A 112,818-nucleotide genomic window follows, 5' to 3' on the forward strand; every position below is an offset into this window, starting at 1 on the left:
AGGTGTTCGAGCGCGATTCCGTGCTGCACCCCGGTGCTTCGCTCTAGATTTCAGGCAAAGCACATAGCACGCAGCATTAGGATGCAAGGGCAAGCTTTTGAATTTAGTAAGATTCGGCTCTCCGGACTGGATCCGGTTTTGTTACGGAAGCGTCGGTTTCTCTTGAGCCTTTTAGCGCGCCTCAGCGTCGAGGTTCCCAAATCATTCCCAAGGCCTACCAAGCGTTCACGTTGGAGAGGGACGCGCTGACGGCGCGCAATGATCCAGAGGCCCTTGACCCATATCAAGGGAGCCCGTCGCCCGCCCGCCAACATCCACACATTACCGCTCTTCAGCCCATCGTCGGGCGACCGGGAGTTTCAATCATGAAGGCTGTTTCCGTCGAAGAAGCCGTTGCGATGATCCCGGCGGGCGCCAGCGTCATGGTTGGCGGCTTCATGGGAGTTGGAACGCCGGAGCGGCTGCTCGACGAAGTCGTGCGTCAGAGGAAGACGGGGCTGACCTTGATCTCGAATGACGCGGCCACGCCCGGCAAGGGCGTCGGCAAGCTGTTCGATCAGGCACTGGTGTCGAAGCTGACGGCAACGCATATCGGTCTCAATCCGAAGGCGCAGCAGCAGATGCTGGCGAACCAGATCGCGGTCGACCTCGTGCCGCAAGGCACCTTCGTCGAACGCATCCGCGCCGGCGGGTGCGGTCTCGGCGGGGTGCTGACGCCGACCGGGGTCGGAACGCTGGTGGCCGAAGGCAAGCGCCAGATCGAAGTCGACGGCAAGCCGTTCCTGCTGGAAACGGCGCTGCGGGCGCAATTCGCATTGGTGCACGCCTTCCTCGCCGACTACCTCGGCAACCTCGCCTACGCCCTCACCTCGCGCAACTTCAACCCGGTCATGGCGATGGCAGCCGACACCGTCATCGTGACGGCGGAGCATATCGTCCCGGTCGGCGTGATCGCGCCCGATCACGTCGTCACCCCCGCGCCGCTCGTCGACTATCTCATCACCAACGGGTGACATCATGGATCCCCAGATCATCATCGCCCGGCGTGTCGCCAAGGAGCTGAGGAGCGGTAATCTCGTCAATCTCGGCATCGGCATTCCGACCCTGGTCGCCAATTATGTGCCGTCGGACCTGAAGGTCTTCTTCCAGTCCGAGAACGGATTGATCGGCACCGGGCCGATTCCCGAGCAGGGCATGGCGCATCCGACGCTCACCGATGCCGGCGGACGCCCGATCAGCGCGCTGCCGGGCGCCTCCACCTTCGACAGCGCGATGTCGTTCGGCCTGATCCGCGGCGGCCACGTCGATGTCACCGTGCTCGGCGGTCTCCAGGTCGACGCGCATGGCCATCTCGCGAACTGGATGATCCCGGGCAAGATGGTCCCGGGCATGGGCGGCGCAATGGACCTCGTCACCGGCGCCAAGCGCGTGATCGTCGCCATGCAGCACGCGGCCAAGGGCAAGTCGAAGATCGTGGTGAAATGCTCGCTGCCGCTGACCTCGGCACGCCCCGTCAACCTTGTCGTGACCGACATGGCCGTGATCGGTTTTCCCGACGGCAAGGCGACGTTGCTGGAAACAGCACCCGGCATCAGCGTCGGCGAGGTCATGGCCTTGACGGAGGCCGAGCTCGCCATTCCCGACAATGTTCCGGAAATGAAGCTCTGAACAGGTCAACCATGCGAATATTCAGCGACTTCAACGAGATCAAATCCGCAATCGGCACCGAGATCGGCGCCAGCGACTGGATCGAGATCACGCAGGACCGCATCAACCAGTTCGCCGAGGCGACCTGCGACGAGCAGTGGATCCATGTCGACCAGGAGCGCGCCAAGCAGGAGATGCCGGGCGGCAAGACCATCGCCCATGGCCTGCTCTCGCTTGCCCTTGCCCCGCTGTTCATCCGCTCGGTCATCGGCCTGAAGGGCCTGCGCAACACGCTCAACTACGGTGCCGACCGGATCCGATACCTCGCGCCGGTACCGGCGGGCTCGAAGCTGCGCGGCCGGGTCACGATCGCGGAAGCAGAGGACGTGCCGCCGGACGGGCTGCGCGTCAACTACCACCTCGTGATCGAGATCGAGGGCGGCAAGAAGCCGGCCTGCGTGGCCGAATTGATCGCGCTTCACTATCGCTGAATCAAAGAGTCGAAAAACAACCCCATGCACAGTAGACATGGGGCTGATCTGATTGATGTTTCCTGTTCGCCCGGAACCGGTTGCTCCGTCGGGCAAAACACTGGCAATATTGTCACCATCGATGGTGGGTCGCCGGACTGCTCAGCGCGTCAATCGATGATGTGGTGGCCGCCGTCGACGTCGAGGCCCCGTCGGGATCGGCTTGGCGCCGTGGATGGTGACGCGGCACGTCCTCCGAACCAGGCGCCGAAATAGCCTGCATAAAGTGCCGGCGATTCGAGGTTCATCGAATGCCCTACGCCTGGCACGATGACCAGCCGGCAATCCGGCATCGCTTCGGCCATAGCACGGAGATCGGCCGGCGCGATCCAACCGTCCCGCTCGCCCCACAACACGAGGTGCGGATGCCGGATCTCGGACATACGGCGCTCCAGCTCACGGCTCTCCTTCTCCCGCGTCAGGTTCACCGGCGTGCCGATCCAGATCCCCTCCGATACGCCGAAGGTCTGCTCGATGATCCGATCGAACAGCGTCTGGATCTCTCCCAGCCCCTCGCGAAAGCGAGGGACCATGTTCGGCCCCATGCTCTCCGGGACGAACAGCGAAGAAGCGGCTGTAGCCATCACGGACCGCGTCAGCTCCTTGCTCGACATCATGGCCCTGAATAATCCGATCTGATCGGCATCGAAGGCCATGCCGAGCGGCGTTACCGGATCGAGCGCGAACACACGGCCGAAGCGCTGCGGCTGCTCGAGCAGCATTCTGGCGGCGATGATGCCGCCGGTGGAATGTGTCGCGAGATGGCAATAGCCGATCCCGAGCGTATCGAGCGCCGCCAGCATGTCCTCGGCGTGCTGCCGCATGGAGTAGTTGGAATAGTCGGCCGACGGCTTCGGCCGGTCGCTGTCGCCACAGCCGCGCCAATCGATTGCAACCACACGGAGCCCGATCGGAAACAATGGCGCGGCGAGCTCGATCCAGTCCTTGCTGGCGAGATTTCCGTGGATGAAGACGACGGTGACGTCGCCTCCTCCCCACTCCCGCCAGCCGAGTCGGAGTTCGCCCGCCTGCACCCTTGGCATCGCCGGGCCCTACTTGTTGAGGCCAGCCGTCGGAGCCGCTCCAGGCGGTGTCGGCGCCACTGGCAAGGCAGAGACGACGGCGCCCTTGATCATGCGATCGGTTCCGAGCGGCGATGATGTGTCCACCTCCCCGTTGGTCACGAAATCCACGACATCGGCAGCGTATTCCACTGGATTGTCGGTGTGGATGAAGTGTCCGGTCTCCGGATAGATCTTGAGCATCGGCCGGTTGCCGGCATTGGTCATACGCGTCATGAACGGCGTGATGACGTCGCGGCCGAGGTCCGTCAGGCCGTTGAACGCAGGCGTCGGAATGAACGGCTCCTTGTCGCCGAACGCCAGGAAGATCGGCGCTTTGATCTGGGTGACCCGCTCATAGAGGTTCTTCGGGTCATCCTGCTGGAGCTCAGCACCGATCGTGTAGATGTCGAAGATGAAGACGTTGCACCACTGATCGAGCTCCTTCGGGTTGCCCTTGGTAAGCCCGGCGCGTTGCTCGGTATGGAAACGGGCATATTCGCTGTCGTTGAAGAAGTATCCGCTCTTCGCAGCCGATACCACGCCGGTGTCCGGATCACGTTTCTTGAAGTAGAAGAAGTCGCGGACGTTCTGCTCGCTCCGCGCCTTTTCCGCAGCGAGAATACCGGTCTGGTCCCAGACCTGCTTCCACTTGTCGAAGTCCCGGCCGAGGCCGTCGGCGAACAGAGTCGCCTTCTTGTCCTTGGCAATGGTGATCTCGCGCGGATATTCCTCGAGGCCGGACGGCGCCTCCAAGGCGAGGCCCTGCACCGCATCAGGCCAGGTCAGGGCGTAGCCCACGACGAACTGGCCGCCGAGCGAGTGGCCAAGATAGTACGCCTTCTTGACTCCGAGTTGGTTGACCACGAGGTCGTAGATCACCTCGCGCATGTCCTGCATGGTGCGAGCGGGATTCTTGTCGAGATTGCCGGGCCCCGACATGCCGTAATGCGGTAGGTCCGGCACGATCACGCGCAGGCCGCTGCGCAACGCATACTGCATGATGTTGCCGTAATGGCCGCCGAACGCGCCCTTGCCGTGGATGATGACGAGCACCTTCGGATCCTTGTCGGTGCCGGCATACTCGTCCATGTAGCCGATTTCCCAGGAGTTGCCGCTCTTGTCCTTGGCACTGCCGAATTTGACCGGATAGGGATAGGTCACGTAGGCCTTCCAGAACGACTTCTTGGGATCGATCGTCTGGGCGACGCCGGGCACGCGGTAATTCTTGTCGACGAATTTCTGGGCGCGATCGAGGGCCGCCACGTCATCCATGAAGGCGACGAACTTCGGATCGTTCTTGCGCTGGTTGATGATCGGGAACACGCCGTAGTGCGCGACGGGGCTCTCCTGTGCGATAAGATCAGCGCCGGGCACGCGATCGACAGCCTTCTGCGCCAGCTTGAAGTTGAGCCAGAGGTCGTTGGTGATGTGCATCACCAGCGTGCGAGCCTGAATGCGACCGAGATAGGGATTGACGTTATGGGTCTCGCCGACCCGATTGCGCCAGACGAGGTCGACGGCGTCGTAGAGCTTGGCGCGATTAATGACGTTGAGGCCGGCCTTCTCGTTCGGCGGATCCCAATAGAAAATCTCGGGCTGTACCGCCGCCCAGTTCTGGGTCGTGCGGAAGGAAAAGTCATAACCCGTCATGCCGAGGATCGACCAGCCGAAGGCCACGCCCGGCACCGGATGCTTTTCCTTCGGGAGCTTGTAATAGTCGCCCTCGGTCGCCTGCCAGACCGGATCGCCCTGGATCGCGGCTGTCATCATCTGGAAAGTCCAGTTGCCGACCGGGTCGTCGCCATCCGATTGCGTGGTACCGCCGATCGGCATCAGGGCGCTGACATATTCCGGATGCATCACGCCCCAGACGTAGGTCTGCGTGCCACCCATGGAGACGCCGGTCACCAGCGCGACGCGCGCGACCTTCAGCTCGTCGCGCAGCAGGCGGTAGTTCGCCTGCACCATGTCGTAGTAGCTGTATTGCGGAAACTTGATGCCTAGGCCGTCGGATGGCTTGCTCGCGCCCCAAGTGCCGAGCGGATCGACCATGATGACATAGTAACGATCCGTATCGATCGGCCGGCCCGGACCAATGATGGGTACGCCACCCGACAACGCCGCACCCTTGACCCACTGTTCGTACATGTCGGTGGAATCGCCGGAATAATAGGAGTTGATCACGATGGCATTGGTGATCTCGCCCGCCGCGTTGCGCCTTGCGTTGCCGACGGCGATGTAAGCCGTGCGCAGCTTGCCGGCCCCGAGCGATTCCAGCGTGACGCCGCCCTCTCCGCCGTTCTCCCATTTGGAAGGGTCGGTCAGGTCGTACTTGCCGCCCAGGCGGAAGTTGGCGATCTCGTAGGTCTTCTTCAGCCCGTCATGCTGCACCTGCGACGAACGGCGCGTGAAAGGCTGTGCGGTTGCGATCGCCGTTCCGAGCAGCAGCACGATCAGGCTCAACAGGCAACGATTCAACGCATCTCGTCCGGCCATGATGCGATCCTCCCTGGAAGATTTTCCTGAAACGCTAGGCAGGGCGGCCGGGGAAGGTTTGATCTAGCTCAATGGAATCCGCTCGGAGGAATCGAGGATCGCGGGCATCAAAAGACCGGCGGTACCCTCGCGATGCCTTTCCTCAGCCACGGCTCATATCGGATCCGCTATGAGCTCGACGGGCCGGCGGGCGCACCGGCCTATGTTCTCGTGAACGGGCTGACGCAATATTCCGAGCTGTGGAGCGCCTATCGCGAGGCCTTGTCGGCGCGAGGCTTTCGCGTTGCGACCTTCGATCTTCTCGGCCAGGGCGCCTCCGACAAGCCGAGGCTCTTCATCAGCCAGGACGATCAAGTCGCTGCACTGCGCCTCCTCATCGACGAACTCGGGGACGGTCCGATCTTTCTGAGCGGGATCAGCTTTGGCGGCCTGATCGCGCTGCGATATGCGATCGAGCATGGCAAGCGGCTGGCCGGGCTGGTGCCGATGAGCTGCTTTGCGGAGCTGTCGCCGCAACTCTTGCTGCTTGGCAATGCGCTGCGGACCGCGCTGATCCTCGGCGGCACAAGTTACCTCCAGGACCTGCTGTTACCCATGAACCTCTCCGACCAATGGCTGAAGCCGCTGCTGGACAAGCTCGATAGCGTGAAGCGGCAAGGTTGGCTGGTCAACGACGTCTACGCGCTGCAAAACCTGATGGAATCCTTCCTCGACTTCCAGCCGCTCACGCCGCACCTGTCCGCGATCGCCGTTCCGACCATGATTCTCAACGGCGAGTTCGACTTTCTCACGCCGCGGGGTCTCCACGAAACATTGCGAGTCGAGATTCAGAACAGCTCATTGGTGATCATCCCCAGGGCCTATCACGCCTTCACGCTGGAGAAAGGGACACTGACCGCCGATCTGCTGGCGCGCTTTGCCGAAGACGTGCTGGCCGGCCGCTGGCAGGGCAATCAAGCGGTCTGGGTGGCGCCGGACCAGCCCGGCGGCGAGCTCACGCCGTTTCCTGCCGGCTACGATCATCTGCGTGCCATCCCGGTCAAGCGAGCGCTGCCATGAGCGGCTTCCTCGGTCCCGTCGCGCCGGACGGCCGCATTCCACCGTACCAGCAGACGAAGGTCGCAGCATTCCTGATCTCGGCCCACGGCGCCCTGGCCCGGCAATTCGCTTTCATGCTGCCCGCGAGGCTCGACGCGGCATGGCAGACCGAATTGAATGCTCAATTTTATCGCGAGACCGAGATCGTCTCGCTGCTGCTGCGCGCCACGTCCTGGGTGGTGGATCCTTCCCTGGGTTACATGTTCGCCTCCTGGGAGTCCGCCTGGCTGCCTGCACCGGTCGAAGGGATCGCAGACCCTCGCCTTGCCCAAATGATTCACCTCGCAGCGCTTGCCCACGCCGTGCATGCCGGTATACGGCCGGCTGCGCTCCTACCGATCGAGGCCAATGCGCAGGATCCTTTTGTTATGGCGCTACGCCGGATCGAATTTGAGAGTGGCCGGCTGTTGCAGGCCCAGATTCTGTTTCTGAAGAGCACAGACCTTGCGCCGCATCGCGACGCGGTCAGTGCGGCGCTCGCGCAGCGTCACGCCGACGTCCGCAAGCTCTGGCGCGAATTACTCGAGTGCATCGGCATCGGCGTACCGCCGGCATGACAACGCGCGATTGCGCGCTCAATCGATGATGTGATAGCCGCCGTCGATATAGAGCACGCCACCGGTGATCAGCTTAGCGCCGTCGAGCGCCAGGAACGCGGTGGCGTTGCCGACATCGTCGATGCTGACGAGGCTGCGCGAGGGCGCCTTGGATTGCGCCTTGTCCATTAGCTCATCGAACTCCGGAATGCCCGAGGCCGCGCGGGTGGCGAGCGGCCCTGGCGAGATCGCGTGCACGCGGATGCCCTTCGGACCGAGCTCGGCAGCGGCATAGCGGACCGCGGCTTCGAGCGCCGCCTTGGCGACGCCCATGATGTTGTAGTTCTCCACCACCATCTGGCTGCCGTAATAGGTCATGGTGAACATCGTGCCGCCGTTCTTCATCAGGGGTTCGGCTAGATGTGCCATCCGCAGGAACGACCAGCAGGAGACGTCCATGGTCTTCAGAAAGCCGTCGCGGCCGACGTCGACGACGCGGCCGTGCAATGCTTCCTTCGGCGAAAAGGCGATGGAATGAAGCAGGAAATCGAGCTGCCCCCACTCCGACTTGATCCGCTCGAATACCGCTTCAGTCTGGCCTTCGACCATGACGTCGAGCGGCAGGAAGATCGGCGCTTCCAGGGCCTGCGCCAACGGCTCGACGTGCTTCTTGGCGCGGTCGTTCAGATAGGTGACGGCGAGATCGGCTCCGAGCGCGCGAAACGCCCTGGCGCAGCCCCAGGCGATCGATTGGTCATTGGCGATGCCGACGACGAGGCCCTTCTTCCCCTTTAGTGCGACCTTGCTGTCCGGAAATACTGGAATCATGACACCCTCTCTTTTCTGGGGTTGGGCGATTGGCCGTTCATCAACAGCGTCAGCGTGTGCTGCGCAATCATGAGCTCCTCGTCCGTCGGGACGACGTAGACCGGAACGAGACTCGTCTTTGCCGATATCAGCCGCGAATGGCGCGTGTTCTCGGCCGGGTCGAGTGCCACGCCAAGCCAGCCGAGCTGCTCCGCCACACGCGCGCGGATGCCGCTCGAGTTCTCGCCGATGCCGGCGGTGAAGACGAAGGCATCGATCCCCTGCAACGCCGCCGCCAGCATTCCGGCGTTGAGGCCGATGCGATAGACGAAATAGTCCACCGCCAGCTTCGCTTGCGGATCCGTGCTCGCCTCCAGCTCGCGCATGTCGTTGCTGAGCCCGGAAAGCCCCTTCAATCCGCAATCGCGATAGAGAAAATCCTGCACCTTCGATGGCGTCATCCCCTTCTCGGACAATAGGTACAGCACGACGCCCGGATCGAGCTGGCCCGGGCGCGTGCCCATCGGCAGCCCATCGAGCGCGGTGAATCCCATCGTGCTCTCGACGCTCAGCCCATTCTTCATCGCGCACATCGACGCGCCACTGCCGAGATGGGCGACAATCACCCGGCGCTTTGCGACCTCTGGCGCAATCTGGGGCAAGGTCCTGGAGATGTACTCATAGGAGAGCCCGTGAAAGCCGTAGCGTCGCACACCTTCGGCGTGAAGCTGGTAGGGGATGGCGTAATGATCGGCCAGCGGACCGTGCGTGCGGTGAAACGCGGTGTCGAAGCACGCGACCTGGGGTATCGTCGGGAAATTGGCCAGGATCGAGCGGATCGGCGCCAGATTGTGCGGCTGATGCAGTGGCGCTAACGTGACGAAGCGTTCTAGCCGTGCCACCACGCCATGATCGACGAGAATTGGCCGCTCATGATCCGGCCCGCCATGGACGACGCGATGCCCGACCGCCAATGGATGGATGCGCGCCTCGTTCCGCAGCCATTCCCCCGCGACTTGCATCGCCGCCGGCACGTCCGGAATGGCCTCGATCGGATAGGCCCGGTCCGCCATGGGATCATTGCCTGCCCTGCTCGCCCGCAAGCGCGGACGGCTGCCGATGCCGTCCACCTGCCCCTTGATCAGGCGGCGCAGAACGCCCTCACCCTCGACCGCAAAGACCTGGAACTTGACGCTCGAGGAGCCGGCGTTGACGACGAGGATGCTGTCCATGGCGGTCACGCCGCGACTGTCGGCGCCTTCTGGCGCCGCGCGTGAGCATAAAGTGCAGCAACCGCGCAGGACGCCATCCGCGCTCTTGGGCTGTCCGCACGCGAGGTCAGGACGACGGGGACGCGCGCGCCGAGCACAATGCCGGCGCCGTCGGCCTTGGCGAAATAGGCGAGGTTCTTGGCCAGCATGTTGCCCGCTTCGAGATCGGGCACGACCAGGATCTGAGCGCGGCCGGCCACCTCGGACTTGATGCCCTTGATCCGTGCGGATTCGAGGTCGATCGCGTTGTCGAACGCCAGCGGCCCGTCGAGCACGCCGCCCGTGATCTGGCCGCGATCCGCCATTTTGCAGAGCGCCGCGGCCTCGATCGTGGATGGAATCTTCGATGTGACGGTTTCGACCGCGGAAAGGATGGCCACCCGCGGCGACTTGCCGAAGCCCGCCTGATTGTAGAGATCGATCGCGTTCTGAATGATGTCCCGCTTGGCGTCCAGATCGGGGAAGATGTTGATTGCGGCGTCAGTGACGAAGATCGTCTCGGCGTAGGCCGGCACATCCATGACGAAAACGTGGCTGATGCGCCGATCGGTGCGCAATCCCCCGACCTTGGCCGTGACGGCTCGCATCAGCTCGTCGGTGTGAAGGCTGCCCTTCATGAGCAGTTCGCCGCGCGCGGCATGGATCAATTCGACACCCCTCGCCGCGGCTTCGTCGCTGTGCGCGGCATCCACGATCTCATAACCCGAGATGTCCAGGCCGAACGTGCCAGCCGTATCCCGGATCTTCCGCTCCGGTCCGACCAGGAGCGGCCGGATGATGCCGGCAGACGCGCTGTCGACGGCGCCGCGCAAGGATGTCTCATCGCAGGGATGCACCACGACGGTCGGCGTCGGCGGGATTGCCCTGGCCGCCGCGATCAGGCGATCATACTTGCTGGGAGACTGCGTGGCCGTCGCATCTGCTGACATGATGTCGCTCCCGATCCTTGCAACTCGCGTTACGACGCCTTCGCCTTGGGATCGAAAGGGGCAACGTTCGACGCCCTTTCGGCACCTTCCGCGGTGTCGAGGCCAAACAGGCCGGCGATCTGCCGCAGCCGGTTGGCGCGCTCGCCGGTGACATCCGCACTGGCCGACAGCACCTGCTCGATCGCCTCGAATGCTGCGCGGCGAACGTTCATGTCGTCAGGCAGCAATTTCGGGATTGCAGCGAGCGCCCCTTCCCGGTCGAGCAGCAGCATGAAGAACTGCTCGCGTACCAGCATCTTGAACTCGGCAAGAGACATGCGTGCGCCGCCATGATCCCGGCGGACCCGGCGCAGAGCCTCGATGCTGCGTTCGTCCACCATCCCCCGTGCCGAGCCGACATAGAGCAAAGCGCGTAACGCCGCTTCACGGAGGCCGCCCTCACCGATCCGCGACTTCAGCTCGGCAATGCGCTTCTCGAGCATGGTGCGATGCTCGGCGGACATCTCACGCCGACGCGACGGCGTGGACGTCGGATCGATCCCGACCGCCGCCTGGAGCGCCGGGGATCCGTAGACGCTGAGGAACATCGCTTCGCTGAGCGCCTCCTGTGAATCGCGCCAGCTGTCGAGGGCGTGAACGACCTGCTTCGAGATCTGCTCCTGGAACGCCAGGAACGGATTGTCCGCAGCGACCGGCTTGCGCTTCTCGGCGGCCTTCTCGGCCAATGATTTCACCGTCGCCATGAAAGGATTCTGGCTGCTGAACAGCTCGTATTGCAGCCGCAGCGGATGCATGTTGTGAGCCCATTCGGCCATCTGTGGCGTCACCATGCGCTTGAGCCATGGCTGGACGAATTTTCGATAGGCCGCCAGGTTGATTTCCGAGATTCGTTTGGCGGTGGCAAAGCGTCGCTCGTCCTCAGGCGAATTGCCGCCCATGGCGCGGATGTCCTCGAGCGTCCGCGCCTCGCAGCGCATCACCCACTGGCCGACGACCAGATCCGAACTTGCGGTTTCCTCATCCTTCGCTTCGAACGTCGCTTCATAGAGGCCGGGCGGCAGAACGTCGATGAGGTCGATGTTGCTGGAAAATTCCGCGTGCTCCTTCTTGGCGACGCCGCCGGAGACGAAGATGCCGAGATGGCCGATGTTCTGGTGCACGGTGTAGACGATGGTCTGGCCATAGGCCCTGATCTCATCGACATCGGCATAGCAATCGAGGATCCAATGCAGCGCCTGCTGCGGCGGCGTGATGTTGTCGCCCTCCGAGCAGAACACCACGATCGGGGATCTGATGTTGCGAAGGTCGACCTTCCGGCCATCGGACATTTCGATGTTGCCGGCCGCGAGGTTGTTGCCGACGAACAGCTCATCGACGATGAATTGGATCTCCTCGGCGTTCAGGTTGACGTGGCCGCCCCACCAACGCTCGAATTCGAGGTAACGATCCGCCTCGGTGTCGACCTTGGAATAGACGTTGTATTGCTTGGTCCAGAGCGTATTCGACGGGTTCTGGTTCTCGAAGTTCTGCACCAGCCAAGCACCATCGAACTTGCCGGCGCCGAGATCGGAGGTCAGGGCCGTCAACCAGCTTCCGCCCAACAGCCCGCCCGAGTAGCGCATCGGATATTTTCCATGCACGCCGGCCCAATAGGCCAGCGGCGCGCCGGCGATGATCAGCGGGCCGAATAGCTCGGGACGTAGCGAGGCCAGGATCATGACGGCCCATCCGGCCTGACAATTGCCGATCACGCAGGGCTTGCCGTCGGCATCCGGGTGAAGGCTCATGACCTTTTCGATGAAGATGGCTTCGGCACGCGCGATGCGCTCGATGGTCTGACCGGGCATCGGGTCCGGCAGGAATCCGATGAAGTAGCAGGGATGGCCTGCTTTCATCGCCACCCCGATCTCGCTGTCGGCCTTGAAGCCGCCGATGCCGGGGCCGTGGCCCGCACGCGGATCGACCACGACGAACGGCCGCCGGTTCATGTCGATCTCGACGTTGGCGGGCGGAACGATGCGCACCAGCGCGTAATTGACGGGCTCGGCGAGCTGGCGCCCGTCGATGATCAACTCCGCCGCATATTGCAGAACATGCGGGGCGGTTTGCGCGAGGTGCTCCCTGTACTGGTCCCCGCGCCGGCGCATGATATCCAGGAACAGGATACTGCGCTGTCCCGCATCGACGAGGTATTCGACTGCCGAGGCGACCAGCCCCGACATGGGACCGCCCGGAATTTGCATCTTGTGCATGGACATGTTCTCGACCTCTCCGTCGCCTCGGCCAATTGACGGCTTGGAGCGAGGACGAACGTTGATCTAGGTCAAGATGATCTGCACGCTTCGGAGGCGTCTATCCTGCATTATAGGGCATGAGACCCGGCCGGGCGGTTTTGAAAGAGCGACATCGGCAATGTCCCAAGCTGCAACTTACAGCGTGCAAACCGTGCTGAAGGACAGCACCCCGATCCAGGTCCGCGCGCTTCGCGCCAGCGACGAGGCGGACATGCTCGCCGCCGTCGCGCGTACCGGACCGCAGTCGCTGCAGAACCGGTTCTTCGTTTTGAAACGGCATTTCTCGGAGAAGGAGCGTGCCTTCTTCATGGACGTGGATTTCAGCAATCACGTTGCGCTGGCCGCTCTCGCCGAGGAACAGGGTCGATACGCCGTTATCGGCGGCGGCCGGTACGTCATCGTCGAGCCCGGTCGGGCCGAGATGGCCTTCGTCGTGGTGGATGCCTGGCAAGGTCGCGGGGTGGGCTCCTTATTGCTGAGGCACCTGACAGAGATCGCGCGCGAACAAGGCGTAAGAGAGCTCACAGCCGAGGTTCTGTCCGACAACATGCCCATGCGCAGCGTGTTCGCGAAGGCGGGCTTCAAGCTCGCGCGGAGTGACGATCCGAGAACGGTGCACCTGTCGCTCACGCTTTGATCCGCGCGCCCGGCTTGAGCCTCACCTCAAAGCGATCGTGATCCGACTGATATTGGCCGCCAGCTCGAGTCCCGCCTTCGGGCCTTGCAGCACCATCGTGACGCCCTTTTCGTTGCGGAGGTGCACACCGTTGGCACCGCCGACCAGCGCAAAGCCGCCGCCGACGGAGCTGTAGTTGCCGGCAAAATCTCTGACCTCCCTAATGCCGGATGCCCAGCCGTCGAGGCGACCGACACTTGCACCGACCGTGATGCCCAAGCTCACGCCGCTGACGCTGAAGGGATAGGTCTTGCCCCGGTACGTCAACACGCCGCTGCCGGCGCCACCGCCGGCCAGGAGGCCCGCCTTGACGATCTTCACTCTGACCTGGCCGGTGGCCTGCGCGAAGGACGGCGCCGCCGGCAGGGTCAGCCCGAGCGCGAGCAGGAGCAGCGCGACCAGGCGAAATGCGCGCATGCGCGGCTCAGGGTTTTGCGGCATCGACTTTCTTCCAGGTTTCATCGGGATTGAACAACGTGGTGCGCTGGGCGATGAACTCGGTGCGCTTGCCGAGATCCTTCTGGTAGACGACGCCGTCATGATTGACCAGGAAGGTCATGACGCCCGAATTGCCGTATTCCGCGGGCCAGGCGATCAGGGCGAAGCCGCCGATCATCTTGCCCTTGACGACGTAGTTGAGCGCACCGCCGCGCGCATCCCGCCCCTGCCCTTTCAGAATCCGGAAGTAATAGCCGTGATAGGGCGTCGGCCCGACATCACCGCCGCGATAGCCCTCCTTCGTTGCTTCGGCCGCGAGCGCGCCGAGCGGGCTCGGGTCGCTGTCGTCGCGCCAGAACAGGCCGTCCTTCTTGCCGGGCGAGGAGGAGATGCGCTGCGCGTAGACGCCGACGCCCTCGCCGCGGTCCTTTTCCGCATATTCGTTTTGCGCGTCGACGAAGGCGAGCGCGGTCTGGATCGCGTCGAGCTCGTTGCGGCCGATGCGACGGCGCAGCACCTCGATGCGTCCCTCGTCGGTGTCGAACGCCCAACCCGTCCTGGTGTTGACCAGCGGAATTGGAAACGGAAAATCGTCCGGCCCGAGCATCAAGGTGGCGGTCTTGTTGCCCTCCGCCTTGATGCCGTGCTTGGCGTCGTACATCGCAGTGAAACGCGCCCGAATGTCGTTGTCCGCAATCTCGTCGCCGGACGACACGATGTCCTCCGCATTCCTGCCGAGCACTTTCAAGATGTCTTTCGGGCCGCTCTTGACCGCGGCGGCGAGCGCAGACGCGGCCTCTTCCGGTGTCTTGTAGGATTCCTGTGCGAGAGAGGCCGATCCGAGCAGCGCGAGCGCGAGGACGCCGGGTATCAGCGCACGGCTAAACGATTTCATGCCGGTCATGGCATCACCTCCGCAGGAATTTTCGCGCCGCCGGCGAGCCAGTCGCGATAGGTGCGGAACGCCAGCCCGAGTTTTTCGTAATGGACGCGCAGATAGCCGTCGCTGCCGCGGGTCACGGCAGCAGGCATCGCCTGCTCGACCTCCTGCGCCATCACGCCGACATAAGCCTTGTCGCTGCCGATATAGCTGAAGCGATAATAGCCAAGGCCGTTCGAAAGGTGCCCGAGCAGGACGATGTCATGCTTGAGCGCGATATCCGAGCGCCGGCCGCCGCCGCCACCGCCACGGAAGCCGCCTCCGCCGCCACCGCGCATCGCCATTCCGCCACCGCCGCCTCGGCCGGCAAAGCTTGGTCCGCCGCCGCCACCGCGCGGCATGCTCGCCATGCTGGCGCGGCCGCGTGCGGATGCTGCGGCCGCCGAGCGGCCGGAGGAAACGTTCATGGCCCCGCCACGATTGCCGCCGCCACGATTGGCCGCACCGCCGCCGGCGCGGTTCGCAGCCTTGGCGCGATCGCCACCGCCCTTGGTCGCACCTTTGGCACGATCACCGGCACCGGCACGATCGCCGCCGCCAGGCCGGTCGCGCGTCCCTGCGCTGGGGCGATCGCCCGCGCCCGGACGGTCGCCACGATTGCCGGCGCGATCCCCTGCGCGATCTCCTGCGCGATCCCCTGCGCGATCTCCTGGACCGCCGCGATCACCCGCACGATCTCCCGCCCGGTCCCCGACACCCTGGTCGGGGCGCAGCACCTGGTTGCCGTCACGGCCGCGGAAATCCATCCGGTCCGACACGCCGGCCTTCAGATTGTTGTTGCCGAAGCGCTGCTGAACATTGCTGTTGTTGTAGCGCACACCGCCGCGATGCGCCGGATTGTGCTGCCAGCCATTGCCGATATTCGTGGTGCGATGGTTGACATAGACGTTGCGGTTGCCCCAGTTGCAGCCGCCGCCCCAGTAATTGCCCCAGCGTCCGATCGCCCAGGCCGTGCCGAACGCGATGCCAGCCGCGACCACGCCGGCGCCGATATAAGACGGGTAGCCCCAATAATAGGGCGGATACTCCGCATAGGGCCAGCTGCCGTAGACCGTCGCCGGGTCGTAATACGGCACGTACATCGCCGCGGGATCGGCCTGCTGGATCACGACGACCTGCTTGCCTTCCTGAGACTGGACGCTGACCTTCTGCTGCTTGGTGGTGACGAGCTTCTTGTTGTCATAGGCCTTGTTGCGCAGACGCTGGATCGCGTCCATCACGTCGGGCTGCTGGGCGAGGAAGGCATCGCCCAGCTTCTTGGTCCAGTCGAGCTGCTCGCTCATCATCGCGAGGACATCGGCGGTGCTGGCCAGCGCCTTGACGCTGTCGTCCCAGCCCTGCTTTTCCACTTCCGTCTTCAGCGCATCGCCCTTCAGGCTCTTGCGCTCCTTCAGCCAGCGGTCGGCCTGCACCACCTCCAGCGGATAGGTCGAGGCGGCCAATACATTGGCGAGCAACTCGTCCGGATAAAGTGCGATCGGCGCGACGAGGGCCTCGAGTTGCTCGGGCTTCAGGAGCTCGGCCGCCGGTGCGGGCGGGCTGGCAGGCTGCGCCTGCGGCGCCGGGGCTGCAGGCGTCGTTGGGGTCTGCGCCATTGCGGCGACCGAAGTTGCCATCAACAGCGCCAGCGCCATCAGGGTCTTGCCGCAACGAAACATCACATCCTCCCTCGGACTTCAGTGCGGGAGGATCAAGCCGGGGCGCAAGCATTTGTTGATCGAGATCAACGAAACGAGGCAGTCGGGGCTGCTGCAGCGCAAGATCGAATAATCATTCGATCAGCTCGGCATCCAGCAGAAGCCGGTTCGGCACCGTCAGGCCGAGGGCCCTGGCCGTCTTCATGTTGATGACGAGCTCGAACCTGGTGGCAAATTGCACCGGAAGAGTGCTGATATCGGCACCGCGCAGGAGACGGTCGACATAGCCGGCGCCATCACGAAATTGCTGGGTCAGATCTGCACCATACGACATCAGCCCGCCATTCGACGCGTAGAAACGGACTGCGAAGATGGCGGGCACGCGCCGCTGCGCCAGCAATGCAATGGCCATCGTGCTGTGGGTTCCGAAGAAGCCGCCATCCGGCAGCACGACGAGGCCGCCGCCTGTGCGCGCCGCCGTCTCGATCGCTGCCGCGATCCCCGGACCGCTGCGAACGCTCGCACCGGCGATCTTGAGGCCGAGACGGCTTTCCATCTGGTGCGCCGCTTGAACATAGAACGGTCCGTAGGGTGCCGATTCCGGGTTGAACAGCAGGGCCGCATGGCTCATTCCCGGCACCATGTCCTTCAAAAGGCCGAGCCACTTCCCGCTCATCGAATGCTCATAGAGCGAAAAGCCGGTCAGATTTCCGGCCGGCCGGGCCAGATTGGCGACAAGCCCCGTCCCTACCGGATCGGAAAGCCCCACGAAGACGATCGGAATTCGTTGCGTTGCATCGCGCAGCGCACGTGTTGATCCCGTACTGGTCGAGAACAGCACGTCCGGCGCCGCGGCGACGAGCTCGAGCGCCTCCAACTTCTGGCGCGCGGGATCGGGGCCCGGCCAGCGCACCTCCAGGCGGTAGTTCTGGTTGGCGACCCAGCCTCGATCGGTGAGACCCTGCTGAAAGGCTTCCACGCGCATTTGCGCGCCGGGATCACCAGCGACATTGCCCGTCAGCACGCCGACGGCGGGCATTCGGTCCTGGGCTTTCGCCAGGACCGGCAATGCAGCGGCAGCACCAACCAGCCTCATGAAGTCACGACGTCTCATACGCCTCACGCTCGCCCGTCGTACTTGTCATGCGACCGAGAGAGAACGGCTTCAGCGCCGTGATGTTTGATCAAGATCAAGATACCGCCCGCTCAGCGAGCGGTCGGAAGCCTGATCGTGAACAGCGCGCCGCCCGCAGGCTGGTTCGCAGCGGCGATCGTGCCGTGATGGGCCTCGACGATGGTTCTGGCGATCGCAAGGCCCATGCCCATGCCGTGCGGTTTGGTCGTGAAGAACGGATCAAACAGGCTTGCGAGATCGGAGGCGGGTATTCCGGGCCCGGTGTCGGCGATCCTGATCTCGGCCTGATTGCCGGCAAGCTGGGTCGCGACGCTGACCTCCCGCTTTCCGGCCTCCGCATCGGAAATCGCATCCATCGCGTTGATGATCAGGTTGAGAATGACCTGCTGAAGCTGGACCGGATCTCCCTTGACGTGAAGGCCGGCCAGCGCCGGCAAATAGCTCAACGTGATCCGGCGTCCCTGAGCGAGGGCCTTCACCAGATCGATTGCTTCGCGCACTGTATCGTTGAGCTCGATGTGCTTGACCTCAAACGGGGTCTTTTTCAGAACGCTGCGCAGCCTACGGATCACCTCGCTCGCCCGTTGGTCGTCCCTTCTGATGTCGGCGAGGATCTGCTGAATCTCGACAAGGTCGGGCTGAGCGGCCCTGAGCATGAGCTGTGCAGTCTCCGCATTGGTCAGAATCGATCCGAGTGGCTGGTTCAGTTCATGTGCGATCGATGTGGTCAGCTCGCCAACTGCCGAGTAGCGGTTGACGTGGGCGAGTTCCGCCAGCCGCTGACGCGATTCGACTTCGGCGACGCGGCGCCGGCGACGCTCGTGCAGGAGCCCGCTGATGAGTCCGGTCTGGACCAGGAACACAGCCGAGATCATCAGCATCTGCCAGTGATAGCGCTGCCAGATACTCGGCTCGCGAAACAGAATGGTGCTTCCCTTGGGCAGGCGACTCTCGCTGATGCCCCAGCGCTGCAGCTCCCGCCAGTCGTAACGCGGCGCGGCGAAGGCGATCGGCTCATAATTGATGCTCGCCGGTTTCGCGCCGCCAAGAATGCCGATCGCGGCGCTGACGGTCCGCGACGTCGTTTCCCCAATCAAGTGCATCGGTCCCCCGACCGTGCTCTCGCCGAAGAACGGCTCCTGGTAGGAGAAGATCGGGGCGTTGGCGACGGCATGCAGGCTGCGCAGCGCCCAGTCGCTCTCATAGACCACTCCGGCCGCATCGACGGACATCAGCCCCCAGAACAGCGCGGTGTGAGACGGGAGCTTCGATGAGCGCTTCAGGATCTCCTCGAACGACAAATCCGAGTACCAAACGAGTTCGATCCGCTCCGCAAAAGGTTTCAGCTCCCGCTTCAGCTCCTCCGTCCAAAACCTCTCGAGCGGCGAAGCTCCGACCACGATCGCAACCGATTTTGTATCGGGCAGGACCTGAAGAATGTTGTCGAAGGCCGCGACAAAATCGTTGCGGACGGCCACTACGACATCGTTGTCGCAGAGGTCGGTGCGATTAATCAGCCGATGCTCGACCGCGGAGAGGATCAACGGTGCATCGGGGAACAGCCTGGCGCGATATTTCTGCGCAAAGCGGGCGGCAGGCGCGCCGATGCTCAAGACGATGTCCGGCACTGCACCTTGGTACAGCGAGTGTAGATATTCGACGAACGGCGCCTCGGGACCAGGGTTGTTGAAGCGCGCGGTGAGCAGTGCGTGCTCCTGGATATCGAGCGGCCAGGGCGATTGCCGCTCGAGCTCAGCCTTGATGTCGCGCGCATACTCGCTCCATGGCCGAAACTCGCGGCCGAAGGAATGCAGCACCAGCACACGCTTGAGCTCGCCGCGCCGGCTCCGCTCGACCGCACCGGCTTGCCCAGCCGAGAGGCACTCGGCCACGAGCAGGCCGAGACATAGGAGCGCGGCCACGAGCCGTGGCTTCAGCCGGTCTATGCACGCGCCCCCGCTCATGCTGCACCCTCACAGCTTACGGCAGCTGCTTTCCAGGCAATTCTAGCTGGAATCGCACCATACGGACAGCCCCCGACGCGGGCCTCAGCAGCGCGTGACGACGCGGCCATAGGCGCCCACGAGTTGCGCGCAGGACGGCGCATAATAGGCGCCGGCGGCCGAAATGGCAGGCGAGGACGACTTTCGGCGACCACGTCTCATCCGTCCTCTTCTCTCGTTCAATGCCCGCCGCTCAGCACGAGCGTCTGGATCGGCAGCAACAGCGCCTGGATCCGCAGCAGCAGCGCGTGCACGAGGCCGACGCCGTCGACGACGTGCAGCGCGATCTTCCGGCTGGTCGAGGTGTCCTTGGCCGAAATCTCCTCGTGATTGCTGGTGTAGGCGTTGACGATGCAGCTCGAGCCCGGCGTGACACCGTCGAGACCGCCCTTGTAGAGCGGCTCCAGGAAAACCAGGATCGTGCCGGGACGGACGGCATTCTGCGGATCGATGAGCTGCTCGCCGGTGCGAAACTGTCCGGCCGCGATGTAGTCCTGCACCGTCGTGATCACCATGGGGATGATGACCCAGGGTTTGGATATGCAGGTCGCTTCCGCCACCATGCCGGTCTTCATGACCTGCGCCTCGATCTGGCCGAAACCGGCCTGGAGCGCCTTGCGGCCCGCGCCCTCCGGAACGAGAACACCGGCCGGACGCATCAGCTGGTTGACGACATCGCCGGGGCGAACCAGGAACTGCTCGACGCGCCCGTCGACACCGGCACGCACATAGGTCTTGTCGAGATCGACCTGAGCCTGATCGAGCGTGGCTTCGGCGCTGGCCTTCTGGGCCGGCAGCAGAACCGAGACCTGCAAGGACGCCGACTGCTTCACCGCGGTCGCGGCGTCGATGCCAGACTGTCGCTGATCGACCAGCACCTGGAGCTTGTCGATGTCACGCTGCGGAACGATGCCGGGATTGCGGCGCTGGAGCTCGGACTTGACCTCGAGCTCGTCTTTGGCCTGCTGGTAGTTGGCCCTCGCTTCGCCGAGCTGCGCCTCGGCCTTGACCACGTCGGCCTGCGCCGTCTGCATGGCGGCATCGACTTCTGCCACCTTCCGCTTGGCGGTCTCGACCGCAGCCTTTTGCTTCGAGCTATCGAGCGTGAACAGCACATCGCCCTGTTTGACGGGCGCGGTGAAGCCGACTTTGACCTCGGCAACACGGCCCGAGCCTTCGGGCAGAATTGGCACGGTGCGGAAGTACAGCGTCGCCGACGATGTCGCCGGATGGAAGTAGAAGATCATGGTGATGAGCGACACCGTCAGCATCAGGCAGGCGGTGATGCCCCAGCGCAGCTCGTACCAGACCGAGAAGAAGGTGATTTCCTTCCCGAAGCGCTTGCCCTGGGCGTAGCGGCGGTACAGGTAGTCCGGAAGGATCGTGACGAGGGAGCAGATCAGCAGCTCAAGCATGACTGCGCTCCTTCTCCTTGGCGGGTCCCGGCTTGTCCGCGGGGGGCGGTGCGACGGCCGCCTCAGCCTGGACTTCCTCCGCATCGGAGGCCGGCGTCGCGTCGGCGATCTTCTCGACGGACCCGGCAATGCTGCGCAGCGGCGTGCCGAAATCCGGAAGATCGATCATTGCGAGGAGCAGTCCGGCGATCCAGAAGATGTGCATGTGCGTGAACAGCGAGATCAGGCCGAGCACGGCGACTAACTCGAACTGCAGTTTATGCGTTTTGTGCGCCATCCGCTCGGGCAGGCTGTGCAGTTTCCAGTAGAGCGTGCCGACCCAGAGCACGGCCCCAATCAGGAATACGCCCATCACCACCATCAGCGTATCGGTCCCGCTCCCCGGTGCGAGATAAAACGGCAGATGATGCGGTGCCATCGGATGAAGCTGCTCGCTCAAACGTCTCTCCCGGTCAAAACGTCCATGGGCGGCACTGTGTTCGGGTATGTTCGCGTTTGTTTGATTTGAGTCAAGGGAACACGTCAGGGCCAACCCTAGCGTCAGCCGCATGCTGATTGGACAACCATCAGGAGCCGCCCGCCATGCCCGGCCTAGACGATCTCATCCCCAGCGCAGCCCAGATTCGTAAGGAAGCCGCCCTCAAGGAAGCCGAAAAGGCGGAGGAATATGTGCGCCTTGCCGCCGCGGCCGAGGCGGAGAAGCGCGCCTTGATCGAGCGCTTGAGCAAGCCCTCGGGCAAGACCGAGGAGGAGAAGATCAAGCTCGCCTCGACCGTGATCCAGCGCGCGGTGCGCAACGGCCTCACGGAAGTGCTGGTCTATCGCTTCCCCAACTCGCTCTGCACGGACAAGGGCCGCGCCATCAATCAGATGGAGAAGGGCTGGGAGAACACCCTGACCGGAATTCCCAAGGAGATCTTCCAGCTCTGGACCGATTACCTGAAACCGCGCGGCTATCGCATCGCCTATCAGATCATCGATTTTCCGGGCGGCGTGCCCGGCGACATCGGCGTGACCATTTCCTGGGACGATTAGCAACAGGTGGGATCGGCATGGCGAAGGACGGCCCTGCGGAGCGGATGAAGCGGAAGGATTACGAGAAGGAGCTCGAGAAGCTCCAGGTCGAGCTGTGCCATCTCCAGGACTACGTGCGGGAAAACAAGCTCCGGGTCATCGTCCTGTTCGAGGGTCGGGACGCCGCCGGCAAGGGCGGCACGATCAAGGCGATCACCGAGAAGGTCAGCCCGCGCGTGTTCCGGGTCGTCGCCCTGCCCGCGCCGTCCGACCGCGAGAAGACACAATTGTTCTTCCAGCGCTACATGGAGCGATTTCCGGCCGGCGGCGAGATCGTGATCTTCGACCGGAGCTGGTACAACCGCGCCGGTGTCGAGTACGTCATGGGCTTCTGCACCCCCGCCGAGCACGAGCGTTTCCTCAACCTGTGCCCGCAGATGGAGAAATACGTCATCGACGGCGGCATCATCCTGATCAAGATCTGGCTCGAGGTCGGCATGGACGAGCAGGAGCGCCGTTTCAAGGCCCGCATCGACGACCCGGTCCGACAGTGGAAGCTCAGTCCGATGGACCTGGAATCCTTCCGTCGCTGGTACGATTATTCGCGCGCGCGCGACCTGATGCTGAAGAAGACCAGCACGAAGGATGCGCCCTGGAACATCGTCCGCTCTGACGACAAACGAAGGGCGCGGCTCAACTGCATCGCGCACCTTCTCGGCGCCATCCCCTTCAAGCGCATCAAGAAGGACAAGATCAAACTGCCGAAGCGCTCCGACAAGGGACGCTACAACGACCAGGCCAGCCTCAAGAAAATGAGTTTCGTCGCGCAGCGCTATTGAGCAGCGTCAGGCCGCTAAAGCGCGATGCGATTGGAATGAATCGTCATCGCGCTTTAGGTTGTTGTTTGAGCATGTTCTATTCGGAAAACCGCTACGCACTTTTCCGGATCATGCCCTAGGGGCCCGACGCTGCCGTCGATCGCTCAATGGCCATACGACCCCTTCAACTCGATTTCAGGCGGATCGTGACGCCACCGACTGCAGCCGATACTTCCGCGCCGACCCGCGGGCCGCTGAGCTGGAGGATCACGCCATTGCTGTTTTGCAACTGAACGGCGCCGGCACCTGCGGCGATTGCCCCACCCGCTCCTCCCACGGCATAAGAGCCTTCGATCGACGCCGGCCCCTTTAGATTGAGCGCGCGGCCGACGAACTTCGTGGTCGACGCTCCGATGGTGAGGCCCACGCTCATGCCAGACACCGTGAATGGGTATTTCTTGCCCCGGTAGACCAGAACGCCCTCACCGCCACCGGCGCCGACGATGAAGCCACCCTTGGTGAAGACGACCGCGACCTGGCCGGTGTCGGCACGCGCGGACGTGCTAAAGCCGGCAACAGCGGCGAGCGAAGCGACCAGGACGGCGCCGAAGGACAGTTTTCTCATGACGTTTTCTTCCCCTTATTGAGCCAGGATCATCGCGAAGTAGCCGAAGATGGTGAGAAGGATGCCCGAGACGGCATAGCCGACCGGGAATCCGATCCAGGGCACGGAGCTCTGGATCTCGACCGCAGCCTCGCGGCACGGGCCGGAATGCGAGCGCGCGCCGGCAACGCCGCCCATCAGAACCGCCGGATTGATCTTGAAGACGTGGTATCCGATCGCCCACACAATGAACGGCGGGATCGTGCACGCGATGAAGCCGACGATGAAGATCTTGAGCGCGACCGCGCCGGTGAGCTGAGCCAACAGGCCGGCGCCGGCATTGACCCCGACGATCGCGACGAACACAACGAGGCCGAGATCCTCAAGCACGTTTCGCGCCGCGTTCGGCGTATTGCCGAAGAAGCGCAGCCGCGACACGACCGAGGACACGATCACGCCGGACAGCAACAGCCCGCCGGCATTGCCGAGACCGACCTTGGCACCGAAGGCGGGGAATTCGATCATGCCGATGAGGAAGCCGATGATCATGCCGACCGACAGGGTCAGCAAGTCGGTCGAGGTGTTGGCGCGCGCGATGCGGCCCCACATCTCGCCGAGCTCGTTGACCGCCGACTTCAGGCCGACCACCGAGACGATGTCCATGCGCTCCAGCTTGGTCTTGAGACCGGCCGGGATCTGCACCCCGCCCCGCTCGACCTTGGTCACCTGCAGCTGGCCGGCGATGGCCGTGTCGCGGAAGGACTCGAAGGTCCGCCCGACGACGTCCTTGTTGAAGACGACGATTTCCGCCTGGTCCATGGGTATACCGAGCGTCTTGGCATCGGCGACCTCCGGACCAATCAGGCCCATCTTCTCAGTCAGATGCTCGGTCGATCCGCCCAGCGCGACGATATCGCCCTTCTGCAGCACGAGCTCGGGATCAGCCCCCTGCGGCTCACCATTGCGCCCGACATTGACGATACGGTACTCGGGATTGACCGTGCGGAATTTGGCGATGCTCATCCCGATCGTCGCAGGATTCTCCAGCCGGTAGGCCCGCAGACCGAACTGACGGTAGCCGGTCAGGGCGCCGCCTTCGAGATCTTTGACGCCGAACTCCTGCTCATACTTCTTGGCGGCGGCCTTGGCATCGACGCCCCACCAGCGCGGCAGGTATTTGCAGATCAGGATGATGCCGACGGTGCCCCAAATGTAGGTAATACCGTAGGACAAAGCGATCATGCCGGAGGCATCCTCGGGCTTCATCCCGGCAGGCAGTTTCACGACTCCCGACGTGACGGCCTGCTCGGCCGAGCCGATCGCCGCCGACATGGTCTGCGATCCCGCCAGCATTCCGCCAGCCGCACCGGGCGGCAATGCGAAGAGCTTCGCCCCAAGCACGACGAGGGTCAGGCCGATCACACTCGACACCACCGCGAGGAACAAGAATTTGATCCCGTCGCCCCGCAGGCTGTTGACGAAGGACGGACCTACGCGCAGGCCGACGCCGTACATGAAGAGATAGTAGAACAGGCTCTTGGCGAAGTTGTTCAACTCCAGCTTCACGCCATAGCTGGATGCCCAGACCGAGATGCCCGCGCCGACCACGATGGCACCGGCGACCATGCCGAGGCCATAACCCTTGATGCTGGCTCGGCCGATATAGACGGCGAGACCGACCACGAAGAACAGCAGCAGATACGGGTACTGCTGCAAGAACTGGAAAAATGCCTGCATGTTCGTCCCCTCCCGACCTATGACGCGGCCTTGAGCTTCGGCTGGGCGCTGGGCTTTGGCCTGCCGAGCTTGGCCAAGGCTTCCGTCCGTACGAGTTTCAGCCCTTCCTTGGCGTCGTAGCCGTGGATCTCCTTCACATCGAGCTTGCGCATGAAGTCGATCGTCTCCTGGGTGATGACCTGGCCGGGCACCATGATCGGGAAGCCCGGCGGATACGGGATCACGAAGTTGGCCGAGACGAGCTCGGGCCCGGCCTTCAGTCGCCGGTCGATCTCGGGATCGTTGAGGCGGATGTGCTCGCAGCCGGCGACGTCATAGGCCGCGTAGAAGCCGCTGCGGATGTCACCTTCATTGGTCTTGGTGCCGGCATCGCCGCGGAAGCTCGGGTGGAAATGCGAGAAATTCGGCAGATCGGGCACGTCCTTCATCAGGCTCGTCACCCGTGCCTCGAAGGTCTTCCGCGCATTGGCACCGCCCTGGGCAAGGCCGCGGTCGATCTCGCCCGCGATCTCGGCGAGCACGCGGACGAGATGGGCGACGTCGCTGCGGGTGTTGTTGATGTTGGACTGGACCAGGACCGAGTTGCGCGAGGTCTTGTTGACCTGGATGTTGTACTCGTTGGCGAGAATGCCCTTGAACTGCGTGCCGTCATAGCCGGCCGTGCCGCATACCAGCGTCATGCGGGTCGGGTCGAGGCAGAACTCGTCCTCGTCCAGGCTCTTCAGCGTGTTCGCCCAGTTGACGCCGGGGGCGAGGAAGTCGGTGAAGCCGCTCTGGCGGTACTGCGCCGGCACCATGGCGTCGGCACCGAGGATGCGGAAATATTTCGAGATCAGCGGGTTGTTGTTGACCGCCTGGCGGATCGCGAACGCGATCTCGATCGCATTGGCGACGAGGCCATAGCCCTCCAGCTCCATCTGCCGCCGTGAGATGTCAAGGCTCGCGATCAGCTGCTGGTTCGGGCTTGTCGAGGCGTGGGTGAACACCGCTTCCTTGAACTGCTGCTCCACGGTGTGGAATTCGACGTCCTTGACCGAGAGCATCGAGCCCTGGCGGATCGCCGACATCGACTTGTGGGTCGAGTTGGTCTGGTAGACGCGCAGCCGGATCTGTCGGGGGTCCGGGATCAGCCGGGTCTTGAGCAGCACCTCGTCGGACGGGTTCTTGCCGAGCTCGGCCTGCTGCTTCTCATAGGCCGCGACCGACTTGGGATCGCGCATCCATGCCTCGATCTCGTTGGCCGCGCCAAGTCCGGTGCGGCGGCGCAGGAATGGCGAGAAACGCGCGAAGCCGAACCAGGCTTCATCCCACAGGAAGATCAGATCGGGCTTGATGGCGAGGCATTCCTCCATCACCCGCCGTGTGTTGTAGATATGGCCGTCGAACGTGCAGTTGGTGAGGTCGACCATCTTGACGCGGTCGAGCCGGCCATCGGCCTGGGCGCCCAGCAGCGCCTGCTTGATGGTCTTCAGCGGCACCGCGCCGTACATCGAATATTCCGTCATCGGGAAGGCTTCGACGTAGAGCGGCTGCGCACCGGCCAGCACCATGCCGTAGTGATGCGACTTGTGGCAATTGCGGTCGACAATCGCGATGTCGCCGGGCGCGAGCAGCGCCTGCACCGCCATCTTGTTGGACGTCGATGTGCCGTTGGTAACAAAGAAGACGCGGTCGGCGCCGAGCGCCCTCGCCGCCTTCTCCTGCGCCTTCTTGATGTTGCCGGTCGGCTCCAGCATGCTGTCGAGACCGCCGGTGGTGGCGCTGCTCTCGGCCAGGAACAGGTTCGGGCCGTAGAACTCGCCCATGTCCCGGATCCAGTCGGACTTGAAGATCGACTTGCCGCGGGCGATCGGCAGCGCGTGGAAGGTGCCGATCGGACGCTGGGCGTATTTCTTGAGATTGTCGAAGAACGGCGTGTCGTAGCGATCTTGGATGCCTTCGAGGATCGATAGGTGGAGTTCCAGCAGCTCTTCAACGGAATAGAAGATGCGACGGACCACATCCGCCTCGGGATTGCCGGCGAGCTCCTCCACGTCGCGGTTCGAGATCATGTAAAGGTCGAGCTCGGGCCTGACGCGCTTGATGATCTGGGCGAGCCGCAGCGCCGAAGCGTCGGTTTCGTCGTTGAGACCGGCCGAGGCCATGATCGAGCGCAACACCGGTGCATCGTGCCGCGAACGCAGGCCAAAGCCCTCGTTGATGATGACGGCTCCGATGTTCGGATTGAGCATCGTCGCACAGAAAGCGTCCTCCAGGCTGCCGACGATCACAGGTTCATAGATGAACGCGTCGACCGGGCGCCGCAGCTTGCGCCATTCCGCGGCCAGCGCCGGCCATTGGCTGGAAGATACGCCGGTGACGATCAGGGTTTCGAAATACGGCCTGCGCGCGCTGTGCGCGCCAAAGGCCGGCGGCGCCAGCTCGGGCGCATCGCCGTTGCCGTCGTCCTTGGGGCTCCAGTCACCGGCATGTTGGCGGAAGGATCGCGTCGCCAGTGCCTGGGCAATTCTCGTCGCAAGGGCGAACGATGATGCACCGTCGCCGGCGACTGCTGCTTCCCGCAGCGCCGCCATGAGGTGCGGACCGGGATAGCCGTGAAATTCTTCGATGATTGAAAGATCGGCCAACGCCGCGTCATAGGCTGTGCGATTGCCGACGCGCGCCCAGGTCTTTGCTGCTTCCACAAGGTCGCGCCAGTCGTCTGCCCGCGCGCCCGGGCCGGAAAAGAACTGGTCGATACGCTTCTGTGCGGGCTTGGCGTCTTTGGACATCTCTCTCTCCCGATCCTCTAAAGGTGATGCGGATCGTGGGAGCGGCGCGGCTCGCTCCATTGATCCAAGTCAACGGTCGCGTGCATTCTGCGGGCCGACGCCGTGCCGTTCGCAGCGCAACACGAAAAGATCAGGCCGTTCGTTGTGCGACGCTCACCTGATCATTGGCGCGCTCATCTCCCCTCCTGCGAACGTAGCGCTTCGCAGCGCAGCAGCACGATCAACAGCGCGACGACCGGCGGGCCCAGCGCGAGATCGGGGACGCTCTTGGTTGCAAAGGCTCCGGCGGCGGCACCGAAGCCGAACACGACGCACAACGCGATGAAAATGCCCGAGCGGCGCAGCGTTCCGAGTGGTGCGCCGCCTGCTGCGACTGCGAAGACGTTCTCGATGGCCTGACGCATGTTGCTGGTGATCATCACCGTGCTGCACACTGTGCCTTCGACCTTGACGAACATTGCGGCCTGCATCGCTGCCACGGCGGAAATACCGAGCGTTCCAGCCAAATCGGGCAACCTATTGTGCAAGATGCCGATCGCTATCAACAGCAGGATCTCGATCAACGTACTGACCGCGCTGGCCCGCTCGCCCGTTGCGCGGCGCAGCCAAGCTGCGAGCACGATGCCGACCGCGAACGCCAGGATTGGCGGCACGAAGTGCAGCGCCTTCGCCCAGTTGCCCGCCATCGCGTGAATCCACAGGAAGATCAGGTTGGCGGTCTGGGCATTCGCCAACACGCCGTGGATGATCCAGGTATAGGCGTCGATATAGCCGCCGACAAAGGCGAGCAGCAGCACGATCTCGACTGTCTCGTCGCGGCGGATCGCACCGGTTGTGACGTTCAGGGTACTCATGACGGCAATATGGGCTGTCGCGAACATTCCATCGCGTCATAGCCGCCGCCACGTCGCCGCGAAGGCTTGATCTGGATCAAGCAACATCTCGCCGCCGCCAATCAAATCGCGCCAAAGCGCCGGGGGAATGCCATGGAAACCGTCAGGTGGATCATCGCCACCGCACCGGAAATATTCCTGCTGCTCGCGATCGCGATCGGTACCATCCTCGGCCGCATCAGGATCCGCGGCTTCTCGATCGGAACCACCGCCTGCATCCTGATCGTCGCCGTGCTGATCGGACAGCTCGGGAGCTTCACGTTCCCGCCGATCCTCCGGGCGATCCTGTTCAGCCTGTTCGTCTTTACGATCGGTTACCGTTCTGGACCGGAATTCTTCGCCTCGCTGAGCGTGCGGACCTTGGCACAGGTCGTGCTGGCGTTGGTGATCGGCGCCACGGGGCTCGCGCTCGTGCTCATCTTCGCGCGTGTCTTCACGTTGGATACGGGGACAGCGGCAGGACTGACGGCAGGGGCGCTGACGCAATCCTCGGTGATCGGCACCGCATCCGGCGCGCTGGCGCAGCTCGGCCTGCCGAGCGACGTGCTGAAGCAGCAGGAAGCCAACATCGCGGCGGGCTATGCGGTGACCTACGTGCTCGGCTACATCCTGACGCTCCTGTTCGTGCCATTCGTCGCGCCGCGGCTGATGCGGATCGATCTGAAGGCGGAGGCGAAGAAGCTCGAGGCGGAGCTCGCGGGCGGTACGCCGCCAAAGACGGAAAACCTGTCCTATCGCAAATTCCAGGCCCGCGCCTATCGCGTCTCGGCCGGCGCAGGTCGTACCATCGGTGCTATCGAGGCGGAGATCGGCGGCCGCACGGTCGTAGAGCGGATCGTGCGCAGCGGGGCCGACATCAAGCCGCAGCAGGACGCCGTGCTCGAGGCCGGCGACGACATCGTCATCGCCGGTCCGACCGCCGCGATCGTCGCGGCCAAGCCGATCCTCGGGGCCGAGATCGACGCGGGGGAACTGCTGCGCAACCTGCCCGGCAATGTGATCGAAGTGCTCGTTGAAAACCGCCAGCTGCACGGCCGCTCACTGCGCGAAATCGTTGATCGGCTCGGCGACAATGCACGCGGCGTATTCCTGCGTGCGCTGACGCGCATGGGGCGGGAGGTGCCGCTCGGTCCCGATACGCGCGTCTATCTCGGCGACGTCATGACGCTGGTCGGCAGCACCGGCAATATCGCGCGGGCAACGGCGCCAGTGGGACACGCTCTGAATACGAGCGACCGCACGGACATCGCCTTTCTCGCTGCCGGCATCGCAGTGGGTCTTCTGGCCGGCCTTGCCAGCTTCAAAATCGGCACTGTCGCATTGACACTCGGTGGCGGCGGCGGCGCGCTGATCGCCGGGCTCGTCTGCGGTTGGTTGCGTTCGCGCAGGCCGGGCATCGGCGCAATGCCGCCCGCGGCGCAGCAGACCCTGAGCGACATCGGCCTCGGCGGCTTCATCGCGGCGATCGGACTCGGCAACGGCCTTGCCGCCTGGTCGGCGATCCAGGCGCACGGTCTGTTGCTGGTCGGCATGGGCATCGTCGTCACGCTGGTCCCGATGACGGTGGGAACGCTGGTTGCCTATTATCTGCTGCGCATGAATCCGGTCGTGACCTGCGGTGCGCTCGCCGGCGCCATGACGGTCGATGCCGCCGTCACCGGCGCCTGCGACGTTGCCGAGAGCCAGACGCCGGTGCTCGGCGTCGCCGTCCCCTACGCGGTCGGCAATGTCGTCCTCACGGTGCTCGGCCCGATCGTCGTGGCCGCAACCTATTCAGGTTGAGGGAGGCCCGGATGCGACGCGGACCTGCATTGCTCCATTTTTTCGCGATCACCTTGCTCAGCCTTTTCGTGGCCGCATCGCCCACGCACGCCGCGGACGAGGTCCGCATCCAGGAGGAAATCTGGGCGCTGCCCCTGCCGCTGCCGATGTTCGCCTATCTGGTGCGCCCGGTCGGCGACGGTCCGTTCCCGCTCGTCATCATGAATCACGGTGTCTCGCTCGACGCGACCCAGCGCAGCCTTTTCCCTCTGGTCGAATTTCGCGACGCCGCCAAATGGTTTGCGAGGCGCGGCTATCTCGTGGTGGCCCCGGTGGGCAGCGGTTATGGCGCGCAGGCAATCGACATCCCCGAACGCGGAATGTTCGGCCCGTTCTTCTCGAAAATCGGGAAGTGCGCCAATCCCAATTTCCGTGATGCCGGCCTCGCGGTCGCCCAGGTCGATCTCTGGATCATTGACTATCTGGCCGCCGAGAAGCGGATCATCCCGAAGGACGTGATCGTGGTCGGCCAGTCCGCCGGCGGCTGGGCCTCGATCGCCTTGTCGAGCGTGAACCCGCCACAGGTGAAGGCCATCATCGTCTTTGCCGGAGGCCGCGGCGGACGCGTCGACGGCAAGCCGAACAACAATTGCGCGCCCGACCGACTGGTCGAGGCCACCGCCGATTTCGGCCGCACATCGCGCGTGCCGATGCTGTGGATCTACACCGGGAATGACACGTATTTCGGTCCCGACCTATCGAAGCGCATGCACGCTGCCTTCATCGGCGCCGGCGGCCGGGCCGAATATCACCTGATGCCCCCGTTCGGCAACGAGGGACATTTCCTCCTCGGTTCGCCAGACGCGGTTCCGCTCTGGTCGCCGTTGGTGGCGAAGTTTCTCGACGCGCAGAACTGAGTCCGGATCTCGGAGTTGCAGCGATGGCCCGTGCTTTTGATTGTCTCTCTGGTCTCCTGATGGTTGCAGCCGCCGGAGTCGCGACGGTCTTGGCTGTCGCTTCGCTCAAGGCGGCGCAAGCGGAAAAGTCCTCCGAGGTCGCAACACGCGGCCAGCGCGACGCCAGCGACATCAGCTATGGCAGCTGGCAAAAATTGTGCTTCAAGGCCGGCGGCGCGCCGTCCCTCTGTCGAACCTCGATCACTGGCCGGTTCGCGACCGGGCAAACAGCCGTGCGCATTGATCTGATCGAGCGGGAGGACGCGCCCACCGCCCGCCTGCAACTTTTCGTGCCGGTCGGAATGTACCTGCAGCAAGCACCGAAACTGGCCGTCGACCATGGCGCCGCGTTCCGCATTCCTTATACCTGGTGTCTCACCAATTTATGCGTCGCGGCGGACGTCGTGACGCCAAAAATCATCTCGGAGATGGAAAACGGTCAAACGCTTCTGCTCGAACTCGTCGACTCCAATCTTCTTGCCGTGACGACTTCGATTCCGCTCGCGCAATTCGGTTCCGCCCATAAGGGGGCGCCGACCAGGACACTCGAGCAATATGTCGACGAATGAGGGCCGGCGCGGAGCTACAAGGCGCGGGCGCGCTGGACGGATTCGATCAAGGACTGCGCCGCAAAGGGCTTGATGAGATAGGCGATGCAGCCCGAGGCAATCGCGGCCGAGCGGTTTGCCGGGCTGTCATTGCCGGTGACATAGATCACGGGTGCTTCGATGCCCTTCTCGGTCAGGCTTTGCCGCACCTCGATGCCGGACCTTGCACCCAGATTGATGTCGAGGATGATGCAGATCGCGGTGTGGAACCTGTCATGATCGAGCAAGGCCCCTCCCGTGTCGAACAGGGTTGTGGCGAAGCCGTATCCTCGCAGCAGCCTGTCCATGCTGGTCCGCATGGACGGATCGTCATCGACGACGAAGACGGACTCGCGCAGGAGCAAGGCGATTGCCTTTCCGGAAAACGACAGTGGGATATCGGATACGACAGCTCCGCGCTTTCGCGTGTGCCTATGTGCATTATTGCACATAGCTCGTCGTGCACTGTCAACACGCCCTTGCATTGTCCTTTGGGACAGGCACGTTCGAGGGAACCGCGCGCCTTTTCAGAGCCGTCAGCGTTCGTCCGGATCGAGCATTCCGAGACGCTCTGCGATCGAAACGAGTTCCGCCAGCGAGCGAACCTGCATCTTCTCCATCACTTGATGGCGGTGCGCCTTCACGGTGCGCTCGGTGGTCCCCAGCTCATGCGCGACCTGCTTGTTGATCCTGCCGCGCACGATCAGATCGAACACCTGTCGCTCGCGCTGCGTCAGCGTGGCCAGATGACCACGAAACGCATCCAGCCTGCTGGCCTGGGCGCGCGCCGTCCGCTGACTAGCCAGCGCGCGCTCGATCGCTTCGAGCAATTGTTCGGAGGATATCGGTTTGGTCAGGAAGTCTTCCGCACCTGCCTTGATCGCGCGCACGGTCGTCGGCGTGTCGGCATGACCGGTCAGGAAGACGATGGGCAGCATCGACCCCGCCGCAGCCAACCGCGCCTGCAGGTCGGGACCGCTCAGGCCCGGAATCCGCACGTCGAGCAGGATACATCCCGCCTGCCCGTCATCCGGCGCCGAGTCCAGGAGCTCCAGCGCCGAGGCGTAGGTCGCGACCTCGTATCCCGCGAGCTTTAGCCGGCGCTCGATCGCGGTCCGAAACGACTCGTCGTCGTCAACAACGTGAACAAGGCCTGGCAACTTCCTACCTCTCGCCCAACTTGATCAGGACGCTCGACGTCCTTGTCGTTCTTCAAAGCGATTTTCTCGTTTGAAGGTCGGAATATCTGCTTCGCAATATGTCGCATCTTCCCTGCGGTGGAGGATTCTCATCCAGCGCAGCAATCACCAGTGCTGTCCTTTGGTACACTGAACCTTGGGACAATGGATAAGAATACTTCCTTGGCCGAAAATCAACTTCGGCGGGAGTGGGATAGCGCGGCGCATTTCCGGCAAAGTATTTCGTCTGACAGACCAATTCGGCGGAAAGCTGAGGAGTTGGCCTATGTTCGTTCGCATCACGACGGATTCCACGCTGCGTCCCAATACCCTCCGCGACCTCGGCATGGCATCTCATTCAAATGCCCTGGTCAATTTAAGCGAATTTTCCTACCGAAAAGGCTCCGAGATCTACGGCGAGAAGGAGCCGGCCGAGTATGTCTACCAGGTCAAATCCGGCGCGGTGCGTAGCTACAAGCTGCTGTCGGACGGGCGCAGGCAGATCGGCGCATTTCACCTCGTCGGCGACATTTTCGGGCTCGAGAACGGCAGCGAGCACCGCTTCACGACGGAAGCCATCGTCGACACCACGGTACGGCTGATCAAACGCCAAAGCCTGGAAATCGTGGCCGAGAGCGATGCCATGGTAGCCAGAAACCTGCTCAGCATGACCACGAACAACCTCCAGCATGCTGAAGACCACATGCTGCTGCTCGGCCGCAAGACCTCCCTGGAGCGCGTCGCCGCATTCCTGCTCGAAATGGACAAGCGCCTGACGGCTGCCGGCGTCATGGCGCTTCCGATGTCCCGACGCGACATTGCCGACTATCTCGGCCTGACGCTGGAGACCGTCTCGCGGGCTTTGTCGCGGCTGCATGAACTCGGCGTGCTCGGCTTCATCGGCAACACCCAGCGCCAGATCGTGCTGCTCGACCGGCACCAGCTCGCAAGCCTCGATCTGCAGCCCTGAGCCGGCGAAGGCCTGTTCACGTTCCGCAATGGTCGAGATTGACCGAGGCGACAGCATCAGGTGCGTGGCAGGTCCGCACCGGGTCTTTCCGTGAGTCCGAGATGGTCGAGCGTCTTGAGCAAGACTTCGAACAGAATGGCGGCGGACCAGCCGAACAGCAGAACACCGTTCATAGCGGTCAGCGGGCCGAGCAGCCGCCATTCGCGCACCGGCGTGATGTCGCCGTAGCCGAGCGTGGTGTAGTTGACGAACGCGAAGTAGAGCATGTCCGCGTCGGCGGTCGCCGCGTGCACGATATGATAGGTCGCCGCCCACATCAGAATTTCGATCATGTGGGCGATCTTCAACACGACGGCGATCGTGATCATGACGCTCATGAGGTGCAATCGCGGCCGCTTGGTATGGCGCGGGACGGCACTGCGGGCCACCGTGACGGCCACCACCGTCACGAGCGCGTGGATTCCGATATTGATCACGCTGACGAGCGTGCCGACAAGGAATTGGAGCATCATCGGGGTGAAACACACCTCATTTTAGCCTAGGCCAAGCGTGCCTCGATGGTTTCCTTTGCGACAACGGTTTCCTGATCGACCTGCGCTGACGCAGCGCGGTCGATTCCTGTCCATGCGGTCGCGAGCTCCCACGCCACCGACAGGATGATCGGCCCAATGAACAGTCCGATGATTCCATGCGCGAGCGTACCACCAATGACCCCGATCAGGATGACCAGCGTCGGCGTCGTCAGGCCCCGCCCCATGAGGAGCGGCTTCAGCACGTTGTCGAGCAGACCGACGACGACCAGATAGACAGTCAAGAGCAGGGCGACGGTCACGTCCTTGTCCACCCATATCCAGACCAGCACGGGGAAAAGAACGGGGCCGGCGCCGATTTGGACAATCGACAGCAAGAGCACGACGACCGCGAGCAGTCCCGCGCTTGGGATCTCTGCGAGCTTGAAGCCGATGCCCGCCAGCAAGGCTTGAAGGATAGCGACGCCGATAATGCCCTGCGCGACGGCGCGTATGGTTGCGCCGGCGAGCTCGAGAAAGTGCTCGCTCCGGCCGGGCACGACGCGCAACAGGAAGCCGCGCAGCGCGGCGACGAGCTGCGCGCCGTGCGGGAGCAGAAAGCCCGCGACGATCACCGACAGCAGGAATTGGAGCATGCCAATTCCGGTGTCACCGGCAAACGACAGCATCACTCCGGCGAGCGGTTTCAAGTACGGCGCCACCTCGCGCAGCGCCGCACGGATGTTCGTGTAGGCCTCGTTCCAGATCGCGTAGAGCTGAGGACCGATCAACGGCCAGCTCCTGATCTGCTCCGGTGCGGCCTGGAGCGCGAGATCGCCACTGCCGATCTGGGCCGCAAGGTCCCGGATCCCTTCGACTGCACTGAGGCTGAGCCACGCGGCGGGACCGATGACGATGCCCAGCGTGATCAGGGTGAGAACGGCTGAGGCTATCCGGGGACGGCCACCGAGGCGTTGGGCGAGCCAGGCGAAGACGGGATGAAATGCCACCGCCAACACGGCGCTCCAGCTCAGGATCGGCACGAACGGCCGGAGGACGAGAAATGTCCAGAAGATCAGCAGCCCGAGCAAGCCTAGCCGGATCACGAGTTGGACAATGTCCTCCGCGGACAGAAGCTGGCGAAGCGTTTTCAAGGGTCGTTGCCTCCAGGCCGACGGACCGCTGCTGAAAAGCTAGCGGGGCGGCCCGCCGAGGAGGCTTGATCCAGATCAAGCCAGGCGATCGGTCACCTAGCGAGATCGGCAACAGGCGCGCAGCCAGTTGCGTCTCGGCGCAGATTGCGCGGTCCACCGCCCGCGAGTGAGAATGCCCCGGTGCTGGACGTGAGCCAGCAGTCGTGAAGTTGACGCCGACGAACGGATTGATCTCGACATAGCTCCGACCGACGGCAAAGCCCATGATCTCGATTGCTGTGCCTGTCTGGAGGCTAATGGCGGGTACGGCCGAGCTATATCGGCCGCTCCGCCCGGCGGCCTGTTCTTTCTGGTCACGACCAAGAGGGCCAGGCTCTGGAGGTATCGGCCGGCTTTCATTCCTTCGATTCGGACTTGGCGCTCAGGACGACCCGATCAGAGAGTGCCTTTTGGAACTTTATTCCAACGCCTTCGCCGGAATTTGGGGGGATCCCGAGAGGCAATTTGGGGGGTACAAGGCCCCTACCCCTCCATATCCCCAGCCGCTCCGGACCACGGCGGAAGTGGCAGAACAGAACGAGACGTTGAAACCCCTGATTTTTCAGTGGCTTACCCCTAGGGCTTGCTTAGTTCTGGAGTGTTTTGAAAGGCTTGGAAACAGCCTGATGGCTCCCCGGGCTGGATTCGAACCAGCGACCATCCGATTAACAGTCGGATGCTCTACCGCTGAGCTACCGAGGAAAAGGGCGAACCGTTCGTTCGCGCGCGGCTGCGTATAACAAAGCCGCTTGCGCTTGCAAAGGACGAATTCGTCATCATCCGCAACGCGCTCGGACGGACCTGGAATGGCCGCTCCTCCGGCCGGGACCGGGCGAGGATTATTCCGCCAGGAACGAGGTGGTCTTGGTGCCGGGGTCGTAGCGCAAGCGGAGCGCGGTGAGCTTACAGAGATTGACGTTCTTCCACAGCACCGACTCGTCATAGTTCTTCCAGTCGACCCGGATGTTCCAGACGCAGCCTTCATCGTCGTCGTCGAACTCGACATAAGTGCTGGCCTGGTTCTGCAACACCTTGTCGAGCTCGTTCTCCCACTCGTCCAGCCCGTCATCCGGCGCGTTGAAGCCTAGGAACTTGATGGCATAGCCGGTCTCGTTGACCACGGTGACGTTGCGGGCATCGGCCGCAAGCGACGGCGCGGCGGCGATCGAAAGGGCGATCGCGATCAATCCGGACAGAAAATGCTTCATCTGAAAATCCTCCGATCAAAACAGGCCTCGGCGACCGGCATGGATCGGCGCGGGCGCCGCGGCAGGGAAATGCGTTGCCTGGAGACACGTCCGGAGCGCGATCGCCTGTTCAAGACACGATCGATCTGCACTCCGGGACGGCTGCGCGACGCGAGACGCGCCCAACCTGTTTATCGTTTCGAATTCTCAGCAGCAATGAACCGGCATTCATAGATCGGCAGAGTTTGTTTTCTCCGGTACCGGCACCGGTACGGCCGCGCCATTGCTCTTGCCCGTCACGGCACCGACCAGCGCCTTGACCGGATCGTCGCCAGGCGCAAAGCCGCTCTGGCGCAGGATCTCGTCGATCATCGGACGCAGCGCGTGAACCTTGAGCAGCTCGCCGGCCAAACCTTCGCCGAAGCCGACATTACCTCCGCTCGCACCGTTGCCGCCGAACGCGCCGCCGGTGTGCAGGATGCGGACATCCTTGAGATTCGCGATCGGCTTCACCATCTCCGCCAGCGCGGACGGCATGGTCTCGATCCGCTTCTTGGCGATCTCGAAATCGATGACGTTGTTGCCGAGCTTGTTCTGCGCCTCGTTCTTCATGGTGATGACGGCGGCTTCCGCCTCGCCGATGTTGCGGACGCCGACCGCCTTGATCTTGTTGGATTCGGCTTCGGCGGTGGCCAGCGTCTTGACGGCTTCGGCGCGATCGAGCGAGGCCTTCTTCTCGGCCTCGGCCGCGACGATCAGCTCGGTCGATTTGCGTTCGGCCTCGGTGCGTGCGGCCAGCACCTGGGTCAGGCGGGCACGATCGGCGACCTCGATGGCGCGCGCGGTGACGACCTTTTCCTCCGCGGAGACGGCCAGCGCCTCGGCGGTCTTGGCTTCGGCGACGGCTTCCGACGTCTCCTTGCTCTTCGCCGCGATCTGGATCTCGTTCTCCTGCGTCGCGATCTGGATCTCGCGCTGGGCGTCGGTCTTGCGCTTGTTGATCGCCAGCTCCGACTCGATCACCGCGGTTTCCTTGACCTGCTTGGCACCCGCCTCCTTCTCGGCAACCGCACGATCGGTGTCGATGCGAGCGTTCTCCTCGGTCAGACGCGCCGTCTGCGTCGCGGTCGCGACCTCGGCGCGGGTGCTCGCCGTCTTGTTGGCGATGTCGCGCTCCTGCGACAGCTCGGCTTCCTTCTTGGTCCGCTCGATCCCGAGGGTCTGCTGGCGCGCCTCGAGGTCCTTTTGCGCGATCGCCACCTCGTTATCGCGCACGATCGCGTTTCGATCGCGGCGGCGGGTTTCGGTGACCGTCTTGAGCTGGGTCAGACCCTCGGCGTCGAAGAAGTTCTCCGGGTTGAAGAATTTGACGTCGGTCTGGTCGAGCTTGGTCAGCGACACCGATTCCAGCTCGAGCCCGTTCGACTTCACGTCAGACTCGACCGTGGACTGCACGTGCTTGACGAAGTCCGAGCGCTTCTCCTGGAGCTCCAGGATACTCATGGTCGCGGCGACCGAGCGCAGGCCGTCGACGAATTTCGCCTCGACCTGGTTGCGCAGCGCCTCGGCGTCATTGGTCAATGCGCCGAGCGTCTGGCTCGCGAGCGCGATGCTCTCCTCGTCGGGACGGACGCGGACGTAGAACTCGGCAACGATGTCAACGCGCAGGCGGTCCTTGGTGATGAGGGATTCCCGCTCCTTGCGCTCGACGGTGAGGCGCAACGTCTTCAGATTGACGCTGGCATAGGAGTGGAAGATCGGCAGGATCATGGCGCCGCCGTCGAGCACGACCTTCTTGCCGCCGAGCCCGGTGCGCACGAAGGCCTCGTCGCGGGTGGCGCGCTTGTAGAGGATGGTGAAGACGATCCCCAGGACGACGATCAGCGCGACGCCGATCACGGCCGGGACTGCGATGTCGAACATGGCTTTCTCCGCTGTGGGACTTGCTAATTGCTTAGAGTGGGGTTGGACGGCTTGAGTTCATCGTCGGCCTTCACCGCGACGAAGCGCGTGCCGTCGCGGTCGACCAGGAGGACCATGGTTCCCTGCGGCAAAGGTCCCGATGACGGCGCCGCGACCGCCGAGACGAAATGGCGGTTGCCGTGGATGTCGGCGACGCTGACGCGGCCGGGCGGCCCCTGGTCGAGCGGGCCAACGACGACCTCCCCGATGCGGCCGACCAGATCGCCGAGGCCGACGACGTAGCTTTCGTCCTTGGGAATGACCCGCGCGATGGTCCTGCTGGCGGCGCGCACAAGCGGAACCGACACCACGACGGCCCCGACCGAGGCGACCGTCGCCGGTAAGGGACCCGCAACCATTCGCGCGAAGTCCTGGATCAGGAATCCGGTGATGGAGAAGGCGCCGAGCAGCAGCAGCAGGAAGATCAACAGCGGCACGCCGCCGACATTGATCCAGGAGATGGCGTTGAGCACGCCGTTGTCGCTGGGGTGAGCAAAATCGATGTTGGTGCCCAGCATCTCGCTCAAGGAGGCCCCGATCAGCATCGAGATCACCTCGACCGAGCCGACGATGACGATCATGGCCGCCGCAATCGCGAACGGCCTGACCTCAGGCGCCATGATGTGTTCGAGCAGAGCGCTCATGACACCGCACTCAGCCGCCCGACTTCAACCGGGCCAGCCTCGCTGCAATTTCCTTGTCGCGATGGAGCGTGCTCAGCTCGTCGATGTCGCTCGAATAAGGAATTCCCGGCGGCACGCCGGTGGCCCGTGCCACTGCCCTGCCCGCCCGCAGCGCCTTCGCGGCAGCGGAGGTGCCGCCGGATTTCCGCGACGACGTCGATGTCTGTGGGCTGGCCTGTGCCTCGCTCTTTTCGAGATCGGCGCGGCGCTGCTCGGCATCCTGGAGCGCCGACAGCACCGCGCGGAGCGATGTGACGCATTGCTCGATCTTCTCGTTGTTCTCGTGGATGGCGCGAGAGAGCACCTCGAACTGCGCCTCCAGGTCCATTTGCCGCGCGATGCCGGCGCGGGCGAGATCATCGCGCCCGTCTGCGATCGCGGCCTCGATCTTGGCGGTCAGATCGGTCATCGCCCGCTCGATCTCGCTGCGGCGCGCGTTGAGGCGATATTCCTCGGCCCGGGCAGCGGCGAGCGCATCGCGCGCTTCGGTCTCGGCGCGCTCGATCTCGCGGATGGCTTGGCTGACCACCTTCAGCTTGTTCTTGCCCTCCGCCTGCTCGATCGCATCGTACGCGATCCCGGCAATCAGGCGCCCGACTCGGGACAGGAAGTTGTCGGGAGCGGCAGCGATGGTATCCATGGCGTTCTCCTCCTCTGGCAGGCTGTTCGGCGTGACGCCGTAGTGAACTTCGAAACCGTCGTCGGTGCGGATGAGGCGCGCCGGCACGCTCTGCCCCCAGCCCTCGGCATAGCCGGCATAGTCGAAGGGCACGCTGAAGCGCCCTTGCACGGTCGCAATCGAAATGGTGGCGGGCCCCTTGATCTTGGCGAGCTTGTCGTCGAGCGGCAGGCGGCGCCCTTGCGCGGCGCGATACTCCGCGCGGTCGCGCAGCCCCAGTGTCACCAGCCGCGAAGGCAGCGCCGTCTGTTTGCGGATCGGCTCATAGGCATGGGCATGGAGCAGGACCACGTTGGAACCCACATTGTGGATCCGCGCCACCTCGTCGAGGATTTCCATCATGCGGTCATAGGCCTGGAATGTCGCCTCGATGGCGGCCTTGGCGGCCGGGTCAGGGGCAAGCCGGTAACGCAGTGCGGACGGCGCGTTTCGAGGCGATTGGCTCATGGAAAGCACTAAAGCACCATTTTGGTGCTTTAGGAAGAGGAAGCTCGATCACGTTCTGCTGATCCCTATGCACTCTGTCGGTTAGTCGCGACGATGAGGGCCTGCGTTCAAGGCGGCCGATCATCCCTAGCGGACGGCCGATCAAGATTTGATGCACGCTTCGGTTGAAATTTGAGACGAATGCAGTGGAGTTCCGGTAAGCCGTCATTCTCTCGACGCGCCGTTGCGAGGAGCTCTGGCCGCAGCAGCGATCTGCCAGATCGCCGAATCATTCGGTGCGCTCATTTGACGGAGATATGACGATTGGCGACCAAGATCCGACGACGGTACGAAGCATCCACGTCCAGCATCCGCAGCAAATCCACAGCATATCCACAGGGTGCCTGTGACGGATTCGCGAGCCCCTGCGAGGGACTTGCTGCGCACAAGCCCACAAGCCGGGCCGTTCAGCCGCCCGCCTGGTCGAACACGGATCGGCAGGCCTCGCTGAGGCTCGCGCGGTTGCGGCGCAGGCAGGCCGTGATGGCGCGGACGTTGGGGATCTCGCCGGCGCAGAGCCGGTAGACGTCGGGGGTACAGGCCCGCCGCTGCTCCGCAGTTCCCTGTGCATGGGCCGCGGAGGCAAATAGCGTCAGGAACAGCCCGACCGTCGAGGCGCCCCGCGCCCGGCTCTTCACGCCCGCAAACCGCAAGAACCTCGCCTTCATGACCAGTCTCCCGCTCTGCCTTGCCCGCTCCGGCCTGCATTGGCCGGCATGGGACAAAGGGGTTACGAGAAATAAACCGCCGGGAACGTGATCTCCTTCACACCCGCTGCGCGGCGGCGGCACATAGGGTTGCCGCGGGGATTTTCAGGAATCGCTAACCATTCGGGTCCCGATCGCCGCATCGTTAAAATGCGAACGATCGGATCAATCCGGAAACAAACCGGCTTTGCGACATTGCGCCGTCCGCATTCTGCGAGGGTGTGATGAGCGAAGCCGAATTCAATTTGCTGCTGGATGCTGTCCGGGACGCCATGGTCTTTGAGGATTTCGCGCCCGTGCCGGTGGAGGACTACGTGCCCCGCTCGTGGAGCTTCGACGCGACGCCCAAGGCAGCCAACAAGGCTGCCAATGACAACGAGGGCGCCTGGCCCCTCCTGCCCTTTCCCGACGGCTGGTACGCGGCCTGCTGAGGCCGACTTGAAGTGAACCGATGCGTCCGCCTTGCGGGCGGTTCGGCATGACCGAGCGCCGGGGACCGGCGCAGCCCCGATCAAGTCTTGACGCGCTCCTCGCCCTGCTGCGGCGCCCGGTCGGGTGCAGCCGGCGGGAAGATGCTGTCATAGATCGCGCGCGCCTCGGCAATGAGGCGGGCCCGCTCCAGCTCGGATTTCGGGACAAATCGAACGACGTCGCCCACGTGCTCTCCAGCTCCAGGGTTTGGATGCGTCTCTTCGCAGATGCGAAGTCTATGCCAGAGGACCTGAATCGCACCTTTCCGCCAAGCCCCGGGCAAACCCGGTGGCTCACTGGAGCTGCGGCTCGGCGGAACCGCCTATAAGTCCAAATTTTGCGGAAAATCAGAGACTTGTGATGGAGGCCACGACCAGAATTGAACTGGTGTACACGGTTTTGCAGACCGTTGCGTAACCACTCCGCCACGTGGCCCCGTAAGGGCGGACCAATATAGGGGATCAATGGCTTAGGCAACCCCACGGCCCGCGGGTAGCACAGCGAAATGTCCACCCGAAATCAGGCGCGCTTGCCGCGCCGGAAGTCGCGCCGGCGGCCCTTGGGCGCGGGCTTGGGTGCCAGTTCCGGCATCTCGGCCTGGACCTCGCGGTAGCGAGCCAGCATCCGCTCGAAACTGGCATGAAGCGTCTCGGCGATATCAGGGCGCCGCTCGAGGGCGGCGAGGATCGTCGCGGCGGCTTCGATGGTCGCGAGGCCGTCGCGGCGCGGCTCCTTGCGCAAGCGCCCGTAGCGAGAGGGACGTGCCGGATTGAGGATCACGCGCTGGCATTTCAGCATCCAGGGATTGCGCCACCACAGCGCCTTGGCCTGGCTCCAGGTGCCGTCGAGCAGCACCACGCCTTCGAGCTTGCCGAGGATCGCGCGCTGGTTCTCCGCGACCTCGCCCTTGCGGGTGAGCGCGACGATCTCTCCTTCGGCCTCGAGATCAGCGGCGCGTGCCGAGCCGAGATAGAGCACCGCCCAGTGCGAAGCATTCTCGACCGGCCGTCCCAGCGCCTTGGACAGGCTCGGCCAGGACAGGCCGACCCGCACCGTTGCATCGGCAAAATGCCTGGTCAGCAGCCGCGCAGTGCCGAGCGTCCTGTCCTGCTCCTGCGGATGCTGGAGGATCAGCAGCGAGAGCCGGTTCTCGATCGGCGTGACGCTGTCGCAAATGCAGAGCGGCATCGGCTTCTGGCAATGCGGGCAGTCGGGAATCGGCTCGGCCGGCGCGGCGGCAGTGGGGGGCGGATTGGACATGGCGCCGCTATACGCTTGACGCGGCGCTGCAACAACCTATTCCGCCGGGGCCGCCAGCGGACGCGGCTCGGATCGCCGCCGCAGGCGGTCGATCAGGAGGTAGATTACGGGCGTCGTGTACAGCGTCAGGATCTGCGAGACGAACAGGCCGCCGATGATGGTGATGCCGAGTGGGCGGCGCAGCTCCGTGCCGGGGCCGGTCGCGATCACCAGCGGAATGCCGGCAAACAGCGCCGCCATGGTCGTCATCAGGATCGGGCGGAAGCGCGCCTGGCAGGCCTCGAAGATCGCCTCCGCCGAGGACAGGCCGCGCTGGCGCTCGGCATCGAGCGCGAAGTCCACCATCATGATGCCGTTCTTCTTGACGATGCCGATCAGGAGGATGATGCCGACGAAGGCGATCACCGTCAGCGGCGTGTTGGTGAGCTGCAAGGCCAGCAGCGCACCCAAGCCGGCCGATGGCAGTGTCGAGATGATCGTGAGCGGATGGGCGAGGCTCTCATAGAGCACCCCGAGCACGATATACATCGCGACCAGCGCGCCGAGGATCAGGAGCGGCTGGCGACCGCTGGTCCTGGCGAAATCGCCGGCATTGCCGTCGAAGCTGCCGCGAATGCCTTCGGGCATGTGCAACTCGTCGACCGCGCGCTGGATGTTCTGGGTCGCCGCCTGAAGCGGCACGTCCGGCATCAGGTTGAAGGACACCGTGGTCGATGGGAACGACTGCGAATGATAGACGGCGAGCGCAGCGAGCCCGCGCGTCGCGCGCACCACGGCCGACAGCGGCACCTGCGCATCTCCCGCGCCGGCGACGTAGATGCGATCGAGATTGGAGGGGTCGACCTGGAACTTCGGGTCGATCTCCAGCACGGTCATGTACTGGTTCCGCTGGGTGTAGATGATCGAGATCTGCCGCTGTGCGAAAGCGTTGTTCAGCGCGTTGTCGATGTCCTGGACCCTGACGCCGAGCGCGGACGCCTTCTGGCGGTCGATGGCGAGCGTCAGTTGCAGCCCGCCGGGATCGCGATCGCTGGAGATGTCGGTGATGCCCTCCACGCTCTCCAGGCGCTTGGCCACGATCGGCGCCCATTTCTGCAACAGGCCGAGATCGGTGCTGGTGAGCGTATATTGGTAGTCGGAATCGCTCTGACGCCCGCCGGCCCGCACGTCCTGGGCAGCGAACATGAAGAGGCGGATGCCGGGCACGGGATATAGCGCGCGCCTGAGCCGTTCGATCACGACCTCAGTCGACACGTGGCCACGTTCCTCCGGCGGCTTCAGGCTGATGAACATGGTGCCGCGGTTCGAGGTCGCCGGACCCGGGCCCCCGCTGCCGACCGTCGAGCCGATGCCGGCCACGGCGGGATCCTTCATCACGATCTCGGCGAGCCGCTGCTGCAGGCCGAGCATCGACTGGAACGAGGTGTCCGCCGAGGCGCGCGTCGCGCCGATGATGAAGCCGGAATCGTCCGTGGGGAAGTAGCCTTTGGGGACCTTGATGTAGAGCGTCACCGTGAGCGCGATGGTGGCGAAGAACACCAGCAGCGTCAGCAGCGGGAATTCCAGCACGGTGCGCAGGGTGCGGGCGTAGAACACGATGGTGCGCGACAGCGCGCCTTCGATGATGCGGTCGAACAGCGTTGCCGTGCCGGAGGTGGCCTGCCGGATGTAATGGGCGCAGATCATCGGCGTGACCGTCAGCGACACCAGCGTCGAGACCAGGATGGCGAAGGTCAGCGTCAGCGAGAATTCGCGCAGGAGCCGACCGACGACGCCGTCCATGAAGATCAGCGGGGTGAAGGCCGCGATCAGCGACAGGCTGATCGAGACCACAGTGAAGCCGATCTGCTTGGCGCCCTCCTGCGCCGCCCGGAGCGGCCGCATGCCTTGCTCGAGGTTGCGGAACATGTTCTCGATCATGACGATGGCGTCGTCGACGACGAAGCCGACGGAGATGGCGAGCGCCATCAGCGACAGGTTGTCGATGGAGAAGCCCGCGACCCACATGCCGGCGCAAGTGCCGGCGAGTGCCAGCGGCACCGAGATGCCGGCCGCGATGGTCGGCGTCAGCCGCCGCAGGAACACGAACACGACGACCATCACCAGGACGGACGTTGCCAGCAGCGTCCATTGCATGTCCAGCACGCTGGCGCGGATCGTGCCGGTCCGATCGACCAGGGTGGAGATCTCTACACCGGCCGGAATCCACTGCTTCAGCTCGGGGATCAGCGCCTTGACCCGGTCGACGGTGTCGATGACGTTGGCATCGCCCTGCTTGGTGATCTGGATCAGAACCGCCGGCTGCCTGTTGAACCAGGCTATCGAGCGGACGTTGCGGACGGAATCCTCGATGTCGGCGACATCCGACAGCCGCACCAAATTATTGCCCGAGCTCTTGATGACGATGTCGCGGAACTCCTTCGCCGTGCGCATCTGCTTGTTCAGCGACAGCGTCTCGCTCTGGCGCTCGCCTTCGAAGATGCCGACGGGGCCGAGCGCGTTGGCGGCGATGATCGCGGTTCGCACGTCGTCAGTGGCGATTCCAGCATTGGACAGCGCAACCGGGTTGAGCTGCACGCGCACGGCCGGCTGGTCGGCGCCGGAGATCGACACGTTGCCGACGCCCGGCACCTGCGAGATGCGTTGCGCCAACACGCTATCCGCGACGTCGTAGATCGCCGACGGAGAGATCGTCTTGGAGGTCAACGCCAGCACGAAGATGGGTGCACCGGCCGTGTTTGCCTTGCGGAAACGCGGCAGCGTCGGCAAGTCGCTCGGCAGGTCGACCATCGCGGCGTTGATGGCCGCCTGCACGTCGCGCGCGGCCTTGTCGATGTTGCGGCCGATGTCGAACTGAAGCTGGATGCTGGTCGTGCCGAGGCTCGAGGTCGAGGTGATCTGGTTGATGCCGGCGATCTCTCCCAACCGCCGCTCAAGTGGCGACGCCACCGTCGCCGCCATCACGGACGGATCGGCGCCGGGCCGGCTGGCGGAGACGAAGATGGCGGGAAAGTCGACGTTCGGGACCGAGGCGACCGGCAGGAACCGGTAGGCGACGACACCCAGCAGGAACAGCCCGATCGACAGCAGCGTGGTCGCGACCGGGCGGCGGATGAAGGGCTCCGAGATCGATGCCATCACTGCATCCCCTCGGTCGCGCCGGCGACCGGCGGGCCGCCGGATCCAGCCGGCGGCAGCGCCTGCTCGAGGCGACGGTTGATGCGATCGAGCGCCAGATAGATCACGGGCGTCGTGTAAAGTGTCAGGAGCTGGCTGAGCAGCAGGCCGCCGATGATGGAGATGCCGAGCGGAAAGCGCAGCTCGGCGCCGGTGCCGCTTTCGATCGCGAGCGGCAGCGCCCCGAACAGCGCCGCCAACGTCGTCATCATGATCGGACGGAAGCGCAACAGACAGGCCTGCACGATGGCTTCACTGGGCGACATGCCCCGCCCGCGCTCGGCCTCGAGCGCAAAGTCGATCATCATGATCGCGTTCTTCTTGACGATGCCCATCAAGAGGATGATGCCAATCAGGCCGATCACCGAGAGGTCCTGTCCGCACAGCATCAGCGCCAGGATGGCGCCGACGCCGGCTGAGGGCAGCGTCGACAGGATCGTGATCGGATGGATATAGCTCTCGTAGAGCACCCCTAACACGATGTAGATCGTGATGACGGCGGCGAGCAGCAGCCAGGGCTGGCCGGCGAGTGCCTTGGCGAATTCGGCGGCATCGCCGGCATAGACTCCGACGATACTGCCCGGCACGCCGATGCGGGTCTCGATCACCTTTACGGCTTCGACGGCATCGCCGAGCGCCGCGCCCGGCGCCAGGTTGAAGCTGAGCGACACCGACGGGAATTGCGCCTGATGCGAGATCGCGAGCGGCGCCGTGGTCCGCTTCAGCGTCGCCACGGCCGACAGCGGCACCTGGGCATTGGGCGCGCCCGCGGTGGCGCTCGCGGCACCCGGCAGATAGAGCTTCGACAGGATCGAGGGATCGCGCTGATACATCGGCAGCGCCTCCAGCACCACCCGGTACTGGTTGGCCTGACCGTAGATGGTCGAGATCTGCCGCTGCGCGAAGGCGTCGTTCAGCGTGTCGGTGATTGCTTGCAGGCTCACGCCGAGCTGGCCGGCGCGCGTGCGGTCGACATCGAGCTGCGCCCGCAGGCCGCCCTCCTGCGCCTCGGAGGAGACGTCCCGGAACAAGGGATCGCGCCGCATCTCCGCAACCAGCTTGCGCGCCCATTCCGAGACCAGCGTCGCATCGGTGCCGGTCAGCGTGTACTGGTATTGCGAGCGGCTCGACTGGGTCGAGATCTGCACGTCTTGCACCGGCTGGAAATAGACGGTCATGCCGGGGATGCCGGAGACCCGCTCCTTCAACCGGGTCACGACCACGCTGACATCGTCGCGGCGCTCGCCGCGCGGCCGCAAGCTCATGACGAGGCGGCCGACATTGGTGGTCGGGTTGACGGAGCCCGCACCGATCACCGAGACCACGCCGACCACATCAGGGTCGGCCCTGATGGCCTCGGCCGCCTCGGCCTGCCGCCTCTTCATCTCCGCAAACGACACGTCGGGCCCCGCCTCCGTCACCGCCGTGATCGACGCGGTGTCCTGCAGCGGCAGGAAGCCCTTGGGCACGACGACATAGAGCACCAGGGTCGCGATCAGCGTAACGAAGGTCACGACCAGCGTGGCGCGCTGGCGCTCCAGCACCCACAACAGCGATCCGTGATAGGCGTCGACCGTGCGGTCGATGAAGCGGCTGATCGCGGCCAGTCCCGGCACGGCCAGCTCCTCGTGCGCGTGCTTGAGCAGCCGGGAGCACATCATCGGCGTCAGCGTCAGCGAGACCACCGCCGAGGTTACGACCGCAATCGTCAGGGTCAGCGCGAATTCGCGGAACATGCGTCCGACCAGGCCCGACATGAACAGGAGCGGGATGAAGACCGCAATTAGCGACACCGTCAGCGAGATCACGGTGAAGCCGATCTCGCTGGCGCCCTTGCGCGAGGCCTCCATCGCGCCGTCGCCATTTTCCATGTGGCGCACGATGTTCTCGATCATCACGATGGCATCGTCGACGACGAATCCGGTGCCAATCGTGAGCGCCATCAGCGACAGATTGTCGAGACTGAAGCCGGCAAAATACATGATGCCGAAGCTCGTGATCAGCGACAGCGGCAGCGCGACGCCGGCGATCACGGTCGCGCGCAACGAACGCAGGAACAGCAGCACCACCAGCGTCACCAGCACGACGGCAAGGACCAGCGTGAATTGTACGTCGCGCACCGAGGCGCGGATGGTGACGGTGCGATCGGAGACGATGGTGAGATTCACGCCGGCCGGGATCGCGCGCTGCAGTTTCGGGATCTCGGCGCGGATCTGGCTGACGACGTCGATGACGTTGGCGCCGGGCTGGCGCTGGATGTCGAGGATGACCGCCGGCGTGCCCTGGTACCAGCCGCCGGTGCGGTCGTTCTCGAGGCCGTCGACGATCTGGGCGACGTCGGCAATGGTCACCGGCGAGCCGTTGCGATAGGCGATGATGACGGGCTTGTAGGCTTCAGCCGCCGCGATCTGGTCGTTGGCGGCGATGATGTAGGATTGCTGCGCGCCGTCGAGCGAGCCTTTCGGCCCCGAGACATTGGCATTGGCGATCGCGGTGCGCAGATCTTCCATCGCGATGCCGTAGGCTGCAAGGCGCGCCAGATCGGCCTGGATGCGCACGGCCGGCTTCAACCCGCCCAGCACGGACACGCGCCCGACGCCGGAGATCTGGCTCAAACGTTGCGCCAGAATGGTGTCGGCGATGTCGCTCATCACCCGCAGCGAGATCGTGTCCGAGCGCAGCGCCAGCGTCATCACCGGCGCATCCGCCGGGTTCACCTTGGCGTAGGTCGGCGGGTAAGGCAGCGTCCTCGGCAGCACGCCCGCGGCGGCATTGATCGCGGCCTGCACGTCCTGCGTCGCCCCGTCGATGTCGCGGTTGAGCTCGAACTGCAGCGAGATCTGGCTGACGCCGAACGAGCTCGTCGAGTTCATCGCCGAGAGCGACGGGATCTGCCCGAGCTGCCGCTCCAGCGGCGCGGTGATCAGCGAGGCGATCACGTCCGGACTCGCGCCCGGCAGCTGCGTCGTCACCTGCACGGTCGGGAAATCGACCTGCGGCAGCGCCGAGACCGGGAGTGCGAAATAGCCGAGCAGCCCGCCGATCAGAAGCGCGATGCCGAGCAGCGAGGTCGCGATCGGCCGGCGGATGAAGGGTTCGGAGACACCCATGGGTTATGCCTGCCGCTTCAAGCGGCTGTTGTCGGGATCATGGCTGCTTGGCTCCACTTTCCGATGCCCCCGGCCCCGGCGCCGGTCCCGTCTGCCCCTTCTGGTCGCCTTCACTGCTCTTGCGCTTGGCGCGCAACTCGCCGTCCTTGGCTTGGCCGTCCTTCTGCCCGTCCTTCTGGCCTTCGTTAGCACCATCCTTCTTCTGAGCGTCCGGTGCGCGCGAGCGCTTGCGCGGGGCAAGATCGGCCGACGGAGTCTGGTCATCGCGGCCGACGATCACCTTGGAGCCGTCGGACAGATTTGCGAAGCCCGTGGTGACCACCCTCTCGCTCGCCGACAGGCCGCTCGCGATCACGGCGTCATGCTCGTTCTGCTGGGTCACCGTCACGGGCTTGGCCGAGACGATGTTGTCCGCGCCGATGACGTAGCTGAAAGTGCCGATCGGGCCGCGCTGCACCGCCGAGGTCGGCACCACCAGCGCCTGCGTCAAGGTCTCGACCTTGAGGCGGACATTGACGAACTGGCCCGGCCAGAGCTGGTAATTGGCATTGGGGAATTCGGCCTTGAGCTTGAGCGTGCCGGTGGTCTGGTCGACCTGGTTGTCGATGCCGGTGAGCTTGCCAGTATCGATCACCGTGATGCCGTCATTGCCGAACACGTCGACCGCGAGCGGCCCCTTCGCTGCCGCCGCGTTGACGCGCATGATCTGCTGTTGCGGCAGGCTGAACCACACCGCGATCGGCTGCAATTGCGTGATCACCACGAGGCCCGTGGTGTCGGAGGCATGGATGATGTTGCCCTGGTCGACCAGGCGCAGGCCAACGCGGCCCGAGATCGGCGCCACGATCTTGGTGTAGCTCAGCGTCGCCGCCGCGTTGTCGATCGCAGCCTGGTCGGCCTTGACCAGCGCCTCGGTCTGCGCGACCAACGCACGCTGGGTGTCGGCCTGCTGCTTGGAGCCGGCGTTGGAGGCCGCGAGCTGCTCGTAGCGCGCCAGGTCGATGCGTTGGTTGGCGAGCTGGGCCTGATCCTGCGCCTTCTTGGCAACCGCCTGGTCGTACTGAGCCTGATAGATCGCCGGATCGATTTCGCCGAGCACGTCGCCCTTCTTGACGTCCTGGCCTTCCGTGAAGTTGACCGCGATCAGCTTGCCGTCGACCTGCGAGCGCACGGTTACGGTGTTGAGCGCGCGGATCGCGCCGACGCCGTCGAGATAAACCGGCACGTCCTGGATGCGCGGGCTCGCCGCCAGCACCGGCACCGGTAGATCGGGGCGCTGATTGCGGTTGTTCGCCTGCTGCTGCTGCATTGCAATCCAGCCGACGTAACCAAGGCCGCCAAGGATCGCGAGCGTGATCAGGGTCATGACGAAGCTGCGGCCGCGCGATCGCTTCGCCGTCCCCTCTCGCGCGCCTTGCTTGGTGTCCGGCTTAAAGAGCATTGACCGGTTTCTCCATTCGCGGCTCCCAGCCGCCGCCGAGCGCCTGGTACAGGCTGACGATGGCCAGAAGCCGTGCGAGTTGGGCCTGCCACAACGCGTCTTCCGCCTGGAACAGGGTCAGCTGGGTGTTGAGCACGGTCACGATGTCGGCGGTGCCGGCGCGCAATTGCTGCTCGGAGAGATCGAAGGCGCGACGCGAGGCGGCGACGACGTCGCGCTGCAATTGCAGCCTGATCGTGGTCTGCTTGATCGAGAACAGCGCGTTGTCGACGTCGGCAAAGGCCTGGATGATGGTCTTGCGATAGGTTTGCAGCAGCTCGTCCTGCCGCGCCTTGGCCAACTCGAAATTGCCGAGGATCCTGCCGCCGTCGAAGATCGGCTGTGTCGCGCTGCCGACGAGCTGGAAGAAGGCCGCATGCGGCTGGAACAGCGAGACCAGCGCCGAGCTCTGGTAGCCGCCATTGCCGGTGAGCTGGATGGTCGGAAAGAATTGTGCCCGGGCATTGCCGATGTTGGCGGTGGCCGAGGCGAGCTGCGCCTCCTGTCGGCGGATGTCCGGCCGCTGCGTCAGCAACTCCGACGGCAGGCCGGGCGTCACGCGCGGGATCGCGATCCGGTCCAGAGAGCCGCCGTGCACGCGCACGCTCTCCGGCGGCCGCGACACCAGCACGGCGAGCGCGTTGACGTTCTGGTCCAGCGTCTGGCGCAACGGCGGCACCAGCGCCTTCTGGTTCGCCAGTACGCTCTCCTGCTGGGCGACGTCGAGATCGGTGCCGGTGCCGGCCCTGCGGCGCTCCCTCACCGCATCGAGGATGCGCTGCGCGCTTGCGATGTTGCGCTGTGAGGTCCTGATGCGGTCCTGCGAGGCCAGCACCTGGAAATAGGCGTTGGCGACGGCGGCGAGCGTGGTCAGCGCGACCGTGTCGCGATCGAAACGGTTGGCGTTCGCCGTCTCCTCTGCCGATTGCAGCGCGTCGCGGTTCTGGCCCCAGAAATCGAGCTGATAGCTCGCGCTCAGCGAGGCCGAATAATTGACGACCTCGCGTCCGCCGATGGACAGTCCCGAAGCGCTCGAGCCCGATGTGCGCGAATAGGTTTCGGATCCGCCTGTCGAGACACTCGGCAGCAGCGCCGCGCCGGCCTGCCGCGCCTGGGCGTCGGCCTGGACGATGCGCGCCACGGCCGCGGCGATGTCGAGATTGACGGTCTGCGCCTCCTCCATCAGCTGCGCGAGCTCCGCAGAGCGGAAGCCGCGCCACCAATCCAGCGACGGCGGCGCGTCGCCTTTACCGGCATATTTGTAATGCCTGGGAACGTCGAGCGCGGGATCGGGAAGATCCTGGGTCAGCACGCACGCCCCCGAGCCGGCGGCGAGGCACAGCACCGCAATCCATCGTGCCGCGCGCAGCGTTCCGAATGCAGAACCGAGGGACCGCCGCGAGGCGATCACTGGAACTTGCTGTGTCACATCCACCCCCCGCCGGGCAGATCAAGCCGCCGCAACGCTGCCGGATTAACCGATTCGCGGCGGGATGGTCGGGAGGGTTTGGACGACGCGCTCACAGTAATGATGCTTTCTGCGGAACTTGAGCTTCATACTAGCCGGGCGCGGAACGGCGGGACAGTGCCGCAATTGCGAGATGCCCGTGCCAACGAGGCGGGAGCGAACTGACAAGAATGCGAAAAGCGCCTGTCTCGCAGAGACTTTCTTCATTGCGAAACATTCGGAAACGTAAGCAAGCTTACCAAGATTTCATGTGATATCGCGGCCACACCCGTTGCTGCAGGGTTCGCTTCGCCTCTCCCGCTGCGGCGGCTGAGGTTCTTACCACCGAGGGACAACCGCATTTCTAGACAATCCCCCGCGAACAGGACACGCGCCCTGTCGCGACCCGTTTCGCCCGTGGCAAGAATTGGTCGCAACAACGTTGATCGGGAGCGCAATCGTTTCGTGCACGGGCCGGGGTTGGGCCATTTCCTACTGCAGGCATATCACTGTTTCCGCGGGCGTTTCGGTCGGGTTCGCCGCAGCGCAAAAGCCTTCCCCTTTGGCCTCCCAAGCACTAGGTTCGGGCCAAAGCCGATCAACCCCTTGGTAGTGATTTTCCCCGACATGACCATTCGCAACGACGTTGTCGAAGCCATCGGCAACACCCCCCTGATCAAGCTCAAGCAGGCTTCGGAATTGACCGGCTGCACCATCCTGGGCAAGGCCGAGTTCATGAATCCCGGTCAGTCGGTGAAGGACCGCGCCGGGAAATGGATGATCCTGGAGGCCGAGAAGCGCGGCGAGCTGAAGCCCGGCGGCCTGGTGGTGGAAGCGACCGCCGGCAATACCGGCATCGGCCTTGCCGTGGTTGCGAGCGCGCGCGGCTATCGCACCCTGATCGTGATCCCGGAGACGCAGAGCCAGGAGAAGAAGGATTTCCTGAAGCTTTGCGGTGCCGAGCTGATCGAGGTGCCGGCCCTTCCCTACGCCAACCCCAACAACTACCAGCATGTTGGCCGGCGGCTCGCCGACGAGCTGCGCAAGACCGAGCCCAATGGCGTGCTGTTCGCCGACCAATGGAACAACCTGGACAACGCCAAGGCGCATTACGAATCCACGGGGCCTGAGATCTGGGAGCAGACCGGCGGCAAGGTCGACGGCTTCGTCTGCTCGGTCGGCAGCGGCGGCACGCTCGCCGGCGTCAGCCGCTATCTGAAGGAGAAGAACAAGAACATCCGCATCGCCTGCGCCGATCCGCACGGTGCCGGCATGTACGAATATTTCAGGACCGGCGATCCCAAGGCGACGCCGGGCGGCTCCATCACGGAGGGCATCGGCCTCAACCGCGCCACCGCGATCGTCGAGACTGCCAAGGTCGACGATGCCTATCTCATTCCCGACACCGACGCCGTCAGTGCGATCTACGAGCTGCTCCAGCATGAAGGTCTGTGCCTCGGCGGCTCGACGGGCATCAATGTCGTCGGCGCGATGCGGCTTGCGAAGCAGCTCGGGCCCGGCAAGACGATCGTCACCGTGCTGTGCGATTCCGGCAGCCGCTATCTGTCGAAGCTGTTCAACGCCGACTTCATGCGCGCCAAGAACCTGCCGGTGCCGGAATGGCTGGAGAAGCGCAGCAACATCAAGCCGCCCTTCGTCTGATCGTCACGCGCATCCTCGGGCCGAAGGCGCAGATCCACAAAATCTGCGCGGTTCGGCCGGCTTAAGCGACCTCCCCGCTTTCCGAGGCCGCGGCACAATAGTCGCGCCAGAACTTGCGGTAGCCCTCCTCGACCCTGCGCGTGTAGGTTTCGACATTACCCGCGGCCGACGCCGCGATCCGGGCCGGCAATTCCGCGCGCAGCCTTGCCAGATGCGCGGGCTGGGCAGCGAATTTGCACGCGATGGCGGCGTAGCCCTCGTCGTCCTCGGCCACCCAGTCGTCGAGACCGACGGCGGCCACGATGGAGCCGCCGGCGCGCGAGGATGCGCCGTGGCCGAGCTTGGCGACGACCGGAACGCCCGCATAGAGGGATTCCCAGGTGCTGACGCCGCCGTTCTGCGGAAACGGATCGAGCGAAATATCGACCAGCGCGAAGGCTCGCAGATGATCGGCGCGCTCGGACGAGCCGAGACAAGTGATCCTCTCCTCGGCAATCCCGTGGGCGACAAAGCGCGCGAGAAGGCCGTCGCGCACCAGGGGATCGTCGAGCAGCGTATGCTTGATGATGATCTTCGATCCGGCCACCTCCCGCATCACGTTCGACCACACGCGAATGGCCTCGTCCGAGATCTTGTTGACGCGGTTGAACACGCCGAAGGTGACGTAGCCGTTGCGGAGCATGGGAAGCTCCGAAGGCGGCACATCGAGGATGGGATCGATCGTGATCAGGCACGGCAGGTCATAGACCTTTTCGGCCAGCAGATGCCGCGCCGATTGCGGAATGAAGACCGGGTCCGCGAGCACGTAGTCCATCGTCCGAAGGCCGGTACCGGTCGCGTGCCCGAAGCCCGTGACCTGGATGGGAGCCGGCTTGCGGGCGAAGACCTGAAGCCTGTTGCCCGACGAGTGCCCGGACACGTCGATCAGGATATCGACCTTGTCGGCCTCGATACGATCGGCCAGTTCGTCGTCGAACATCTGCCAGGCATCGACCCAGCCGTCTGCCGCCGACTTGAATTCGGCTGTGATCGCATCTCGTGTCGGCGAGCACGAATAGCAGACGACCTCGAAGCTGGCATGATCGTGATGGCGCAGCACCGGCAGCAAGCCGAACGCCGCCGAATGATACCAGAATTCGGCGGAAACATAGCCGATCACGATCCGCCTGTCGGGATCGAGCTGCCGGGGGGCGAGCTTCCTCTGCGGCACGCGGGCACCGATCGCTTCGCCCCAGGACCGTCGCGTCGCCTGCTGGATCGTGAAATCGGCGTCGGGGAGAAAGTCCAGATAGTAGATCTTCCGCGCCATCAAGTCTGGATCCGGCGAGATCGCCAACGCGGCGTCGAGATGTTCGATTGCGGACGCGATTTCTCCCTGATTTGCAAAACAGGAGCTCAGCAACGCCAATGCGATCGTGGAACGTGGATTCTGCTCGAGCAAGGTCGTGCAGGCCAGGATCGCCTGTGCGGTGTTTCCCAGGCTGAGCGAGACCTCCGCCTTGCCCCGCAAGGCCATCTCGAACCGGGGTGAAAGCGCAAGTGCCGCATCGAAGTCCGCGGCCGCCTGTTCCAGCCGCGACAGGGACGAATTGAGGCGTCCGCGCTGCGCCAGGATCTTCGCTGAATCGGGCTTGATCGCGAACGCCGCTGCGAGCGCAGCCTCCGCCTCATCGTAGCGCTTGAGCTCGATGCTGACCACGCCTTTGCCGATGAGCGACTCGACGTGGCGCGGCTGAAACAGCAGCGCGCGATCAAAGCTCTCCCTGGCGCGGTCGAACCGGAACAGCGCCAGCTCCGCCACGCCACGATTGCAAAACGCGTCGGCGTAGTCGGGCTTCAGCTTGATCGCGCGATCGTAGACCTCGATGGCCTGTTCGGGCAGGTTCATCTGGAGCAGGGTGTTGCCGAGACCGGCCAGGGCCGGCGTAAAATTCGGCTTCAGCGCAATCGCTTTCTCCTGACAGGCGCGGGCCGCTTCCAGTTTCTGAAGCACGAAGTAGAGCGCCGCGAGATTGCTCTGAGCCTCGTGCGAACGCGGATCGATCGCAATCGCGCGCTCGAGCAGCTGTTGCGCCTCGTCGAGGCGCCCGCCCTGCTGCACGCTGAGGCCGAGCACGTGCGTCGCGTCGAAATGATCCGGAACGGCTTGCAAGATCTGGCGGCAGAGCGCCTCGCTCTCCGCATATCTGCCTTGACCATAGGCGCTCGCCGCGGCGGAGATGACGGCGTCGGCCTGCTTCTTCAATTTCTTCTGCAATCGCGCATTCTGGAATGCGCGCGCGCCGACGCTGCTCTGCAAGGTGTCTCTCCGGAAGATGGCCCAAGGCCGAGTCTAACTGATTCGCGCACCGACCCGGCCGGGCTGCCGGACCAGAAATCCGTCCGGGATATCCCGGGGGTCGCCTGCAGGATGCGGCTCAGGAGCCGCCAGGTGCGTCCGCCCCGCTGACCGCAGCGTCGCCGTGCTCGGCGGCAGCGGCACAATAGTCGCGCCAGAACTTTCGGTAACCCGCCTCGAGCTCACGCGTGTAGATCTCGACATTGCCGGCGGGCGAGGCTGCGATCTGGGCCGGTAAGCCCGCGCGCAACTTTGCCAGATATTCGGGCTGCGAGGCGAACTTGCGGGCGATCTCGACATAACCGTCGTCATCCTCCGCGACCCAGTCGCCGAGGCCGACGGCCGCCACGATGGAGGCGCCGGCACGCGAGGAGGCTCCAATGCCGAGCTTGGCCACGACCGGAACGCCCTTGTAGAGGGATTCCCAGGTGCTGATGCCGCCGTTCTGCGGGAACGTGTCGAGGGAAATATCGATCTTGTCGAAGGCCATCAGATGGTCGTCACGCGAGGTGGTGCCGAGGCAAGTGATGTCCTCCTCCGCAATACCCTGTGCGATGAAGCGTGCGACCAGGCTATCGCGCAGCAGGGCATCGTCGAGCAAACCATGCTTGAGGATGATCTTCGATCCCGGCACTTCCCGCATGATGCGCGACCACACGCGGATCGCATCATCCGAGATCTTGTAGATGCGGTTGAACACACCAAAGGTGACGTAGCCGTTGCGGAGCATCGGCAGCTCGGAGGGCTTTAGATTGGTGACCGGCTCCATCGTGATCAGGCACGGCAGATCGTGGATCTTCTCGGGAAACAAATGCCGGGCCGATGGCGGAATGAAAATGGGATCGGCGAGCACGTAATCCATGGTCGGCATGCCCGTACCCGTCGCGTGTCCGAAGCCGGTGGCCTGGATCGGAGCCGGCTTCCGCGCGAAGCATTGCAGCCTGTTGCCGGTCGTGTGGCCGGAAACGTCGATCAGAATGTCGACATTGTCGGCCTGAATACGATCGGCGAGCTCGTCGTCCGACATCTGCCAAGCGTCGACCCAGACATCCGCCAGCGCCTTGAACTTGGCGGTGTACTCGTCCGCCCCCGGCCAGGCGTAATAGCAGACGATCTTGAACTTGGCGTGATCATGATGGCGCAACACGGGCAGCAAGGTGAGTCCCGCCGAGTGTTGTCGGAATTCGGCCGCGACATATCCGACCACAATCTGCTTGTCCGGATCCAGCGGCCGCTTCGGCAGCGTCCTTTGCGGAATCCTCGAGCCGATTGCATCCCACCAGGACTTTCGCACCGCCTGCTGGACCGCGAAATCCGCCTCCGCAAGGTAGTCCAGCAAGAAGATCTTGCCTCTGATCGCGTCTCCATAGTCCGGTCGGAGCGCCAGCGCGCGATCGAGATATTCAATCGCGGATTCCATATCTCCCTGGTTCGAATAAGCGAAGCCCAGAAGCGCCAACCCCATCTCCGAGCGAGGATTTCGCTCGATCAAGGTCGTTGCGGCCGCCATCGCCTGCGCGGTCCTTCCCATGACGAGGCAGACCTGCGCCTTGCCCCGAAGGGCCAGCTCGAGCTTGGGCGAAATCGCAAGCGCCGCATCGAAATCCGCCAGCGCCTCCTGCAGGTGCTGCAGCTCGTAACTGAGCCGTCCGCGCTGGGCCAGAATTCGTGGCGCGCCTGGCTTGATTGCGAGGGCCTGAGCGAACTTGGCTGCGGCCTCCTCGTGGTGCCGCAGCTCCATGCTGACCATGCCGCTGCCGACGATGGCCTCGGCGTGACGCGGCTGAAACAGCAGGGCGCGATCGAAGCTCTCCTTGGCACGCATGATCTGCCCAAGCACGATCTCGACCATGCCGCGATTGCAGAGCGCATCGGCATAATCCGGTTTAATCTTGATGGCGCGCTCGTGCATCTCGAGCGCCTGTTCGTACAGCCCCATATGCATCAGCGTGTTGCCGAGGTTGGTCAGCGCCACCGGGAAATTCGGCTTGAGCGCGATCGCCCTCTCCTGGCAGCGCCGCGCCTCTTCGTAATTGCCGAGGTCGAAATGCACGGTCGCGAGGTTGTTATGGGCATCGTGCAGGCGCGGATCGAGCGCGATCACGCGCTCGAGCAGCTCCCTCGCCTCTTCCAGGCGCCGGCCGTCATGGGCGCACATGCCGAGCAGGTGCATGGCATCGACATGATCCGGAAGGGCTTTCAGGATCTCGCGGCATAGCGCCTCGGTCTCGGCATATCGGCCCTGGCCATAGGCGTTCGCGGCAGCGGCAATGACGGCGTCGGCCTGCTTCATCAACTTCTTCTGCAATCGCGCATTCTGGAACGCGCGCGCGCCGCCGCCGCTCTTCTGCAAGGTGTATCTCCGGAGGATGCCCTCAGCAGAGTCTAACTGATTCGCGAGCTTGGCCTGCCGGTCACCGGAGTCCTATCGCCTCCGGGATTTCCCGGGGCCCAGCGCAATCGTCCTACGCCACCTCCGAGGCGGCGGCGCAATAATCGCGCCAGAACCGGCGATAGGCCGCTTCGACCTCGCGCGTGTAAAATTCGACGTCGCCGGCCCGCGAGGCTGCGATCCGAGCCGGCAGATCCGCCCGCAGCTTTGCCAGGTAGGCCGGCTGCGCCGCGTGTTTGCACGCAATCGCGGCATAGCCCGCGTCATCCTCGGCGACCCAGTCCTCCAGGCCGACGGCGGCAACGATGGAGCCGCCGGCGCGCGACGAAGCGCCGCTGCCGAGCTTGGCGACCACGGGAACGCCGGCATAGAGGGACTCCCAGGTGCTGATGCCGCCGTTCTGCGGGAAGGTGTCGAGGGAAATGTCGACCATCGCGAAGGCCCGCAGATGCTCGGGACGCGAGGTCGAGCCCATGCAGACCACGTTCTCTTCGGCGATGCCCTGTGCCGCGAACCGCGCGATCAGTCGATCGCGCAGCAATGGATCGTCAAGCAGCCCGTTCTTGACGATGATCTTCGATCCCCTCACCGCATGCATCACGTTCGACCACACCCGGATGGCCTCGTCCGAAATCTTGAAGATGCGGTTGAACACCCCGAAAGTGACGTAGCCGTTGCGGAGCATGGGTGGCTCTGAACGCGGAATGTCCAGGATCGGATCGATCGTGATCAGGCACGGCAGGTCGTGCACCTTCTCGGCCAGGAGATGGCGCGCCGATTGCGGGATGAAGATCGGGTCCGCGAGCACGTAGTCCATGGTTTGAAGGCCCGTCCCCGTGGCATGCCCGAAGCCCGTCACCTGGATCGGCGCCGGCTTGCGGGCGAAGACATGAAGCCTGCTGCCGGTCGTGTGCCCGGAGACATCGATCAGAATATCGATGCCATCGGCCTGGATGCGGTCGGCCAGCTCGTCATCGGACAATTGTGCGGCATCGACGAAGACATCCGCGAGAGGCTTGAAGCTCTCCGTCATCTCGTCCTGCACCGGCCAGCAGGAATAGCAGACGACCTTGAACTGGGCGTGATCATGATTGCGCAGCACCGGCAACAGAGAGTATGCCGCCGAGTGGTTCCTGAATTCGGATGCGACGTATCCGATCACGATCCGCCGGTCAGGATCGAGTGGCCGCGGCGCCAGCGTCCTTTGCTGCAGCTTCGCGCCGATCGCGTCCCACCAGTATTTCCGCGCGGCCTGCTGGGCGGCGAAATCGGCCTCCGGCAGGTAGTCCAGCACGAAGATCTTGTATCCGATCGCCTCCGGAAAATCCGGCGCGATCTCGAGCGCGGCGTCGAGGTGCGCGAGCGCGGTCGCGATGTCTCCCTGGTTCACATGGCACGCCGCCAAAAGCGCCAACCCCATCTCGGATTGCGGATTGACCTCGAGCAGCGTCTTGACGCCTGCCATCGCCCGCGCCGTGTTGCCCGCGAGAATGTCGATCTGCGCCCGCCAGCACAGCGCGAGCTCGAGCCGTGGCGATTGCGCCAGCGCCGCGTCGAGGTCCGCGGCCGCCTGCTCCAGCCGGGCTAAACTCAAATTGAGCCTTCCACGCTGCAACAGAATCCGCGGCGAACCCGGCTTGATCGCGAGCGCGGCGTCGAAGGCGGCACCCGCCTGCGCGAAGTGCCGGAGCTCGAGGCTGACCATCCCCCTGCCCGCGATCGCCTCGGCGTGAGATGGCTGAAATGTCAGGGCACGGTCGAAGCTCGCTTTGGCGCGCTCGAACTGGCCCGTCATCAATTCCGCCATGCCGCGGTTGCAAAACGCATCGGCATAATCCGGCTTCAGCCTGATCGCCCGCTCGTGCAGCCCGATCGCCTCGTTGCCGAGGCCGATGTGCAGCAACGTATTGCCGAGATTGGTCAGGGTGATCGGACAATTCGGCTTGAGCGCGATGGCCTTCTCCTGGCAGGCGCGGGCGCCAGCGAATTTCTCCAGCGCGAAATAGACGGCGCCGAGATTGCCGTGCGCATCGGGCGAACGCGGCTCGAGTGCAATCGCACGCTCGAGCAGGAATTCCGCCTCGTCGAGCCGCCCGCCGTCGAACGCGCGCAGGCCGAGCAGGTGCGTGGCATGAAAATGATCCGGCACCTCCTTCAAGATCTCGCGGCAGAGCATCTCGGCCTCATCAGGCCTGCCCTGCCCGAGTGCCTCGATCGCGAAGGCCATGACGGCGTCCGCCTGCTTCTTCAGCTTCTTTTCCAGTCGCGCATTCTGGTATGCGCGCACGCCGGCACTGCTCTGCAAGGTCTCTCTCCGGAGGATGGTCCGAAAAGAAGCAAGCCGATTCGGATGGTGCCAGGCTTGCGGTCAGACCGGCGAGGCCACAGGTCGCCGGGCTCAGCGCAAAATCTGGCTCAGGAACAGCTTGGTGCGGGCGTGCTGCGGGGCGGCGAAGAACTCGTTCGGAGTGTTGGCCTCGATGATCTGCCCGGCATCCATGAACACGACGCGGTTGGCGACCTCGCGGGCAAAGCCCATCTCGTGAGTGACGACCAGCATGGTCATGCCTTCCTCGGCGAGGTCGACCATGGTGTCGAGCACCTCCTTGACCATCTCGGGGTCGAGCGCCGAGGTCGGCTCGTCGAACAGCATCACCTTCGGGTTCATGGTCAGGGCTCGCGCGATCGCGACGCGCTGCTGCTGGCCGCCGGACATCTGACCCGGAAACTTGTTGGCCTGGTGCGGGATCTTGACGCGCTCGAGGAACTTCATCGCCGTCACCTCGGCGTCCTTCTTGGGGATGTTGCGGACCCAGATCGGCGCCAGCGTGCAATTGTCGAGCACGGTCAGATGCGGGAACAGGTTGAAGCTTTGGAACACCATGCCGACTTCACGGCGGACCGCGTCGACGTGCTTGAGGTTCGGCCCGAGCTCGATGCCGTCGACGACGATCTCGCCTTCCTGGAATTCCTCCAGCGCATTGATGCAGCGGATCAGCGTGGACTTGCCCGAGCCCGAGGGGCCGCAGATCACGATGCGTTCGCCCTTCTGCACCGCGAGATCGACGTCACGCAGGACGTGGAATTCGCCGTACCATTTGTTCAGGCCGGAAATCTTGACGATGGGCTCGGACATGGTGGCCTCGATCAGTTGCGGCGGTGGGCGTTGAGGCGGTGCTCGACGAACAAGGAATAGCGCGACATGCCAAAGCAGAACAGGAAGTAGATGATCCCGGCGAAGGCGAAGCCGGTGAACGCCGTCGACGGCGTCGACCATTTCGGATCCGCGAACGAGGCGCGCAGCGAGCCGAGCAGATCGAACAGCGCCACGATCGAGACCAGCGAGGTGTCCTTGAACAGCGAGATGAAGCTGTTGACGAGGTTCGGAATGACGTGCCGCAGCCCCTGCGGCAGCACGATCAGCGAGGTCGTCTTCCACCAGGACAGCCCGAGGGCGGCGGCCGCCTCGCTCTGCCCGCGCGGGATCGCCGCCAGCCCGCCGCGGACGTTCTCGGCCTGATAGGCGCCGGTGAACAGCGCGATGCCGATCAGCGCACGCACCAAGCCGTCGACGGTGAAATTGCCGGGAAGGAACAGCGGCAGCATGTAGGTTGCGAAGAACAGCACGGTGATCAGCGGCACGCCGCGCCAGAACTCGATGAAGGCGATCGAGAAGATCCGGATCAAGGGAATGGTCGAGCGGCGGCCGAGCGCGAGCGCGATGCCGATCGGCAGCGAGGTGACGATGCCGGTGACGGACACCACCAGCGTCACCAGGAGGCCACCCCACAGATTCGTCGTTACGATCGGCAATCCGCCGTGATCGAGATCCATCAGCCTGATGACGATGGCGATGCCAATGAAGGTGGCGATGCTCGACGCCAGAGCCCGCCCGCCGGTGCGAACGCCACCGCCGAGAACGAAGGCGATCAGGCAGACGATCGCGGCCGTGACGCCGAAATCCGCCCAGACGGGCTGGCCGGTGCCCTGGAGATAATCGCGCAGCCAGGTGAGCGGAAAGATCAGCCAATGGATCAGCGTACCGAGCAGCACGATGAGGCTCCCGAGCGCCCACAGCAGCGGACCGACCGCAGAGGTCCTGCTCGATGTGATCAGCGCTTGTCCGGCACCGACGATGCTCTCATCGAACAATTGCAGCAGGCCGGCCGTCCAGCTCAGCCCGAAGCCCTTGATGCCGCCGCCGTGCAGCAGGAAGAACGCCACCACCGGAAAAGCGACGAAGAACAAGCCGGCATTCAGGCTCTTGGCCGGCAGCCGCGGAATGAGCAGCGGCAACAGCAGGACGACTGCAAGCAACAGCGTCAAGTTCACCCGCCAACGCTCGGCCTCGGGATAGAAGCCGTAGATCAGTTGCGGGAGCTTCGCCTGGATGTAGGGCCAGCAGGCGCCGACCGCAAAGCCGGCGTTCTCGGCGAGGCACGCGGTGCGGTCCTTACCGCTCCAGACCGCATCGACCAACAGGAACTTGACGGAGGGAACGATGGTGAACCAGAGCAGCAAGGCGCCGACGATCGTCAGCAGGATGTTGGTCGGCGAGTTGAACAGGCGCGTGCGCATCAGGCCGATGAAGCCCGTGGTCTTCACCGGCGCGGGACGCTCGGCGAGCAGGTCCTGGCGGACGAAGCTGGACGAGATGACATCGCTCATGCGCCGAGGCTCCGGCTGACACGCCAACCGTAGACGCTCATGATCGCGCTGGTCAGGAGCGAGATCAGGAGATAGACGCCCATCGTCATGGCGATGATCTCGATCGCCTGCCCGGTCTGGCTCAGCGACGTGCCGGCAAACACCGACACCAGGTCAGGATAGCCGATCGCGACCGCCAGCGACGAGTTCTTGGTGAGATTGAGGTACTGGTTGGTTAGCGGCGGCACGATGACGCGCATGGCCTGCGGCACGACGATGAGGCGGAGCGTGGCGCCGCGGCTGAGGCCGAGCGAAGATCCCGCCTCCATCTGCCCCTTGTGAACGGACAGGATGCCAGCGCGCACGATCTCGGCGATGAAGGCGGCGGTATAGGTCGCCAGCGCCACCGTCAGCGCCACGAATTCCGGGATGATGCGTGAGCCGCCGGCGAAGTTGAACCCCCTCAGCTGCGGCAGCTCGAAGGTGAAAGGCAGACCGAAGACCAGCATCGTGGCCAGCGGAAGCCCGAACAGCAGGGCCAGCACGGAAGGCCAGATGCGGATCACCTGCCCGCGCTGAAACAGCGCTCGCCTTGCGTAGACGCGCAACGCCAGTGAGGCGACGATGCCGAGCGCCAGCACCGCCAGGAACGGCGCGAGACCGCTCTGACCGATCGGGCTGGGAATGACGAGGCCTCGATTGCTGATGAAGGCAATGCCGAACAGGGAAATGCTCTGCCGCGGATTTGGCAGGGCCGCGAGCACCGCCAGGTACCAGAACAGGATCTGGAACAGCAGTGGCAGGTTGCGGATGACCTCGACATAGATCTCGCCGACCCGCGACAGCAGCCAATTGGGCGACAGCCGGCACAGCGCGACGATGAAGCCGATCACCGTGGCGAAGACAATGCCCACCACGGAGACCACGAGCGTATTCAACAGTCCGACCACGAACACGCGCAGGAACGTGTCCGAGCCGGTATAGGAGATCAGGGTCTGGTTGACGTCGAAGCCGGCATTGTTCCTGAGGAAGCCGAAGCCGGCGGCGATGTGCTGGTTCTCGAGATTGGCCCGCGCGTTGGAGACGATCTCGTAGCCGATCCAGCCCAGGATCGCCGCGAAGGCAAACTGGACGGCAACGCCGTTCCAGCCTGCCTTGCCGCCCAGAATACGCCGTATCTTCAGCGCGATCTGGGGCGGCGGTTTTCGAGCCTCGGTGCTCATGCCGCTGCCGGCCGATCAGGGATGATCAGCGGATCGGCGGCGCGTACTGAAGACCGCCCTTGTTCCAGAGATTGTTGACACCGCGATTGATGCCGAGCGGCGAACCGGCGCCGACGGTGCGATCGAACACCTCACCGTAATTGCCGACGGTCTTGACGATCCGCACCACCCAATCCTTGGTCAGGCCGAGCTGTTCGCCGAAATTGCCGTCGCTGCCGAGCACGCGCTTCAGCTCGGGATTTTCCAGCTTCGCCTTCTCGTCGATGTTCTTCGAGGTCACGCCGAGCTCTTCGGCGGTGAGCATCGCGAACAGCGTCCATTTCACGATGTCGAACCACTGGTCGTCGCCGTGCCGCACCATCGGACCGAGCGGCTCCTTCGAGATGATCTCGGGCAGCACCATGTGGTCGTTGGGGCTGGCGAGCTTGAGGCGGTTGGCGTACAGGCCCGACTGGTCGGTGGTGAAGACGTCGCAGCGGCCGGCCTCATAGGCCTTGACGGTCTCGTCGTTGGTGGCGAACGCGATCACCTCGTACTTCATGTTGTTGGCCTTGAAGTAGTCGGCGAGATTCTGCTCAGTGGTGGTGCCGGTCTGCACGCAGACCGATGCACTGTTGAGCTCGAGCGCCGAATTCACCTTGAGCGACTTCTTCACCATGAAGCCCTGCCCGTCGTAATAGGTCACGCCGGTGAAATTGGCGCCGAGCGAGGTGTCGCGCGAGATGGTCCAGGTGGTGTTGCGCGAGAGCACGTCGACCTCGCCGGATTGCAGCGCCGTGAAGCGGTCCTTGGCCGACAGCGGCACGAACTTGACCTTGGTCGGATCGTTGAAGATGGCGCCGGCAATGGCGCGGCAGACGTCGACGTCGATGCCGGTCCAGTTGCCCTTGTCGTCGGGCGAGGAGAAGCCCGGCAGGCCCTGGCTGACGCCGCAGGACACCATGCCCCGATCCTTGACGGTCTTGAGCGTTTGCGCATCGGCGGCTTGGGCGGTGAGGCCGGCGGCGAGAGCAAGGGAGAGAGCCAGGGTTACGCGTTTCATGGGCTTTGGGCCTTTCAAGGTCGTCTCAAGGTCAGGAATGTTGTCTTAGGATCGTCTCTGCCAAGCCAGGTCCTTCAAGAATCGGGCCTTGCAAGAGTCATGCTGGAAAACCTTGCCGAACACTCGCCGATCTCGGGAGGCCATACCTTCATCCCCGCCGCCGGCGCCCACCATCTCTTGGCTGTGACGCGACGTCCGGTCAGGCAATGGATCGAAGGTCGCGGCAGGCCCCTCAACATGCGGCGACTGAATAGCACCTGCGCATCACAGAACGACTGGCGTTCCGGGTCAAGGGGTTGACGGGACTCTTCTGTGTTCTGTTATTAACGACCGCGGCCTTTCGGTCGGCCCAGGGGCGCGATGCGTCCGGTGGAAACGCGGTTTTGAAAGCAGGCGCATGGATTCTTCGTCCCTCCAAGAGCAGCACGCCGAGACCCGGCTGGTCACCTCCGGCCGCGACACCAAGGCGCAGAAGGGGTTCGTCAATCCGCCGGTCTTCCACGGCTCGACCGTGCTCTATCCGACCGCAGAGGACCTGCACGCCCATCGCGGCGAGTTCACCTACGGCCGTCACGGTTCCCCGACGACCAAGGCGTTCCAGGAGACGCTGATGGCGCTGGAGGGTCCGCAATGCGCCGGCGTCGGTATCGTGCCGTCGGGGCTGTCGGCGATTTCCACCACCCTGCTCTCGGTGCTCAAAGCCGGCGACCACATCCTGGTGGTCGACAACATCTATCGGCCCTCGCGCAATTTCTGCAACGGCATGCTCACGCGCTACGGCGTCGAGACCACCTATTTCGATCCGATGATCGGCGCGGGCATCGACAAGCTGTTCAAGCCCAACACCCGGGCCGTTCTGGTAGAGGCGCCGGGCTCGCAATCGTTCGAGATGCCCGACATCCGCGCCATCGCCGAAGTCGCACATGGGCGCGGCGCGCTCGTCATCGACGACAACACCTGGGCGACGCCGCTCTATCACCGCTCGCTGGACCAGGGCGTCGACATCAGCATGCAGGCCGCGACGAAATATATCGGCGGCCATTCCGACATCATGTTCGGCACCATCTCGGCCAACGCCAAGGCCTGGCCGATGATTGCCGAAGGCATCCGCTTGCTCGGCGTCTGTGCCGGCCCCGACGACGTCTTCCTGGCGCTGCGCGGCCTCCGCACGCTCTCGGTGCGGCTGGCGCAACATCATCGCTCCGGGCTCGAGATGGCGCGCTGGCTGGCGGCAAGGCCTGAGGTTGCGCGCGTGCTGCATCCCGGGCTGGAGACCGATCCCGGTCATGCGATCTGGAAGCGCGACTTCACCGGCGCCTCCGGCCTGTTCAGCATCGTGCTGAAGCCGGCGCCGCAGCAGGCGGTCGACACCATGCTCAATACGCTGAAGCTGTTCGGCATGGGCTTTTCCTGGGGCGGGTTCGAGAGCCTTGCAATTCCCTTCGATTGCGATGCCTATCGCACCGCGACCAAATGGGAGCCCGGCGGCCCGACGCTGCGTCTCCACATCGGGCTCGAGAGCACCGACGACCTCAAGGCCGATCTCGACCGCGGCTTCGCTGCCCTCAAAGCGGCCATGTGAGCATCAGGATTGGGCATCTCGCCTAGCAACGTGCCAGGCTTCAACAAGCGGAGCCGAACGCTGGATCAGCGGTCCAGCGTCTTCGAGGCGGTGCCGCGGTTCTTCCAGATCAGCATGATGTTTCTGATATAGATGATGGTCGCGAGCGACTGTCCGAGGATGATGACGGGCTCGCGCTTGACGACGCCATAGACCAGCGTCATCAGCCCGCCGCCCATCGAGCAGAACCAGAACGCCATCGGCACCACGCTGTTGCCGGCGCGCTCGCTCGCGATCCACTGCACCAGGAAGCGCGCCGTGAAGAACAGCTGCGCGACCAGGCCGAATGCCAGCCAGAAGTCGAACTTGGCGACGAAGACGTCATAGAGATAATTGCTCAGCGCCTGACCGTATTGAATGATCATGCGTCCACCTCGGTCACTTCTGGCGTCGGCTTCTTGCGGCGGATCAGCCACCAAACGCCGGCAAGATCCATGATGCCGATCCACAGCCGGTCGAAGAAACCATAGTTGGACACGCCGGAATGGCGCGGCCGGTCGATCACGTCGACATAGGCGATGTCGTAGCCTTCGCGGCGGACCAGGGCGGGAAGGAAGCGATGCAGCCCGTCGAAATAAGGCAGCATCAGGAAAACGTCACGCCGGAACGCCTTCAGCCCGCAGCCGGTGTCGCGCGTGCCGTCCTTCAGGATGGCGTTGCGAATGCCGTTGGCGACGCGCGACTGGAATTTCTTGAAGCCGGTGTCCTTGCGCCCGATCCGCTGGCCGGCCGCGAGCCCGACGCGCCCTGCTCCCTTCTCGACCGCCGCGATCAGGTCGGGCAGGAAGGCCGGATTGTTCTGGCCGTCGCCATCGAGTGTCGCCACGATCTCTCCGCGCGCCGCGCGCACGCCGCTGCGCACGGCCGCCGACTGGCCGCCCGATCTTGCATGGCGAAGCTGACGCAGATTGCTCTGCTGCTTCATGATGGCGCCAAGCCGCTCGCCGGTGGCGTCGGTCGAGCCGTCGTTGACGTAGATGATCTCATAGGGCCAGCGGCCATCGAGTGCCGCGCCGATCTCCGCGATCAGCGGCGCGATGTTGTCGGCTTCGTTGCGCACGGGAACAACGATGGACACCGAAGGCTGGGACGTCGACAAATCGAGGCTCGTGGTTGGAATTGACCTGCCCAAAGAACCTGCCCAAGGGAACCGGCGGTCCCGGCAGGCAGCCGCTTTTATGGGGCGGATGCCCGGTGGGCAACCCTTTTGAGGCGGTCGGAAAACGTCCCTGAAAGCGGCACGATGGTGCCGTCGGCGCGGATGGCAAATCCGAGCTTTCGGGCCGCGAACCAGTAATGAACGGCCATGGCGCCCACCGTTCCGACCAGAGCGCCGGCGACCACGTCGCTCGGATGATGCGCCAGCAACACCAGGCGCGTCAGCACGATCACGATTGCGTAAGTGAACATGAAGACGCGCAGACGCGGCCACAGTGCCGAGACGGCAAACGCCAGGGCGAACGCGGCCACGGCGTGGCCTGACGGCAGGCTGGCATAAGCCCCCGTCCCCTCGAACGGGACGAAGTTGAACGGATTGGCCTTGCCCCCGACGAACGGACGTCCGCGGCCGATGACATATTTCAGGATCTCGGCGACGAAGGCTGACACGGCAACCGACAGAAACAGGAATTGCAGCCGCGTGCCGAAGCCGAGCAGCAGCGCGCGGCGGCTCCCACGCAGCCCGGCCGCGACGAGCGCCAGCACCACCAGCGCAGCACCCAGCACCGAGAGGATATACTCGTCCTTGCCGAAATCGGTGAGGATGCGGATCGGCCACAGGCTCGGCGTGCCGCGCGGCGGCATCAGCAGGATCTCGGTCTGATCGAACGCGACCATCAGCACGATGACGAGCGCTGCACCCGCCGCGGCAAGCCACAGCGAATGCCGCGCCAGCTTCCGGGCGGCCTCGGCGCGGCGCGAATGCGAGGGCGACCGCACGAGCTGCGCCAGCGCGCGCCAGGACACCGTTAGCAATTGCGCGGGATAGCCGGCATGCGGCGCAATGTCGGTGGGGGCCCGCACCCTATTCGGTTCCTTCCGAGCGGAAGATCGAGATCGAGATCGCGCGCCCTTGCGAGAAGTTATAGCCGTCGATGCGCGCGCCGACCTTGTAGCGCAGCCCGATCGCCTCGGCGCGCTGCACGAAGCTGCGCTCCGAGCGCTGCTCGATCAGCGCGAAGCGGCAGCTGCCCTGCCGCAGGAAATCCGCCGCGCCGGAGCCGTCGGTGAGCAAGGTCCGGGTGCCCGCCAGGAAGACGAGGCTCGGCTCGTGATAACCGGCCGCAGCCGCCTTCGGTCCGACGCAGGTGACGTTGCGAAGCGCGCGCGCGATCTCGATGCTGGGAAACAGCGGGGTCAGCGACGGCAGCACGATGCCGTAAATCGTCACGGCGAGCATCAGGCCTGCGACCAGGGCGTTGAGAAACGAGCGCTCGGCGCGGTTGGTATCGAACAGCCACCAGGCGAACAGACCGAAGATCAGCGCGGCCGCGATGAACGGCCAAGCTACGAAAGCGGGCTGCCGCGTCAGTATCACCGAGCCGACCACCGCGATGATGGAGGCGGCTGCGGGGATCGCGAACCACCAGGCCGAGCCGCGCATCAGCCAGGAGCGCGACAGCACGCGCCGCTCCACCGCGCCGGCGGTGAGGATCGCGATCGCGGGATACAGCGGCAGCACGTAATGCGGCAGCTTGGTCAGCACCGCCTCGAACACGATCCAGGACGGGATCAGCCAGGCCAGCAGGAACTGCGCACCGGGCTCGCGGCGGGCCCGCCACACCGCGGGCGCCGCCATCGCCGCCAGCGGCGCACCCGGCCAGAACGTGATCCAGAACAGCGCCAGGTAAAGTCCGGGCGGTGCGCCGTGGGATTCCTGGGCGCCAAGCTTGCTCAGCATGTCGCCGCCGACGGAGGTGGTGAAGAAGGTCTCGCCCGCGCGCCAGAAGATCGCGACGAACCAGGGCAGCACCAGCACCAGCATCCACATCAGGCCCCAGACAGGCCGCAGCTTCCACAGCCAGGAGGCGTCGCGGTCCTGGATCGCGAGCGCGACGATGGTCAGGCCTGCGAACATCAGGATCAGCGGCCCCTTGATCAGGATGCCCGCAGCAAGCGCGGTCCAGAAGATCGCGGGCCAGCTCCAGGGCGGATGCGTCTCGTCCTCGGCGCGCTGCCAGGACAGATAGGCCCGCGCCATCGCGCCCATCGCGGCAACCACGCAGAGCAGCAGCACGGCGTCGGTCTTGGCCAGGCGCGCCTCGACGCCGAGCAGCACCGAGGCGCACATCATCAGCGCAGCCAGAACCGCGGCGCGCCGCGTGACGAAGCCGAGCGCGGCCCAATACGTCATCAGCACGGCGCCGATCGCGCCCATCAGTGACGGCAGCCGGTAGACCCAGATGCGCAATTCGGCCTTCGGCAGCTTGAGCATCGAGGCGGCTTCGACGGTCGCCGATTGCAACCAGTAGATGCCGACCGGCTTCTTGTAGCGGACGTCCTCCTGAAAGCGGATGTCGACATAATCGCCGCTCTCGACCATCTGCTTGGTGGCCTGGGCAAACCGTGCCTCGTCGCGGTCGATCGGCGGGATGGTGAAGAAGCCCGGCAGGAACAGCAGCAGCGCACACAGCACCAGGAAGCCGACCGCGCGCGGGTGGCTGGCAGTGACGATGTCGAGCATGCGCACGAGCCCGCTGCCCGGATTTGTGGGCGATTTCGACTCGCGGGGGGCACCAAAACGAGGGCTGGGGTAGGTCTCGGCCATTGGTTCCGCTTACGCTGAAACCGCCATGGCCACAACCGCTTAAGGCAGGGTCATTGAATTCGAATGACGACTGTGTCCGCGGCGCCCGTGGCGTCGATCACGGTGAGCCGTGCAAAGCCCGGGCCGGGCGGATCGATCAACCGATGACGGCGGCCGTCGATCTCGCCGAGCGCGGTGCCGTTAACCATGACGGTCATGGGCAGCACGCCGCCGGCGACCTTGACCGGCATAGCCGCGCTCTCCCGGCCACCCGATCGATCGACGTCGATCCGCGAGCCGTTCAGCGGAAATTGGATATGCAGCGGCTGCTCGCCCCCGCTTCGCACCAGTTCGCCGACCGGACGGAACCGCTTCAAGGGCAGCGGCAGCTTCGCGTTGCTTGCGACCAGGGTTCCCTTGGGCGGCTTCGGCAAGGCGGCCAGCGTCTTGCCGCTGCGGGCGAAGGCATCGAACAGGATGGGCGCGGCGGCGACGCGTCCGATCAGGCCGGGAACCGGCGCTCCGTCCGGACGGCCAACCCAGACGCCGATGGTCATGCGACCGTCGAAGCCGACCGACCAGGCGTCGCGATAGCCGTAGGAGGTGCCGGTCTTGAAGGCGATGCGGTTGTGGGCGGCGTTCTCCGGCGGGGGCGTGCCGAGCAGGACGTTGCCGACCTGCCAGGCTGCGACCTGATCCAGCAGCCGCAGCGGCTCCCGCTCGTCCTTGGCCGTGACGATCTCGCGCAACGGCTTGGTGGTCCCAAGGCGGGCAAAGCCGGCATAGAGCTGGGCCAGATCCTGCAGCGTCACGCCGACGCCGCCGAGCCCCATGGCGAGGCCGGGCGCTTCGTCCTTGGGCAGGACGAGGTTGCCGCCGGCCTGCCGCAGCCGCGAGGTCAGCCGGCTCGAGCCGACGCGGTCGAGCAGCACGATGGCCGGCACGTTCAGCGACAGTTGCAGAGCCTTCCTCACCGGCACGGTGCCCTGGAAAGTCATGTCGAAATTTTCCGGCGCATAGGAGCCGAAGCGGACCGGGCGGTCGTCGATCAAGCTGTCGGGATGGACAAAGCCGTCCTCGAAGGCGAGCCCGTAGATGAAGGGCTTGAGCGTCGAGCCGGGCGAGCGGATGGCGCGGGTCATGTCGACCTGCCCTGCCCGGCTCTCGTCGAAATAATCGGCCGAGCCGACACGCGCGAGCACGTCGCCGCTCTCATTGTCGACCACGACGATGCCGACCGAGATGTTCGGACCCAGCGCAATTGCGCGGTCGCGCGCCAGCGGCTCCAGCACCTTCTGCAAGGTCGCATCGAGCGTCAGCTTGATGATCGGCGCGTCCTTGACCGTCGACTGCGCGGCGTCGGAGGCATGCGGCGCCAGGATCGGCATCGGCCTGCGCAGTTTCGGCACCGGCATCGCCTTGGCCTGATTGGCCTCCTCAGTGCTGACCACGTGCTCCTCGACCATGCGGTCGAGCACGCGGTCGCGCGCCTTGCGGGCTGCTTCCGGATAGCGATCCAGCCGGCGTGTCTCCGGCGATTGCGGCAGCGCAACCAGCAACGCGGCCTCCGCCAGCGACAGCCGCTTCGGCTCCTTGCCGAGGTAGGCGATCGACGCCGCGCGGATGCCTTCGAGATTGCCGCCATAGGGCGCCAGCGCCAGATAGAGATCGAGGATCTGCTCCTTGCTCATGCTGCGCTCGATCTCGATGGCACGCACGATCTGCCGCAATTTTGCGTAAAGCGAGCGCTGCCGCCGCGGCTCCATCAGACGGGCCAGCTGCATGCTGATGGTCGAGCCGCCCGAGACGATGTGGCCGCGCGTTCCCAGCTGCAACGCGGCGCGTCCCAGAGCGAGCGGATCGACGCCGTTGTGGGCGTAGAAGCGCTGATCTTCATAGGCGAAAAGCAGCTTCAGGTAGGTCGGATCGACGTTGGTCCTGGCATCGACCGGCAACCGCCAGCGCCCATCCGCCATCGCATAGGCGCGCAGCAGTTTGCCGTTGCGATCGACGATGGTGGTTGAGACCTGGCGGGCTTCGTCGAGCGGGAGCGGGCCGAGCGCGTAGACCCAGCCAACGAAGCCGATGATGGCGAGGATAAAGGTGAGCGCGGCTGCGGAGAGAAGGCGAAAGGCGATCCGCCCCCTCCGTCCGTCATGGCCGGGCTTGACCCGGCCATCCACGCCAACACCCACCGCCGGCGCGGCCGTGGATGCCCGTGTATGTGGCTCGACCTCGCTCATCTCACTCACTTCGCCGCCCGCACCTCGACACTGCCCGTGCCGGTCCGGCCATAGCGCGAGGGATTGTACATGTCCTCGACATAGGCCTGCGGCAGCACGTATTTGCCGGGCGAGACCGCGCGCACGACATAGGCGAGCGTGAAGACCGACTTGGAATCCGAGGCCCGGTCGACGGCCGCGGTGAAGCGGTCGTCGCGGAATTCGGTATGTTCCGGCTCCTCGCCGTCCTCGATCCAGTCCAGCGTGCCGCTGTCGCCGGACGACACCAGGTTCGGATTGTCGATCTCCAGGCCCGCCGGCAGATAGTCGGACACCATGATGTGGCCGTACTCGGGCTTGGCCTCAGTGATCTTCAGCACCACCGCAAAGCGCTGGTTCTGCTTGACCTTGCTGATGTCCGCGGGCTTGCCGTCGAGCGTATAGTAGCCGCGCTCGATCTTGAAGCCGTTGGACGCCGCCGGCTCCGGCGTGACCGGCGAGCCCGACACCGAGACGACCGCCTGCACCGGCGCATCGCCGGTGTTGGTGATCTTCAGCGGTTTGCCGCCCAGCGTGTCCGCCTTGTAACTGCGGTACAGCGCAGTCTTGACCGGCTGCCCATCGACCTCGATCGAGAGGTTCTCCTTGGCGAGCGCCCGTGCCGCCAGCACCAGCCACGCATTCTCCTGCGTGGAGGTGTAGGGCGTCAGCCCACGGGCGGTCTCGACCCGCGACACCGCCTGCGTCAGCGTCGCCCTCGGCGCATTGCCTTCACTGGCGAGCGACACCAATGCTGCGGCATCGCGCAGCTGCGAGCCGTAGTCGGTGCGGCCGAATTCCAGCGCGGGCTTCGGCGCAAGGCTGTCGAGCGCCGCGCCATAGACCCGTTCGGCGCGGTTGCGGTCGCCGACCAGGGCGAGCGCCGCCGCAAGCTGCGATTTCGCGATTGGGGTCGCGAGGTTGGCGAGCTTGGTATCGGCGAGATAGCGGAGATCGCCGATCGGAGCTGCGCCGTTACGGGCGAGCACATACAGGCCATAGGCGAGATCGCGGCCACCGTCCTTCTCCGGCTCGTCGGCATTGACGACGGAGTTGCGGATACGGTCGAGCGCGTTCTTGAACAGCACGTCCGGCACCGCAAAGCCCTTCTCGCGGGCGCGGGTGAGGAAGTCCGTCACGTAGGCATCGAGCCAGGCATCGTCGCCGCCGGCCAGCCACAGGCCGAACGAGCCGTTCGAGCCCTGGCGGGCCAGCAGCCGCTCGATGGCGTCGCGGATGCGCTGGTCGACCTCGGTGTCCATGGCAAGATGCGCGCCGGCCGCGAGCTCGTTGACATAGAGCAGCGGCATCGCCCGGCTCGTGATCTGCTCCGAGCAGCCATGGGGATAGCGGTCGAGCGCTTTCAGGATCGTTGCCGCATCGAGCGCGGTCGACAGGCTGGCCGAGACCGAGATAGCGCCGGTGCCCGGCACGAGGTCGGAGAACATGTCCGAGCTCAGCGTCAGGCTCTCGCCCTTCGCCAGGGTCCGGATCGAGCGCCGCGCCAGCACCTGCGTCGCCGGCTTGACGTCGAACACATAGTGACGCACCAGCGCGAGGCCATTCGGCCCCTTGATGTCGACGTCGAGCGTCGCCTGCCCCGCCGCGGTCGCATCGAGCGCGAGCGAGAACGCATTGCGCTGCTTGGCCGCGAGCTTCACCGTGGTGGCGGGATTGCCGGTCATCTTCACCGGGCCGCCCGCCTTCACGTTGATGACGTAGTCGCCGGCCTGGCCCTCCACATTGTCGATCTCGAGGTTGACCGAGCCGCGGTCGCCGTTGAGCAGGAAGCGCGGCAGCGTCGTCGTCAGCACGACGGGATCGCGGATCACGACGTCGGTGTTGGCGCGGCCGAGCTTGGTCGCGGTCCACGCCACCGCCATCACGCGCGCGGTTCCGGCGAACTCCGGAACATCGAAACTCACTTCGGCCGAGCCGTCGGCGGCGACGGTGACGATGCCGGAATACAGCGCGAGCGGCTTCTGCGTGGGCGGCGAGCCCTGGAGCTCGCCACCGGCGTCGCCGCCGGACTTGATCTGGCCGCGCGTGCCCGACATGCCGTCGATCAGCTGCCCGTAGAGGTCGCGAATCTCGGCGCTGAGGCGACGCTGGCCGAGATAATAATCGTCCGGCGCCGGCGGCTTGTAATTGGTGAGATTGAGGATGCCGACGTCGACCGCGGCGATGACGACCTTGGCGTCCTCGCCCGGATTGAGCCCATCGAGCTTGACGGGGATCTTCAGCGTCGAATTCGGCCGGATCAGCGAAGGCGGCGACAGCTTCACCTGCAGCGTACGCGCCTGCTTGTCGATGCCGAACCATTTCAGCCCGATCGCACGGCCCGGCATGCGCTGGGCGGCGGCATCGAGCGGACGGCGCAGCGTCGCCACCACATAGGCGCCGGTGCCCCAATCCTTGCCGATCGGGAGCTTGACCTGCGCGGTGCCTTCCTTGACGTCGATGGTCTGCGTCGTCAGCAGCCGCTCGCCGAGCACGTTGATGGTGAGCTTGCCGGCGCTGCGGACGTTGACGGACACCGTCATGGTGTCGCCGGAGGAATATTGCGGCTTGTCGATCGAGGTCTCCAGCAGGTCCGGCGTGTCGGCGCTGCCGTCGGAGTACCAGCCGACGTCGAACTGCACCGAGGTCACCGGGCCGTCGGCCTCGTTCGACTTGACGTCGAGCCGGTAGCGGCCGGGCTGCGGCGTAAGCGAGATCCGCGTCGGCTTGTCGACCGTAACAGTGACGTCGCCGTCGGCGACGCGCGAGGTCGACTTGACCGGCTCGTACTCCCAGTAATTGTTCTGGCGGTACCACTGGTAGCGCGACTCGATCTTCAGGAGCTCGTAGCGCAGACCGTCGCGGCGCAGCTTCTCGCCGTCCGGCGAGACGAACACGACGTCGAACTCGGCCTTGTCGCCCTCCGTGACGTTCTTGTCGCCGAACAGCGGCTTGATGCCGATCTGCGCCGTGGCGGGCGCGACCGGCAGCACGATCTTGCGCTCGACGGCGCGGCCGCCGGTCTCGACCATGCGGACGAAGATCTGCGCCTCCTGCGGACGCGTCGAGGCCGGCTGCTTGTCCAGCGTCACCGGGAAGGTCGCGACGCCATGGGCGTCCGCCTCGGGCAGGTTCTCCAGCGGCGTGCGCTCGTTCGAGGTGGTCTCTTCGTCGTCGACGCCGAACTTGTAGCCGGCAAAGCCGGGCCGCTCGGCCGCCGGCGCGATCAGCATGTCGCCTTCGAGCTGCAGGCCCGAAGCAGGTGCGCCATAGAGGAAATGACCGTCGGCCTTAAGCTCCACTGGAGCGTTAGCTTTGATCAGCTTGTCCTTGGCGGACAAGTCGAATTCGATCCGATCGGGGACGTAATCCTCGACCATGAAGGTGGTCTCGCCGACCGAAGCTCCCTTCGGATCGGTGAAGGCGCGCACCCGCCAGGTGCCGGTCGGTACGGCCGAGTTGAGCGGCACGGACAGCGTGCGGCCGCCGGCGCCCTGATCCGCCAGTACGGCGCGACGATATTCGACGCCGTCCGGGCGCTCGACCACCAGCGTCATCGGCCCGCCGGTGACGGCATTGCCCTGCCCGTCGCGCAGCAGCGCGGTGAGGAACACGGTCTCGCTGGAACGGTAGACGCCACGCTCGGCATAGACGAAGGCATCGGCGCCGGCGGGCACCGCGCGCCCCGAAACGCCGCGGTCGGACAGGTCGAAGGCCGAGGTCTTCAGGCTCAGGAAGGCATAATCGGCCTTCTCGCCGGTGACCGTGAGCATCGCCGGCGACAATCCGCCCTCGCCGCGCGCAAGGCCGGCCTCGAACAGCACGTGACCAGCATCGTCGGTCTTGCGCGTCGCCAGGATCTCGTTGTTGCGCGCGACCAGGCGCACCTCGGCCTTGCCGACCGGGTCGGTCGACGCCAGCGAGTTGACGAAGACATGAATGCCGTCATTGCCGGAATAAGCGGCGATGCCGAGGTCGGAGACGATGAACCATTGCGTGGCGAGCTGGTAGTCCTCGTCCGAGGCCCTCGCCGCGGCCGTCATGACGTAGACACCGGGCTGGAGCTCGCCGAGCGCCTGGTCGACCGGGAACGCCGTGGTGACGTCCTGGTTCAGCGTCGTCGCAGTCGCAAGCTCGCCGGTCCAGACCTTGACGCCGCGCTCGTCGCCGAGCTCGCTGAGCTGGTACTTCGACAGCGTCCTCTGAAAATCGCTGTCCACGACCGTGTTGATCAGGTTGCGGTCGCCGATCCGGAACACGTTGATGCTGACTGAGGGCGTGTTGACGCTGACGACGGGAATGCCGCGCTGGCCGGTCCGCGGCAGCACATATGCGCGGCTGGTAAAGCGCACGAACGGCTTGCGGTCGCGCACATAGATGTTGAACTCGGCCGATTTCGGCAGCCCCTCCTTCACGGTCGACGGCAAGCCGGCGCGCAGGTTGATGTTGTAGCGCTCGCCGTGCTTCAGCCCGTCGACGCAGAGCTGCTTGCCTTCGGCCGACAGCGCCGGCTTGTCCTGGCCTGCAAGCGCCAGGAACGGCGCGAAGTCGGTGCGCTTGGCGAGCTCCTCGGAGAACTGGAAGCAGGCGCGCGGGCTCGCCGAGTCCGAGTCGACGGTATAGTCGAGCAGCCGGAAGCCGTGCTCGTCGCGCATCTTCTCATATTGGCCGCGGACCTCGGCGACCTCGCGCATGTCGAGCGACAGCCGCAGCGCATCCAGTGCCGGCCGCCACAGCTTGCGGTCGGCCAGCGCCTTGCCGAGCACGGCGAGCGCGTCGGCCTCCTCGCCCGGATTGCCGGCGCGCATGTAAGCGATATAGGCCGCCGTCGAGGCGCGCTCCAGCAGGAAGGTCTGCTCGCTCGAGCTCTTCGGCGATATCTGGAAGATGACCTTGGCGAGCCGCAGCCAGTTGCCGGCATCCTCGGGCGTGGTCGCGGCGATCTGGCCGAGCACCGAAAGGCCGGTGCGGTAATCATTGCGCCGGAAGGCGGCGTCGGCGTCCGTCTTCAGCGTCGCATTGGTCTTGGCGACCGGCCCCGCCTCGCTCTTGATCTGGGCCTCCAGCTTGATCGCGGAATCCGCGAGGTCGTCGCGTTTGAACGCCTTGTCGGCGGCCTGCGCGGTGACAAGGCCGAGCGCTAGCGCGGCGCAGATTGTGACGGCGCGAACGAGACCGATCATTGAAGACTCCCGGAAAGCGCGGACGAACGCCGCGGCGGCAAATGAAATGCGCGGAAAGGTGACGGACTCAAGGCGATGGAACCAGAAGGTGCAAAGCGTCGCTTTCGCCATGACAGAGGTAAGCCCAGAGGAGACCGGCCAAGATATCGCCACGCACGCCGTCCTGATGGCGCAGCACTACCTGACCAGTCGACCGGCGGCCGTGCCCCGGAAGCTGTTCAGCGTTCCCGGCGATGTGATCCATCGTCCAGTCCGCTGCCGCTCAACCCGGCACCCTGACACCCCACCGTTCCGCTTTGTCGCCGCACTGAGGAAAACGGTTCGGTTCAGACTTGGCGAAACACCAGTTTTTTCATATTGGCATGCTACATGAACGGCCAGCCGCCCAATCCGGGCGGCTCAAGACGGCCGGCTCAGACGGTCCCGTAGCTCAACTGGATAGAGTAGCGGATTTCTACTCCGCGGGTTGCAGGTTCGAGTCCTGCCGGGATCGCCAGCTCGTTGCCTTGCCGCCGCTGTTCACGAACGCGTGGGTAACCATATGCCGGCCTTTGAACGGCGCCGATCAGCCCTATCTAAGCGCCGGGTGAGACGCGCCCGATAGGTTTGGGAATGCAGCAATCCGAATTGACGAGAATGGCGATCGCATCTGCGGTCGCGGTCGTTGCGATCTTGTATTTGGCGGTCGACGCGGGCTTGGTGAGCACCAATGCGGTCACGAGGCCCGTCAAGGTGGTCCAGGCCTCGATCCTTGGCGCCGCAACGGGACAACGTCAGCCTGCATTTGCCGTTGAGGACTGGGCGCGCCGCGGTCACGACAAGCCGCGACTCGAATATTGCCTGGCGGTCGACTGATCGACGCGCCCGCCCTCCGGTCTATCCACAGCCTGCCCGCTGATGACCCCGCCACCACCGCGCAATGGCCGCGGTGAGATCGTCCCACACCTCCGTCGGCAGGTCCGGCACCGCCACCCGGACGCTGTACTGGTCCGTCGTCGCGTCGTGAAACCACTCGGTCGCGGCGAAATCGAAGCCGAAGCTGCCGGCGTGGCGGATGGGAAAGCCCGCGCGGCGCAATTCGCAGCTCATGTCCTCGGCAGCCTGCCGTGCGGCCGCCTCGTCGAGCGCGCGCCTTCCGCGAAGAGTCACGTAGAGGCCGTGAGCGAAGCGAAGCTGAGCCGAGAGCGCCGGGATCTCGGCGGCAAAGCATCGCGCCGAGCTGCGGCCGTTGCGCAAGATCGCCGCCACGCGCCGCTTCGTCAGCGCCCAATACGCCGCGCTGCCCGCGAAGGGCGGGAAGTGGGCCGGCAATGCCGCGCCGCCGAGCAGCCGCACTGCGTTGCACGTTTCGAACGCGAGGCGTGACCATTCAGCGTCCCCTGCCCGCGGTGGACGCTCATGCCCGCCCACGAAGACGGCCGAGCCGAGGCGGCCATATTCCGCTCCGAGCGAATCGAGCTTGTTGTGGCTTCGCACCAGCACCAGCGCAATTCCGTGTCGCCTGGCCCACCCCACGACGCGCCTGATGCGGCCCGACCTGCCGGCGAAGCACGTCGTATCGAAAATCAGGAGATCGAGGCCCGAGCCGTCACAGCGCAGCACCGCCTCGATGGCGCCGGCGACGGAGCAGGAATCCAGCAGCAGGATCCGCGGCGAGCTCACCCGTGCAAGCGCATCGCCGAGCGGCAGCGGCAAGGGTTCGATCCGCAAATGCGGCATGAAGCTTCGGATCAGCTCCAGCGTCTCGCCATAGCAGCCTGGCAGCACCAGGATATCCGCCTTCGCGACGATCCGCGCGGAGGCGAGCAGCACCGCGGAGATCGCCGCCATCCCCGAGGCAGTGTAGATCGCCGTGCTCGTGCAGCCGCCGTCGAGCTCGTAGAACGACGGACCGCGTACCGTGAGATCGGCCCGCTGGTAGTCGTAACTGAACTCGAACGGCCCGCTGGCGGGATCGGCCGTGTGCGACCAGGCGGTCTCGGTCGCCTTCCACTCGTGTAATTCATGCTCCGCCCTGAGCGCGGCAGTGATCTGGAATTTGGACCTGACGACGTCATCGACGGAACGCGGCGACGCCAAATCGAGCGGGTTTCTCAGGCCGTCGTTCAACAGCCTGAGTTCCCAGTGCTTGCGTTCCAGATAGGCCCGAACGGTCTCCATCGCGCTTCTTGACAGATCCAATCAGGCGTCAACGTCCGGAAATCCCAACGGGTCCAACGTGCCTGCTGCAACGAACCGGCGCCTTCGCAGTTGAAGCCATGCAAGGAGGACAGCATGGCTGACATCAGAGAGCACATGAAGATCATCGGCAAGGACGGCGCACATGTCGGCACCGTCGATCGTCTCGAGGGCAACCGCATCAAGCTGACGCGCAAGGACAGCCCGGAAGGTCACAAGGACCACCATCACTACATCGACACGAAATATGTCGGCGCCGTCGAAGGCGACGTGGTCAAGCTGTCGGTGAATGCCGACGCCGTCCCGAAGACCGAAGCTGCGTAAAACACTGAGCCCCTGCGGGGGCTTTTTGTTTGTTCACGGTCCGACTCCGCTTCGTTCGCGAGTACGAATCGCGACTGCAATTCGATTGCGCGGAGCATTCGTTAACGATGACTTTCTGCGGAAGGTCGCTGCAATGCGATCGGATTTCAGCGCTGCGGATTGACCGGGAACGAATGCGCGATCCGCGCGTTGGATGACCGAACTGAGTGGTGCCGACCCGCCAGCCCCGGTCGGCTTTGAAGGACCCCGTGCTTGTCCCCCGAGCACGGGGTTTTTCTCATCTCAGCGCTCTCGGGCCAAAGGCCTGCGCCCGGCTGGATGCGAGGGGCCGGCTTGCTCATCGTGCAGATCGCGGGCGAGTTCGTGCCATGCCAGGGCCAGCTGGATCAGCCGTTGCCTGTCGGCACCCTCGGCCTCCGCGGCGCGCTTCATAGCGGCCTCGGCCTCATGTTGCGGATCGTACTCCGTGTACATGCGCAGACTCTAGCCGGCCATCTGGACGAGTGCGTGGCAATTTCGTCCGTATGATTGCGGGGTAACGACCAGCCTTCCTGCACCGGTCTGTGAACCACGTCACAGCCTGTCCGCGACATCTCCGCTAAACTGCGTGTCCAGGCTTCATGGGTGATGTCCGGTCATGACACGCAAAGCAGCAACCGAAGTCATCGTCCCGAGGCAGCGACATCGCGCGGACCTGCTCGGCATCGCCTATCTCGGCACCATCGGCGTCGTCATGGTGGCCTGGATCGCGGGCCTGGTCTGGGCCTCGATCGCATTCTTCGATTGGCTCGTGTCCTGACCGACCAAGGCATTGGCCTGCCAGCTGATCGCCGTTTTAGAGCAGGTAGGGCAACGCCTGCGAGAGTTTAATTCCGCCGCAAACGATCATGGCCCAGAGCGCCACGCTGATCTGGATGGCATCCAGCATGCACCACATCCCCCGCGAATCATCCCGTCATTTTTCTTTGAAATTGACGTGAGGGGGCGACGAGCACCAGAGCCAATTCATAGCAACCGCCGGCGTGCAAAAGGATGAGGCGGGCCCGAAGCCCGCCTCCAATGGTCCGATCCTGCCTGCAAAACTCAATAGCAGGCGCGGGGATCGGCCTGCACATATTGGCCGTTCGGATAGCGGTAGTAGCAGGTGCCCTGCGCCCAGTAATAGCCGGGCTGGGACGCTGCGGTCGCGCCAGCAATCGCGCCCGTCGCGCCGCCAAGAACCGCGCCTGCGGCGGCCCCGGTTGCATTGCCCGAGATCAGTCCGCCCAGCAGGCCGCCGACGAGCGCGCCGCCGAGCGCGCTGGCGCCGGGATCGGCCGGCGGTGGCGGCGGCGGAGGTGGCGGAGCATAGGCCACCGGAGGCCGGGCGTAGACCACCGGCACGTCGTCGATATAGTCCTCTGAAATGTAGGCGGGCGGGCCGGCCATACGCTGCGGATAATAATACCAGACGCCGCCAACGTCCCACCACCAGCCGGATCGGCCATGGCGGACGTCGTGGCGCCAGCGTCCGCCCTCCCAGGCAAGGTTGCCGCGATAGGTGTGCCCACCCCAATCACGTGTGGGAGCAGGACCGCGCGCGACGTGACGTCCGGGCGGCGGGCCCCCGGCGTTGTGACCCGCATGGGGCTGACCGCCGGGCTGCGCAGGCCTGGTCGCTTGCTGCGGCGGAGGGCCCTTGCGCATGGGCGGATTGGCCTGTGGCGGCGCGCCTGCTGCCGGCCCGGCCGGCGGTTGGACGACCTCTTGCCGGGACCTGGCCTCTTGCGCCTGCGCCGACAGCGCGAGCAGCGACGTGGCCGAAACCAAGGGAATGAAGATCTTCAGATGTTTGGACGCACTCATGCGTGCTCGCCCCCTGCTCTCATGGCCGTGAATCCCGGGCGCGATCGGCGAATCGCCGCGCGCCGGGCTGATGCCGGCCGAAATCACTGCCCTGCTTGATCGGCTAAGTCCCGTTACAAATGATTAAGATCAGGGCATTTTTTCGGCCCCATGGCCATGCTGTAGAGCGCGCCTAGCGAGCCGGCTCGATCACATTGCAATTGCTTCGCCCGGACATCAGACAATCCTGCATCTTGCTGGCTGCCGTCAGATCCCGGGCAAGCCACCAGCCGACGCCGAGGATCACGACCGCGATGATCAATCCTGCCAGCGCGCCGCGGCGGTCGCCGCCGGACGGAGGCTTGGGCTGACGGTTCGGTCGAGGATGGGGCTCCTCGCCCGGTTCGGATCTGGACTCTGGCTTCGACATGGCCGCCTGGTCACGCTGGCGCGCTGGCTTTACCACCTCTGCGGCGTCGCGTCACATCCGGATCGTCCGGCCCAATTCAGCCCCGGGTCTGCTGGATTGCATCCTTGCGCAAGGTTTCGACCGCCCGAATTGCCTCCTGAACGCGCGGTGCGCAGCTCGTGAGCACGAATGCGGTCTGGGTGCATTCCCAATCCGCTCCCAGCACGGCACTTTCGATGGGCTGCGGACGAGCCAGCAGCAGCGCGGCGCCGGCCACGCCTGCCAGGGCGACGGCAATCGCGAGCGCCTTCAGGCTTGGTCTTGAGATTGTCATGCCCGTGCTCCGTCTCGTACGGGGCGGACGCTAGGCGTCGCCCATGTGCTCCCTTATGAGGGACATCACAATTCGGCAGTTTTTTCGGGCTACGAGAGATCGTCGGGGGGCGATTTTTCGTTGACCTGATCGGCTGCGATTATGGGTGGCTTCGCGACGCGCGCCGATGTACACGCTTCTGCGTCGCGTGGCGCCTGCTATGCCCAGCCGACTTACCAACAGGCACCGATGTAGGATCGAAAGCGAGGAAGACAAGGCTCGTCGATGAGTGGATTCAGGGAACCCGGCTTTGCAGACCGGCAAAAGGCGGCGCAGGACGCCCGCAAAAATCTTTTGAACAAGTTCAAGTCGCAGCCGGGGCCGGATGATCCCGCGGTGGCGGCGAAGCGCGCCGAGCGTGAGGCCCTCGCGGCCAAGCGCGCCGAGGCAAAGGCCGCGCGCGAGGCCGAAAAGGCTGAGCAGAAGCGCCTCGAGGAAGAGGCCAAGGCAGCCGAAGCTGCGCGGATCGCGCGGGAAGCCGAGGAAGCCGCCGAGAAGCAGGCTGCGCTCGAGGCCGAGCAGAAGGCCAAGCGCGATGCGCGCTACGCCGCCCGCAAGGCTAAGCGCAAGTAAAACGCGCTGGTCACGTTCAATTGAACTTGAACTGAGCCATCATTCCGGGGGCCTCAAATGCCGCCGGAATTCGAGAGGACGCGGCCCGCCCAAGGGGCGTTGCGCGATGACGACCCGGGATCAGTTCTTCTTCATCATCCCGTCGTCCTTTTTCATGCCGTCCTTCGACATGTGATCCTTCTTCATGCCGTCGTCCTTGGACATGTGGTCCTTCTTCATCATGCCGTCCTTGGACATCGTGTCCTTTTTCATCATGCCATCATCCTTGCCCATCTTGTCCTGAGCAAAGGCGGCCGGCGCAAACGCGAGGCCTAGCGAGAGAGCGGCAGCCGAGACGCCGAGCACGATGCGGGTGCGAATGGTCATGGTTCATCTTCCTTCGTGATTTGTTTGTCAGCGACGGACGCCGCTATCCTGTCTCGACGGATAGCCGTGTGGCGTTGTTACGCTGACCATCGATAAATTTCTGCGGCCAGCCGCCCTCGTTGATTGGCGAGCCCGCATGGATCGGATGTGCTGCAGCGCAGCACAACCGGCACTTGCCGCGGCACTCTGTCTCGAACTATCAGATGAAAGACCATCGGATGGAGACCGGCTTGGATTGGCCCCGCGGTCGCGAAGAACCCAGTTCAAATCACCTCTGCCAAAAACACTCCGAGAAACGCCCAAAGAAACGCCCAAGGGGATTACATCATGTTCACGCGCCGCCATCTGCTCGCGACCGCCGTCGCGGCACCTGCCATTCTCCGCTTCGGCACCGGCACCGCGCAGGCCGCGACCACGCTGAAGATCTCGCATCAGTTCCCAGGCGGCACTATCGACAAGGGCGATTTCCGCGACCGGCTGTGCCGCATGTTCGCTGCCGAAGTGAGTAAGCGCAGCAATGGCGACATTGCCGCCGAGATCTATCCGAACTCCTCGCTGATCAAGACCAACGCGCAGTTCTCCGCCATGCGCAAGGGCGCGCTCGATATCAGCCTCTATCCGATGCCCTATGCCGGCGGCGAAGTGCCGGAGACCAATATCGGCCTGATGCCGGGCCTCGTGACCAACTACGACCAGGGTCTGCGCTGGAAGAAGGAGCCCGTCGGCAAGGCGCTGACCGACTTCCTGGCCGACAAGGGCATCATCCTGCTCACCTGGGTCTGGCAGGCCGGCGGCGTTGCTAGCCGTTCCAAGCCGATCGTCGCCCCGGAGGACGCCAAGGGCCTCAAGGTGCGCGGCGGCTCGCGCGAGATGGACATGGTGCTGCAGACCGCCGGCGCCTCGGTGTTGTCGGTCCCGTCGAACGAGATCTACGCGGCGATGCAGACCGGCGCCTGCGATGCCGGCATCACCTCCTCGACGAGCCTGATCTCGTTCCGCCTCGAAGAGGTCGCGAAGTCGCTGACCTCGGGCGCGGGCGCCTCCTATTGGTTCATGCTCGAGCCGCTGATGATGTCGAAGGCGATCTTCGACAAGCTGCCGAAGAACCATCAGGACATCCTGCTCGCGGTCGGCACCGAGCTCGAAGCCTTCGGCCGCAAGGGCGCGCAGGATGACGACGTCGAGGTCGCCAAGGTCTATGAGAAGGCCGGGGCCAAGGTCTCGGCGCTCGACGCCGCCACCGTCGGAAAATGGCGCGACATCGCCCGCGACACCGCGTGGAAGGACTACAGCGCCAAGACCGCGACCGCCGCAAACCTGCTCAAGCTCGCCATCGACGTCGCAGCATGAGCCACGGTCCGCTTCCGGATCGTGACGACCGGACGAGCGTTGCCGCGGGGACCGGCCCTGCGGCAGCGATCGATCGCGGTCTCGCCGTCCTCAACAGCATCATCGTCGTGTTCGCCGCGATCGCACTGGTCGCGGCCTGCGCAATCCTGAGCTACAGCGTGCTCAGTCGCGCCTTATACAAGGCGGCCAATTACTGGCAGGACGAGGCCGCCGTATTCCTCCTGGTCGGCGCGACCTTCATGACGGCGGCCTATGTGCAGCAGAACCGCGGTCATATCGGCATCGAGGCCTTCGTCGGCCTGCTCTCGCCATTCGCGAACCGGGTCCGGCTCTGGCTGGTCGATGCCGCCACGTTCCTGTTCTGCGCCTTCTTCACCTGGAAGTCGTGGACACTGGCGCACGAAGCCTATGTCGACGGCCAGGTCTCGAACTCGATGTGGTCGCCGCCGCTCGCCATTCCCTACACGCTGATGGCGCTGGGGATGAGCCTGCTCTGCATCCAGATCCTCGTGCAGCTTGCGCTGCCTTTCGCCGGAGCCAAGCGGCCATGAGCGTTTTCGGTATCGGCGTCGCCTACGGCATCGTGACGCTGCTCGTGATGTTCTCGGGCATGCCCATTGCGTTCGCGCTCGGCGCGGTCGCGGTGGTGTTCATGGCCATCTTCATGCCCTCGGCCTCGCTCGATACGGTGACGCAGAACGTCTACGAGGAGATGGCCTCGATCACGCTGTTGTCGATCCCGCTCTTCATCCTGAAGGGCGCGGCGATCGGCAGGTCCCGCGCCGGCCAGGATCTCTATCTGGCGCTGCATGCCTGGCTGCACCGCGTGCCCGGCGGCCTCGGCGTTGCCAACGTGTTCGCCTGCGCGCTGTTCGCGGCGATGGCGGGGTCTTCGCCGGCAACTTGCTCGGCGATCGGCTCGGCCGGGATCCCCGAGATGCGCAAGCGCGGCTATTCCGGCGGCTTCGCCGCCGGCATCATCGCAGCGGGGGGCACGCTCGGCATCCTGCTGCCGCCCTCGATCACGATGATCCTGTTCGCGGTCGCCGCCGAAAAGTCGCTGGGACGGCTGTTCCTCGCCGGCATCGGGCCGGGCCTGCTGCTGGTCACGCTGTTCGGCATCTATGCCGTCGTTCGCTTCCGCCAGGAATATGCCGCCGCCGAGGTGGCTTACAAGAACGGCGGACCGGAGGCTCCGATCTTGCATCGTGACGAGTACACGCTCGCCGAACGCTTCAGCGTGCTGCCGCGCGTGATCCCCTTCGTGCTGCTGCTCACCGGCGTCATGGTCGCGCTCTATGGCGGCTATGCCACGCCGTCGGAGACCGCCGGCCTCGGCGGCCTCCTGGCGCTGGCGCTGATCGCTGCGATCTACAGCGTGTGGCGGCCGAGCGACCTCGCGCCGATCATGAAGTCGACGATCCGGGAATCGACCATGCTGATGATGATCATCGGCATGTCGCTGCTCTATTCCTACGTGATGAGCTATCTGCACATCTCGCAATCGGTCGCCGAATCCATCGTTGCGATGCACCTGCCGCGCTGGGAGCTGCTGTTCGCGATCCTCGTCATGGTCGTGGTGCTCGGCTTCTTCCTGCCGCCGGTCTCGATCATCCTGATGACGGCACCGATCATCCTGCCGCCGCTCCGCGCCGCCAATTTCGACATCATCTGGTTCGGCGTCGTCATGACCATCGTGATGGAGATGGGGCTGATCCACCCGCCGGTCGGCCTCAACATCTTCGTCATCCGCAACGTCGCGCCCGATATTCCCCTGCGCGAGGTGATCTGGGGTACGCTGCCCTTCGTGCTCTTGATGATGCTTGCAGTGCTGCTGCTGTGCCTGGTGCCGGGGATTTCGACCTGGCTGCCGGACCTCGTGATGGGGCCGGACGGGAGCAGGTAGAAGCGATCGCCGGCCTGTAGGGTGGATTAGCCGAAGGCGTAATCCACGTCTTCTGTCGCAGCGGAGACGAACAGCGGTGGGTTACGACTTCGGCTAACCCACCCTACGATTTCTCCTTCCGCCGCGACTTCGGCGCGTTCGCCACCACCTGCAGCAGGTCTTTGCGCACGGCCTCGATGTGCCGCTCCAGGAAGCGGCAGGCCTCCTCTACTTTCTGCGCACGACAGAGCGCGATCAGATGGGCGTGCTCCTTCTCGGCAATGCCCATCGACTTGGTGTTGGAGAGTTGTAGCCGCGTGTAGCGGTCGCTGGTCTGCAGCAGCGACAGCACGATCGCGCGCGTGCGCGGCTGCGGGGCGTGGACGTAGAGCGCCATGTGGAAGTCGGCATTGAGCTGGCCCCACTCACTGACGTTGCGCGCCTTGATCGCCTTCTCGAAGCTCCGGTGGATGTCGTCGAGCCCGTCGAAATCCTGCGCGGTGAAGCGCGGCGCCGACTGCGCCAGCAGTCGCGGCTCCAGGATACGGCGGAGGTCGAACACGTCGTTGATCTCGTCCAACGACAGCTCCGAGACGATGGCGCCCTTCTGCGGCACGATGCGCACCAAGCCTTCCGCCTCGAGCTGGAACAGCGCCTCGCGCACCGGGATGCGGCTGACGCCATAGGCTTCGCCCAGCGCGTCCTGGCGCAGCTGCGATCCGGCCGGATAGGAGCCGTCGAGGATTGCCTGGCGGAGCTGGTCGACGATCGCAGCCGACAGGGTGCGATGCTTCAGAGGCTGTTTCATCTGATCGTCCGATGTCCTTCCCGACTCGCGCGGCCGACGCGGTCCCTGTCTTGCATGTCGAGCTGCCCGGCAAAAGCCGGGGCGCCGCATAGTGCCCAGCAAACGCGCGCCCTGCCGCCGAAATGACCGCAAACTCCGTTTGACTCCCAAAATGTATAAATTATACATTTGGCAATCGCACGACAAATCTTCAGGGGGTTGGGGCCTCTTTCATGATCGAGCAGACCATGCCGGCCACGCGCGCACTCAGCCTCCGACGCATGATCGTCCGGATGTCGAGTGCCCTGCTGGCCTGCGAGCGGCTCGCGCTGATGGGTCTGATGTACCTGCTCACCGGTCTGATCCTGGTGAACGTCGTCACCCGCTACTCGCATTTCCCGATCTACTGGATCGATGAATCCGCCGTCTATTGCGTGGTCTGGCTGACCTTCATCGGGGCATCCGCGATGACGCGGCTGCGGCTCGATTTTGCGGTGACGATGCTGACGGAGCGATTGTCCGCTCAGCACCAGAAATTTGCAAAAGTGATCTCGACCGGCCTCGTCGTGGTGTTCGGCGTCGCCCTGATCGTCACCTGCGTGCTCTGGATGGACCCGGTGGGCCTCGCCCGCGCCGGCTTCGACGGGCGTAAGCTCGCCGCCGAGACCTTCAACTTCCTCTACACCGAGCGCACGCAGACGCTGAACTGGCCGACCTGGGTGCTCTATCTGACGCTGCCGATCTTCGCGGTGTCGATGACCGTACATGGTCTCGCCAACCTGCTGGAAGATCTCGAGCTGGTCCCGCGCACGCCGCCGAAGGGCTTCCAGCTCTCCGAGCTCGACGGGGTCAATTGATGATCACGTCAGCAGCCTTCATGGCCTTCATGCTGGTCGGCGTGCCGATCGGCCTCTGCCTCTGCCTCGCCGGCCTCGTCTACATCGCCGCCTCGGGCAACCCGGTGCTGTTCCAGTCCTATCCGCTGCAGCTGTTCGGCGGCGTCGACAGCTACGGCCTGATCGCAATCCCGCTCTTCATCCTGATCGGCGAGATCATGAATGGCGGCGGCATCACGCGGCGCATCGTCGACATGGCGATGGCCTTCGTCGGCTCGCTCAAGGGTGGGCTCGCCTACGTCAACATCCTCGCCAACATGTTCATCTCGTCCATCCTGGGATCGGCGACCGCGCAGGTCGCGATCATGGCGCAGATCATGGTCCCCGAGATGGAGAAGAAGGGCTACGACAAGACCTTCGCGGCCGGCCTGACCGCCTATGGCGGCATGCTCGGCCCGATCATCCCACCCTCGGTGATGTTCGTGGTCTACAGCGTGCTGGCGCAGGTCTCGGTCAGCGACATGCTGATCGCCGGCATCGTCCCGGGCGTCATCCTCACCGTGATGTTCTGCCTCGTCATCGCGCTGATGGGCTACATCTACAACTATCCGCGCGCGGACTACCAGACGCCGCGCCAGCGCGTGATGACGATCCTGCGGACCTCGCCGACGCTACTGATCCCGATCGTCATCGTCGGCACCATTCTCGGCGGCCTCGCCAACGCGACGGAATCCGCAGCGGTCGGCGCCGTCGCCGCAGCGCTCGTCGGAAAATTCTGGACCAAGGAGTTCAAGTTCTCGCAGCTGCCACAGATGATGCTGCGCAGTGCGATCTATTCGGCGATCGTGCTGTTCCTGGTCGCAGCCGCGGCCGTGTTCTCGTGGGTGCTGATCTTCGGCAAGGTGCCGCAGGAGACCGCCGCCTGGATCCAGACCGTCGCCAAGGATCCGGTCAGCTTCATGCTGATCTGCAACGTCATCCTGCTGCTGATCGGCACGGTGATCGACGGCATTCCCGGCCTGATCATGACGGTGCCGATCCTGCTGCCGGTCGCAACCGAGATCTATCACATCGACCCCCGGCAATTCGGCGTCGTCGTGGTGATCAACCTCGTGCTCGGCCTTTTGTCGCCGCCGGTCGGGCTTTGCTTCTTCGTCGCGGCCGCCGTCACCGGCGCCAAGCCCGGCAGGATGTTCATGGTGACGCTGCCCTTCTTCGTCATCGCCTGCATCCTCCTGGTGCTGCTCTCGCTGTACCCATCGCTCTCGCTGATCCTCGTCAAATAGGCCCAAAGGAGTCCCACGATGCCGCTTTCACGCCGCCACTTTCTCGCCGCCAGTGCCGCCGCCTCGGTGTTCGCCCCGTCGCTGGCGCTCGCCCAGGCCAAGGAATTCCGTCTCGGCCTGATCACGCCGAACGGCCATTCCTGGAACAAGGCCGCGCTCAAATTCGGTGACGAGCTCAAGGCCGCCACCAACGGCCGCCTGACCTTGACCGTCTTCCACGCCGGCCAGCTCGGCAACGAGACCGCGATGATGCAGCAATTGCAGTCCGGCGCGCTCGACATGGGCTTCATCCAGGCCGCCGAGCTCGGCTCGCGCGTGCCGCACATCGCCGCGATCAACGCGCCCTACATCGTGCGCTCGACGCCGGCGGTGGCAAAGTTCGTGCGGCATCCGGCGGCGGTGAAGTTGTTCGAGGTGCTGCCGCAGGAGACCGGCACGATCGGGCTCGGCTGGGGCATCACTGGAATGCGCGCGGTGTTCTCCTCCAAGGACCTGAATTCGCTCGCCGACATCAAGGGCATGAAGCTGCGCATCAACCCGACCCCGGTCTATCGCGATTTCTATTCCTCGCTCGGCGCGGCGCCGACGCCGATCCCGACGCCGCAGGTGTTCGACGCCATGGCCAACGGCCAGGTCGACGGCCTCGAAGCCGATCTCGAGTTCTCCTGGAACCAGCGCTTCGACAAGGTGTCGAAGGTGATCCTGCAGATGAACGCCGTCTTCATGCCGATGGCCGCGGTCGTCTCCGGCCGCGTCTGGCAATCGCTGCCCGCCGCCGATCGCGAGCTGGTCACGAAAACGATCAAGACGACGCTGGACGCGCAGATCGACGAGCTCGCCGGCAACGAGCCCACGCTGATCGAGAATTTCAAGAAAGCACCGATCCCGATCCGCCAGGTCGACGCCAAGGACACCGAGGCCGTGATTGCCGAGTTCGACAAGATCTGGCTGCCCAAGGCCCCCGTCCTCGCCGAGCTGCGCAAGGTCGGCGCAACGCTCTGATCCCGTTCCCCATCCCTTTCACAAGAGCCGGCGGCTCCAGCCCCCCGCCGGCACATACCCCTGGAGTCAAACCATGAGCCGCCGCGTTGCCTGGGAAGGCGTCTTCCCGGCCGTCACCACCCAATTCCACGACGATCTCTCGCTCGACATCGACGCGACCGCCAAGGTCATGGACGGATTGATCCGCGACGGCGTCTCCGGCCTGATCGTCTGCGGCTCGGTCGGCGAGAACACCTCGCTCGAGCGCAAGGAGAAGGTCGCGATCATGGAAGCGGCGAAGTCGGTCGCGAAGGGCCGCGTGCCCGTGCTGTGCGGCATCGCCGAATTCACCACCGCGTTTGCGGTGGAGACCGCGCAGGAAGCCGCACGCGTCGGCATCGACGGCGTCATGGTGATGCCGGCGCTGGTCTATTCCTCCAAGCCGCACGAGACCGCCGCGCATTTCCGCGCCGTTGCCTCCGCGACTGACCTTCCCGTGATGCTCTACAACAACCCGCCGATCTACAAGAACGACGTTACGCCCGATATCCTGGCCTCGCTCGCCGACGTCGAGACCGTGGTCTGCTTCAAGGATTCCTCCGGCGACACCAGGCGCTTCATCGACACCCGCAACATGGTCGGCGATCGCTTCGTGCTGTTCGCAGGTCTTGACGACGTCATCGTCGAGAGCGTCGCGATGGGCGCCGTCGGCTGGGTCTCCGGCATGTCCAACGCCTTCCCGCGCGAGGGCGAGACGCTGTTCCGCCTCGCCAAGGCAGGGCGCTTCGCCGAGGCGATGCCGCTCTACGAATGGTTCATGCCGCTCCTGCATCTCGATGCCCGCCCGGACCTCGTCCAGTGCATCAAGCTGTGCGAGCACATCATGGGCCGCGGCACCGCCCTGACCCGCCCTCCCCGCCTGGCACTGCTGCCGCAGGAAAAGGCCGAGGTCGAGGCCCTGATGGCCAAGGCGCTGAAGAACCGCCCGCGCCTGCCGGATGTCGGGCTGAAGGCGGCTTGAAAACTCTCTCGGTCGTCATTGCGAGGAGCCCTTGCGACGAAGCAATCCAGACCGCCTCAGCGGAAAGACTCTGGATTGCTTCGCTTCGCTCGCAATGACGGAGAACTAGGAGACAGCCCGCTTCTTCTTCGCGTTCAGCGCGGAGGCCACGCGGCTCACGGGCGGCTTGCCGAGCACGCCGCTCATCGCGTTCGTCGCCGCCAGCAGCTTCTCCATATCGACACCCGTCCTGACGCCCATACCCTCCAGCATGTAGACGACGTCCTCGGTCGCGACGTTCCCCGTCGCGCCCGGCGCATAGGGACAGCCGCCGAGCCCGCCGGCAGCGGCGTCGATGACGCGGACGCCCTCCTCCAGCCCTGCATAGAGGTTGACGAGCGCCTGGCCGTAAGTGTCGTGGAAATGCATCGCGAGCCTGGCTGCGGGAATGTTGGCGGCAACCGCGCGCAGCATCTCCTTGGCCCTGGCTGGCGTGCCGACACCGATGGTGTCGCCGAGCGAGATCTCATAGCAGCCGAGATCGAACAGCGTGCGCGCAAGATCCGCCACCGCCTTCGGCTTGATCTCGCCATCGAACGGACAGCCCAGCACGCAAGAGATATAGCCGCGCACCTTGACGCCATCCTCCCTGGCGCGCGCCAGCACCGGCTTGAAGCGCTCGATGGACTCCGCAATCGTGCAGTTGATGTTCGCCCGGGAAAACCCCTCGGAGGCCGCCGCGAACACGGAGACCACTTTCGCGCCCGCGGCACGCGCGGCGTCATAGCCCTTTTCGTTCGGCACCAGCACGTGGAATTCGGCGTCCTTCACATCGGCGATGCCGCGCAGCACGGCGTCCGAGCTTGCCATCTGCGGAATGGCCTTGGGCGAGACGAAGGCGCCGACCTCGACCGTATCGAGACCGGCCCCGACCAGCGCCTCGATGAAGGCGATGCGCGCCTCCACGCTGACGGGCGTCTTCTCGTTCTGAAGGCCGTCGCGCGGACCCATTTCGATGATGCGGACAGGATCGCTCATCTCATTCCCCCGAAGGTTCGACCAAGGCGAGCTCGACGCCCTCCTGCACGATGTCGCCGACCTTGCACTTGATGGACTTCAGCACGCCGGCATAGGGCGCGCGCAGCGTCTGCTCCATCTTCATGACTTCCAGCGTGAGGATCGGCGCGCCCTTCTCCAGCTTGGCCCCCTCCTCGGCCAGCACGGCAACCACCGTGCCCGGCAAGGGCGCAGCGATTTTGTCCTCGCCGACATGCTCCTCGCTCTCGCCGCCGAACGGATCGACCCAATGCAGGTCGAAGCGGCCGTTGCGCGTGCGCAGGTACAGCTCATGGCCATCGATGACCGCTGCGACTGACGATTTGACGCCGTCGAGAGTCAGATCGAAGCCGCCATCCTTCGCTGCGATCGTGAACGCCAGCTCGCGGTCGCCGATCACCAGCGTCGACGGTCCGCTGCCATAGTTCAGCGCGATCTTCTGCTCCGGACCATGGCCGACACGGAAGGCAAAGCTGCGCTGGCGGCGACCGACCGGCTGCCAGCCGAAGGTCTGCCAGGGCGAACTCGCCTCCGCATGCGCGGTCTGCCGCTCCTCGTTGACGATGGCGGCAACTGCGGCGCAGAGCTCGAGCTCTCCGGGCGCCGGCGCCGCGGCGGTCAGCACCGCCAGCTCGCGCTCGATGAAGCCGGTGTCGATCGCATTCGCCCGCACCTTCGGATGCGTCATCAGCGCCGACAGGAATGGGATGTTGGTGACGATGCCGCGGACGTCGGATTCCTCCAGCCCGCGGTTCAGCCGCTCGATCGCGACGTCCCGCGTCGGCGCCCACGCGATCACCTTGGCGAGCATGGCGTCATAATACGGCGAGACCGTATCGCCCTCGCGATAGCCGGCGTCGATACGCAGGCCGCCCGTCTCGGCCGGCAGTCGCCAGGTCGAGATCCTGCCGACCGACGGCATGAAGTTCTTGGTCGGGTTCTCGGCGTAGACGCGCGCCTCGACGGCATGGCCGTTGAGTCTGATCTCATCCTGCTTGAGCGGCAGCGCCTCGCCGAAGGCAACGCGCAGCTGCCACTCGACCAGGTCGATGCCGGTGATCAGCTCGGTGACGGGATGCTCGACCTGCAGGCGCGTATTCATCTCGATGAAGAACACGTCCTTGCCGTCGGAGACGAACTCGATGGTGCCGGCACCGACATAGTTCACCGCGCCCGCCGCTTTTCGCGCGGCGGCGCAGACGGTTTCGCGCTGCGCAGCATTGAGCGTCGGTGATGGCGCCTCCTCGATCACCTTCTGATGCCGGCGCTGGAGCGTGCATTCGCGCTCGAACAGCGAGAGCAGATTGCCATGGCTGTCGCCGATGATCTGCACCTCGATATGCCGGGGATTGTCGACGTACTTCTCGATCAACATGCGGTCGTCGCCGAAGGCGGCCTTCGCCTCGCGCTTGGCGCTGACGATCGCCGGCGCCAACTCATCGGCGGACCGCACGATGCGCATGCCGCGCCCGCCGCCACCGGCGGAGGCCTTCACCAGCACGGGAAAGCCGATCTTGTCCGCCGCCTTGGCGAGCGTCGCCTCGTCCTGGGCCTCGCCGTGATAGCCTGATACCAGCGGCACGCCGGCCTTCTCCATCAGCTCTTTCGAGCCGGATTTCGAGCCCATTGCCGTCATCATCCCGGCGGTCGGCCCGACGAAGACGAGGCCGGCGTCATAACAAGCCTGCGCGAACTCGGCATTCTCGGAGAGGAAGCCGTAGCCGGGATGCACGGCCTCCGCTCCGGTCTTGCGCGCGGCCTCGATCAAGCGCTCGATATTGAGATAGCTGTCGCGGGCGCGGGCGGGCCCGAGCAATACGGCCTCATCGGCGAGCGCGACATGCATCGCCTCGCGATCGGCCTCGGAATAGATCGCGACCGTGCGCAGGCCCATCGCACGGGCGGTGCGGATAACGCGGCAGGCGATCTCGCCGCGGTTGGCGATCAGGAGCGTGCGGAAACGCCGGTAGAGTTTTGAGCGGTCCATCACATCACATCCTGAACAGGCCGAATTTCGTCGGCTCGAGCGGCGCATTCGATGCCGCCGAGAGGCCAAGGCCGAGCACGAGACGCGTGTCGGCCGGATCGATCACGCCGTCGTCCCACAGACGCGCGGTCGCGTAGTACGGGTGGCCCTGGCTCTCATATTGCGCGCGAATGGGCTCGCGGAACTTGTCTTCCTCTTCCCTGGACCAGCTGTCGCCCTTGGCTTCGATATTGTCGCGCCGGACCTGGCTCAGCACCATCGAGGCCTGCTCGCCGCCCATCACCGAGATGCGCGCGTTCGGCCACATCCAGAGGAAACGCGGCGAGTAGGCGCGGCCGCACATGCCATAATTGCCGGCGCCGTAGGAGCCGCCGATCACGACGGTGAACTTCGGCACCGAGGCGGTCGCGACCGCCGTCACCAACTTGGCGCCGTCGCGCGCGATACCGCCGGCCTCGTATTTCTTGCCGACCATGAAGCCGGTGATGTTCTGCAGGAACACCAGGGGAATGCCGCGCTGGCAGCACAGCTCGATGAAATGCGCGCCCTTCAGCGAACTCTCGCTGAAGAGAATGCCGTTGTTGGCGATGATGCCGACCGGATAGCCCCAGATATGGGCGAATCCGCACACCAGCGTCGTGCCATAGAGTTTCTTGAACTCGTCGAACTCCGAGCCGTCGACGATGCGCGCGATGATATCGCGCACGTCGAACGGCTTGCGGCCGTCGACCGGCACCACGCCGTAGATTTCCTCCGCCGCGAACAGCGGATCGCGCGGCTTATGCATGTTCAGGTTCGGCCGCACGGAAGGCTTGAGCGTGCCGACGATACGCCGGGCGATGCCGATCGCATGCGCATCGTTCTGGGCGTAGTGATCGGTCACGCCGGACTGCCGCGAATGCACGTCGGCGCCGCCGAGCTCCTCCGCACTGACGACCTCGCCGGTCGCGGCCTTCACCAGTGGCGGGCCGCCGAGGAAGATGGTGCCCTGGTTGCGCACGATGATGCTCTCGTCCGACATCGCCGGCACATAGGCACCGCCGGCGGTGCAGGAGCCCATCACGATCGCGATCTGCGGAATGCCCTGCGACGACATCTGCGCCTGATTGTAGAAGATGCGGCCGAAGTGCCGCTCGTCCGGAAAGATCTCGTCCTGCAGCGGCAGGAAGGCGCCGCCGGAATCCACCATGTAGACGCAGGGCAGATTGTTCTGCCGCGCAATGTCCTGCGCGCGCAGATGCTTCTTCACCGTCATCGGGTAGTAGGTGCCGCCCTTGATGGTGGCATCGTTGGCGACGATCACGCATTCGCGGCCCGAGATGCGCCCAACGCCAGTGACGACGCTGGCCGAATGCACGTCACCGCCATAGAGGCCATAGGCTGCGAGCGGCGACAGCTCCAGGAACGAGGTGCCGGGATCGACGAGGAGGTCGACGCGCTCGCGTGCCAGCATCTTGCCGCGCGCGGTGTGGCGCTTGCGCGAAGCCTCGCCGCCGCCGCCGGCGACCTCGCTGAGTTTCTCACGCAAGTCCGCGACGAGGCCGCGCATGGCCTCGGAATTGCGTGCAAAATCTGATGACGACGGATCGATGCTGGAATGAAGCGGCATGGTGTTTCCAATGGGGTGAAGGACTTAAGCCGTCTCGGCCATCAGCTCGCGGCCGATCAGCATGCGGCGCACCTCCGAGGTGCCCGCGCCGATCTCGTAGAGCTTTGCATCGCGCCACAGGCGCCCGACCGGGAATTCGGAGGTATAGCCGACCCCGCCCAGCGCCTGGATTGCTTCGCCCGCCATCCACGTTGCCTTCTCCGCGGAATAGAGGATCGCAGCAGCCGCGTCCTTGCGCAGGGTGCGCGCGTGGTCGGCGCGGTCGCAGGCGCGGCCCACCGCATAGACATAGGCGCGCGTGGCCTGCCAGGTCGCATACATGTCGGCGAGCTTGCCCTGCATCAGCTGGAAGTCGCCGATCGGCTGGCCGAACTGCTTGCGTTCATGCATGTAGGGCACCACCGCATCCATGCAGGCCGCCATGATGCCGAGCGGGCCACCCGAGAGCACCGCGCGCTCGTAATCGAGGCCGGACATCAGCACCTTGACGCCCTCGCCCACTTTGCCCATCACATTCTCCTCCGGCACCTCGCAATCGTCGAAGAACAGCGGATAGGTGTTGGAGCCGCGCATGCCGAGCTTGTCGAGATGCTGGCCATGGGTGAAGCCCTTGAAGCCCTTCTCGATCAGGAACGCGGTCATGCCGCGCGGGCCGGCCTCCGGATCGGTCTTGGCATAGACCACCAGCACGTCGGCATCGCCGCCGTTTGTGATCCACATCTTGGAGCCGTTGAGCACGTAGCGGTCGCCGCGCTTGTCGGCGCGCAGCTTCATCGAGACCACGTCGGAGCCGGCGCCCGGCTCGGACATCGCGAGCGCACCGACGTATTCGCCTGAGATCAGCTTCGGCAGATAACGCTGCCGCTGCGCGTCATTGCCGTTGCGGCGGATCTGGTTGACGCAAAGATTGGAATGGGCGCCGTAGGACAGGGCCACAGCCGCCGAACCGCGCGAGATTTCCTCCATGGCGACGATATGGGCGAGATAGCCCATATTGGAGCCGCCATATTGCTCCGGTGCGGTCATGCCGAGCAGGCCGAGGTCGCCGAAGCGCTTCCAGAGGTCTGCGGGGAAAAGATTAGCCTTTTCGATCTCGGCGGCACGCGGGGTGATCTCCGCCTCCACGAACGAACGAACGGTGTCGCGCAGCAGGCTGATGTCTTCGCCCAGATCGAAATCGATGCTCGGGATGTTCAAGGCGAGTCCTCCGTATTTTGGGCTCCGAAACTAGCCCGGTCCCGGCCCTCTTGCAGTCGAAAAGGTTGCATTTTCCGCCAAACTTGGCGAGGATTTCCGAAAGGAATTCCGATGCCTTTTCAAGCCGCCACCGCGATTCCGCGCCGCGCCGTCACGCCCGCCGCCTTCGTCCGCGGTGTGGTGGCCGCGTACGAGCATTACGGCCGCGATCCCGCCGAAGCCTTGAGCCGGGGTCAGGTCGCGCCGGAGCTTGTGAATTCTCCTGATGGGCGTGTGACCGCGGCCCAGTTCGAAGCGCTGGCGGGCCATGCCATGCGCGAGCTCGATGACGAGGCGCTTGGCTGGTTCTCGCGCCGGCTGCCATGGGGCACCTACGGCATGCTGTGCCGGGCCTCGATCACCGCACCGACGCTGGAGGTCGCGCTCAAGCGCTGGTGCCGGCATCACCGCTTGGTCACAGAGGATGTGCTGCTCGATCTCGAGGTTGGCGAAGAGACCGCCGTCGTGTCGATCCGTCAGCTCCGTGACCTCGGGCCCTTCCGCGAGTTCTGCCTCGTCACGCTGTTCCGCTACGTCCTCGGCTTCTCATGCTGGGCTGTCGACTCCCAGATCGCGCTCCGCGCGGCTGAGTTTCCTTACTCAGAGCCCGGCCACGTCTCGGTCTATCCGACCATCTTTTGCCGGAACGTCCGCTTCGACGCGGACCGCGCGGCCATCGTCTTCGACAAGCACTATCTGTCGCTACCGCTGACGCGCAGCGCGGCCGATCTCGACAACATGCTCAAGGGCGCGCTCCGGCTCACCGTGCTGCCGTACCGGCGCGACCGCCTGCTGGTCGAGCGCGTCCGCCGCGTGCTGCGAGAAGCGCGCGGACGGGTCCTCGGCGCCGAGGACGTCGCGCGCGAGCTTGCGCTCTCCACCCGCACGATGCATCGCCGTCTGCGCGAGGAGTCCACCTCGCTGCGCGATCTCAAGGAGGAGACGAAATTCGAGCTGGCCAAACAGGAGCTGATGCGCGGCCGCACGCCGATCAAGCGCATCGCCGAGATCGCCGGCTTCCGCAACGAGAAGAGCTTTTCGCGGGCCTTCCGAACCTGGACCGGCACCTCCCCGCGCGAGTTTCGGGGGCGGTATCGCTGAGGCGCTTTTCTGAGAATCAGACTTGATCGTGGAATATTCGGAGCCCTACCCCGCCGGCACTGCCACCGCGACCTCCTGCAATGGCAGCGGCACGTCCTTGGCGACCCCGAGCACGGGGAAGCTGCGCACGTTCTTGACGTTAGGCATCGCGGCGAAATGCAAGAGCTGCTGCCGCATACTCTCGACACTCGGGGCCACGCATTTGAGCAGATAGTCGGTGTCGCCGGAAATCCGCCAGCATTGCTGGATGCGCGGGATTGCGGCGATCGAGCTCTCGAACGCCTCCAGCACCGGCTGGGCCTGGCTGCCGAGCTGGATCGAGACGAACGACACCACCTCGTAGCCGAGCAGCCGCTCGTCGATCACGGCGCGAACCGCCCGGATCACGCCGCGGCTGAACAGCGACTTCAGCCGCCGCAGGCAGTTCGGCGCGGACACGCCGACGCGCAGCGCCAGCTCGTTGTTGCGAACCCGCCCGTCCTGCTGCAGTTCGGATAGGATTTTCAGATCGACGCCGTCGAGCTGGTCACGCCCCGCCATCCCCCACCTCGTCCTGGTCGTGTCATGCGAGGCAGCGAAGCACGGTGGGAAATGGCTGCCAAGGGCCGGACGGACCCCCTGGCCGATCTTGTGGCGCTACCGCACGCATATTCGCGCGGTAGATGCAATTGCGAAACGTATCGCCCGCAGCTATAAGAGCCGCAGCAATGCACGGTCTGCGGGATGCTTTGGAAACTTTACTTTGCGCTGTTCGGCGTTACGACCTTGGGGGGCGTCGGCGTTATCCTCGTCGATGGGCCGCACCCGATCTACCCGTTGGCAGACTACGTCATTCTGACGCTGACTATTGCTCAGCTTGTCGGCTTGTTTGGCTACGCATTCCAGCGGCCGATACTATCCGAGCGACTTTGGCAGTCGGCCTTTCCCTTGTTCACGCTCAACCTGATCGCAACGCTCGTGATTGCCAGCATACGGTTCGCAGCAGCTCGCCCCGAATACGGAGCGCCAGTCGCCGCCTTCGCCGTAATCTTAGTTGGACTTCCTTGGCATCTTCCCCTCTTGCTCGCCGATCGACGGTACGCATTCCGTTCCACGACGGTGATCTGGAAGGAGCTGGTCTGAAACCGATGCCAGGGTTTCCAGAGCGGCCGCCCGCCCCTCAATGCGTCCAGGGCTCGCCGCGGCGGAACGAGAAATTGTCGGCATAGGCGACCGGCCGTCGGATCGACTCCTTGGGCTCGATCACCTGATAGGCGATGCCCTTGCGCTCGCAATAGGCGATCGCCTCTTCCTTGCTGTGGAAGCGCAGCGTTATTTGCTGCTTCATGTCGGCCGACGAGGTCCAGCCCATCAGCGGCTCGACCGAGCGCGGCTGCTCCGGCTCGTAATCGAGCTGCCATTCCCTGGTCTTGGACCGGCCGGATTGCATCGCGTTTTTGGCGGGCTTGAAAATGCGTGCGGTCATGACTGGTCCGGGCCTCTTGGTCTTTCCGTTCGATTTCGATGCGTCACGGTGGCAGTTGGTGGAAATCTCGGGGATAGTATAGAGAAGCCGGTTGGGAACTGATCCTGATTCCGGCCCCGGCAACCCTCGCCAACGGTATAGTCATTATGCTGCACCGTGACAATTGCGTACCCGCGTTTCATCCTGGGACCCCGTTTGGCGGCCCGGTTTCATCGATCTCCGTGCTTCTGTCCTCTCTGAAAGCTCCCGACGCATGGCCTTCCTGAACGTCAGCGCCACACTTCCCGACAAGGGTCGCGACCTCCGGCTCGACCTGTTTCGCGGTGTCGCAAACTGGGCGATCTTTCTCGACCATATCCCCGACAACGTCGTGAACTGGATCACGACCCGCAACTACGGCTTTTCCGACGCGGCCGACCTGTTCGTCTTCATCTCCGGCTACACCGCCTCGTTCGTCTATGCACGGATGATGCTGGACCGCGGCTTCATCGTCGGTGCCACGCGGCTGACCAAGCGGGTCTGGCAGCTCTATGTCGCCCACATCATCCTGTTCGTGATCTACATCGCATCAATCAGCTATCTCGCGCTGCGCTTCGGCGATTCCGAGATGATCAACGAGTTCAACGTCGCCGGCCTCGTCGACAACGCCACCGAGACGCTGCGCCAGGGCCTGTTCCTGCGCTTCAAGCCGCTCAACCTCGACGTGCTGCCGCTTTACATCGTGCTGATGGGCCTGTTTCCGCCGGTGCTGTGGTTTATGCTGCGCAAGCCCGATTTGACGATGATCCTGTCGATCGTGCTGTGGCTCGCCGCGCGCCATTACGGCTGGAACCTGAACGCCTATCCGGCCGGCCAGTGGTACTTCAACCCCTATTGCTGGCAGGTGCTGTTCGTGTTCGGCGCCTGGTGCTCGATGGGCGGCGCGCGGCGCTCGGCAACGCTGATCAATTCGCCTGTTACGCTGTGGGTCTGCCTCGGTTATCTCCTGTTCGCGCTGGTCATGACCATGGCCGGCCGTTTCCCCACCTTCGGCGGCATGTTCCCGGAATGGCTGTTCTCGGCCTTCAACCCCAATGACAAGACCAACCTCGCACCGTATCGCTTCCTCCACTTCGTGGTGATCGTGATCCTGGTGATCCGCTTCGTGCCGAAGGAGTGGCCGGGGCTGGAGTGGAAGGTGTTCGACCCCTTGATCGTCTGTGGCCAGCAGTCGCTCGCCGTGTTCTGCGTCGGCGTGTTCCTGTCCTTCGTCGGTCATTTCGAGCTGTCGATGAGCTCAGGGTCGCTGCTCGCGCAGATCTTCGTCAGCGTCGCCGGCATCGCGATCATGACGACGGTGGCATATTACATCTCGTGGTCGAAGAAGCAGGACAAGCCGCTGAAGCCGCCGCCGGCCAAGCCGGCTGCGGAAGCGAAGGCGGCCTGAGGACGCTTCGCTGCGGCCATCCTTCGAGACGCCCGCGGGCGCTCGGGGGCGGATTGACATGGGTCAACAGAGATGACGCCGGCACGCATAGTGTGGCCGCGACACGAGCCGCCGCACAGAGTCCGGCGGCCTCCTCTCGCACAAGGCCCAAATCATGCCCTCTCATTTCCATGCCGTGGTCTGGATCGACCATTCGCAGGCCCGCATCTTCCATCTCGGCCTGAGCGGCTCGGACGAGGTCACGCTGCATCCGCACCTGGCGACGCGTCATCTTCACCACAAGGCCAATAGCATCGGGAGCGGCCATGCTGCCCCCGACAAGGCATTCTACGCCGAGGTGACCACGGCCCTCGCTGATGCCGGAGAGATCCTTATCATCGGGCCGGCGAGCGCAAAGACGGAGCTGGCCAGCCACATCCGCGCAAACGTACCCGACTTGGCCAAGCGGATTGTCGCGGTGGAAGCGGCCGACCATCCCTCGGACGCCGAGATCATCGCCTATGCGAAACGGCACTTCAAACTGCCGCTGCCGCGCGTGCAGGCGCCGGGATCGGCAGCCGGCGAGCGGCACGCGAGCTAGGAGCGTACTGCGTCAACGACGATCCGAGGCGCGATGACGCTCATCCCGACCTCATCGCCCTTCAGGCCGCCTCTTCGCCGTCGAACTCGGTGAACTTCTTGTAGATCCAGTCGCGGCCGTCATGGCGGCGCCAGACCTTGCCGAGCACGAACTGCCCGTTGATGGAGCGGCGCGGCACGATCACCGTCCAGAGGTGCCAGATCTCGGTCCAGTTTGACTGCGGACCGATGGTCCCGATGTTGCGGTCAATAGACATGGCAGAACTCGCTGGCGCAGAACTTAGGCTGATCCGCGCGCCGCGACGAACAATCATCTGTGGTGGCACAGAATGGACAGCCCATCGCGAGCCGGGACCGACCTGATAGCATCCAGCCAAACGGCCGCAACAGCCGCTCGCCTTTAACCTTGCCGATCAACCTTACTTCTTGGGATGGAGCGGCGCGTTTGGTTGAAAGCCCGCGCCGATTTTTCTAGAATGCCCGTGATTTGAGGACGGGCGCGCCGTTTCGGCGCAGGGTGATTTTTAGACTGAACTTTGCAGACGATCGGACGTTTGGAAGCAAGTAGATTGCTGGGGGGACGACAATGATGAAATTGCAATGTGTGCGCCTGCGCCTCGCGCTCCGCGTGGTGCCGCCCGCGCCAATCGCGAGCATGGCTTCGCAACTGCCGCCGCAAGCCGCCAACGACAACCAATTGGCCTGGTCGTACGTGCCATTTCCGCCCGGCTGGTACGCCTCGAACTGACGAGCGCGGCGGACAAAACGCAACGCCGCGCAAGCGGAATATTCATCGCTCGGCGGCGTCCGTTTAGACATTGGGCGCTGAAATCCCCAACACGGATTGTCTATCGCGACGGGCGAAGGTTCGACGAGGCTTTGCTGATTTCCGCGCGAAGCGGAGGCCGGACGCGTGGGTGCCTGGCCATTGCCGGTTGGATGCTGACCTCTAGGCCAGCGCCGCCCGGGACTGGTCGGGGCAGCTGGATTCGAACCAACGACCTGCAGTACCCAAAGCAGGCCGTTCCGGTGGACAAGGCGGCCACCACGAGACAAATGGACTGGTAACCCCCTCGCAAATCACTCAGAATCCTACCAGACCAGCAGTCTGGACGGACAGTCGCGGCCAACTACGGACAGCCTGCATCTTCCCATAGTCTTCCCAGGCAGGGGGCAACCGATGAAGTTGACGGCGAAGGGCTTTGGAGCGGCACGGCTGAAGGCCGGCGAGACGGACAAGATTTTCTTCGACGATGACATCCCCGGCTTCGGCCTACGCGTGCGCGCCGGCGGCTCGAGGAGTTGGGTCTTCCAGTATGCCCTCGGCGACAAGCAGCGCCGCATGAGCCTCGGCTCCGCCACGCCGGAGAGCTTCAAGTCAGTCAAGGACGCTGACGGGCGAGTGAAACTCGGCATCCGCGAGCACGCCGCCCAGCTTCACGCCAAAGTGAAGCTTGGCGAGGATCCTGCCGGCGACAAGACCGAGAGCCGGAAGCGGGCGAGCGACACCTTCGAGGCTGTCGCCAAGAAGTTCCTGGCCGCGAAGAAGGAAACCACCCGACCGGGCACCTACACCGAGACCGAGCGCCACATCCTGAAGCACGCCAAGCCGCTCAACGGGCTCCAGGCCGCCAAGATCAGCCGTCGGGACATCGCGGAACTGATCGGCACGATCAGGACGAACAGCGGCCCGGTGGCGGCGAATCGTGTCCGCTCAACCCTTTCCGACTTTTTCGGCTGGGCCATGTCTGAGGGTTTCGATGGAATCGAGGACAACCCCGTCCTCAACACAGCAAAGGCCGAGGAGGTCAGCCGCGACCGCGTCCTCAAGGATCACGAGCTTCGCGCGATTTGGAAGCACGCCGGCGACGATCACCACGGGGCGATTCTCAAATTGATGATGCTCACCGGGCAGCGTGCTGATGAGATTGCAAGCCTCCGCTGGCCCGAGATCACCATGGCGACAGTGCCCGAAAAGCGCGTCACAGACGCGATCAAGCTGCCGGCCTTCGACATCGACGCAATTGACCTGCCGGCCGAGCGCACCAAGAACAAGCGGCCGCACATCGTACCGCTATCGAAGCCGGCCTTTGCGATCGTGGGCGCGCAGACCCGGCGAACCAACAGCGATGGAAGCCTCCGCGAGTTCGTGTTCGGCATCGGTCAACAGGGCTTCTCTGGCTGGTCCCGCTGTAAGGAGCGCCTGGACGCGCGCATCGAAAAGGATCTCGGTAAGTCCTTGGATCACTGGCGACCGCACGACTTGCGCCGGACCATGTCGACGCTGATGAACGATCGCCTGGGCATACTGCCGCACGTAGTCGAGGCCATCCTGAACCATGTCTCTAGCCATCAGAGCGGCAAGAGCGGCGTCGGCGGCGTCTACAACAGAGCGCTATACTTGCGCGAGCGCGTCGAGGCGCTGAACCTCTGGGCCGATCACCTCGCCTGGATCGTCGCGGCCGACAGCAACGTCACCCCTCTGAAGCGGGCGGAGGCATGACGCGATGTCGGAAAATTTGAAGAAGCTCTTCCTGCAATCCAATCCGACCACGACCAAGACCGGCGCAGCCATGCGCGTCAGCTTCCTGTTCCACGAAATTGAGGTAGCGCATGGTCTCGACGTAGCGAGAGCGATGTTTGAGAAATGGGCAAAGCCAACAACCCAGAACGAGCTCAACAAGCTGAAGGGTTGGCGTCTGATCGAGCGGTACGACGACATGCTCGAGCCGAACGTTCGCGAGTTGGCTAGGCAGATCGAAGCGGAGAACGCAAAGCTCCCCGATGACGAGCAGCTTACGCCGAGGCGCAAGCCGAGCCGAGAAACCATTGAAGCATACATACGCGAACTGCTCCGCGAGCGGCGCAAGGCAATTGAAGCCGGCACGTGGGATGGGCCGGTCCCGGAAGACGCTGTGTGGCGCCGACGCCCGCTCATAACGAACGGCGGCCTGTAGGATTTTCTCGGAAAAACCTACAGCAGGATTTTTTGCAAAAGGACTAGACTGCAAGCGCACGCGGACATCACGCAACTTCACGGCCATCCGAACCAAAGGAGCCGCGTCGATGCCCCGCTTGTCCGAGAAAGAAATCGCGATCCTTGATCGCTTCGAGCGCTTGCCCGACAGCGCAGCGACATCGCTCAAGATTTGCGCGCTGGTGTCCGGGATCTCCGAACGGACCTGGCGCCGCAACCCGCCCATTCCGACTTTCCCGATCAGCGCTGGCAAGAAGGGCGCAAACGTCGGACAGCTCCGCAAGCTGACCCGCGGCGAGCTCGCAGCACCCGCAGCCTAATCCCCTGAAAAGCAACGGCCGGCCTGGGCACCACCCCAGAGACCGGCCGCAATCACGTCGAGATCAGCAAACATGCCCATACAGCAAACCGGAATCGCGCGTCAACGCCTGCCGAACCGCAGAGCCTCGGAGACTCTTTCGTTCGAGCACGCCGGCGCCGACTTCACCATGACGGCCGGCTATTACGCCGATGGCCGGCTAGGCGAAATCTTCATCAACGCCGCTCACGCGAACAGCGCACTCGACGCGCTGGCATCGGACGCCGCGATCGCTCTTTCATTCGCCCTGCAACATGGCGCCGACCTCGCGGCGATCAAGCTTGCCATGAAGCGCAGCAGCCGCGGCGAGCCATCTTCGCCGATCGGCGCAGCACTCGATCAGGTGACGCCATGAGCCGCCTCCCGACACCGGACGAGCCGATCGAGATCGCGAAATTCTGGAAATCGGCTCGCAATCGCAAGCAGAGCATTGTCATTGCGATCAAGCACTACGAAGGCCACACGTTCCTTGATTGCCGCATGTTCGGCACCAACGAGGAAGGCCGGAGCGTTCCAACACAACGCGGCGTTACCATCGGCATGGCGCGTCTCGAAGAGTTCGCCGCCGGTGTCGCGAAAGCGCTGGCGACGGCCCAGGAGCTTGGCCTGCTCGATGGCGGAGGTGAGCATGATTGATCACCTCGACCTCGCCTCAATCGATAGCCTGACTAGCGGCCGCCTCGGCCAGCATGACGTGCCCTGCCCGCTCTGCGGCCCGACCAAGCGAGCCCGGGTGAACCAGCGGCGCAAGGTGCTGCGCATCTGGCGCCTCGATCCAGGCTTTGCCGGCTATCACTGCGCGCGCTGCGGCGAGAAGGGATCATCACGCGATCGCAACGCCTCCCCGCCTGATCCTGTAGCGCTTCAGCGCGCCCAGGCCGAGGCAATCGAACGCGAACGCGTGGCCGCTGGCGAGCGCCTGGCGAAAGCGGCTTGGCTCTGGTCGCAGCGCCTGGCGATCTCAGGTACTGATGCGGAGACCTACCTGCGCGAGACCCGCGGCTATGGCGGGCCCCTGCCCGGCACACTGGGATTTTTACGGGGACGCGGCGAGCATCCGCCGGCCTTGATCGCGGCGTTCGGCCTGCCCGTGGAGCCCGATCCGGGAGTTATCCACATGCCGGCCGAAGCTCTGCGCGGCGTGCATATCACGCGCCTGGCACCAGGCGGCCGCGGCAAGGCCGGCACCGAGACCGACAAGATCATGATCGGCCGCTCGGCCGGCTCTCCGATCGTGTTGGCGCCGGTGAATGATCTGCTCGGCCTCGCCGTCGCCGAGGGCATCGAGGATGCCTTGAGCGTCCACGAGGCGACTGGCCTCGGCGCCTGGGCGGCCGGGGCGGCATCACGCCTGCCCGCACTCGCCGAGGCCCTGCCCGCCTATGTCGAAAGCCTGACCATCATGGTCGACGATGACCGCGACGGCCGCCGCCACGCCGGCGAGCTCGTGGGCCTGGTCGAGCGCCGCGGGGTCGAGGTTCGCCCGATCCTGCTCACCCAGCACCAGGAGGCCGCATGAGCACCGACGCCAACGGCTACGCGCGCGCCAACGGGCCTGCAGCGCTGCGTCAGATCATCGACGGTACCCAACCGGCAGCAGCGCGAGGCTGGCACTTCCTGACCGAACACAAGGTTTCCGCACCCAGGATGCTGATCAAGGGCATCGCGCCCTATCGCGGGATCCTGTTCATCGGCGGCCAGTCTGGCGCGGGCAAAACCTTCATGGCCTGTCACATGGCGAATTCGCTCGCGAGCGCATCGCCGTTCTTCGAGCGTGCGGTGAAGGAGCGTGTGGCCTCGGCCATTGTCAGCAAGGAAGGCACCGAGAACATCGGCAACCGCCTGACCGCCGACGCCCAGGCCCGCGGCCTCGACATCAACAGCCTGCCGATCGCATGGCGCGGCGACCTGCCGGAGATCAAGACCGCGGAGGACGTCGACCGCGTCGCACGCGAATTGCTCGAGCTGGCGGACAAGATCAAAGCCCGGTTTGGTGTCCGGTGTGGCGCCTCGTTCTTCGATACGATCGCCGCCAACTTCCACATGGAGGACGAGAACAGCAACGCCGAGATCGCCAAGGTCATCGGCAAGCTGCGCGAGTTCGAGGAGCGCACCACCGGCCTAGTCATCCCGGTGCACCACTACGGCAAGCAGGATGCGGCCGGCCTGCGCGGCGGTTCGCTCTGGCGCGGTGGCGCTGACGTGGTGCTCAGCGTGCTTGCTGACCGCGACGACCGGACCGGTAAGGTGTCCGGCCGCGAGCTGGCGCTGGCAAAGGCCCGCGACGGCCTGGAGGGGCCGATCGCGCCGTTCGAGCTCAAGCCGCACGATCTGGGCATCGACGACGATGGCGAACCGTTCGGCTCGCTTGTGGTCGTTCCCGGCCTGGCCGGACAATCGGCCATTCGCGTCAAGCCGCCCAAGGCCGAGGCGAAGTCCAAGCGGGTGTTTCGTGAGGCAGTGGCGGAAGCCATCGCCGGCACCGGCAGGGACATCCGCGTCCTTCACGACGGCCCGATGGTCCGCGCCACCGAGGTGGAGAACGTCCGCACCCAGTTCTATCGGCGCTACGTCACCGGCGAGGCAGAGCCCGGAAAGGTCACCGACGCCCGCCAGAAGGCATTCAAGCGCCTGCTCAACGATCTTCCCGACGGCATCAGCGCATCCACCCAGGACGGCGCCGAATGGCTCTGGAGGGTCGACCAATGATCGGCGCAAGGGCTTTCACGCGGGATCGTAACTCCAGACCTCACACTGCTTCAGAGATCCGGGCGCGCACGCGAGGCGACAGCAGGACAACCCCGGTCCGGACGGACACCGGACAAAACAGACACTCCCATAGGGAGTGTGTCTGTCCTGTCCGGTTTGTCCGGTCCAGCGGACTTGCCGGACATCACCGGACATTGTCCGCCTTGTCCCCTTTGTCCGCTCTGTCCAGTGGTGATGCGATTGTCCGGATTTCTCTCTCAATGGGTAGATATTCTCTCCTCGGCCATATCCCCGCTGACCAGCAGTCTGCGACACTGTTAGCCTCCTCGGCTAACATCATTGATTTTACGGTGATTTTTGCCGTTCTCCCCGCTCTCGCACATCGATGGGAATGCCATGGGAAGAATGTCGATCGCGCCCATATTGGCATCTCGAACCAAACAGACCCGCCCCCGGGGGTACCCCCGAAGCGGCCGCCCTCTCGCCAATCGCATGACCCACCTCCCCACTCGGCGCCGCTCTCAAACCTTCTTCCGATTTTCCCGGTGCGTTGAAGACGGCCTCCCCTCGCTGCACCGTCGCACGCATCAATTCGGAGGTGTGCGGATGAAGCGCGAGAAGGTGACGTTTGAGGCCGAGCCGGAGATCAAGACCGAGCTCGAGACCTGGGCGCGCGAGGAGGATCGGTCGGCGGGGTCGCTGTTGCGGCGGATCGTCGAGCGGGCCATCCAGGAGCGGCGTGCGGCGGCGGCTGTGCGCGAGGTGGCTTGATGGCGCGGGCGAAGCGTACGGTGGCCCCTGCCCCGGCCAAGCCAGACTGGGGGCAGCTCGGACCGGCGATGCGGGCGTTGCCGAACGACCAGTGGCGCGCGTTCTGCCACGAGCTCATCACCGGCAAGCCCGGGCATGGGCGTTACGCGCGCGCGGCGCGGGCGGCTGGTTTCGGGAAGGACTCGACCACCACGAACGTGGCGAAGATCGCCTGGAAGATCGCGCACGATGACCGGATGATTGCGGCGATCGCGGAGGAGAGCCGAAAATATCTCCGCGGCAGCCATCCTGAGGCAGTGGCCGCGCTCCTCGCCATGATCCGCGACAGCAAGCACCGCGACCATGGCCGGGCTGTCCTGTCCCTGCTCGACCGGGTCGACCCGGTGGTGAGCAAGCAGACGGTCGACATCACCCACCGGATCGTCGACCCGGACGCCGAGGCCCTGGAGGAGCTGCGCGCGCTCCGGCAGCTGGGTGTCTCCCGCGAGAAGATGATCGAGACGTTCGGCGGCAACGGCTTGGCCCGTCTGGAGCGGCTCGAGGCGGCCGATGCGGCGCGGCGCGCCATGGAAGCGAAACTGATCGACGGACAGGTGATCAATGGCTGACGCTACCCCGGATCCCCAGGGCCTCATTCGGCTGGCTCGTCAGACGCTGTCGTCGAGCGAGCGGCGCAAGAAATATCGGCGGATCGACTTCCTCGATCAGAGCTTCTGGTATCCGAGCCAGAAGGCATTCTTCATGGCCGGATCGAGCGGCGTGCACCAGCGGCTGATCTACGGCGGCAACCAGTCCGGCAAGACCCTGTCAGCCGCGTTCGAGGTTGCGCTACACATGACCGGTGACTACCCGTATTGGTGGACCGGAAAGCGGTTCGACAAGCCGGTCCGCGTCTGGGCCGTCGGCGAGTCCGGCCAGCTGGTTCGCGATACGCTGCAGAAGAAACTCTGCGGTGATGACGAGTTCGGCACCGGCATGATCCCGCTCGAAAGCTTCGGCAAAAAACCAGTGATGGTCCCGGGCGGCACCGGTGCGATCGACACCATGTTCGTCACGCACCAGACCGACGGCGTCGCCGACGGCACGTCGAGCCTCACGTTCAAGTCGTTCGAAATGCGGCGCGAGAAGCTGCAAGGCGAATCCGTCGACTTGATCTGGATCGACGAGCGGCCTTCCGAGGACATCTATTCCGAGCTTCTGGCGCGCACTTCCGCGACCGACGGTCACCTGATCGTCTCATTCACCCCTGTCGGCGAGGGCGCCGCGGCCGGCGTGACCTACAAATTCTTGTCAGAGCCGTCCTCAGACCGCGCCGTCTTTCGCATCCCCTCCTCCGAGGTCAAGCACATCTCGGAAGCCCGGCGCGAGGAGCTCTCCTCCGGCTATGCCGAGCACGAACGCGAGGCGCGGATCGAGGGCACGCCACAACTCGGCGCCGGTCCGATCTTTCCCGTTGAGCTCCTGCCCGCCATCTCGAAGAGCTTCAATCCCGACACCGACATTCCGACCTACGCCCGGTGGTGTGTCGGCATCGATTTCGGATACGGCCATCCCTTCGCGGCGGCGCTGATTGCGTGGGCGCACGATACCGGCCACATCTGGGTCGTGGACTCGTTCCGGATGGAGCGAAGCTCGGCGCTCTATCACGTTCAGCGCATTCACTCGATGGCGCGCGGCCTGCGGATCCCGATCGCCTGGCCACATGACGGCGCCCAGCACGACAAGGGAAGCGGCCTTCCCCTCTCCCATCAGTACAAGAACTTCGGCGCGAACATGATGATGCATCATGCCGTCAACCACGGCACCAAGACCAACGCCGTCGAGCCCGCGCTCGAGGAAATCCGCGGCATGATGTACGGCGGCAAGCTCACGATCGCGCCGCATAATGGAGAGCTGCTCGAAGAGCTGCGCAATTATCATCGCGACGAAGACTTCAAAATCGTCAAGCAGCGCGACGACCTCGTTTCCGCGATGAGATACGCCATCATGATGCGGCGCCATGGCAAAGCCTTGGCCGACTGCGACGGCATCGGCTACGGCAACTACCCCATGGCGGGCCCGCGGCAGAGCCTCGGATCGCGCCAAGAGCTCGCGCGCGGCGTCGACTTCGATGTGTTCAGTCGACAATAGCACGTTGAAGCCAGAGCGATTTGCCCCGATCAAGGTCCAGATAGCCAAGCGCAGGCGCACCGTGCGTCCCATCGGAAGCATCGACCGGCCAACATGGCTCATCACCCGTGAAATCAGCCAGAAATATGCAGGTTTTGCGCAACAAGAAGCTGGTGCGTTGTTAACGAACGTCAACGGTTGTTTGTTTTCGTAAACACGGAGAACCACAAATGTCGAAAGACAGAATGATCGGCGTGCGTGTCGACGCTGAGCTCGAGCAGCGGCTCAAGGCAGCTGCCGAGAAGGACCGCCGAAAGATCTCGGACATGGCCCGGATCATCTTGTCGGACGGTCTCGCTGCCGACAACACACAGCACCAGGAGGTGGCGCGATGAGCATGTGGGGACAAGAAGGACAGACGGTCGGTGAAATGATCGTCGCCCACGCAACTGCGGCCCCGCCGCCGGCACCTCCGCCGCCGCCGGCTGCGCCCATTCCGGCGACCGGAGCGGAAGCGGCCGCCCGGCTCAACGAACTGAAAGGCAATGCCGAGTGGCGCGATAAATTCCTCGCCGGCAACGGCCCGGAGGCAA

103 protein-coding genes and 3 tRNA genes (1 of these 106 cut by a window edge) are annotated in these 112,818 nt (G+C 64.5%); 45 read left to right on the plus strand and 61 right to left on the minus strand.

The window, feature by feature from the left end:
• Positions 1-365 precede the first annotated feature (365 nt).
• The 3 genes from I6F37_RS06575 to I6F37_RS06585 are packed head-to-tail and all read left to right on the plus strand — an operon-like array spanning position 366 to position 2,138.
• Entirely contained in the window at positions 366-1,013 is a 648-nt protein-coding gene (locus tag I6F37_RS06575) for a CoA transferase subunit A (RefSeq protein WP_035999395.1), read from the plus strand.
• Positions 1,014-1,017: 4 nt separating this feature from the next.
• Positions 1,018-1,668, plus strand: a complete 651-nt coding sequence (locus tag I6F37_RS06580) for a 3-oxoacid CoA-transferase subunit B (RefSeq protein WP_035999398.1) — start codon at positions 1,018-1,020, stop codon at positions 1,666-1,668.
• An 11-nt stretch (positions 1,669-1,679) separates the two neighbouring features.
• A complete protein-coding gene (locus tag I6F37_RS06585) occupies positions 1,680-2,138 on the plus strand; it encodes a MaoC family dehydratase (RefSeq protein ID WP_036028008.1) in 459 nt (152 codons plus the stop codon).
• Between the two features lie 149 nt (positions 2,139-2,287).
• On the opposite strand, the gene I6F37_RS06590 is transcribed toward I6F37_RS06585, so the two are convergent.
• Positions 2,288-3,220, minus strand: a complete 933-nt coding sequence (locus tag I6F37_RS06590; RefSeq protein ID WP_225150678.1) for an alpha/beta fold hydrolase — start codon at positions 3,218-3,220, stop codon at positions 2,288-2,290.
• A gap of 9 nt (positions 3,221-3,229) precedes the next feature.
• Positions 3,230-5,737 carry an alpha/beta hydrolase gene (locus I6F37_RS06595; RefSeq protein WP_036039465.1) on the minus strand — a complete coding sequence of 836 codons (2,508 nt, stop codon included), beginning with the start codon at positions 5,735-5,737 and terminating at the stop codon, positions 3,230-3,232.
• Between the two features lie 132 nt (positions 5,738-5,869).
• Between I6F37_RS06595 and I6F37_RS06600 the strand changes: the two genes are divergently transcribed.
• Positions 5,870-6,796 (plus strand): alpha/beta fold hydrolase, encoded by a 927-nt coding sequence (locus tag I6F37_RS06600; protein ID WP_225125425.1) that lies wholly within the window; start codon positions 5,870-5,872, stop codon positions 6,794-6,796.
• Positions 6,793-7,392: a hypothetical protein gene (locus tag I6F37_RS06605; RefSeq protein WP_225125426.1), complete on the plus strand. Its 600-nt coding sequence runs from the start codon at positions 6,793-6,795 to the stop codon at positions 7,390-7,392. The genes I6F37_RS06600 and I6F37_RS06605 overlap by 4 nt, the downstream gene beginning before the upstream one ends.
• 18 nt (positions 7,393-7,410) lie before the next feature.
• On the opposite strand, the gene fabI is transcribed toward I6F37_RS06605, so the two are convergent.
• From fabI to I6F37_RS06625, 4 genes are read right to left on the minus strand one after another with little or no spacing between them, the layout of a single operon-like run.
• The gene (gene fabI, locus I6F37_RS06610; RefSeq protein ID WP_025035483.1) at positions 7,411-8,199 is read right to left on the minus strand and encodes an enoyl-ACP reductase FabI; all 789 of its coding nucleotides are present in this window, start codon (positions 8,197-8,199) and stop codon (positions 7,411-7,413) included.
• A complete protein-coding gene (locus tag I6F37_RS06615; protein ID WP_035999405.1) occupies positions 8,196-9,410 on the minus strand; it encodes an acetate/propionate family kinase in 1,215 nt (404 codons plus the stop codon). The genes fabI and I6F37_RS06615 overlap by 4 nt, the downstream gene beginning before the upstream one ends.
• Before the next feature lie 5 nt (positions 9,411-9,415).
• Entirely contained in the window at positions 9,416-10,378 is a 963-nt protein-coding gene (locus tag I6F37_RS06620; RefSeq protein ID WP_036028001.1) for a phosphate acetyltransferase, read from the minus strand.
• Positions 10,379-10,407: 29 nt separating this feature from the next.
• A complete protein-coding gene (locus I6F37_RS06625) occupies positions 10,408-12,636 on the minus strand; it encodes a DUF3141 domain-containing protein (protein ID WP_225150680.1) in 2,229 nt (742 codons plus the stop codon).
• Positions 12,637-12,790: 154 nt separating this feature from the next.
• On the opposite strand from I6F37_RS06625, the gene I6F37_RS06630 reads away from it, so the two are divergent.
• Positions 12,791-13,309, plus strand: coding sequence for a GNAT family N-acetyltransferase (locus I6F37_RS06630; RefSeq protein WP_225150683.1), 519 nt, complete (start codon positions 12,791-12,793; stop codon positions 13,307-13,309).
• 21 nt (positions 13,310-13,330) lie between these two features.
• Here I6F37_RS06630 and I6F37_RS06635 read toward each other — a convergent pair whose 3' ends face one another.
• The 7 genes from I6F37_RS06635 to I6F37_RS06665 form a co-directional block, all read right to left on the minus strand.
• Positions 13,331-13,765 carry a hypothetical protein gene (locus tag I6F37_RS06635; RefSeq protein ID WP_306469113.1) on the minus strand — a complete coding sequence of 145 codons (435 nt, stop codon included), beginning with the start codon at positions 13,763-13,765 and terminating at the stop codon, positions 13,331-13,333.
• 7 nt (positions 13,766-13,772) lie between these two features.
• Positions 13,773-14,690 carry a DUF2950 domain-containing protein gene (locus I6F37_RS06640; RefSeq protein ID WP_225150685.1) on the minus strand — a complete coding sequence of 306 codons (918 nt, stop codon included), beginning with the start codon at positions 14,688-14,690 and terminating at the stop codon, positions 13,773-13,775.
• Positions 14,687-16,384 carry a DUF3300 domain-containing protein gene (locus I6F37_RS06645; protein ID WP_225150687.1) on the minus strand — a complete coding sequence of 566 codons (1,698 nt, stop codon included), beginning with the start codon at positions 16,382-16,384 and terminating at the stop codon, positions 14,687-14,689. Before I6F37_RS06645 ends, I6F37_RS06640 begins: the two co-directional genes overlap by 4 nt.
• Before the next feature lie 112 nt (positions 16,385-16,496).
• On the minus strand, positions 16,497-17,477 hold the full coding sequence (locus I6F37_RS06650) for an ABC transporter substrate-binding protein (RefSeq protein WP_225150689.1): 981 nt from the start codon (positions 17,475-17,477) through the stop codon (positions 16,497-16,499).
• Positions 17,478-17,569: 92 nt separating this feature from the next.
• Positions 17,570-19,462 (minus strand): HAMP domain-containing sensor histidine kinase, encoded by a 1,893-nt coding sequence (locus I6F37_RS06655; RefSeq protein WP_225150691.1) that lies wholly within the window; start codon positions 19,460-19,462, stop codon positions 17,570-17,572.
• 218 nt (positions 19,463-19,680) lie between these two features.
• On the minus strand, positions 19,681-20,916 hold the full coding sequence (locus I6F37_RS06660) for an HlyD family secretion protein (RefSeq protein WP_109143801.1): 1,236 nt from the start codon (positions 20,914-20,916) through the stop codon (positions 19,681-19,683).
• Positions 20,909-21,334: a hypothetical protein gene (locus tag I6F37_RS06665; protein WP_035999432.1), complete on the minus strand. Its 426-nt coding sequence runs from the start codon at positions 21,332-21,334 to the stop codon at positions 20,909-20,911. The genes I6F37_RS06660 and I6F37_RS06665 overlap by 8 nt, the downstream gene beginning before the upstream one ends.
• 164 nt (positions 21,335-21,498) lie before the next feature.
• Here I6F37_RS06665 and I6F37_RS06670 point away from each other — a divergent pair, with 164 nt between their 5' ends.
• Together I6F37_RS06670 and ppk2 are read left to right on the plus strand one after the other, a co-directional pair.
• Positions 21,499-21,951: a hypothetical protein gene (locus I6F37_RS06670; protein ID WP_035999435.1), complete on the plus strand. Its 453-nt coding sequence runs from the start codon at positions 21,499-21,501 to the stop codon at positions 21,949-21,951.
• 17 nt (positions 21,952-21,968) lie between these two features.
• Positions 21,969-22,769, plus strand: a complete 801-nt coding sequence (gene ppk2 / locus I6F37_RS06675; RefSeq protein ID WP_109143802.1) for a polyphosphate kinase 2 — start codon at positions 21,969-21,971, stop codon at positions 22,767-22,769.
• Positions 22,770-22,932: 163 nt separating this feature from the next.
• On the opposite strand, the gene I6F37_RS06680 is transcribed toward ppk2, so the two are convergent.
• The 4 genes from I6F37_RS06680 to I6F37_RS06695 all read right to left on the minus strand — a co-directional run bounded on the left by I6F37_RS06680 (position 22,933) and on the right by I6F37_RS06695 (position 28,714).
• A complete protein-coding gene (locus I6F37_RS06680) occupies positions 22,933-23,373 on the minus strand; it encodes a hypothetical protein (protein ID WP_035999439.1) in 441 nt (146 codons plus the stop codon).
• Between the two features lie 15 nt (positions 23,374-23,388).
• Positions 23,389-25,089: an aspartate:alanine exchanger family transporter gene (locus I6F37_RS06685; protein ID WP_109143803.1), complete on the minus strand. Its 1,701-nt coding sequence runs from the start codon at positions 25,087-25,089 to the stop codon at positions 23,389-23,391.
• A gap of 17 nt (positions 25,090-25,106) precedes the next feature.
• Positions 25,107-27,860, minus strand: coding sequence for a decarboxylase (locus tag I6F37_RS06690; protein WP_225150693.1), 2,754 nt, complete (start codon positions 27,858-27,860; stop codon positions 25,107-25,109).
• A gap of 173 nt (positions 27,861-28,033) precedes the next feature.
• Entirely contained in the window at positions 28,034-28,714 is a 681-nt protein-coding gene (locus I6F37_RS06695) for a YoaK family protein (protein WP_225151156.1), read from the minus strand.
• A gap of 132 nt (positions 28,715-28,846) precedes the next feature.
• On the opposite strand from I6F37_RS06695, the gene I6F37_RS06700 reads away from it, so the two are divergent.
• Genes I6F37_RS06700 through I6F37_RS06710 form a run of 3 tightly spaced genes read left to right on the plus strand, consistent with a single transcriptional unit; the run spans position 28,847 to position 32,039 of the window.
• Positions 28,847-30,535, plus strand: coding sequence for an aspartate:alanine exchanger family transporter (locus tag I6F37_RS06700; RefSeq protein WP_225112843.1), 1,689 nt, complete (start codon positions 28,847-28,849; stop codon positions 30,533-30,535).
• Positions 30,536-30,546: 11 nt separating this feature from the next.
• A complete protein-coding gene (locus tag I6F37_RS06705; RefSeq protein ID WP_035999446.1) occupies positions 30,547-31,431 on the plus strand; it encodes a S9 family peptidase in 885 nt (294 codons plus the stop codon).
• Positions 31,432-31,454: 23 nt separating this feature from the next.
• Positions 31,455-32,039, plus strand: coding sequence for an invasion associated locus B family protein (locus I6F37_RS06710; RefSeq protein WP_225150695.1), 585 nt, complete (start codon positions 31,455-31,457; stop codon positions 32,037-32,039).
• 14 nt (positions 32,040-32,053) lie between these two features.
• Here the strand turns inward: I6F37_RS06710 and I6F37_RS06715 are convergent, their stop codons facing one another.
• Both I6F37_RS06715 and I6F37_RS06720 read right to left on the minus strand, forming a co-directional pair.
• Complete coding sequence (locus tag I6F37_RS06715) at positions 32,054-32,422, minus strand: response regulator transcription factor (protein ID WP_225112841.1); 369 nt, start codon at positions 32,420-32,422, stop codon at positions 32,054-32,056.
• 171 nt (positions 32,423-32,593) lie between these two features.
• Complete coding sequence (locus I6F37_RS06720) at positions 32,594-33,217, minus strand: response regulator transcription factor (protein WP_036039437.1); 624 nt, start codon at positions 33,215-33,217, stop codon at positions 32,594-32,596.
• Positions 33,218-33,521: 304 nt separating this feature from the next.
• Between I6F37_RS06720 and I6F37_RS06725 the strand changes: the two genes are divergently transcribed.
• Positions 33,522-34,205 (plus strand): helix-turn-helix domain-containing protein, encoded by a 684-nt coding sequence (locus I6F37_RS06725; RefSeq protein ID WP_036039435.1) that lies wholly within the window; start codon positions 33,522-33,524, stop codon positions 34,203-34,205.
• A gap of 56 nt (positions 34,206-34,261) precedes the next feature.
• Here I6F37_RS06725 and I6F37_RS06730 read toward each other — a convergent pair whose 3' ends face one another.
• From I6F37_RS06730 to I6F37_RS06765, 8 genes are all read right to left on the minus strand, one after another.
• On the minus strand, positions 34,262-34,717 hold the full coding sequence (locus I6F37_RS06730) for a potassium channel family protein (protein ID WP_225112840.1): 456 nt from the start codon (positions 34,715-34,717) through the stop codon (positions 34,262-34,264).
• Positions 34,718-34,743: 26 nt separating this feature from the next.
• Complete coding sequence (locus tag I6F37_RS06735; RefSeq protein WP_225112839.1) at positions 34,744-35,868, minus strand: AI-2E family transporter; 1,125 nt, start codon at positions 35,866-35,868, stop codon at positions 34,744-34,746.
• Positions 35,869-36,534: 666 nt separating this feature from the next.
• Positions 36,535-36,609: transfer RNA gene (locus I6F37_RS06740), tRNA-Asn, on the minus strand.
• Between the two features lie 137 nt (positions 36,610-36,746).
• On the minus strand, positions 36,747-37,115 hold the full coding sequence (locus I6F37_RS06745; protein ID WP_036027987.1) for a hypothetical protein: 369 nt from the start codon (positions 37,113-37,115) through the stop codon (positions 36,747-36,749).
• Between the two features lie 207 nt (positions 37,116-37,322).
• A complete protein-coding gene (locus tag I6F37_RS06750) occupies positions 37,323-39,017 on the minus strand; it encodes a flotillin family protein (protein WP_036039431.1) in 1,695 nt (564 codons plus the stop codon).
• A gap of 23 nt (positions 39,018-39,040) precedes the next feature.
• On the minus strand, positions 39,041-39,700 hold the full coding sequence (locus I6F37_RS06755; RefSeq protein ID WP_225112838.1) for an OB-fold-containig protein: 660 nt from the start codon (positions 39,698-39,700) through the stop codon (positions 39,041-39,043).
• A 10-nt stretch (positions 39,701-39,710) separates the two neighbouring features.
• Positions 39,711-40,874 carry a PspA/IM30 family protein gene (locus I6F37_RS06760; protein ID WP_225112837.1) on the minus strand — a complete coding sequence of 388 codons (1,164 nt, stop codon included), beginning with the start codon at positions 40,872-40,874 and terminating at the stop codon, positions 39,711-39,713.
• Between the two features lie 437 nt (positions 40,875-41,311).
• Positions 41,312-41,572 carry a hypothetical protein gene (locus I6F37_RS06765; RefSeq protein WP_025036239.1) on the minus strand — a complete coding sequence of 87 codons (261 nt, stop codon included), beginning with the start codon at positions 41,570-41,572 and terminating at the stop codon, positions 41,312-41,314.
• 263 nt (positions 41,573-41,835) lie between these two features.
• Between I6F37_RS06765 and I6F37_RS06770 the strand changes: the two genes are divergently transcribed.
• Positions 41,836-42,042 carry a hypothetical protein gene (locus I6F37_RS06770; protein WP_225112836.1) on the plus strand — a complete coding sequence of 69 codons (207 nt, stop codon included), beginning with the start codon at positions 41,836-41,838 and terminating at the stop codon, positions 42,040-42,042.
• An 80-nt stretch (positions 42,043-42,122) separates the two neighbouring features.
• On the opposite strand, the gene I6F37_RS06775 is transcribed toward I6F37_RS06770, so the two are convergent.
• The 7 genes from I6F37_RS06775 to I6F37_RS06805 all read right to left on the minus strand — a co-directional run bounded on the left by I6F37_RS06775 (position 42,123) and on the right by I6F37_RS06805 (position 52,544).
• Complete coding sequence (locus tag I6F37_RS06775; RefSeq protein WP_167361661.1) at positions 42,123-42,269, minus strand: hypothetical protein; 147 nt, start codon at positions 42,267-42,269, stop codon at positions 42,123-42,125.
• Positions 42,270-42,443: 174 nt separating this feature from the next.
• Positions 42,444-42,517 (minus strand) — tRNA-Cys (locus I6F37_RS06780).
• 84 nt (positions 42,518-42,601) lie between these two features.
• Positions 42,602-43,342 (minus strand): tRNA-uridine aminocarboxypropyltransferase, encoded by a 741-nt coding sequence (locus tag I6F37_RS06785; RefSeq protein ID WP_225150697.1) that lies wholly within the window; start codon positions 43,340-43,342, stop codon positions 42,602-42,604.
• A gap of 36 nt (positions 43,343-43,378) precedes the next feature.
• Positions 43,379-46,480 (minus strand): efflux RND transporter permease subunit, encoded by a 3,102-nt coding sequence (locus I6F37_RS06790; protein WP_225150699.1) that lies wholly within the window; start codon positions 46,478-46,480, stop codon positions 43,379-43,381.
• On the minus strand, positions 46,480-49,629 hold the full coding sequence (locus I6F37_RS06795; RefSeq protein ID WP_225150701.1) for an efflux RND transporter permease subunit: 3,150 nt from the start codon (positions 49,627-49,629) through the stop codon (positions 46,480-46,482). The genes I6F37_RS06790 and I6F37_RS06795 overlap by 1 nt, the downstream gene beginning before the upstream one ends.
• A gap of 37 nt (positions 49,630-49,666) precedes the next feature.
• The gene (locus I6F37_RS06800; protein ID WP_035999538.1) at positions 49,667-51,070 is read right to left on the minus strand and encodes an efflux RND transporter periplasmic adaptor subunit; all 1,404 of its coding nucleotides are present in this window, start codon (positions 51,068-51,070) and stop codon (positions 49,667-49,669) included.
• A complete protein-coding gene (locus tag I6F37_RS06805) occupies positions 51,060-52,544 on the minus strand; it encodes an efflux transporter outer membrane subunit (RefSeq protein WP_225150704.1) in 1,485 nt (494 codons plus the stop codon). The genes I6F37_RS06800 and I6F37_RS06805 overlap by 11 nt, the downstream gene beginning before the upstream one ends.
• A gap of 639 nt (positions 52,545-53,183) precedes the next feature.
• Between I6F37_RS06805 and I6F37_RS06810 the strand changes: the two genes are divergently transcribed.
• Positions 53,184-54,218 (plus strand): cysteine synthase A, encoded by a 1,035-nt coding sequence (locus I6F37_RS06810; RefSeq protein ID WP_035999544.1) that lies wholly within the window; start codon positions 53,184-53,186, stop codon positions 54,216-54,218.
• 61 nt (positions 54,219-54,279) lie between these two features.
• Here I6F37_RS06810 and I6F37_RS06815 read toward each other — a convergent pair whose 3' ends face one another.
• From I6F37_RS06815 to I6F37_RS06845, 7 genes are all read right to left on the minus strand, one after another.
• Entirely contained in the window at positions 54,280-56,517 is a 2,238-nt protein-coding gene (locus I6F37_RS06815) for a tetratricopeptide repeat protein (protein WP_225150706.1), read from the minus strand.
• 118 nt (positions 56,518-56,635) lie between these two features.
• On the minus strand, positions 56,636-58,909 hold the full coding sequence (locus I6F37_RS06820; protein ID WP_225150708.1) for a tetratricopeptide repeat protein: 2,274 nt from the start codon (positions 58,907-58,909) through the stop codon (positions 56,636-56,638).
• Positions 58,910-59,021: 112 nt separating this feature from the next.
• Positions 59,022-61,253 carry a tetratricopeptide repeat protein gene (locus I6F37_RS06825; RefSeq protein ID WP_225150710.1) on the minus strand — a complete coding sequence of 744 codons (2,232 nt, stop codon included), beginning with the start codon at positions 61,251-61,253 and terminating at the stop codon, positions 59,022-59,024.
• Between the two features lie 93 nt (positions 61,254-61,346).
• Complete coding sequence (locus I6F37_RS06830) at positions 61,347-62,084, minus strand: amino acid ABC transporter ATP-binding protein (RefSeq protein WP_035999552.1); 738 nt, start codon at positions 62,082-62,084, stop codon at positions 61,347-61,349.
• 11 nt (positions 62,085-62,095) lie between these two features.
• Positions 62,096-63,616 (minus strand): amino acid ABC transporter permease, encoded by a 1,521-nt coding sequence (locus I6F37_RS06835; RefSeq protein WP_225147929.1) that lies wholly within the window; start codon positions 63,614-63,616, stop codon positions 62,096-62,098.
• Positions 63,613-64,818, minus strand: coding sequence for an amino acid ABC transporter permease (locus I6F37_RS06840; protein ID WP_036027974.1), 1,206 nt, complete (start codon positions 64,816-64,818; stop codon positions 63,613-63,615). The genes I6F37_RS06835 and I6F37_RS06840 overlap by 4 nt, the downstream gene beginning before the upstream one ends.
• Before the next feature lie 25 nt (positions 64,819-64,843).
• Positions 64,844-65,860 (minus strand): amino acid ABC transporter substrate-binding protein, encoded by a 1,017-nt coding sequence (locus I6F37_RS06845; RefSeq protein WP_036027973.1) that lies wholly within the window; start codon positions 65,858-65,860, stop codon positions 64,844-64,846.
• A gap of 397 nt (positions 65,861-66,257) precedes the next feature.
• Here I6F37_RS06845 and metC point away from each other — a divergent pair, with 397 nt between their 5' ends.
• A complete protein-coding gene (gene metC / locus I6F37_RS06850; RefSeq protein WP_225150711.1) occupies positions 66,258-67,442 on the plus strand; it encodes a cystathionine beta-lyase in 1,185 nt (394 codons plus the stop codon).
• A 65-nt stretch (positions 67,443-67,507) separates the two neighbouring features.
• Here metC and I6F37_RS06855 read toward each other — a convergent pair whose 3' ends face one another.
• The 6 genes from I6F37_RS06855 to I6F37_RS06880 form a co-directional block, all read right to left on the minus strand.
• Complete coding sequence (locus tag I6F37_RS06855) at positions 67,508-67,846, minus strand: lipid-A-disaccharide synthase N-terminal domain-containing protein (RefSeq protein ID WP_025036223.1); 339 nt, start codon at positions 67,844-67,846, stop codon at positions 67,508-67,510.
• Entirely contained in the window at positions 67,843-68,580 is a 738-nt protein-coding gene (locus tag I6F37_RS06860; protein WP_036027971.1) for a glycosyltransferase family 2 protein, read from the minus strand. Before I6F37_RS06860 ends, I6F37_RS06855 begins: the two co-directional genes overlap by 4 nt.
• 77 nt (positions 68,581-68,657) lie before the next feature.
• Positions 68,658-69,503 carry a phosphatase PAP2 family protein gene (locus tag I6F37_RS06865; RefSeq protein WP_035999564.1) on the minus strand — a complete coding sequence of 282 codons (846 nt, stop codon included), beginning with the start codon at positions 69,501-69,503 and terminating at the stop codon, positions 68,658-68,660.
• A gap of 1 nt (position 69,504) precedes the next feature.
• Positions 69,505-71,247, minus strand: coding sequence for a glycosyltransferase family 39 protein (locus tag I6F37_RS06870; RefSeq protein WP_036027969.1), 1,743 nt, complete (start codon positions 71,245-71,247; stop codon positions 69,505-69,507).
• A gap of 50 nt (positions 71,248-71,297) precedes the next feature.
• Positions 71,298-73,469, minus strand: a complete 2,172-nt coding sequence (gene pbpC, locus I6F37_RS06875; protein WP_085968744.1) for a penicillin-binding protein 1C — start codon at positions 73,467-73,469, stop codon at positions 71,298-71,300.
• A gap of 5 nt (positions 73,470-73,474) precedes the next feature.
• A complete protein-coding gene (locus I6F37_RS06880) occupies positions 73,475-78,670 on the minus strand; it encodes an alpha-2-macroglobulin (protein ID WP_225150712.1) in 5,196 nt (1,731 codons plus the stop codon).
• Positions 78,671-79,089: 419 nt separating this feature from the next.
• On the opposite strand from I6F37_RS06880, the gene I6F37_RS06885 reads away from it, so the two are divergent.
• Together I6F37_RS06885 and I6F37_RS06890 are read left to right on the plus strand one after the other, a co-directional pair.
• Positions 79,090-79,166, plus strand: a tRNA-Arg gene (locus tag I6F37_RS06885).
• Positions 79,167-79,306: 140 nt separating this feature from the next.
• Positions 79,307-79,525 (plus strand): hypothetical protein, encoded by a 219-nt coding sequence (locus I6F37_RS06890; protein ID WP_225150713.1) that lies wholly within the window; start codon positions 79,307-79,309, stop codon positions 79,523-79,525.
• Positions 79,526-79,546: 21 nt separating this feature from the next.
• Here I6F37_RS06890 and I6F37_RS06895 read toward each other — a convergent pair whose 3' ends face one another.
• On the minus strand, positions 79,547-80,830 hold the full coding sequence (locus I6F37_RS06895) for a hypothetical protein (RefSeq protein ID WP_225150714.1): 1,284 nt from the start codon (positions 80,828-80,830) through the stop codon (positions 79,547-79,549).
• Positions 80,831-80,944: 114 nt separating this feature from the next.
• Between I6F37_RS06895 and I6F37_RS06900 the strand changes: the two genes are divergently transcribed.
• Entirely contained in the window at positions 80,945-81,172 is a 228-nt protein-coding gene (locus I6F37_RS06900; RefSeq protein ID WP_025036201.1) for a DUF2171 domain-containing protein, read from the plus strand.
• A gap of 282 nt (positions 81,173-81,454) precedes the next feature.
• On the opposite strand, the gene I6F37_RS06905 is transcribed toward I6F37_RS06900, so the two are convergent.
• Positions 81,455-81,646 carry a hypothetical protein gene (locus I6F37_RS06905; protein WP_074447952.1) on the minus strand — a complete coding sequence of 64 codons (192 nt, stop codon included), beginning with the start codon at positions 81,644-81,646 and terminating at the stop codon, positions 81,455-81,457.
• Positions 81,647-81,809: 163 nt separating this feature from the next.
• Here I6F37_RS06905 and I6F37_RS06910 point away from each other — a divergent pair, with 163 nt between their 5' ends.
• Positions 81,810-81,971 carry a hypothetical protein gene (locus I6F37_RS06910; RefSeq protein WP_035999590.1) on the plus strand — a complete coding sequence of 54 codons (162 nt, stop codon included), beginning with the start codon at positions 81,810-81,812 and terminating at the stop codon, positions 81,969-81,971.
• Positions 81,972-82,255: 284 nt separating this feature from the next.
• On the opposite strand, the gene I6F37_RS06915 is transcribed toward I6F37_RS06910, so the two are convergent.
• The 3 genes from I6F37_RS06915 to I6F37_RS06925 form a co-directional block, all read right to left on the minus strand.
• Positions 82,256-83,017: a hypothetical protein gene (locus tag I6F37_RS06915; RefSeq protein ID WP_036028017.1), complete on the minus strand. Its 762-nt coding sequence runs from the start codon at positions 83,015-83,017 to the stop codon at positions 82,256-82,258.
• 172 nt (positions 83,018-83,189) lie between these two features.
• Positions 83,190-83,426 carry a hypothetical protein gene (locus tag I6F37_RS06920; protein ID WP_057029336.1) on the minus strand — a complete coding sequence of 79 codons (237 nt, stop codon included), beginning with the start codon at positions 83,424-83,426 and terminating at the stop codon, positions 83,190-83,192.
• 76 nt (positions 83,427-83,502) lie between these two features.
• Positions 83,503-83,739, minus strand: a complete 237-nt coding sequence (locus I6F37_RS06925) for a hypothetical protein (RefSeq protein ID WP_225150715.1) — start codon at positions 83,737-83,739, stop codon at positions 83,503-83,505.
• Positions 83,740-84,003: 264 nt separating this feature from the next.
• Here I6F37_RS06925 and I6F37_RS06930 point away from each other — a divergent pair, with 264 nt between their 5' ends.
• The gene (locus I6F37_RS06930) at positions 84,004-84,351 is read left to right on the plus strand and encodes a DUF6481 family protein (protein WP_036027966.1); all 348 of its coding nucleotides are present in this window, start codon (positions 84,004-84,006) and stop codon (positions 84,349-84,351) included.
• Between the two features lie 120 nt (positions 84,352-84,471).
• Here I6F37_RS06930 and I6F37_RS06935 read toward each other — a convergent pair whose 3' ends face one another.
• A complete protein-coding gene (locus tag I6F37_RS06935; RefSeq protein WP_035999609.1) occupies positions 84,472-84,717 on the minus strand; it encodes a pentapeptide MXKDX repeat protein in 246 nt (81 codons plus the stop codon).
• A 327-nt stretch (positions 84,718-85,044) separates the two neighbouring features.
• Between I6F37_RS06935 and dctP the strand changes: the two genes are divergently transcribed.
• The 3 genes from dctP to I6F37_RS06950 are packed head-to-tail and all read left to right on the plus strand — an operon-like array spanning position 85,045 to position 87,973.
• Positions 85,045-86,067 (plus strand): TRAP transporter substrate-binding protein DctP, encoded by a 1,023-nt coding sequence (gene dctP / locus I6F37_RS06940; RefSeq protein WP_225125469.1) that lies wholly within the window; start codon positions 85,045-85,047, stop codon positions 86,065-86,067.
• Entirely contained in the window at positions 86,064-86,618 is a 555-nt protein-coding gene (locus I6F37_RS06945) for a TRAP transporter small permease (protein ID WP_057029145.1), read from the plus strand. Before dctP ends, I6F37_RS06945 begins: the two co-directional genes overlap by 4 nt.
• The gene (locus I6F37_RS06950) at positions 86,615-87,973 is read left to right on the plus strand and encodes a TRAP transporter large permease (protein WP_225150716.1); all 1,359 of its coding nucleotides are present in this window, start codon (positions 86,615-86,617) and stop codon (positions 87,971-87,973) included. Before I6F37_RS06945 ends, I6F37_RS06950 begins: the two co-directional genes overlap by 4 nt.
• Positions 87,974-88,076: 103 nt before the next feature.
• Here the strand turns inward: I6F37_RS06950 and I6F37_RS06955 are convergent, their stop codons facing one another.
• Entirely contained in the window at positions 88,077-88,760 is a 684-nt protein-coding gene (locus tag I6F37_RS06955) for a GntR family transcriptional regulator (protein ID WP_036027964.1), read from the minus strand.
• A 227-nt stretch (positions 88,761-88,987) separates the two neighbouring features.
• Here I6F37_RS06955 and I6F37_RS06960 point away from each other — a divergent pair, with 227 nt between their 5' ends.
• The 4 genes from I6F37_RS06960 to I6F37_RS06975 all read left to right on the plus strand — a co-directional run bounded on the left by I6F37_RS06960 (position 88,988) and on the right by I6F37_RS06975 (position 92,863).
• A complete protein-coding gene (locus tag I6F37_RS06960; protein WP_225151157.1) occupies positions 88,988-89,596 on the plus strand; it encodes a TRAP transporter small permease in 609 nt (202 codons plus the stop codon).
• Complete coding sequence (locus I6F37_RS06965) at positions 89,596-90,861, plus strand: TRAP transporter large permease (protein ID WP_036027963.1); 1,266 nt, start codon at positions 89,596-89,598, stop codon at positions 90,859-90,861. The genes I6F37_RS06960 and I6F37_RS06965 overlap by 1 nt, the downstream gene beginning before the upstream one ends.
• A gap of 18 nt (positions 90,862-90,879) precedes the next feature.
• Positions 90,880-91,863, plus strand: a complete 984-nt coding sequence (locus I6F37_RS06970; protein WP_057029143.1) for a TRAP transporter substrate-binding protein — start codon at positions 90,880-90,882, stop codon at positions 91,861-91,863.
• A 73-nt stretch (positions 91,864-91,936) separates the two neighbouring features.
• Entirely contained in the window at positions 91,937-92,863 is a 927-nt protein-coding gene (locus I6F37_RS06975; protein ID WP_057029142.1) for a dihydrodipicolinate synthase family protein, read from the plus strand.
• Positions 92,864-92,968: 105 nt separating this feature from the next.
• Here I6F37_RS06975 and I6F37_RS06980 read toward each other — a convergent pair whose 3' ends face one another.
• Genes I6F37_RS06980 through I6F37_RS06995 form a run of 4 tightly spaced genes read right to left on the minus strand, consistent with a single transcriptional unit; the run spans position 92,969 to position 98,691 of the window.
• Positions 92,969-93,880, minus strand: coding sequence for a hydroxymethylglutaryl-CoA lyase (locus I6F37_RS06980; protein WP_225150717.1), 912 nt, complete (start codon positions 93,878-93,880; stop codon positions 92,969-92,971).
• Between the two features lies 1 nt (position 93,881).
• The gene (locus I6F37_RS06985) at positions 93,882-95,885 is read right to left on the minus strand and encodes an acetyl/propionyl/methylcrotonyl-CoA carboxylase subunit alpha (protein ID WP_225150718.1); all 2,004 of its coding nucleotides are present in this window, start codon (positions 95,883-95,885) and stop codon (positions 93,882-93,884) included.
• 4 nt (positions 95,886-95,889) lie between these two features.
• Entirely contained in the window at positions 95,890-97,494 is a 1,605-nt protein-coding gene (locus tag I6F37_RS06990) for a carboxyl transferase domain-containing protein (protein WP_035999644.1), read from the minus strand.
• 24 nt (positions 97,495-97,518) lie between these two features.
• The gene (locus tag I6F37_RS06995) at positions 97,519-98,691 is read right to left on the minus strand and encodes an isovaleryl-CoA dehydrogenase (protein ID WP_035999647.1); all 1,173 of its coding nucleotides are present in this window, start codon (positions 98,689-98,691) and stop codon (positions 97,519-97,521) included.
• A 111-nt stretch (positions 98,692-98,802) separates the two neighbouring features.
• On the opposite strand from I6F37_RS06995, the gene I6F37_RS07000 reads away from it, so the two are divergent.
• Positions 98,803-99,831: an AraC family transcriptional regulator gene (locus tag I6F37_RS07000; RefSeq protein WP_035999650.1), complete on the plus strand. Its 1,029-nt coding sequence runs from the start codon at positions 98,803-98,805 to the stop codon at positions 99,829-99,831.
• A gap of 45 nt (positions 99,832-99,876) precedes the next feature.
• Here the strand turns inward: I6F37_RS07000 and I6F37_RS07005 are convergent, their stop codons facing one another.
• Positions 99,877-100,371, minus strand: coding sequence for an Lrp/AsnC family transcriptional regulator (locus I6F37_RS07005; RefSeq protein ID WP_035999653.1), 495 nt, complete (start codon positions 100,369-100,371; stop codon positions 99,877-99,879).
• 183 nt (positions 100,372-100,554) lie between these two features.
• Between I6F37_RS07005 and I6F37_RS07010 the strand changes: the two genes are divergently transcribed.
• The gene (locus I6F37_RS07010; RefSeq protein ID WP_035999655.1) at positions 100,555-100,953 is read left to right on the plus strand and encodes a hypothetical protein; all 399 of its coding nucleotides are present in this window, start codon (positions 100,555-100,557) and stop codon (positions 100,951-100,953) included.
• 37 nt (positions 100,954-100,990) lie between these two features.
• Here I6F37_RS07010 and I6F37_RS07015 read toward each other — a convergent pair whose 3' ends face one another.
• Positions 100,991-101,296: an ETC complex I subunit gene (locus I6F37_RS07015; RefSeq protein WP_024337795.1), complete on the minus strand. Its 306-nt coding sequence runs from the start codon at positions 101,294-101,296 to the stop codon at positions 100,991-100,993.
• Between the two features lie 253 nt (positions 101,297-101,549).
• On the opposite strand from I6F37_RS07015, the gene I6F37_RS07020 reads away from it, so the two are divergent.
• Entirely contained in the window at positions 101,550-102,722 is a 1,173-nt protein-coding gene (locus tag I6F37_RS07020; RefSeq protein WP_036027956.1) for an OpgC domain-containing protein, read from the plus strand.
• Positions 102,723-102,876: 154 nt separating this feature from the next.
• Entirely contained in the window at positions 102,877-103,302 is a 426-nt protein-coding gene (locus I6F37_RS07025) for a translational machinery protein (RefSeq protein ID WP_225150719.1), read from the plus strand.
• A 61-nt stretch (positions 103,303-103,363) separates the two neighbouring features.
• Here the strand turns inward: I6F37_RS07025 and I6F37_RS07030 are convergent, their stop codons facing one another.
• Entirely contained in the window at positions 103,364-103,558 is a 195-nt protein-coding gene (locus tag I6F37_RS07030; RefSeq protein ID WP_036027955.1) for a hypothetical protein, read from the minus strand.
• Between the two features lie 329 nt (positions 103,559-103,887).
• Between I6F37_RS07030 and I6F37_RS07035 the strand changes: the two genes are divergently transcribed.
• From I6F37_RS07035 to I6F37_RS07100, 14 genes are all read left to right on the plus strand, one after another.
• The gene (locus tag I6F37_RS07035; RefSeq protein ID WP_225150721.1) at positions 103,888-104,049 is read left to right on the plus strand and encodes a hypothetical protein; all 162 of its coding nucleotides are present in this window, start codon (positions 103,888-103,890) and stop codon (positions 104,047-104,049) included.
• Between the two features lie 432 nt (positions 104,050-104,481).
• Entirely contained in the window at positions 104,482-105,804 is a 1,323-nt protein-coding gene (locus I6F37_RS07040) for a site-specific integrase (RefSeq protein WP_225150723.1), read from the plus strand.
• A gap of 4 nt (positions 105,805-105,808) precedes the next feature.
• The gene (locus tag I6F37_RS07045) at positions 105,809-106,258 is read left to right on the plus strand and encodes a hypothetical protein (RefSeq protein WP_225150725.1); all 450 of its coding nucleotides are present in this window, start codon (positions 105,809-105,811) and stop codon (positions 106,256-106,258) included.
• 109 nt (positions 106,259-106,367) lie between these two features.
• Positions 106,368-106,598: a hypothetical protein gene (locus I6F37_RS07050; protein ID WP_225150727.1), complete on the plus strand. Its 231-nt coding sequence runs from the start codon at positions 106,368-106,370 to the stop codon at positions 106,596-106,598.
• 168 nt (positions 106,599-106,766) lie between these two features.
• The gene (locus I6F37_RS07055; RefSeq protein WP_225150729.1) at positions 106,767-106,991 is read left to right on the plus strand and encodes a hypothetical protein; all 225 of its coding nucleotides are present in this window, start codon (positions 106,767-106,769) and stop codon (positions 106,989-106,991) included.
• A complete protein-coding gene (locus I6F37_RS07060) occupies positions 106,988-107,272 on the plus strand; it encodes a hypothetical protein (protein ID WP_225150731.1) in 285 nt (94 codons plus the stop codon). Before I6F37_RS07055 ends, I6F37_RS07060 begins: the two co-directional genes overlap by 4 nt.
• Entirely contained in the window at positions 107,265-108,155 is an 891-nt protein-coding gene (locus tag I6F37_RS07065; protein WP_225150733.1) for a toprim domain-containing protein, read from the plus strand. The genes I6F37_RS07060 and I6F37_RS07065 overlap by 8 nt, the downstream gene beginning before the upstream one ends.
• The gene (locus tag I6F37_RS07070) at positions 108,152-109,345 is read left to right on the plus strand and encodes an AAA family ATPase (RefSeq protein WP_225150735.1); all 1,194 of its coding nucleotides are present in this window, start codon (positions 108,152-108,154) and stop codon (positions 109,343-109,345) included. The genes I6F37_RS07065 and I6F37_RS07070 overlap by 4 nt, the downstream gene beginning before the upstream one ends.
• Before the next feature lie 606 nt (positions 109,346-109,951).
• Complete coding sequence (locus I6F37_RS07075; protein ID WP_225150737.1) at positions 109,952-110,116, plus strand: hypothetical protein; 165 nt, start codon at positions 109,952-109,954, stop codon at positions 110,114-110,116.
• Entirely contained in the window at positions 110,116-110,724 is a 609-nt protein-coding gene (locus I6F37_RS07080) for a hypothetical protein (RefSeq protein ID WP_225150739.1), read from the plus strand. The genes I6F37_RS07075 and I6F37_RS07080 overlap by 1 nt, the downstream gene beginning before the upstream one ends.
• Positions 110,717-112,246: a terminase family protein gene (locus I6F37_RS07085; RefSeq protein ID WP_225150741.1), complete on the plus strand. Its 1,530-nt coding sequence runs from the start codon at positions 110,717-110,719 to the stop codon at positions 112,244-112,246. Before I6F37_RS07080 ends, I6F37_RS07085 begins: the two co-directional genes overlap by 8 nt.
• Positions 112,227-112,439 (plus strand): hypothetical protein, encoded by a 213-nt coding sequence (locus I6F37_RS07090; RefSeq protein WP_225150743.1) that lies wholly within the window; start codon positions 112,227-112,229, stop codon positions 112,437-112,439. Before I6F37_RS07085 ends, I6F37_RS07090 begins: the two co-directional genes overlap by 20 nt.
• A gap of 16 nt (positions 112,440-112,455) precedes the next feature.
• Entirely contained in the window at positions 112,456-112,620 is a 165-nt protein-coding gene (locus tag I6F37_RS07095) for a hypothetical protein (RefSeq protein WP_225150745.1), read from the plus strand.
• Positions 112,617-112,818 carry the 5' end (the start) of a hypothetical protein gene (locus I6F37_RS07100; protein ID WP_225150747.1) on the plus strand. Its footprint extends 356 nt past the window's final position, so only the first 202 of its 558 coding nucleotides appear in the window; it begins with the start codon at positions 112,617-112,619; its stop codon lies beyond the right edge, outside the window. The genes I6F37_RS07095 and I6F37_RS07100 overlap by 4 nt, the downstream gene beginning before the upstream one ends.

Source organism: Bradyrhizobium sp. NBAIM08 (genome assembly GCF_020193935.1).
Taxonomy (GTDB): Bacteria; Pseudomonadota; Alphaproteobacteria; order Rhizobiales; family Xanthobacteraceae; genus Bradyrhizobium; species Bradyrhizobium yuanmingense.

What these genes read in the sequence shown, in the direction of transcription:
- I6F37_RS06575 (WP_035999395.1), top strand. Translation starts at nt 366, where the DNA reads ATGAAGGCTGTTTCCGTCGAAGAAGCCGTTGCGATGATCCCGGCGGGC.
- I6F37_RS06580 (WP_035999398.1), top strand. Translation starts at nt 1,018, where the DNA reads ATGGATCCCCAGATCATCATCGCCCGGCGTGTCGCCAAGGAGCTGAGG.
- I6F37_RS06585 (WP_036028008.1), top strand. Translation starts at nt 1,680, where the DNA reads ATGCGAATATTCAGCGACTTCAACGAGATCAAATCCGCAATCGGCACC.
- I6F37_RS06590 (WP_225150678.1), bottom strand. Translation starts at nt 3,220, where the DNA reads ATGCCAAGGGTGCAGGCGGGCGAACTCCGACTCGGCTGGCGGGAGTGG.
- I6F37_RS06595 (WP_036039465.1), bottom strand. Translation starts at nt 5,737, where the DNA reads ATGGCCGGACGAGATGCGTTGAATCGTTGCCTGTTGAGCCTGATCGTG.
- I6F37_RS06600 (WP_225125425.1), top strand. Translation starts at nt 5,870, where the DNA reads ATGCCTTTCCTCAGCCACGGCTCATATCGGATCCGCTATGAGCTCGAC.
- I6F37_RS06605 (WP_225125426.1), top strand. Translation starts at nt 6,793, where the DNA reads ATGAGCGGCTTCCTCGGTCCCGTCGCGCCGGACGGCCGCATTCCACCG.
- fabI (WP_025035483.1), bottom strand. Translation starts at nt 8,199, where the DNA reads ATGATTCCAGTATTTCCGGACAGCAAGGTCGCACTAAAGGGGAAGAAG.
- I6F37_RS06615 (WP_035999405.1), bottom strand. Translation starts at nt 9,410, where the DNA reads ATGGACAGCATCCTCGTCGTCAACGCCGGCTCCTCGAGCGTCAAGTTC.
- I6F37_RS06620 (WP_036028001.1), bottom strand. Translation starts at nt 10,378, where the DNA reads ATGTCAGCAGATGCGACGGCCACGCAGTCTCCCAGCAAGTATGATCGC.
- I6F37_RS06625 (WP_225150680.1), bottom strand. Translation starts at nt 12,636, where the DNA reads ATGTCCATGCACAAGATGCAAATTCCGGGCGGTCCCATGTCGGGGCTG.
- I6F37_RS06630 (WP_225150683.1), top strand. Translation starts at nt 12,791, where the DNA reads ATGTCCCAAGCTGCAACTTACAGCGTGCAAACCGTGCTGAAGGACAGC.
- I6F37_RS06635 (WP_306469113.1), bottom strand. Translation starts at nt 13,765, where the DNA reads ATGCGCGCATTTCGCCTGGTCGCGCTGCTCCTGCTCGCGCTCGGGCTG.
- I6F37_RS06640 (WP_225150685.1), bottom strand. Translation starts at nt 14,690, where the DNA reads ATGACCGGCATGAAATCGTTTAGCCGTGCGCTGATACCCGGCGTCCTC.
- I6F37_RS06645 (WP_225150687.1), bottom strand. Translation starts at nt 16,384, where the DNA reads ATGTTTCGTTGCGGCAAGACCCTGATGGCGCTGGCGCTGTTGATGGCA.
- I6F37_RS06650 (WP_225150689.1), bottom strand. Translation starts at nt 17,477, where the DNA reads ATGAGACGTCGTGACTTCATGAGGCTGGTTGGTGCTGCCGCTGCATTG.
- I6F37_RS06655 (WP_225150691.1), bottom strand. Translation starts at nt 19,462, where the DNA reads ATGAGCGGGGGCGCGTGCATAGACCGGCTGAAGCCACGGCTCGTGGCC.
- I6F37_RS06660 (WP_109143801.1), bottom strand. Translation starts at nt 20,916, where the DNA reads ATGCTTGAGCTGCTGATCTGCTCCCTCGTCACGATCCTTCCGGACTAC.
- I6F37_RS06665 (WP_035999432.1), bottom strand. Translation starts at nt 21,334, where the DNA reads ATGGCACCGCATCATCTGCCGTTTTATCTCGCACCGGGGAGCGGGACC.
- I6F37_RS06670 (WP_035999435.1), top strand. Translation starts at nt 21,499, where the DNA reads ATGCCCGGCCTAGACGATCTCATCCCCAGCGCAGCCCAGATTCGTAAG.
- ppk2 (WP_109143802.1), top strand. Translation starts at nt 21,969, where the DNA reads ATGGCGAAGGACGGCCCTGCGGAGCGGATGAAGCGGAAGGATTACGAG.
- I6F37_RS06680 (WP_035999439.1), bottom strand. Translation starts at nt 23,373, where the DNA reads ATGAGAAAACTGTCCTTCGGCGCCGTCCTGGTCGCTTCGCTCGCCGCT.
- I6F37_RS06685 (WP_109143803.1), bottom strand. Translation starts at nt 25,089, where the DNA reads ATGCAGGCATTTTTCCAGTTCTTGCAGCAGTACCCGTATCTGCTGCTG.
- I6F37_RS06690 (WP_225150693.1), bottom strand. Translation starts at nt 27,860, where the DNA reads ATGTCCAAAGACGCCAAGCCCGCACAGAAGCGTATCGACCAGTTCTTT.
- I6F37_RS06695 (WP_225151156.1), bottom strand. Translation starts at nt 28,714, where the DNA reads ATGAGTACCCTGAACGTCACAACCGGTGCGATCCGCCGCGACGAGACA.
- I6F37_RS06700 (WP_225112843.1), top strand. Translation starts at nt 28,847, where the DNA reads ATGGAAACCGTCAGGTGGATCATCGCCACCGCACCGGAAATATTCCTG.
- I6F37_RS06705 (WP_035999446.1), top strand. Translation starts at nt 30,547, where the DNA reads ATGCGACGCGGACCTGCATTGCTCCATTTTTTCGCGATCACCTTGCTC.
- I6F37_RS06710 (WP_225150695.1), top strand. Translation starts at nt 31,455, where the DNA reads ATGGCCCGTGCTTTTGATTGTCTCTCTGGTCTCCTGATGGTTGCAGCC.
- I6F37_RS06725 (WP_036039435.1), top strand. Translation starts at nt 33,522, where the DNA reads ATGTTCGTTCGCATCACGACGGATTCCACGCTGCGTCCCAATACCCTC.
- I6F37_RS06730 (WP_225112840.1), bottom strand. Translation starts at nt 34,717, where the DNA reads ATGATGCTCCAATTCCTTGTCGGCACGCTCGTCAGCGTGATCAATATC.
- I6F37_RS06745 (WP_036027987.1), bottom strand. Translation starts at nt 37,115, where the DNA reads ATGAAGCATTTTCTGTCCGGATTGATCGCGATCGCCCTTTCGATCGCC.
- I6F37_RS06750 (WP_036039431.1), bottom strand. Translation starts at nt 39,017, where the DNA reads ATGTTCGACATCGCAGTCCCGGCCGTGATCGGCGTCGCGCTGATCGTC.
- I6F37_RS06755 (WP_225112838.1), bottom strand. Translation starts at nt 39,700, where the DNA reads ATGAGCGCTCTGCTCGAACACATCATGGCGCCTGAGGTCAGGCCGTTC.
- I6F37_RS06765 (WP_025036239.1), bottom strand. Translation starts at nt 41,572, where the DNA reads ATGAAGGCGAGGTTCTTGCGGTTTGCGGGCGTGAAGAGCCGGGCGCGG.
- I6F37_RS06770 (WP_225112836.1), top strand. Translation starts at nt 41,836, where the DNA reads ATGAGCGAAGCCGAATTCAATTTGCTGCTGGATGCTGTCCGGGACGCC.
- I6F37_RS06785 (WP_225150697.1), bottom strand. Translation starts at nt 43,342, where the DNA reads ATGTCCAATCCGCCCCCCACTGCCGCCGCGCCGGCCGAGCCGATTCCC.
- I6F37_RS06790 (WP_225150699.1), bottom strand. Translation starts at nt 46,480, where the DNA reads ATGGCATCGATCTCGGAGCCCTTCATCCGCCGCCCGGTCGCGACCACG.
- I6F37_RS06795 (WP_225150701.1), bottom strand. Translation starts at nt 49,629, where the DNA reads ATGGGTGTCTCCGAACCCTTCATCCGCCGGCCGATCGCGACCTCGCTG.
- I6F37_RS06800 (WP_035999538.1), bottom strand. Translation starts at nt 51,070, where the DNA reads ATGCTCTTTAAGCCGGACACCAAGCAAGGCGCGCGAGAGGGGACGGCG.
- I6F37_RS06810 (WP_035999544.1), top strand. Translation starts at nt 53,184, where the DNA reads ATGACCATTCGCAACGACGTTGTCGAAGCCATCGGCAACACCCCCCTG.
- I6F37_RS06830 (WP_035999552.1), bottom strand. Translation starts at nt 62,084, where the DNA reads ATGTCCGAGCCCATCGTCAAGATTTCCGGCCTGAACAAATGGTACGGC.
- I6F37_RS06835 (WP_225147929.1), bottom strand. Translation starts at nt 63,616, where the DNA reads ATGAGCGATGTCATCTCGTCCAGCTTCGTCCGCCAGGACCTGCTCGCC.
- I6F37_RS06840 (WP_036027974.1), bottom strand. Translation starts at nt 64,818, where the DNA reads ATGAGCACCGAGGCTCGAAAACCGCCGCCCCAGATCGCGCTGAAGATA.
- I6F37_RS06845 (WP_036027973.1), bottom strand. Translation starts at nt 65,860, where the DNA reads ATGAAACGCGTAACCCTGGCTCTCTCCCTTGCTCTCGCCGCCGGCCTC.
- metC (WP_225150711.1), top strand. Translation starts at nt 66,258, where the DNA reads ATGGATTCTTCGTCCCTCCAAGAGCAGCACGCCGAGACCCGGCTGGTC.
- I6F37_RS06855 (WP_025036223.1), bottom strand. Translation starts at nt 67,846, where the DNA reads ATGATCATTCAATACGGTCAGGCGCTGAGCAATTATCTCTATGACGTC.
- I6F37_RS06870 (WP_036027969.1), bottom strand. Translation starts at nt 71,247, where the DNA reads ATGGCCGAGACCTACCCCAGCCCTCGTTTTGGTGCCCCCCGCGAGTCG.
- pbpC (WP_085968744.1), bottom strand. Translation starts at nt 73,469, where the DNA reads ATGAGCGAGGTCGAGCCACATACACGGGCATCCACGGCCGCGCCGGCG.
- I6F37_RS06880 (WP_225150712.1), bottom strand. Translation starts at nt 78,670, where the DNA reads ATGATCGGTCTCGTTCGCGCCGTCACAATCTGCGCCGCGCTAGCGCTC.
- I6F37_RS06890 (WP_225150713.1), top strand. Translation starts at nt 79,307, where the DNA reads ATGGCGATCGCATCTGCGGTCGCGGTCGTTGCGATCTTGTATTTGGCG.
- I6F37_RS06895 (WP_225150714.1), bottom strand. Translation starts at nt 80,830, where the DNA reads ATGGAGACCGTTCGGGCCTATCTGGAACGCAAGCACTGGGAACTCAGG.
- I6F37_RS06900 (WP_025036201.1), top strand. Translation starts at nt 80,945, where the DNA reads ATGGCTGACATCAGAGAGCACATGAAGATCATCGGCAAGGACGGCGCA.
- I6F37_RS06905 (WP_074447952.1), bottom strand. Translation starts at nt 81,646, where the DNA reads ATGTACACGGAGTACGATCCGCAACATGAGGCCGAGGCCGCTATGAAG.
- I6F37_RS06910 (WP_035999590.1), top strand. Translation starts at nt 81,810, where the DNA reads ATGACACGCAAAGCAGCAACCGAAGTCATCGTCCCGAGGCAGCGACAT.
- I6F37_RS06915 (WP_036028017.1), bottom strand. Translation starts at nt 83,017, where the DNA reads ATGAGTGCGTCCAAACATCTGAAGATCTTCATTCCCTTGGTTTCGGCC.
- I6F37_RS06920 (WP_057029336.1), bottom strand. Translation starts at nt 83,426, where the DNA reads ATGTCGAAGCCAGAGTCCAGATCCGAACCGGGCGAGGAGCCCCATCCT.
- I6F37_RS06925 (WP_225150715.1), bottom strand. Translation starts at nt 83,739, where the DNA reads ATGACAATCTCAAGACCAAGCCTGAAGGCGCTCGCGATTGCCGTCGCC.
- I6F37_RS06930 (WP_036027966.1), top strand. Translation starts at nt 84,004, where the DNA reads ATGAGTGGATTCAGGGAACCCGGCTTTGCAGACCGGCAAAAGGCGGCG.
- I6F37_RS06935 (WP_035999609.1), bottom strand. Translation starts at nt 84,717, where the DNA reads ATGACCATTCGCACCCGCATCGTGCTCGGCGTCTCGGCTGCCGCTCTC.
- dctP (WP_225125469.1), top strand. Translation starts at nt 85,045, where the DNA reads ATGTTCACGCGCCGCCATCTGCTCGCGACCGCCGTCGCGGCACCTGCC.
- I6F37_RS06945 (WP_057029145.1), top strand. Translation starts at nt 86,064, where the DNA reads ATGAGCCACGGTCCGCTTCCGGATCGTGACGACCGGACGAGCGTTGCC.
- I6F37_RS06950 (WP_225150716.1), top strand. Translation starts at nt 86,615, where the DNA reads ATGAGCGTTTTCGGTATCGGCGTCGCCTACGGCATCGTGACGCTGCTC.
- I6F37_RS06955 (WP_036027964.1), bottom strand. Translation starts at nt 88,760, where the DNA reads ATGAAACAGCCTCTGAAGCATCGCACCCTGTCGGCTGCGATCGTCGAC.
- I6F37_RS06960 (WP_225151157.1), top strand. Translation starts at nt 88,988, where the DNA reads ATGCCGGCCACGCGCGCACTCAGCCTCCGACGCATGATCGTCCGGATG.
- I6F37_RS06965 (WP_036027963.1), top strand. Translation starts at nt 89,596, where the DNA reads ATGATCACGTCAGCAGCCTTCATGGCCTTCATGCTGGTCGGCGTGCCG.
- I6F37_RS06970 (WP_057029143.1), top strand. Translation starts at nt 90,880, where the DNA reads ATGCCGCTTTCACGCCGCCACTTTCTCGCCGCCAGTGCCGCCGCCTCG.
- I6F37_RS06975 (WP_057029142.1), top strand. Translation starts at nt 91,937, where the DNA reads ATGAGCCGCCGCGTTGCCTGGGAAGGCGTCTTCCCGGCCGTCACCACC.
- I6F37_RS06980 (WP_225150717.1), bottom strand. Translation starts at nt 93,880, where the DNA reads ATGAGCGATCCTGTCCGCATCATCGAAATGGGTCCGCGCGACGGCCTT.
- I6F37_RS06985 (WP_225150718.1), bottom strand. Translation starts at nt 95,885, where the DNA reads ATGGACCGCTCAAAACTCTACCGGCGTTTCCGCACGCTCCTGATCGCC.
- I6F37_RS06990 (WP_035999644.1), bottom strand. Translation starts at nt 97,494, where the DNA reads ATGCCGCTTCATTCCAGCATCGATCCGTCGTCATCAGATTTTGCACGC.
- I6F37_RS07000 (WP_035999650.1), top strand. Translation starts at nt 98,803, where the DNA reads ATGCCTTTTCAAGCCGCCACCGCGATTCCGCGCCGCGCCGTCACGCCC.
- I6F37_RS07005 (WP_035999653.1), bottom strand. Translation starts at nt 100,371, where the DNA reads ATGGCGGGGCGTGACCAGCTCGACGGCGTCGATCTGAAAATCCTATCC.
- I6F37_RS07010 (WP_035999655.1), top strand. Translation starts at nt 100,555, where the DNA reads ATGCTTTGGAAACTTTACTTTGCGCTGTTCGGCGTTACGACCTTGGGG.
- I6F37_RS07015 (WP_024337795.1), bottom strand. Translation starts at nt 101,296, where the DNA reads ATGACCGCACGCATTTTCAAGCCCGCCAAAAACGCGATGCAATCCGGC.
- I6F37_RS07020 (WP_036027956.1), top strand. Translation starts at nt 101,550, where the DNA reads ATGGCCTTCCTGAACGTCAGCGCCACACTTCCCGACAAGGGTCGCGAC.
- I6F37_RS07025 (WP_225150719.1), top strand. Translation starts at nt 102,877, where the DNA reads ATGCCCTCTCATTTCCATGCCGTGGTCTGGATCGACCATTCGCAGGCC.
- I6F37_RS07030 (WP_036027955.1), bottom strand. Translation starts at nt 103,558, where the DNA reads ATGTCTATTGACCGCAACATCGGGACCATCGGTCCGCAGTCAAACTGG.
- I6F37_RS07035 (WP_225150721.1), top strand. Translation starts at nt 103,888, where the DNA reads ATGATGAAATTGCAATGTGTGCGCCTGCGCCTCGCGCTCCGCGTGGTG.
- I6F37_RS07040 (WP_225150723.1), top strand. Translation starts at nt 104,482, where the DNA reads ATGAAGTTGACGGCGAAGGGCTTTGGAGCGGCACGGCTGAAGGCCGGC.
- I6F37_RS07045 (WP_225150725.1), top strand. Translation starts at nt 105,809, where the DNA reads ATGTCGGAAAATTTGAAGAAGCTCTTCCTGCAATCCAATCCGACCACG.
- I6F37_RS07050 (WP_225150727.1), top strand. Translation starts at nt 106,368, where the DNA reads ATGCCCCGCTTGTCCGAGAAAGAAATCGCGATCCTTGATCGCTTCGAG.
- I6F37_RS07055 (WP_225150729.1), top strand. Translation starts at nt 106,767, where the DNA reads ATGACGGCCGGCTATTACGCCGATGGCCGGCTAGGCGAAATCTTCATC.
- I6F37_RS07060 (WP_225150731.1), top strand. Translation starts at nt 106,988, where the DNA reads ATGAGCCGCCTCCCGACACCGGACGAGCCGATCGAGATCGCGAAATTC.
- I6F37_RS07065 (WP_225150733.1), top strand. Translation starts at nt 107,265, where the DNA reads ATGATTGATCACCTCGACCTCGCCTCAATCGATAGCCTGACTAGCGGC.
- I6F37_RS07070 (WP_225150735.1), top strand. Translation starts at nt 108,152, where the DNA reads ATGAGCACCGACGCCAACGGCTACGCGCGCGCCAACGGGCCTGCAGCG.
- I6F37_RS07075 (WP_225150737.1), top strand. Translation starts at nt 109,952, where the DNA reads ATGAAGCGCGAGAAGGTGACGTTTGAGGCCGAGCCGGAGATCAAGACC.
- I6F37_RS07080 (WP_225150739.1), top strand. Translation starts at nt 110,116, where the DNA reads ATGGCGCGGGCGAAGCGTACGGTGGCCCCTGCCCCGGCCAAGCCAGAC.
- I6F37_RS07085 (WP_225150741.1), top strand. Translation starts at nt 110,717, where the DNA reads ATGGCTGACGCTACCCCGGATCCCCAGGGCCTCATTCGGCTGGCTCGT.
- I6F37_RS07090 (WP_225150743.1), top strand. Translation starts at nt 112,227, where the DNA reads ATGTGTTCAGTCGACAATAGCACGTTGAAGCCAGAGCGATTTGCCCCG.
- I6F37_RS07095 (WP_225150745.1), top strand. Translation starts at nt 112,456, where the DNA reads ATGTCGAAAGACAGAATGATCGGCGTGCGTGTCGACGCTGAGCTCGAG.